At 49.5% G+C, this 115,343-nt stretch carries 98 protein-coding genes (2 of these 98 only partly in view); 10 read left to right on the top strand and 88 right to left on the bottom strand.

Annotation, left to right across the window (positions count from 1 at the left end; genetic code table 11):
• Both obgE and uvrC read right to left on the bottom strand, forming a co-directional pair.
• Positions 1-1,178: the 5' portion of a GTPase ObgE gene (gene obgE / locus ACEPSU_RS06015; RefSeq protein WP_395323086.1), read on the bottom strand. Its footprint begins 118 nt before the window's first position; the window shows 1,178 of its 1,296 coding nt (coding positions 1-1,178); the start codon lies at positions 1,176-1,178; the stop codon falls past the left edge of the window.
• 89 nt (positions 1,179-1,267) lie between these two features.
• Entirely contained in the window at positions 1,268-3,085 is a 1,818-nt protein-coding gene (gene uvrC, locus ACEPSU_RS06010; RefSeq protein WP_395323085.1) for an excinuclease ABC subunit UvrC, read from the bottom strand.
• 221 nt (positions 3,086-3,306) lie between these two features.
• Between uvrC and ACEPSU_RS06005 the strand changes: the two genes are divergently transcribed.
• Positions 3,307-3,495 carry an SPJ_0845 family protein gene (locus ACEPSU_RS06005; protein ID WP_020090262.1) on the top strand — a complete coding sequence of 63 codons (189 nt, stop codon included), beginning with the start codon at positions 3,307-3,309 and terminating at the stop codon, positions 3,493-3,495.
• Between the two features lie 75 nt (positions 3,496-3,570).
• Here the strand turns inward: ACEPSU_RS06005 and ACEPSU_RS06000 are convergent, their stop codons facing one another.
• The 8 genes from ACEPSU_RS06000 to rpsO all read right to left on the bottom strand — a co-directional run bounded on the left by ACEPSU_RS06000 (position 3,571) and on the right by rpsO (position 12,557).
• Positions 3,571-3,870 (bottom strand): nucleoside triphosphate pyrophosphohydrolase family protein, encoded by a 300-nt coding sequence (locus ACEPSU_RS06000; RefSeq protein WP_020090261.1) that lies wholly within the window; start codon positions 3,868-3,870, stop codon positions 3,571-3,573.
• A gap of 2 nt (positions 3,871-3,872) precedes the next feature.
• Positions 3,873-4,466 (bottom strand): ribosome biogenesis GTP-binding protein YihA/YsxC, encoded by a 594-nt coding sequence (gene yihA / locus ACEPSU_RS05995; protein WP_020090260.1) that lies wholly within the window; start codon positions 4,464-4,466, stop codon positions 3,873-3,875.
• A gap of 183 nt (positions 4,467-4,649) precedes the next feature.
• The gene (gene clpX, locus ACEPSU_RS05990; protein ID WP_020090259.1) at positions 4,650-5,903 is read right to left on the bottom strand and encodes an ATP-dependent Clp protease ATP-binding subunit ClpX; all 1,254 of its coding nucleotides are present in this window, start codon (positions 5,901-5,903) and stop codon (positions 4,650-4,652) included.
• Positions 5,904-6,127: 224 nt separating this feature from the next.
• The gene (gene tig / locus ACEPSU_RS05985; RefSeq protein ID WP_020090258.1) at positions 6,128-7,438 is read right to left on the bottom strand and encodes a trigger factor; all 1,311 of its coding nucleotides are present in this window, start codon (positions 7,436-7,438) and stop codon (positions 6,128-6,130) included.
• Positions 7,439-7,762: 324 nt separating this feature from the next.
• The gene (gene tuf / locus ACEPSU_RS05980; protein ID WP_020090257.1) at positions 7,763-8,953 is read right to left on the bottom strand and encodes an elongation factor Tu; all 1,191 of its coding nucleotides are present in this window, start codon (positions 8,951-8,953) and stop codon (positions 7,763-7,765) included.
• A gap of 181 nt (positions 8,954-9,134) precedes the next feature.
• Complete coding sequence (locus ACEPSU_RS05975) at positions 9,135-10,091, bottom strand: hypothetical protein (RefSeq protein ID WP_395323083.1); 957 nt, start codon at positions 10,089-10,091, stop codon at positions 9,135-9,137.
• A 76-nt stretch (positions 10,092-10,167) separates the two neighbouring features.
• Positions 10,168-12,081, bottom strand: coding sequence for a ribonuclease J (locus ACEPSU_RS05970; RefSeq protein ID WP_395323082.1), 1,914 nt, complete (start codon positions 12,079-12,081; stop codon positions 10,168-10,170).
• Positions 12,082-12,287: 206 nt separating this feature from the next.
• Entirely contained in the window at positions 12,288-12,557 is a 270-nt protein-coding gene (rpsO, locus tag ACEPSU_RS05965; RefSeq protein WP_020090254.1) for a 30S ribosomal protein S15, read from the bottom strand.
• Positions 12,558-12,833: 276 nt separating this feature from the next.
• Between rpsO and rpsT the strand changes: the two genes are divergently transcribed.
• Positions 12,834-13,088, top strand: coding sequence for a 30S ribosomal protein S20 (gene rpsT, locus ACEPSU_RS05960; protein ID WP_056990141.1), 255 nt, complete (start codon positions 12,834-12,836; stop codon positions 13,086-13,088).
• 75 nt (positions 13,089-13,163) lie between these two features.
• Here rpsT and holA read toward each other — a convergent pair whose 3' ends face one another.
• The 17 genes from holA to pdhA all read right to left on the bottom strand — a co-directional run bounded on the left by holA (position 13,164) and on the right by pdhA (position 31,051).
• Positions 13,164-14,195 carry a DNA polymerase III subunit delta gene (holA, locus tag ACEPSU_RS05955; RefSeq protein WP_395323081.1) on the bottom strand — a complete coding sequence of 344 codons (1,032 nt, stop codon included), beginning with the start codon at positions 14,193-14,195 and terminating at the stop codon, positions 13,164-13,166.
• Positions 14,192-16,459, bottom strand: a complete 2,268-nt coding sequence (locus tag ACEPSU_RS05950; protein ID WP_395350720.1) for a DNA internalization-related competence protein ComEC/Rec2 — start codon at positions 16,457-16,459, stop codon at positions 14,192-14,194. The genes holA and ACEPSU_RS05950 overlap by 4 nt, the downstream gene beginning before the upstream one ends.
• Positions 16,459-16,938 (bottom strand): ComE operon protein 2, encoded by a 480-nt coding sequence (locus ACEPSU_RS05945; RefSeq protein WP_020088762.1) that lies wholly within the window; start codon positions 16,936-16,938, stop codon positions 16,459-16,461. Before ACEPSU_RS05945 ends, ACEPSU_RS05950 begins: the two co-directional genes overlap by 1 nt.
• Before the next feature lie 164 nt (positions 16,939-17,102).
• A complete protein-coding gene (locus ACEPSU_RS05940; RefSeq protein ID WP_395323079.1) occupies positions 17,103-17,804 on the bottom strand; it encodes a helix-hairpin-helix domain-containing protein in 702 nt (233 codons plus the stop codon).
• A 95-nt stretch (positions 17,805-17,899) separates the two neighbouring features.
• Positions 17,900-18,946 carry a SepM family pheromone-processing serine protease gene (locus tag ACEPSU_RS05935; protein ID WP_020088764.1) on the bottom strand — a complete coding sequence of 349 codons (1,047 nt, stop codon included), beginning with the start codon at positions 18,944-18,946 and terminating at the stop codon, positions 17,900-17,902.
• Complete coding sequence (coaD, locus tag ACEPSU_RS05930) at positions 18,947-19,432, bottom strand: pantetheine-phosphate adenylyltransferase (protein WP_395361633.1); 486 nt, start codon at positions 19,430-19,432, stop codon at positions 18,947-18,949.
• Positions 19,432-19,992, bottom strand: coding sequence for a 16S rRNA (guanine(966)-N(2))-methyltransferase RsmD (gene rsmD / locus ACEPSU_RS05925; protein ID WP_020088766.1), 561 nt, complete (start codon positions 19,990-19,992; stop codon positions 19,432-19,434). Before rsmD ends, coaD begins: the two co-directional genes overlap by 1 nt.
• Entirely contained in the window at positions 19,989-20,270 is a 282-nt protein-coding gene (locus ACEPSU_RS05920) for a YlbG family protein (protein WP_020088767.1), read from the bottom strand. Before ACEPSU_RS05920 ends, rsmD begins: the two co-directional genes overlap by 4 nt.
• 16 nt (positions 20,271-20,286) lie before the next feature.
• Entirely contained in the window at positions 20,287-21,441 is a 1,155-nt protein-coding gene (locus ACEPSU_RS05915; RefSeq protein WP_395323078.1) for an FtsW/RodA/SpoVE family cell cycle protein, read from the bottom strand.
• Positions 21,442-21,759: 318 nt separating this feature from the next.
• Positions 21,760-23,604 (bottom strand): translational GTPase TypA, encoded by a 1,845-nt coding sequence (gene typA / locus ACEPSU_RS05910; protein WP_020088769.1) that lies wholly within the window; start codon positions 23,602-23,604, stop codon positions 21,760-21,762.
• A gap of 139 nt (positions 23,605-23,743) precedes the next feature.
• Positions 23,744-24,535: an inositol monophosphatase family protein gene (locus tag ACEPSU_RS05905; protein WP_020088770.1), complete on the bottom strand. Its 792-nt coding sequence runs from the start codon at positions 24,533-24,535 to the stop codon at positions 23,744-23,746.
• 3 nt (positions 24,536-24,538) lie between these two features.
• The gene (locus ACEPSU_RS05900; RefSeq protein WP_020088771.1) at positions 24,539-24,835 is read right to left on the bottom strand and encodes a UPF0223 family protein; all 297 of its coding nucleotides are present in this window, start codon (positions 24,833-24,835) and stop codon (positions 24,539-24,541) included.
• Between the two features lie 3 nt (positions 24,836-24,838).
• Positions 24,839-25,744 (bottom strand): hypothetical protein, encoded by a 906-nt coding sequence (locus tag ACEPSU_RS05895; protein WP_020088772.1) that lies wholly within the window; start codon positions 25,742-25,744, stop codon positions 24,839-24,841.
• Positions 25,745-26,132: 388 nt separating this feature from the next.
• Complete coding sequence (lpdA, locus tag ACEPSU_RS05890) at positions 26,133-27,560, bottom strand: dihydrolipoyl dehydrogenase (RefSeq protein ID WP_020088773.1); 1,428 nt, start codon at positions 27,558-27,560, stop codon at positions 26,133-26,135.
• Between the two features lie 8 nt (positions 27,561-27,568).
• Entirely contained in the window at positions 27,569-28,879 is a 1,311-nt protein-coding gene (locus tag ACEPSU_RS05885) for a 2-oxo acid dehydrogenase subunit E2 (RefSeq protein WP_395323077.1), read from the bottom strand.
• Between the two features lie 76 nt (positions 28,880-28,955).
• Positions 28,956-29,933 (bottom strand): alpha-ketoacid dehydrogenase subunit beta, encoded by a 978-nt coding sequence (locus tag ACEPSU_RS05880; RefSeq protein WP_395323076.1) that lies wholly within the window; start codon positions 29,931-29,933, stop codon positions 28,956-28,958.
• 2 nt (positions 29,934-29,935) lie between these two features.
• Positions 29,936-31,051: a pyruvate dehydrogenase (acetyl-transferring) E1 component subunit alpha gene (pdhA, locus tag ACEPSU_RS05875; RefSeq protein WP_020088776.1), complete on the bottom strand. Its 1,116-nt coding sequence runs from the start codon at positions 31,049-31,051 to the stop codon at positions 29,936-29,938.
• 276 nt (positions 31,052-31,327) lie between these two features.
• Between pdhA and def the strand changes: the two genes are divergently transcribed.
• The gene (gene def, locus ACEPSU_RS05870) at positions 31,328-31,888 is read left to right on the top strand and encodes a peptide deformylase (protein WP_020088777.1); all 561 of its coding nucleotides are present in this window, start codon (positions 31,328-31,330) and stop codon (positions 31,886-31,888) included.
• Between the two features lie 85 nt (positions 31,889-31,973).
• On the opposite strand, the gene ACEPSU_RS05865 is transcribed toward def, so the two are convergent.
• Positions 31,974-32,471, bottom strand: coding sequence for a hypothetical protein (locus tag ACEPSU_RS05865; RefSeq protein ID WP_020088778.1), 498 nt, complete (start codon positions 32,469-32,471; stop codon positions 31,974-31,976).
• 191 nt (positions 32,472-32,662) lie between these two features.
• On the opposite strand from ACEPSU_RS05865, the gene ACEPSU_RS05860 reads away from it, so the two are divergent.
• The 3 genes from ACEPSU_RS05860 to ACEPSU_RS05850 all read left to right on the top strand — a co-directional run bounded on the left by ACEPSU_RS05860 (position 32,663) and on the right by ACEPSU_RS05850 (position 35,973).
• Positions 32,663-32,881, top strand: coding sequence for a DNA-directed RNA polymerase subunit epsilon (locus ACEPSU_RS05860; protein ID WP_020088779.1), 219 nt, complete (start codon positions 32,663-32,665; stop codon positions 32,879-32,881).
• The gene (rnjA, locus tag ACEPSU_RS05855) at positions 32,878-34,557 is read left to right on the top strand and encodes a ribonuclease J1 (RefSeq protein WP_020088780.1); all 1,680 of its coding nucleotides are present in this window, start codon (positions 32,878-32,880) and stop codon (positions 34,555-34,557) included. The genes ACEPSU_RS05860 and rnjA overlap by 4 nt, the downstream gene beginning before the upstream one ends.
• 453 nt (positions 34,558-35,010) lie before the next feature.
• Complete coding sequence (locus ACEPSU_RS05850) at positions 35,011-35,973, top strand: diacylglycerol kinase family protein (protein ID WP_020088781.1); 963 nt, start codon at positions 35,011-35,013, stop codon at positions 35,971-35,973.
• Between the two features lie 164 nt (positions 35,974-36,137).
• Here the strand turns inward: ACEPSU_RS05850 and ACEPSU_RS05845 are convergent, their stop codons facing one another.
• The 40 genes from ACEPSU_RS05845 to ACEPSU_RS05650 all read right to left on the bottom strand — a co-directional run bounded on the left by ACEPSU_RS05845 (position 36,138) and on the right by ACEPSU_RS05650 (position 80,077).
• Positions 36,138-36,344 carry a hypothetical protein gene (locus ACEPSU_RS05845; RefSeq protein ID WP_027825913.1) on the bottom strand — a complete coding sequence of 69 codons (207 nt, stop codon included), beginning with the start codon at positions 36,342-36,344 and terminating at the stop codon, positions 36,138-36,140.
• A 147-nt stretch (positions 36,345-36,491) separates the two neighbouring features.
• On the bottom strand, positions 36,492-37,970 hold the full coding sequence (locus ACEPSU_RS05840) for a LysM peptidoglycan-binding domain-containing protein (RefSeq protein WP_395323074.1): 1,479 nt from the start codon (positions 37,968-37,970) through the stop codon (positions 36,492-36,494).
• A gap of 486 nt (positions 37,971-38,456) precedes the next feature.
• On the bottom strand, positions 38,457-39,476 hold the full coding sequence (locus ACEPSU_RS05835; protein WP_395323073.1) for a DUF1002 domain-containing protein: 1,020 nt from the start codon (positions 39,474-39,476) through the stop codon (positions 38,457-38,459).
• A gap of 114 nt (positions 39,477-39,590) precedes the next feature.
• Complete coding sequence (locus ACEPSU_RS05830) at positions 39,591-40,484, bottom strand: C40 family peptidase (protein ID WP_020088785.1); 894 nt, start codon at positions 40,482-40,484, stop codon at positions 39,591-39,593.
• A 194-nt stretch (positions 40,485-40,678) separates the two neighbouring features.
• The gene (gene tkt / locus ACEPSU_RS05825) at positions 40,679-42,700 is read right to left on the bottom strand and encodes a transketolase (RefSeq protein WP_395323072.1); all 2,022 of its coding nucleotides are present in this window, start codon (positions 42,698-42,700) and stop codon (positions 40,679-40,681) included.
• 314 nt (positions 42,701-43,014) lie between these two features.
• Positions 43,015-43,935, bottom strand: a complete 921-nt coding sequence (gene rbsK, locus ACEPSU_RS05820) for a ribokinase (protein WP_020088787.1) — start codon at positions 43,933-43,935, stop codon at positions 43,015-43,017.
• Positions 43,936-44,098: 163 nt separating this feature from the next.
• On the bottom strand, positions 44,099-45,109 hold the full coding sequence (gene rbsR, locus ACEPSU_RS05815) for a ribose utilization transcriptional repressor RbsR (RefSeq protein ID WP_395323070.1): 1,011 nt from the start codon (positions 45,107-45,109) through the stop codon (positions 44,099-44,101).
• A 326-nt stretch (positions 45,110-45,435) separates the two neighbouring features.
• The gene (locus ACEPSU_RS05810; protein WP_020088789.1) at positions 45,436-46,425 is read right to left on the bottom strand and encodes an aldo/keto reductase; all 990 of its coding nucleotides are present in this window, start codon (positions 46,423-46,425) and stop codon (positions 45,436-45,438) included.
• A 71-nt stretch (positions 46,426-46,496) separates the two neighbouring features.
• Positions 46,497-47,411: an N-acetylmuramic acid 6-phosphate etherase gene (gene murQ / locus ACEPSU_RS05805; protein ID WP_395350727.1), complete on the bottom strand. Its 915-nt coding sequence runs from the start codon at positions 47,409-47,411 to the stop codon at positions 46,497-46,499.
• Between the two features lie 333 nt (positions 47,412-47,744).
• Positions 47,745-48,047 (bottom strand): damage-inducible protein J, encoded by a 303-nt coding sequence (locus tag ACEPSU_RS05800; RefSeq protein WP_395361632.1) that lies wholly within the window; start codon positions 48,045-48,047, stop codon positions 47,745-47,747.
• Between the two features lie 325 nt (positions 48,048-48,372).
• Positions 48,373-50,016 carry a peptide ABC transporter substrate-binding protein gene (locus ACEPSU_RS05795; RefSeq protein ID WP_395323602.1) on the bottom strand — a complete coding sequence of 548 codons (1,644 nt, stop codon included), beginning with the start codon at positions 50,014-50,016 and terminating at the stop codon, positions 48,373-48,375.
• Between the two features lie 111 nt (positions 50,017-50,127).
• Positions 50,128-51,114: a ribose-phosphate diphosphokinase gene (locus tag ACEPSU_RS05790; protein WP_020088793.1), complete on the bottom strand. Its 987-nt coding sequence runs from the start codon at positions 51,112-51,114 to the stop codon at positions 50,128-50,130.
• A 159-nt stretch (positions 51,115-51,273) separates the two neighbouring features.
• On the bottom strand, positions 51,274-53,823 hold the full coding sequence (locus ACEPSU_RS05785; protein WP_395361631.1) for an ATP-dependent RecD-like DNA helicase: 2,550 nt from the start codon (positions 53,821-53,823) through the stop codon (positions 51,274-51,276).
• An 18-nt stretch (positions 53,824-53,841) separates the two neighbouring features.
• Positions 53,842-54,537: a tetratricopeptide repeat protein gene (locus ACEPSU_RS05780; protein ID WP_395323067.1), complete on the bottom strand. Its 696-nt coding sequence runs from the start codon at positions 54,535-54,537 to the stop codon at positions 53,842-53,844.
• Between the two features lie 19 nt (positions 54,538-54,556).
• Positions 54,557-55,237 (bottom strand): histidine phosphatase family protein, encoded by a 681-nt coding sequence (locus ACEPSU_RS05775; protein WP_027825916.1) that lies wholly within the window; start codon positions 55,235-55,237, stop codon positions 54,557-54,559.
• A gap of 481 nt (positions 55,238-55,718) precedes the next feature.
• The gene (mnmA, locus tag ACEPSU_RS05770; protein ID WP_020088797.1) at positions 55,719-56,846 is read right to left on the bottom strand and encodes a tRNA 2-thiouridine(34) synthase MnmA; all 1,128 of its coding nucleotides are present in this window, start codon (positions 56,844-56,846) and stop codon (positions 55,719-55,721) included.
• A gap of 239 nt (positions 56,847-57,085) precedes the next feature.
• Positions 57,086-57,427, bottom strand: coding sequence for a DUF1831 domain-containing protein (locus ACEPSU_RS05765; protein ID WP_020088798.1), 342 nt, complete (start codon positions 57,425-57,427; stop codon positions 57,086-57,088).
• A 1-nt stretch (position 57,428) separates the two neighbouring features.
• Entirely contained in the window at positions 57,429-58,637 is a 1,209-nt protein-coding gene (locus tag ACEPSU_RS05760; protein WP_395323065.1) for a cysteine desulfurase family protein, read from the bottom strand.
• A 25-nt stretch (positions 58,638-58,662) separates the two neighbouring features.
• On the bottom strand, positions 58,663-59,355 hold the full coding sequence (locus ACEPSU_RS05755; protein ID WP_020088800.1) for a 5'-methylthioadenosine/adenosylhomocysteine nucleosidase: 693 nt from the start codon (positions 59,353-59,355) through the stop codon (positions 58,663-58,665).
• Between the two features lie 162 nt (positions 59,356-59,517).
• Entirely contained in the window at positions 59,518-59,823 is a 306-nt protein-coding gene (locus ACEPSU_RS05750) for a hypothetical protein (RefSeq protein ID WP_020088801.1), read from the bottom strand.
• A 9-nt stretch (positions 59,824-59,832) separates the two neighbouring features.
• A complete protein-coding gene (locus tag ACEPSU_RS05745) occupies positions 59,833-60,375 on the bottom strand; it encodes an NUDIX hydrolase (protein WP_020088802.1) in 543 nt (180 codons plus the stop codon).
• Position 60,376: 1 nt separating this feature from the next.
• A complete protein-coding gene (locus tag ACEPSU_RS05740; protein WP_020088803.1) occupies positions 60,377-60,607 on the bottom strand; it encodes a cold-shock protein in 231 nt (76 codons plus the stop codon).
• A 152-nt stretch (positions 60,608-60,759) separates the two neighbouring features.
• The gene (locus tag ACEPSU_RS05735) at positions 60,760-61,203 is read right to left on the bottom strand and encodes a hypothetical protein (RefSeq protein ID WP_020088804.1); all 444 of its coding nucleotides are present in this window, start codon (positions 61,201-61,203) and stop codon (positions 60,760-60,762) included.
• Positions 61,200-61,667: a Panacea domain-containing protein gene (locus tag ACEPSU_RS05730; RefSeq protein ID WP_395323064.1), complete on the bottom strand. Its 468-nt coding sequence runs from the start codon at positions 61,665-61,667 to the stop codon at positions 61,200-61,202. Before ACEPSU_RS05730 ends, ACEPSU_RS05735 begins: the two co-directional genes overlap by 4 nt.
• 200 nt (positions 61,668-61,867) lie before the next feature.
• A complete protein-coding gene (gene ileS, locus ACEPSU_RS05725) occupies positions 61,868-64,681 on the bottom strand; it encodes an isoleucine--tRNA ligase (protein ID WP_395323063.1) in 2,814 nt (937 codons plus the stop codon).
• 648 nt (positions 64,682-65,329) lie between these two features.
• Positions 65,330-66,055, bottom strand: a complete 726-nt coding sequence (locus ACEPSU_RS05720; protein WP_260339374.1) for a DivIVA domain-containing protein — start codon at positions 66,053-66,055, stop codon at positions 65,330-65,332.
• A 16-nt stretch (positions 66,056-66,071) separates the two neighbouring features.
• Entirely contained in the window at positions 66,072-66,851 is a 780-nt protein-coding gene (locus ACEPSU_RS05715; protein WP_020088808.1) for an RNA-binding protein, read from the bottom strand.
• Positions 66,852-66,874: 23 nt separating this feature from the next.
• A complete protein-coding gene (locus ACEPSU_RS05710; RefSeq protein ID WP_020088809.1) occupies positions 66,875-67,156 on the bottom strand; it encodes a YggT family protein in 282 nt (93 codons plus the stop codon).
• Positions 67,157-67,168: 12 nt separating this feature from the next.
• Positions 67,169-67,603: a cell division protein SepF gene (locus ACEPSU_RS05705; RefSeq protein WP_020088810.1), complete on the bottom strand. Its 435-nt coding sequence runs from the start codon at positions 67,601-67,603 to the stop codon at positions 67,169-67,171.
• Positions 67,604-67,645: 42 nt separating this feature from the next.
• A complete protein-coding gene (gene ftsZ / locus ACEPSU_RS05700) occupies positions 67,646-68,917 on the bottom strand; it encodes a cell division protein FtsZ (RefSeq protein WP_020088811.1) in 1,272 nt (423 codons plus the stop codon).
• A gap of 23 nt (positions 68,918-68,940) precedes the next feature.
• Entirely contained in the window at positions 68,941-70,272 is a 1,332-nt protein-coding gene (ftsA, locus tag ACEPSU_RS05695; protein WP_056990109.1) for a cell division protein FtsA, read from the bottom strand.
• A 141-nt stretch (positions 70,273-70,413) separates the two neighbouring features.
• Positions 70,414-71,271 (bottom strand): cell division protein FtsQ/DivIB, encoded by an 858-nt coding sequence (locus ACEPSU_RS05690; RefSeq protein WP_020088813.1) that lies wholly within the window; start codon positions 71,269-71,271, stop codon positions 70,414-70,416.
• A 33-nt stretch (positions 71,272-71,304) separates the two neighbouring features.
• Positions 71,305-72,399: an undecaprenyldiphospho-muramoylpentapeptide beta-N-acetylglucosaminyltransferase gene (murG, locus tag ACEPSU_RS05685; protein ID WP_395323062.1), complete on the bottom strand. Its 1,095-nt coding sequence runs from the start codon at positions 72,397-72,399 to the stop codon at positions 71,305-71,307.
• Complete coding sequence (murD, locus tag ACEPSU_RS05680; protein ID WP_395323061.1) at positions 72,400-73,779, bottom strand: UDP-N-acetylmuramoyl-L-alanine--D-glutamate ligase; 1,380 nt, start codon at positions 73,777-73,779, stop codon at positions 72,400-72,402.
• A gap of 752 nt (positions 73,780-74,531) precedes the next feature.
• Positions 74,532-75,503 (bottom strand): phospho-N-acetylmuramoyl-pentapeptide-transferase, encoded by a 972-nt coding sequence (gene mraY / locus ACEPSU_RS05675; RefSeq protein ID WP_395323060.1) that lies wholly within the window; start codon positions 75,501-75,503, stop codon positions 74,532-74,534.
• Between the two features lie 21 nt (positions 75,504-75,524).
• On the bottom strand, positions 75,525-77,684 hold the full coding sequence (locus tag ACEPSU_RS05670; RefSeq protein WP_395323059.1) for a penicillin-binding transpeptidase domain-containing protein: 2,160 nt from the start codon (positions 77,682-77,684) through the stop codon (positions 75,525-75,527).
• The gene (gene ftsL / locus ACEPSU_RS05665; protein WP_020088818.1) at positions 77,684-78,085 is read right to left on the bottom strand and encodes a cell division protein FtsL; all 402 of its coding nucleotides are present in this window, start codon (positions 78,083-78,085) and stop codon (positions 77,684-77,686) included. The genes ACEPSU_RS05670 and ftsL overlap by 1 nt, the downstream gene beginning before the upstream one ends.
• 41 nt (positions 78,086-78,126) lie before the next feature.
• Positions 78,127-79,071, bottom strand: a complete 945-nt coding sequence (rsmH, locus tag ACEPSU_RS05660) for a 16S rRNA (cytosine(1402)-N(4))-methyltransferase RsmH (RefSeq protein ID WP_260346962.1) — start codon at positions 79,069-79,071, stop codon at positions 78,127-78,129.
• A 20-nt stretch (positions 79,072-79,091) separates the two neighbouring features.
• Positions 79,092-79,523 carry a division/cell wall cluster transcriptional repressor MraZ gene (gene mraZ / locus ACEPSU_RS05655; RefSeq protein WP_020088820.1) on the bottom strand — a complete coding sequence of 144 codons (432 nt, stop codon included), beginning with the start codon at positions 79,521-79,523 and terminating at the stop codon, positions 79,092-79,094.
• A 200-nt stretch (positions 79,524-79,723) separates the two neighbouring features.
• Positions 79,724-80,077 carry a DUF3397 family protein gene (locus ACEPSU_RS05650; protein ID WP_020088821.1) on the bottom strand — a complete coding sequence of 118 codons (354 nt, stop codon included), beginning with the start codon at positions 80,075-80,077 and terminating at the stop codon, positions 79,724-79,726.
• A gap of 170 nt (positions 80,078-80,247) precedes the next feature.
• Here ACEPSU_RS05650 and ACEPSU_RS05645 point away from each other — a divergent pair, with 170 nt between their 5' ends.
• On the top strand, positions 80,248-80,364 hold the full coding sequence (locus ACEPSU_RS05645; RefSeq protein WP_020088822.1) for a DUF4044 domain-containing protein: 117 nt from the start codon (positions 80,248-80,250) through the stop codon (positions 80,362-80,364).
• Positions 80,365-80,705: 341 nt separating this feature from the next.
• Here the strand turns inward: ACEPSU_RS05645 and ACEPSU_RS05640 are convergent, their stop codons facing one another.
• The 5 genes from ACEPSU_RS05640 to ACEPSU_RS05620 form a co-directional block, all read right to left on the bottom strand.
• The gene (locus ACEPSU_RS05640) at positions 80,706-81,068 is read right to left on the bottom strand and encodes a hypothetical protein (protein WP_395323057.1); all 363 of its coding nucleotides are present in this window, start codon (positions 81,066-81,068) and stop codon (positions 80,706-80,708) included.
• Positions 81,069-81,178: 110 nt separating this feature from the next.
• Complete coding sequence (locus tag ACEPSU_RS05635) at positions 81,179-83,527, bottom strand: DNA translocase FtsK (RefSeq protein ID WP_395323056.1); 2,349 nt, start codon at positions 83,525-83,527, stop codon at positions 81,179-81,181.
• A gap of 27 nt (positions 83,528-83,554) precedes the next feature.
• The gene (locus tag ACEPSU_RS05630; protein ID WP_020088825.1) at positions 83,555-84,067 is read right to left on the bottom strand and encodes a tRNA (cytidine(34)-2'-O)-methyltransferase; all 513 of its coding nucleotides are present in this window, start codon (positions 84,065-84,067) and stop codon (positions 83,555-83,557) included.
• A gap of 471 nt (positions 84,068-84,538) precedes the next feature.
• Positions 84,539-85,390 (bottom strand): methyltransferase domain-containing protein, encoded by an 852-nt coding sequence (locus ACEPSU_RS05625; protein WP_395323055.1) that lies wholly within the window; start codon positions 85,388-85,390, stop codon positions 84,539-84,541.
• Positions 85,377-86,573: an AI-2E family transporter gene (locus ACEPSU_RS05620; RefSeq protein ID WP_395323054.1), complete on the bottom strand. Its 1,197-nt coding sequence runs from the start codon at positions 86,571-86,573 to the stop codon at positions 85,377-85,379. The genes ACEPSU_RS05625 and ACEPSU_RS05620 overlap by 14 nt, the downstream gene beginning before the upstream one ends.
• An 89-nt stretch (positions 86,574-86,662) precedes the next feature.
• Between ACEPSU_RS05620 and ACEPSU_RS05615 the strand changes: the two genes are divergently transcribed.
• A complete protein-coding gene (locus ACEPSU_RS05615) occupies positions 86,663-87,289 on the top strand; it encodes a copper homeostasis protein CutC (RefSeq protein WP_020088828.1) in 627 nt (208 codons plus the stop codon).
• 167 nt (positions 87,290-87,456) lie between these two features.
• Here the strand turns inward: ACEPSU_RS05615 and ACEPSU_RS05610 are convergent, their stop codons facing one another.
• From ACEPSU_RS05610 to ACEPSU_RS05550, 13 genes are all read right to left on the bottom strand, one after another.
• A complete protein-coding gene (locus ACEPSU_RS05610; RefSeq protein ID WP_395323053.1) occupies positions 87,457-88,278 on the bottom strand; it encodes a CatB-related O-acetyltransferase in 822 nt (273 codons plus the stop codon).
• Between the two features lie 58 nt (positions 88,279-88,336).
• Complete coding sequence (locus ACEPSU_RS05605) at positions 88,337-89,845, bottom strand: glycosyltransferase (protein ID WP_395323052.1); 1,509 nt, start codon at positions 89,843-89,845, stop codon at positions 88,337-88,339.
• A gap of 27 nt (positions 89,846-89,872) precedes the next feature.
• Entirely contained in the window at positions 89,873-90,022 is a 150-nt protein-coding gene (locus ACEPSU_RS05600; RefSeq protein ID WP_395361630.1) for a hypothetical protein, read from the bottom strand.
• Between the two features lie 67 nt (positions 90,023-90,089).
• Entirely contained in the window at positions 90,090-91,730 is a 1,641-nt protein-coding gene (locus ACEPSU_RS05595) for a glycosyl transferase family 1 (protein WP_395323051.1), read from the bottom strand.
• A gap of 145 nt (positions 91,731-91,875) precedes the next feature.
• A complete protein-coding gene (locus ACEPSU_RS05590) occupies positions 91,876-100,707 on the bottom strand; it encodes a KxYKxGKxW signal peptide domain-containing protein (RefSeq protein WP_395361641.1) in 8,832 nt (2,943 codons plus the stop codon).
• Positions 100,708-101,631: 924 nt separating this feature from the next.
• Positions 101,632-102,501 carry a hypothetical protein gene (locus ACEPSU_RS05585; protein ID WP_395323050.1) on the bottom strand — a complete coding sequence of 290 codons (870 nt, stop codon included), beginning with the start codon at positions 102,499-102,501 and terminating at the stop codon, positions 101,632-101,634.
• Positions 102,498-103,364 (bottom strand): hypothetical protein, encoded by an 867-nt coding sequence (locus ACEPSU_RS05580; RefSeq protein WP_395323049.1) that lies wholly within the window; start codon positions 103,362-103,364, stop codon positions 102,498-102,500. Before ACEPSU_RS05580 ends, ACEPSU_RS05585 begins: the two co-directional genes overlap by 4 nt.
• A 66-nt stretch (positions 103,365-103,430) precedes the next feature.
• Positions 103,431-104,972, bottom strand: a complete 1,542-nt coding sequence (locus tag ACEPSU_RS05575) for a glycosyltransferase family 4 protein (protein ID WP_395323048.1) — start codon at positions 104,970-104,972, stop codon at positions 103,431-103,433.
• A gap of 30 nt (positions 104,973-105,002) precedes the next feature.
• Positions 105,003-106,520: an accessory Sec system glycosyltransferase Asp1 gene (gene asp1, locus ACEPSU_RS05570; protein ID WP_395323047.1), complete on the bottom strand. Its 1,518-nt coding sequence runs from the start codon at positions 106,518-106,520 to the stop codon at positions 105,003-105,005.
• 147 nt (positions 106,521-106,667) lie between these two features.
• Complete coding sequence (locus ACEPSU_RS05565) at positions 106,668-108,179, bottom strand: glycosyltransferase (RefSeq protein ID WP_395361629.1); 1,512 nt, start codon at positions 108,177-108,179, stop codon at positions 106,668-106,670.
• 219 nt (positions 108,180-108,398) lie between these two features.
• Positions 108,399-109,310: an RluA family pseudouridine synthase gene (locus tag ACEPSU_RS05560; protein WP_395323045.1), complete on the bottom strand. Its 912-nt coding sequence runs from the start codon at positions 109,308-109,310 to the stop codon at positions 108,399-108,401.
• Positions 109,307-110,110, bottom strand: a complete 804-nt coding sequence (locus ACEPSU_RS05555) for an NAD kinase (protein ID WP_395361628.1) — start codon at positions 110,108-110,110, stop codon at positions 109,307-109,309. Before ACEPSU_RS05555 ends, ACEPSU_RS05560 begins: the two co-directional genes overlap by 4 nt.
• Before the next feature lie 4 nt (positions 110,111-110,114).
• Positions 110,115-110,774, bottom strand: a complete 660-nt coding sequence (locus ACEPSU_RS05550; RefSeq protein ID WP_020089259.1) for a GTP pyrophosphokinase family protein — start codon at positions 110,772-110,774, stop codon at positions 110,115-110,117.
• A gap of 316 nt (positions 110,775-111,090) precedes the next feature.
• Here ACEPSU_RS05550 and ACEPSU_RS05545 point away from each other — a divergent pair, with 316 nt between their 5' ends.
• Complete coding sequence (locus ACEPSU_RS05545; RefSeq protein ID WP_395323044.1) at positions 111,091-111,741, top strand: DsbA family protein; 651 nt, start codon at positions 111,091-111,093, stop codon at positions 111,739-111,741.
• 150 nt (positions 111,742-111,891) lie between these two features.
• Positions 111,892-112,752, top strand: a complete 861-nt coding sequence (locus ACEPSU_RS05540; protein ID WP_395323043.1) for a DegV family protein — start codon at positions 111,892-111,894, stop codon at positions 112,750-112,752.
• Between the two features lie 113 nt (positions 112,753-112,865).
• On the opposite strand, the gene pepF is transcribed toward ACEPSU_RS05540, so the two are convergent.
• Positions 112,866-114,674 carry an oligoendopeptidase F gene (gene pepF, locus ACEPSU_RS05535; protein WP_395323042.1) on the bottom strand — a complete coding sequence of 603 codons (1,809 nt, stop codon included), beginning with the start codon at positions 114,672-114,674 and terminating at the stop codon, positions 112,866-112,868.
• Between the two features lie 83 nt (positions 114,675-114,757).
• Positions 114,758-115,343 carry the 3' portion of a competence protein CoiA gene (locus ACEPSU_RS05530; protein WP_395323041.1) on the bottom strand. 500 nt of this gene lie beyond the right edge of the window, so the window shows 586 of its 1,086 coding nt (coding positions 501-1,086); its start codon lies beyond the right edge, outside the window — the gene reads right to left on this strand; the stop codon is at positions 114,758-114,760.

Below are 115,343 nucleotides of genomic sequence, written 5' to 3'. Positions count from 1 at the left end.
AGGCTTTCGTCATGGTTGATATCGGTCATCCGGAAAAGCTTCAGCAGCTTATCACCGGTCAGAATCCAAGTGCCATCGGCGTCCTGCGTGATTTCAAATTCCGCTTCAGGCTTGAAGTCGTATTCGGCCTTTTCGACCACTTCTTCTTGCTTGACTGGGAACTTCGGCGTTGCGGCCAGGATGTCAGCCGTCCGTTGTAGCAACGGTGTTAACCCATCGTGCGTCAGTGCAGACACTGCATAGACTTCCGGTGCCTGAGCCAACAACTCGTCTTGCTTCAAGTCTTCCTTGAACTTGGCCAGATTGTCAGCGGAGTCCGGCATATCCATCTTATTGGCAACCACGATCTGTGGCCGCTTCAAAATGTCGGGATCGTACGTCTTGAGTTCTTCATTAATCTTTTCAAAGTCTTCATAAGGGTCACGACCTTCGAGACCACTCATGTCGATCAGATGCAGGATAACCCGCGTCCGTTCAACGTGCCGTAAGAATTGGAAACCTAAGCCAACCCCATTAGCGGCCCCTTCGATCAGACCAGGTAAATCAGCCATTACAAAGTCACGGCCATCAGGTAACCGCACCATCCCCAGGTTAGGGACCAACGTCGTAAAGTGATATTCCGCAATCTTTGGCTTGGCACTCGTGACCGTCGACAACAGCGTTGACTTCCCAACGGATGGGAATCCAACCAAGCCGACATCAGCGAGAACCTTTAATTCCAAGCGAATTTCAAATTCCTGCCCAGGTTCCCCATTTTCGGCGATTTCTGGTGCGGGATTTTTAGGTGAGGCAAAGTGAATATTGCCCCGACCACCACGGCCACCCTTGGCCACGATGGCGGAATCGTCATTAGCCACTAAGTCAGCGATGACGGCACCCGTTTCGTTATTATAAATCGTTGTTCCTTGGGGGACACTAATGATCGTGTCCGTGGCACCGCGGCCAGTCATGGACTTGATGGCACCGTTGCCTCCATTTTTAGCCTTGAACTTCCGTTGGTACCGGAAGTCCATCAGCGTCCGTAAGCCTTCGTCAACGGTGAACACGATGTTACCACCGCGTCCACCATCACCACCGGCTGGTCCACCATTGGGCACAAATTTTTCCCGACGGAAGGCAACCATCCCGTCGCCACCCTTACCGGCTTTGACGTCAATTTTAACTTGATCTACAAACATAATTATTATTCCTCGTTTTCTAAACCAGCGCGTGCTGCTTTCTTCGTAAAGTATCCTGCTAGCCAGTATACCGGCAAACGGCCGTCACGTCAAAGTTTCGTTGGCGTTCGCGGATTTTTTATTTCAGCCGTCTCAGCCTGCAGGGTCAACCGAATCGTCTGCGCAACGGTTTTACTAACGCCTAATTCCCGCAGATCATCCACACTAGCCTCACCAATTTTCTTGGTCGAGCCAAATTTCCGCAACAATTTATTCCGCGTCTTGGGCCCCACCCCAGGGATTCGGTCAAGCCGTGAACTCAGTGAATTCTTGCTGTGAACCTGTCGGTGGAAAGTAATGGCGAACCGGTGCACCTCGTCTTGAATCCGCTGAACAAGGTAGAAGCCTTGACTCTTAGGATCCAAATGGATGTGATGATCATCGGGACCGAACAGTAGATCAGCCGTCTTATGGTGATCGTTCTTGACCATTCCGGCAACTGGAATGTGGAGGTCAAATTCATCCGACAGAACTTCCTTGACCGCATTCATCTGAATGTCGCCCCCATCCATTAAGATCAGGTCCGGCATCTGTGCGTGTTCCTTGAGTAACCGCCCATAACGCCGCCGAATCACTTCCAAAGTGCTAGCCGTTTCATCGGCGTGATCGACCGTTCGTAATTTATATTTTCGGTACAACTTCTTATTGGGTTGACCATCAACGAAGACCACCATTGCCGAAACTAAATCGGCCCCTTGAATGTGGGAGTGGTCAAACGCTTCAATCTTGTGTCCAGGCGCAATGCCCAGAGCATCGGTGATTTCCTTCATGGCCCCAGTTGTCTTGCCTTCATCGAGCTCTAACAGCCGAAACTTCTCTTCTAAGACCAGTCGCGAATTCTTAGCAGCCATGTCCAACAGATCACGTTTAGTGCCCCGCTGCGGCGTTCTGACGGGCACGTGGAGGACTTCCTCAATACTGGCAGCATCAATACTAGCCGGCACCAGGATCTCACGTGGCAACACCGTATTCTTTCGCTGATAGAACTGGACGATAAAGCTGGCCAGTTCTTCCTCAGCCGTGCTGACGATTGGAAAGAGCCGTTTCTCCCGCTTCATCAAGCGCGCTTGGCGAATGAAGAAGACTTGAATCGACAACCACCCCTTATCCAAATAGAAGTTGAAGATGTCCCGTGGCGTACTGTCATTAGAAATAATCTTCTGCTTTTCCACGGTGGCTTCGATGTAACGAATCTGATCACGCAGATCGGCTGCCCGTTCATAAGCCATGTCAGCGGCCGCCGCCGTCATTCGGTCGGATAATTCCTTTTCGGCGTGACCAACGTTTCCATTTAAGAAGGATTTGATCTTCTTGATCTGTTCGTCGTAATCGGCTTGGGGAACCTCCTTGAAGCAAGCACCGAGACACTGTCCCATGTGATAGTACAGACACGGCCGCCCCTGATAACCGGTACACCGCCGTAGCGGATAGACCTTCTGCAGGAAGTGAATAGTTTCCTCAGCCGCGTAAACATTAGGGTACGGCCCAAAATAATAGGCCCCATCCTTTTTGATATCGCTGACCAGTAGCAATTGCGGATCGCGTTCGTTAGTGATCTTGATGTACGGGTACCCGGTGCCCCGCTTCAGCTTAATGTTGAAGTACGGCTGATGCTTTTGAATCAGCGTGATTTCTAGGAGGAAAGCCTCCTTGTCGGTCGAGGTGATAATCGTTTCAAAATCCACGATTTCACTGACCAACTGTGCCGTCTTCCCGGTGTGGCTACTCTTAAAGTACGACCGCACCCGGTTCTTCAGGTTCTTTGCCTTCCCCACGTAGATAATCTGGCTGTTGATGTTCTTCATCAAATAACAGCCGGGAAGGCCCGGCAATAACGCCAGTTTGTGTTCCAAATATTCCGATGCCAAGGGCCTAACCTCCCGTTCATTTCTCGAATTAGCTTGTCAAGTATAAGCCGAATACGTGTTTGGTGCAAGCAATTCACCCCAGCCACAGCGCCGATTCCCGGATTATTTTTATCGGCCATAAATCAGTCTAATTTCTTCGGTTTTTGCCAAGCCTCACCCTGATAAATGACAAATCTCAGGAATTCTGCTATGATACTGCTAAAGACAAGGAGGTGGCTTGAATGGCTCTTAAAGTAAAACGCCAGGATGACCTTGACTCCATGTTCGGTAAATTTGCTGAGATGGACCCCACGGACGTGAAACGCGACAAGTTTTTGAAGCGTGACGATGCCCACAAGGATAACAAGCGCGCTAAAGGCTTGATCAACGCCGATAAATCAAAACACGAACAGGATCACAGTCAAGACTAACGTCGAAAGTTAAAGGACTCACGGAGAATTCCGTGGGTCCTTTTATTTTAGACTTTGCTTTGAACAGCCAAGCGATTACCGTTCCGGTTGGAACCCGTGGGGGTAGCGCTCGTTAAGGCGTTTAATGTTATCCTGGGCTACTTCATCGAAGTCGATGTCGGCCCACTGGGCAATCTGGCTGAGATACCAGAGCACGTCGCCCATTTCCTTGACGATAGCCTCGTGGTCCATGTCCTGACCGTGAAAGGTGTAGTTCTTCACGAGATCGACAACTTGGCCCGACTCGCCAGCTAGCCCCAACGCGCAGTTGGTTAGAACCTGTTCATTGCCGTACAACGTCCGGTTCGCAGCTTTTTGATAGTCATTAAATTCCATTCCTATTCCTCCCCAAAGGCTTGTTCTTCAATCCAGTTCCAGACGGCATCCTTCCCGACCTTCTTCGGTGCTGAGAACATGATGATGTTATCGGTATTAGGCAGGTTCATCGCCTTCTTGATCTGACTTACGGCTTGGTTCCACTTGCCACGAGCAATCTTGTCACTCTTAGTGGCAACGATCAGCGTTGGCAGGTTAAAGTAAGCTAGATACTGATACATCTGAACATCGTCTTCAGTCGGTGCGTGCCGGGCATCAACGAGGGAAACGACCCCTTTTAATTGGTCGCGTTGGGTCAGATACGTTTCGATCATCTGCCCCCACTTCTCCCGTTCCGACTTGGAAACCTTGGCGTAACCGTAGCCAGGGACATCGACGAAGTAGAGTTGATCCTCGACGTTATAAAAGTTCAGGGTCTGAGTCTTTCCCGGTTGACTGGACGTCCGGGCATACGAGCGCCGATTGATCAAAACGTTAGTCAGTGAAGACTTCCCGACGTTTGATCGGCCGACCAGCGCAATTTCTGGATACCCCGTCGTTGGGTACTGTGCGGGGTCAACCGCACTCATGACTAATTCTACGTGATTGACTTCCATTGGTTAATGCCATCCTCTCCAAATATCTTTCATTATTCTAACACAGAACGTCACCTCACTGGGGACTTTCTCGAACAGGCATTCTGCAATAAAGCGGTTAAAGCCCACTCCCCCAACCCTTTACGCGGCCATAAAAAAAGCGGCCAACCCAAGGGCCGGTCGCTACGCCACACAGTGTGACAATTATGAAGCTTTTTGATCCTTTAAGATGACTTCAGGTTCGGCATGGTCGGTTACGGTTTCAGCCGTAATCACAACCTTTGCCACGTCATCACGACTAGGCAAGTCGAACATGATATCACGCATCACGTCTTCAATGATTGACCGCAACCCACGGGCACCCGTATTCCGCGCAATGGCTAACTTGGCCATTTCACGAAGAGCAGCTGGCTGGAATTCCAGTTGAACATCATCGAGGGACAGTAACTTCTCGTACTGCTTGACCAACGCGTTCTTAGGTTCCGTTAAGATCCGAACCAAGTCGTTTTCATCCAGCTTTTCGAGGGCTGTCAAAATTGGCAACCGGCCGATAAATTCTGGAATCAAACCGAATTGGAGCAAGTCTTCTGGAATCACGTGTTGCATCAGGCTGTCGCCGGAAGCCAAAACGTTTTGTTCCTTACTGTCGGCACCAAACCCAATTGTTTGGTCACCCAGACGACGCTTGACGATCCCGTCAATGCCGTCAAAGGCCCCACCAACGATGAAGAGAATGTTGGTCGTGTCGATTTGAATGAATTCTTGTTGGGGATGCTTACGGCCACCCTGAGGCGGAACGTTGGCAATCGTCCCTTCAAGAATCTTCAGAAGGGCTTGTTGAACCCCTTCACCGGAAACGTCACGAGTAATCGAAACGTTTTCGGACTTCTTAGCAATTTTATCGATTTCATCAATGTAAATGATACCCTTTTCGGCGCGGTCCACGTCATAATCGGCGTTTTGCAACAGCTTCAACAGGATATTTTCAACGTCTTCACCCACATAACCAGCTTCAGTCAAGGTTGTGGCATCTGCGATCGCAAATGGAACGTTTAAAATCTTAGCTAGGCTTTGCGCCAGGTAAGTCTTCCCGGAACCAGTAGGTCCGATCACCGCGATGTTACTCTTTTGCAGTTCAGGGCCTTCGTCGTCAGCCTGAGCCATTTCGTTTACCCGCTTATAGTGGTTGTAAACGGCAACGGATAATGTCCGCTTGGCTTCGTTTTGACCGATAACGTATTGGTCGAGCGTGTTGACGATTTCAGCAGGCGTAGGCACTTCCAAGGTTTCTTGTGCGCTGTCTTGGCTGAATTCTTCATCAATGATTTCTTTACAGAGGTCAATACATTCATTACAGATGTAAACACCTGGGCCGGCAACGATCTTCTTAACTTGATCTTGTGATTTACCACAAAAAGAACAGGTCACTGGGCCATTCGTTTCGGTGTTTTCAAACAATAAACTTCACCCTTTCTCTCCAGGCTTAAGCCTAACTCATTACAAAAAGCTTTGTGTCAGTAAACCTGTCGAACTAACCAGATTTCCCTATCAATCGTGTACTATACCACAGATAAGCCCACGATAAAATCAATTTGCCTCAGCGGCTCAGAAAACCTGATTCTAATGAAAAACCGGGACAACAGCGACTGTCGTCCCGGTCAAGTCCTCAATTGGATAAAGAATTAGTCTTTATCTTCTGAGTCCTTCTTCTTGTCTTGCTTTGCGGAATCGGCAATCAAGTCAACGGCGCTCTTGATAGCAATGTCATGCTTTAACATGTCATCTGAAAGGGCACTGCGAACAGCACTTTCTTCCATGCCATATTGGCCAGCTAAGTCCTTAACTTCAGCACTGATTTCGTCTTCTGAAGGTTCGATCTTTTCAGCAGCAACGACGGCTTCAAGAACAAGGTTAGTCTTAACCCGCTTTTCGGCACCATCGGTGAATTGCTTCCGTAAGTCGTCTTCGGTCGTCCCAGTCAATTGGAAGTACATCTTTGGTTCGATACCTTGTTGTTGCATGTTAGCCAGGTATTGGTCCATTTGACGGTTGATGTCATCCTTCAGCATAGCTTCTGGGATGTCGGCGATTTCGGCGTTGTCAACGGCTTCGCTGATAGCTTCGTCTTCGATAGCATCGTGAGCAGCTTGGGTCTTTTGTTCCTTCAAGCTGTCCTTCGTCTTGGCTTGTAATTCTTCTAAGCTGTCAACGTCTTCGTCAACATCCTTAGCGAATTCATCGTCCAATTCTGGTAATTGCTTTTCCTTAACTTCGTGGAGGGTAACCTTGAAAGTGGCTTCCTTATCACGTAAGTCTTCGGCTTGGTAGTCCTTAGGGAAAGTAACCTTAACGTCAACGTCATCGCCGGCTTTGTGACCAACTAATTGGTCTTCGAAGCCAGGGATGAAGGAGTTAGAACCTAATTCCAAGGAGTAGTTGTCAGCCTTGCCACCATCGAATTGCTTGCCATCAACGTAACCGTCGAAGTCAATCACAACAGTGTCGCCCTTAGCAGCGGCTTCGTCTTCTTTAAGCACTAATTCGGCTTGTTGTTGACGTTGCTTTTCTAATTCGGCATCGATGTCCTTTTGGTAAACCCGCGTGTTTTGCTTCGTTACGCTGAGACCCTTGTAGTCACCAAGCTTAACGTCTGGCTTAACCGTAACAACGGCCTTCAGAACCCAAGCCTTACCCTTGTCCATGGATTCAACATCCACTTGGGGTTGGTCGACTGGTTCGATACCAGCCTCCTTGATAGCTTCTTCGTAAGCATCTGGTAACACAATGTTTAAAGCATCTTGGTACAATGCTTCTTCACCGTACATTTGGTCGAAGATTTGACGTGGTACACGGCCCTTACGGAAACCAGGTACAGCCAGGTTCTTCTTGGTACGCTTGAAGGCCTTGTCCAGACCATCCTTGATCATATCAGGAGCAATTTCAAAGGTTAATTCGCCTTGATTAGAGTCCTTTTTTTCCCATTTTGCAGCCATTATTTTCCCTCCGAAATGAAAGATATTACTATTTACAATTCTATCAATTGCATACTGTATAAGTGTACCTTATGCTATCCGAATTGTAAAATGATTTTTGCTGAAATGCCGTGAATGACGCGGCTTTCCTTAAATTTTTCTCTGAAAATCCAGTAAAAATAAACCGCTACCGGTAAATTACCATCACGAACCGATTATTCCGGATTCTCAGCCGTGACTCACTGAAATCGGCACCCGGCTCATTACGATATTTAGGGACGAAAAAAGGACTGAAAGGTCACCCCTTCAGCCCCTCTTTCAAGGCACACTAATTAATGAAATTAATTAGTCGTCAATTTCCGTAACGGTACCGGCACCAACGGTGTGGCCACCTTCACGAACAGTGAACTTAGTACCCTTTTCAATGGCAGCTGGTTGGATCAGTTCAACAGTGAACGTCACGTTATCACCAGGCATAACCATTTCTACGCCATCAGGCAATTCGATAACACCAGTGATATCAGTGGTGTGGAAGTAGAATTGTGGACGGTAGTTTGAGAAGAATGGCGTATGACGGCCACCTTCTTCTTTGCTCAAGATGTAGACTTCACCCTTGAACTCTTTGTGGGTTTGGATCGAACCTGGCTTTGCAAGAACTTGGCCACGAACAACTTGTTCACGGTTAATCCCACGAAGTAAGGCACCAACGTTATCCCCGGCTTCACCAAGGTCCAACGTCTTACGGAACATTTCAAGACCAGTAACAGTAGTCTTCAATACGTCGTCATGTAAACCAACGATTTCAACTTCGTCACCAACCTTAACCATCCCACGGTCGATACGACCGGAAGCAACAGTCCCACGACCAGTGATCGTAAAGACGTCTTCAACAGGCATAAGGAAAGGCTTGTCGTTTTCACGTTCTGGAGTTGGGATGTAGTCATCAACGATGTCCATCAAGTGAAGGATAACCTTAGTTTGTTCTTCGTCGCCTTCAAGAGCCTTCAAAGCGGAACCACGAACAACAGGAATATCATCACCAGGGTAATCGTATTCGGACAACAACTCACGAACTTCCATTTCAACTAAGTCGACCAATTCGTCGTCATCAACTAAGTCGGTCTTGTTTAAGAAGACAACGATGTAGTTAACACCAACTTGGCGAGCAAGCAAAATGTGTTCACGCGTTTGTGGCATAGGACCATCAGTAGCAGCAACAACCAAGATAGCACCGTCCATTTGGGCAGCACCAGTGATCATGTTCTTGATGTAGTCAGCATGTCCTGGGGCATCGATATGCGCATAGTGACGCTTTTCAGTTTCGTATTCAACGTGGGCAGTGTTGATCGTGATACCACGTTCACGTTCTTCTGGAGCAGCATCGATATCAGCGTAATCTTCGGCCTTTGCTAAACCTTTGTCAGCAAGTACCTTAGTGATTGCAGCAGTTAACGTCGTTTTCCCATGGTCAATATGGCCAATAGTACCAATATTTACATGGGGTTTAGTTCTTTCATAATGTTCTTTTTCAGCCATTAATGAAACCCTCCTGTATTTTATCGCAAGGACAATCTCTTCTCACAAGGAAAATTAATCACCCTTTGCGTAAAATTATACTACTTCTTTTCAGAAAGGGAAAGCTGGAACCCTCCCAAAAAAGAATCCTTGACCAGTATATATGCTGCAGAATTATTTGTAAACTAAAATCTTGCCGAATTTACGGTTTTTCATGATTTTCATGGTTAATCGGCCCAAATAATGCTCTCATGAAGTGATTTAAGCGGTTTTGCCACTCAGAAATTTCATTTAATTCTGCCGCACCGGTCTGATCTGTCACCGGTTGCTGCGCCACGACCTGGACCCAAGCCAGTGGATTCCGAATAATCTTGTCGATAAACGGATACAGCATCATCAATTGTAACGTAATTGTTTGCGAAACGCTAGCCGCAAGCATCGGATCGCGCTGACCCAGATCTTCATGCAGATAATTTTGCATGGTGCGGGCAGCCTGACTCGCCCCCACCGGCTGCAATTGACTGGTGTCTAACGTGTAATCCTCGTCGTCCAACCAGTGAAGGTGGACCGTCTTCGTCGTGTGTAGCCGTAAGAGTTCTTCCAACAGCGTTGCACGCATCAGGGGATGCAAAAAGGGGTCGACCAACAGGTACTGAACGCTCTGCATGAACTCCTTGAGTGGTAGTTGACGTGCGTGCGTTAAGCGTTGCCGCTGTTCGTCGAAGTCCACATCCCCCAGATGATAGAATTGCTTGGCCAAAACCCGTTGCGTTTCACCTAACGTCCGGCGTGAGTCCTCCTCGGCACTGACAATCTGGGCAATTCCCGTTTCACGCCAGCTTTTCGCCGCGGGCAGCTCACAGAACTCTCGAGCGAAAATAAACTGTTGATTTTTCAGTGCTACGTCTAACCGTAGCTGAAACGTTTCCGCCGTCGTCAAATAAACCGCGTCCTGTTCCGCGGCAAATTGCTCCGCCACCAAGTATTTCTCATCGTGGTAGAGACTCGCGACCAAATAGCGATTGAATTCGGCCGTTTGCTGGTCATTGTAGAGCCGTTCAAACCATTCAGTTGCCGTGGACCACTCCCCCGCATCAAACGCCTGGTGAGCCCGGACAACGGCCTGTTCACGAGCGGCAGGACTAGAAAATTCTCCCATAGCACATTCCTTTCTGGACCAGAATTGGTTGAATCAAAACGGACCGACGCCAAATGGTCTCGGTCCGTTCGTATTTTTACTGTTTGTCTGTTGTTTCGGCCGGCTTAGCTGCATGTGGCCGCCGCTTCCGATTACGCCGTGGCTTATGCGTTGCCTGACCATCCTTAGCCGTTACTGCGGCTTTGTTGCCAGCTGCCTTTGCCTTGGGTGCATTACTACCCTTTGCTTTCGGCTTCGACTTGGCCTTAGGCTTAGCAGGTGCCTTGACGTCTTTAGCCTGTTCCTTCCCCGTGTTCGCCTTGTCTTTGCTGCTTGCACGACGATGGTGCTGGTTGACTTCCATGATGACCGGTAAAATTACGGGACGTCGATGGGTCTGTTCAAAGAGGTAGTGACTCAAATGTTCACGGACATCCTGCTTCAAATGGCCCCAATCAAATTCCTTGTTATCGAGGTTATTTTGAACGGCCTTACTGATAATTTGACCACTCTCCTGCATCAAGTCCTTGTTAGCCTTGACGTAGACGAAGCCACGTGACGTAATCTTAGGTTCCGCCACAATTTGCTTCTTCTTACGGTCAATCGTCACTACGGCAATAAAGATCCCGTCGTCGGCCAAGACTTTCCGGTCACGCAAGACGATGTTTCCGATATCACCGACACCGATCCCATCGATCATGGTATCACTAACATCGATACCTTCACCAAGACCCATAGTCCCCTTGTCGTAAGTCAGAACATCACCCTTTGCGAGGATGAAGACGTGGTCGGCAGGCATTCCCAACTCCATTGCAGCGTTGGCGTGAGCGTTCAATAACCGGTATTCCCCCTGAATAGGAACCAAGTACTTAGGTTTCAACAGGTTCAACATGAGTTGCAAGTCACGTTTGTAGGCGTGACCTGACGAATTCATTTCATCGGAGATTGCCTTCACTTCACCACCGGCACGGTAAACCATGTCCCGTGTCTGGGCAACCGTCGTGTCCATGGCGTGCGAAGGGGTGGTCGTGATATAGACCAAGTCGCCCTCTTGCAGATTAAGCGTCTTTTCCTGCTTGTTGGCCATCCGTTGAATTGCCTTGATGGGTTCACCCATCTTGCCAGTCTGGAGGATTACCGTTTCAGCAGGATCTAAGCTGTCGAGTTGTTCTGGCGTTACTAGAAGGTCGTCGTCAAAGGATAGCTTACCCAGCTTCATCGCCGTGTTGACGATCTTTTCCAGGTCTTGCCCAGTCAAACAAACCTTCCGCCCGGTCTTAACGGCGGCGTCAAAGACTTGTTGAATCCGCAAGATATTTGACGCGACACAAGCAACGACCACACGACCGTTACGATAGTTGAAAGTTTCCTCGATGGATTCGGCAATCTCTTGTTCGGAAGCGTTCATCGTCGGATTTTCAGCGTTGGCAGAGTCACTCAGCACGGCTAAGACGCCGGCCTGACCAATGGCCCCAAGTCGAGCGTAATCCGTCTGATAACCTGGCTTAGCCGTCTGATCAAACTTGAAGTCCCCAGTGTATACGATTTGGCCTTCATCGGTCTTCAAGACGATCCCCATAGATTCTGGGATCGAGTGGGTCGTTGAGAAGAAGGAAACGACCACGTCACCGAAGTCAATTTCAGTCTTTTCGTCAACCACGTGGAAATCATCGTAGTTTTTCACCTTGGGTTCATCGGCAACGTTCAGTTTAGCTAACGCAATTGTCATTTCGGACCCGAAAACTGGAACGTTGAACTCACTCAAGAAGTAAGGTAACGCACCAATAGCGTCGGCATGGCCGTGGGTCAGGAAGACCGCAACGATGCGGTCCTTGTTCTCACGTAAGTAATTCCAGTCAGGAATCACAACATCGATCCCCAACAACTCATTTTCCGGGTACTTTAACCCACAATCTAAAATATAAATACTACCGTTAACGTCAACGGCATACATGTTCTTTCCATTCTCGCGGACACCACCGAACGGAATAATTTTTATCTTCGCACTCATAAGTTCACCTCAAGTATTTTCACTAGTTTTAAGTTAATCACTGATCTACTGCGACCAGTCTTTTCTTATAGGTATCGCTACCTAGATTCGTCCATGATTAAACTTTCTCCAGTCTACCATACTTTGGGCAATTACTGAACTACGAAGGTGTCCCACGCAAAAAAAGTCCATCTCCCAGAGGGAAATGGACTCGTCGGTGCTGCGAATTAACGACGCAGGCCTAAGCTCTTGATTAATTCACGATAACGTTGAACATCAGTCTTCCGTAAGTAAGCCAAAAGGTTACGACGGTGACCAATCTTCTTCATCAAACCACGTTGGGAATGGAAATCCTTACGGTGATTTTGCATATGCACGTTGATTTCGTTGATATCAGCGGTTAAAACAGCAACTTGGACTTCAGTAGAACCCGTGTCGCCTTCGTGACGTGCGTATTGCTTGATAACTTCGTTTTTCTTTTCTGGACTAATAGCCATGGTAAATGTACCACCCTTCATATAATTGCCCTAAACTGAGTAAGCCGACGGTGGTTGTCGAACCAACTAAGTTAAGGGTTTGTGCTTTTGCACAGTTACCTATCATACTGAATTCTCACAAAAATAGCAAGCTTTTCTGTGTAAATGCCTATCAAGTAAAATTGCTTTACATTTATCGTGCTAAGGTATTGCATTCGGTCTCTGGGTTCTGTATAATTACATACGTTGAAATTAAGATTTCCGGTACAGGAATTCTCATTCGGAGGTGAAATTTTCATGCCAATTATCAAATCAGCAATCGAACGTGCCAAGACCAACGTTAAGGCCAACGAACGTAACTCAGCACAATTAAGCACGATGCGGACTGCCGTTAAGCGCTTCGAAGAAGCCAAGACGGCCGGTGCCGACAACGCGGAAGAATTATACCGTTTAGCTAGTGCTGCTGTTGACCACGCCGCTTCTAAGGGCTTGATCAAGAAGAACAAGGCATCTCGTGACAAGTCACGGATGGCTGCACGTTTAGCTAAGTAATCAATTAATCAAACAGATTAGATGATGCAATTCAGGGGGTCGACCATTCCGGTCGACCCCCTTTTTTGATACGCTTTATGCCGTTTGTCCCCCGGCGAATTGCGTCATAAACAACGAAAACAACATTTCTGGCGCCATCGCGGTGGATTTCATCTGTTTTTCCACCCGAAATAATCCTAAATAGGCCTGGTTTAAATCCGTCAGCTTGAACCGCCGTTGTGACTGCAGTGCCAACTTGATTCGGTATGGATGAACCTTCAGGAGACTCGCCAGCTTGCCCTGACTGTATCCCTGCTTAGCCAACACCTTGGTCTGAATCAACAACCGGAACTGACCTTGCAAAATTGCATTGATCTTTAACGGTTCTTCCTTCGCCAACAACAACTCCCGGTATAACGTGACCGCCTTGGCTGTGTCCTTAGCCAAAACTTGATTGACCAGATCAAACACATTTTGTGTCAACGTCTGGGCCACCAACCCGGTAACAGCGTCCGGTTGAATCGTCTTCTGCGGATAGGCAAAGAGCTCCAGTTTGGGGAGCTCCGCCATCATCAGCGTCAGATCCGCATCCGTACGTTGGATCAACTCACCCAAAGCTGCTGGGTCCATAGTATACCCATCCTGCTTGAGTTGAGTCGTCACGAACTGCCGCACGTCTCGTTCGGAAAAGTTACCGATGTCAATGGTCGTGGCCACTTTCTTCAATTGCTTGGAAACCTTCTTACGGCCATCAAGCTTCTCATACGGTGCGAAAAAGACCAGCACCGTACTTTCCATTGGTGACCCTAAGTAAGTTTGTAGGCTGGCCACATCGTGTTCAACCTTTTGTTTCTTGGTCTCCCCGGTCAGAAACTGGGGATTATCGATGCACACGACCCGCCGCTCACCAAAGAATGGCGCTGCCATGGCATCGTCTAAAGCGACCGCCAACGGTACGGTATCCATATCATAGGTGGCATAATTCATCGTCTGTTCTTCCGCGGGAACGACCGACTTGAAAGCCGTTTTTAACCGCCGCTGAAGGTAGTCCGCCTGCCCCATGATCAGGTAAACTGGAGCGAGTTTGCCACCAGTCGCCAAGGTTTTTAAGAGTTCATTAATCGTCAAGAGTCCCGTTCCCCTTTTAGTTTAGTCTGCCAGACACCGTGTTTCCCCGCATAAACGTAACGAATCATCCCGCTCGTTTGGGTGCTCACTGCTGGTACCTTGGCCGCCCGTAGCGTTGCCAAAGTCTCAGCATGGGGATGCCCATAGCGATTCTCCCGTCCAGCCGAAATAATTGCCCATCGCGGACGGAGTTGCTCGATAAAGGCCGGTGCACTGGCCGTCTTACTACCGTGATGTCCTAATTTTAACACGTCCGTTCGGAGCTGTGGGTCATCGCCAATAATTTTCTGTTCACCCGCTTGGTCCAGATCCCCCATAAAGAGAAAGTTCAACCCACCAAAGTCGCCCTGTAAGGCCAACGAATTAGCATTTTCAGCTGGGGCTGCCTCATACGGATGGCGGACCCGCAGTGGGACCTGACTGGCAATCGTGATCGGTTGAATCTTCACTGGGAAACGACTAAGCGCCAACAACCTTTGCCAGCCTGGTTCCTTCTCCATCCCCGCTGGTACGAGCAATCGTTTAACCTTGATTGCTTGCAGAAAGGCTGGTAGATCACCGATGTGGTCAGCATCATGGTGGGTCAAATACAGATCATCTATATGGTCGATTCCCAGACTCCGCAGGTAATTCAGGTTCGTATGCGTTGCGGCATATGTAGTTGGCGTGACCGGCACCCATTTCGGCTGCGGAAAAGCCAGGTGACCACCGGTGTCGATCATCGCAATCCGCCGATTGAACGGTTCTCGCAGTAAAATACTATCGCCTTGGCCCACATCAAAGTAGGCAACCTCGCCGTGAAGTGGAAAATGAATCAAACCGTACATCAAACCATAGCTCGCGAGTAAGCCAACCAGCCATCGCCGACGTTGGGCGGGTGGACGACTGAACAACAGCCAACTCAACACCACCCATAACCAACACACCCACCACCAGGGCTTACCAAAGCTCACATTTCCTGGCAGTTCTGCCAACCGGGTCAGACCGCCATCCAACATGCCTAAGATGGCTGCGCTCCACCCGCTAATTATCGGCAGCCAGGAAAAACACAGCGCACCAATCAACGTTACCGGCAACATAACCAGTGGGAATAGCGGAACCAATATCACATTAGCTAGAATTGTGAGCGTATGCCACTGAAAGATCCCGTTCAGCAGACTGGGTAATCCCAGCAGCGTCAGACCAATCTGCTGCCACCAGGGCGACTCTTGCGCTAAAAGAATCAAGCCAAGTGACAGACCATAGCTCAGTTGGCTACCCAGCTCAAAGAGCATCCCCGGGTTCATCCACAAGCCTACCACTAAGGCACCTGCCCAGGCGTCTAGCGCACTCACTCGTACGCGAATCTTACGACCGCCCAGTTGAATGCCCCGCATCAAACAGGCACGCAGCACACCGCTACCACCTCCGGCTAGGATAAAGTAACCGGGAAGACCCAGGAGCAATCCCCACTCCCAGTGCTCCCGTTGGATGCGAAGGTGTACGCACAGCCACTCTACCGCTGTCAGCAGTAGCGCCACGTGTAGCCCGGAAATCGAAAATAGATGCAAGAGGCCCAGCTGCTGCATCCCTTGGAGTTCTTGAACGGCCTCGGCTGCGCGACTCCCGGGCAGGAGACCCAACGCGTAGACCCGCAAGGCTCCTGGAAGCCGATCACAGTAGCGAATCAGGCGTGTGCGTTGACGGTGCCACCAGTTATTCACGACTTGCAGTGGCGATGATGGTGCGGTCCGCTGTTGGCCAATACTGACAATCTTAACGGATTTGGTCACCCCACGATGCCGCCAATAACTGGCCGCATCAAACTGATTAAAATTCGTTGCCGGTAGAATTCCCACCTGCTGTCCATTCACACGCCAAAGCTGCGGTTGTCGCAATCGTTTCAACCGCTGAAGTTCCGCAGCGGACTGAGCCCAACCCCGCACCGTCAGCGGTTCCCCCGTCAGGTGATTTCGCGCGACAAAGTAGTAACCGGCACCGTGGAAAACGAGCGCATCCGGTTGAAAAGTCACGGCTAGCGACACGTTGGTTGGCCGAAATGCCGAAATTTGCCGGTGTTTCAGCTGACCCTGTCGCCAAGCGAAAATGCCACTAAAGACGGCCACTAACAGTAGTGCGATCAGAAGCGTCCGCCGCGACCGCAACGCCACTACGCGCCCCATCATTAAGACCACCAATCCCACGCCAGCTACCGGATGGCCACCAAAAACCACACTGATTGCCGCTACTGGTAAACACGCTAAAAACCAATGGTTAGCCGCCACTAATCCTGTTTCGGTTGTTCAAATGGAAGTTGCGTCAACATTGTCGGGTCTACCGTGACCTGATTCAAGGCCACGTGCTTCAACGCAATTAGTTTCTGAGCATAAGGATCATTGTGGTAGTTACGCATGTAAGTAATCTTCTTGATTCCAGCTTGCAGTAACATCTTGGTGCATTGTAAACACGGGAAATCCGTGACGTAGATCTCAGCCCCATCCGTGGCCTCACCAAATTTGGCACACTGTAGGATGGCATTCATTTCAGCGTGAATTGTTCGAACACAGTGACCGTCTACCAAGTAACAGCCCTCATCTAAACAATGGTCATCGCCCGACACCGACCCGTTATACCCCGCAGCAATGATCCGTTTGTCACGAACCAGAGTTGCCCCGACTGACAGACGATTGCAGGTACTCCGCGTGGAAATAACTAACGCCTGAAGCATAAAGTATTGATCCCAAGGAATTCTTTCTCGCTGCATGTTAAAGTCCCCATTTCCTATCAATTTAAAATTCATTTTTCAGTTCAGCGGAGGCATGACGACACTCACCATCCAATTACCTTCACTAGCTTACACCATCCACTTAAAATTAACATTAACGCACCGCCATTGATATGTCATTGGTTATCAGCGGTTCCGAACGTTTAGGTGGTCAATTGGTCCTGTAGGTTAGCTACCGTCTTCTCACCAAATCCCGGCACCTGCGTCAGGTCCTTGACCGTCTGAAAGGAGCCGTGTGCCGTCCGATAGTCAACAATCTTCTGGGCCTTCTTTTCGCCAATACCGGTCAGTTGCTGCAGGTCTGTCACCGTTGCGGTATTCAGATTAATGACGGATGCAGGCCCACCGGATTTTGCAGACGCGCCACCCCCAGATTGACTGGTCTTGGTGGCCGCCGACTCCTTACCACCGACATCAACCGGCTTTTCACCCTTCATCGGTATAGCTAACTGTTGCTGATCAGTCAGTCGCGAAGCTAAATTTACCTGCTGCCGGTCAGCCTTAGCAGTTAACCCCCCAGCTGATTTGACCGCATCGGCGACCCGCATACCGGCGGAAAACTCATAGAGTCCCGGGTGAGCCACGGCCCCCTGAACGTCCACAAAGACCCGTGTGTCATGACTACTAACCTGACTAGCTGCACTGACACCTACTACCGAGTGACTCGCAGGATGACTCGTTTGCGCCTGTGCCGGTGGTACCGCCGCGGGTAGCGGTGCTGGTGCCGCACGACTCGTAATCAACCACCCCACCAATCCAATTCCCACCACCACGACGAGTACCCCACCAACGATCAGCTGATAACGCCGCGCTAACCCTGACCACCAATCTCCAATCATTTGCATACGCATTGCCCCCTTTACTCTTAACTCCGTAATTAAAGGCAGAATAAACTTTTAAAATCAAAAAAATTCCCCTTTTTTCAAAGAGGAATTCTAACTTAGTGCGTTTGGAGGTAGTGAACCGCGTCATTAAAGGACTTGACGGGAACGACCTTCATATTCGGTGCGTATTTCTTCGCCGTTGCTTTGGCTAACTGATAGTTAGTCATGTGGTGTTCTTCATACTTCAATAAGAGCTTACTTGGCTTGACGTACGGGGCAAAGAAGACGGTCGCACCGGCACGTTTAGCCGCAACGATCTTCTTATCAATCCCGCCGATCTCACCCACATCACCATTGGCGTCAATCGTGCCAGTTCCAGCAATCTTCTTACCATGCCGAAGATTCTGGCCCGTCACTTGCGTATAGATCTGTAGGCTAAACATCAACCCACCAGATGGTCCACCGATATTCCCGGCATCAACCGTGACCTTGGGCTTTGCCGTCACCTTCACATTATCCGTCAAGGTAATCCCAATCCCGGCCTTCTTGGTTGGCAGGCGCATCAGCTTCTTCGTCACTGACCGCGTCTTACCATCATGCCGATAAGTAATCGTGGCCTTGGCGCCAACCTTTTGACGCTGAATGTACTGCTGATACCCGATCATCGAGTTGAAATGGTGGCCGTTAACCTTAGTCACCGTATCGCCAACCTGCAATTGCTTGGCAAACGGCGACTTTTGATCCACACTCAGCACGTAAATTCCTAGATAGTTCCGTGTCACCGGCTTCTTGGCGGCCTTATAGGCCGTGTAAATCGATTCGTTAATAGCGCTTTGCATGTAAAAGTCCTGAACTTTATCGTAGGTGGCATTGCTCTGCCCACCCGTTACGGCATCCACGCTCTCAATGCTGTAGATAGCATTCATCTTGGCATACAGGTAAGTCGCCGGCCGTGCTTGGGCCAACGCCACGGAGGTGATCATGTATTTTCCCTTATCCGTATCCGAATGGCCAGGCATCTTCACGAACGTCTTAAGATCATTCGCTTCACCGGGACCCTCAATGTACTTGGGGAGTGGCATAAAGAAAAACGCCAAGACGGCGATCGCTAAAATCAGCGTACCGATGACTTGACGCCACTGATGACGCGTCAACTTCCACATCTACTTGTCACGCTCCAATCGATCCCGCAGTCCCTGAGCGACCGCTGGCGGTACCAGCTGGGTCAGGCCACCACCGAATTGCGCCACTTCCTTCAATAGGCTAGACGACACGAATTGATACTTCGGCGCCGCCATCAAACAAACCGTATCAATCTGATCATCCAGTGACCGGTTCATGCCGGCAATCCCCTGTTCAAATTCAAAATCGGTACTGTTACGCAAGCCACGGACTAAGACCGTGGCGTTGACTGACCGCATAAAATCAACCGTCAATCCCGCTTCGACCTGAACAGAAACGTTGGCCAACGCCTGCGTCCCAGCCTCGATGAAGGCAACACGTTCACTAGCGGTAAAGACGCCACGTTTAGACGTGTTCTGCCCCACCGCAACAATCAGGTGGTCAAACATTCGGCTAGCCCGTTGAATCAGGTCCAAATGGCCGTTCGTCAGTGGATCAAAACTACCTGGAAAGACTGCAATCGTCATTAACCTTCACTCCCTAACGCATAAATCGTCAGCTCGGTAATCCCATAGTCTCGGCGCTCAACAAAGTCGAAACCGTCAATATCATCGGGCAATTGCGCCTGTTGGTCCGTTTCACAGATAATCCGGGCACCACTCGCCAACAGTCCCAGTTCTCGCAGAGTTGCCATCTGTTCAGCAATCTTTTGCTGGGCGTATGGCGGGTCAAAAAAGACCAGATTGAACTGATCCCCTCGATCGGCGAGTTCTTTTAAAGCTCGATTGGCATCGCGCTTCAAAATTTCAAATTTTTCGGGAGCCTTCGTGACGGCCACGTTATCCTTAATCGTCTTAATGGCTGCGTATTGCTTGTCGATCAGAACGGCGTGTTCCACCCCACGGGACACGGCTTCGATACTCAACCCACCGGAACCGGCAAATAAGTCCAGACTACGCCCGCCATCAAAGTACGGGCCAATGATATTGAACAGGGCCTCCTTGACCTTGTCCGTAGTTGGCCGTGTGGCCATACCGGGAACGGCTTTGAGTCGCCGACCACCAAAATCACCTGCTACAATTCTCATTCATCATCATCCTTCGTTGCGGCCGCCATTTCTTCGGCGACACCATTAAATGTTTCATTGATTGCTGGCCGTTGTGACGCAACGACCCGTTTGACAAAGCGTAAGTGGTTCAACTGATCCGTCAATGAGGCCACATCCGCTTGATCCACGTATAAAACCACATAACGCATCTTCTTAGACACATACATGACGGTACCGTAGCGCTTCAATTGGCGGGTCTGTTTTAAACTATACGTATACACGATCAGACTCTGTCGTGGTTGAATTTCAAATGCCATCAGTCGACCTCCTCAGTTAATGTGTGGCGCGGTAACGTTTCTGCCGCGCACTAATATTCATGACGACCCCCATGACCAGCGCAAGTGTCCAGGTACTGGACCCCCCGTAACTGATGAAGGGGAACGTTACCCCAGTAATTGGCAGTAGACCCAAGACCCCACCTAGGTTAAACAGCGTCTGCACCGTTAAATAGGTGGCCGCACCGTAACAAATCAGCGTGTGGTAGGCAGAGTTACTGCGAATCCCGACCAATACCGTCCGGGTAATGATTAAGAACAGCAAGGCAATCACACCCAAAGCCGTGATCAACCCCAGTTCTTCGGCCAAAATGGCCATGATGAAATCGGTGTTGGGTTCAGGCAAATATCCGGTCTTCTGGATACTGTTCCCCCAACCAACGCCCAAGATTCCCCCATTACTCAGGGCATAATAGGAGTTCACCAACTGCTGCCCAACGCCCTGTGAATGCTCAAATGGATTCACAAAGGCCACAACTCGTTGAAGTTGATAAATATTTTTAGCAAAACCCATCTCGGAAATCTTAACGGCCAATGGAAAAATTATCCCCATAACCACTAAAATTGCACCCAAGAAGTAAGTAATGGCACGTTTCCAATTAAAGCCACTCGACAGCAACATCACAAAGACGATACTGGCGTTGATGGTCGCTCCCCCTAAATCCGGCTGGATAAAGATCAAACCGATCATGACTGCACTAATGAGGACGGGTCGCAACATCACAGCCCACCAACCTTCAATGGCAATGGCATCCTGACGCCGATCAATGACGTGCGCCAGCCAAATGATAAGATAAAATTTCACAAATTCGGCGGGTTGAATACTAATTGGACCCAAGCGAATCCACCCGGCCGCCCCGTTAATAGTCTTGCCGATAATCAACAGAAACAGCAATGACCCAATTGCAATCACACTCGCATACTTCAGGATTTTCTTGTCACGTAACTTATTTAAATTCATGAGCACCATAAAGGTGTAGATGGCCAGTCCCAGAATCACGAAAAACAACTGTTTCATCAGGTAACTACCGGGGCTCCCCCCATTTTGCGAGCCAATATCAGCACTGGCGGAGTACACCATCACGATCCCAAAAAGGCTCAAAATTAAGTATGGCACAAATAGCCAATAGTCCAAATATTTTAACTTCCGCATACGTTTCACTCGCTCCAAGCCTGCCGTCCGCAGACGGTAATCGAATGTTTATATTATAGCATAGCTTGCGTTTAAGAATGTGATAAAACTGGGAAGGATTACCATAGCTAGCCATAAGGATTGTATCGACCTTTCAACTTTGTAAAAATCCCGTCGACACAAATGGCCTCATCAAGTCCTCTCACGACCACAACTTACGCTGACTTCCATCGACTCAAGTTCATCAGCTCACTTTACACAAAATCCCACAAAAAAACCGGCAACAACTGCAGTCTCCTGCAGCCATTACCGGCTAGAATTTAAATTAAAGTTTAGAAATTACTTCCGTGAAGCAGTCTTCCGCTTCTTGGCAGCCTTTTCACGTTCGCTGGTGTTCAAGATTTGCTTACGCAGACGAACATGGTCTGGCGTGATTTCACAGTATTCATCTTCGTTGATGAATTCCAGTGATTCTTCCAGAGACATCTTCAATGGCGTCTTAACCTTGGCGATATCTTCAGAACCGGCAGCACGGACGTTGGTTTGGTTACGACCACGCGTGATGTTAACGGAGATATCGTTGTCACGGCTGTTTTGGCCAATGATCATCCCTTCGTACACTTCAGTACCGGCTTCAGTGAAGACGATCCCACGGTCTTGAACGGCCATGATTGCGTACGTCGTTACCTTACCAGAGTTAATTGAAACCAGAGTCCCGTTGTGACGGCCTGGGTTCCAGTTCTTGATAACTGGCAAGTACTTGGAGAAGGTATGGTTCATGATCCCGTAACCACGAGTTAAGGATAAGAATTCGGTTGAGTAACCGATCAATCCACGTGATGGGGCCAAGAAAGTCAAACGCGTTTGACCATTACCAACGGCTTCCATGTTCTTCATTTCACCCTTACGTTGTGAAAGGGTATCGATGATTGAACCCGTGTATTCGTCAGGCGTATCGATTTGAACAGATTCGAATGGTTCGCAACGAACGTTGTCCACTGTTCTGTAGATAACTTCTGGACGAGAAGCTTGTAATTCGTAACCTTCGCGACGCATCGTTTCGATTAAGATGGACAAGTGAAGTTCACCACGACCAGAAACGACCCAGGCACCAGGATTGTCAGTGTCGTCAACACGTAAGGAAACATCGGTATGAAGTTCACGCTTCAGACGTTCTTCGATTTGACGAGACGTCACAAACTTACCTTCACGACCAGCAAATGGTGAGTCGTTGGTCCGGAAAGTCATTTGCAGCGTTGGTTCGTCAATCCGCAATACTGGAAGTGGTTCCAACGTGTCAGGTGCAACAACCGTTTCACCAACGTTGATTTCATCCATCCCAGAAACGGCAATCAAGTCACCCGCTTGGGCTTCGTTGATTTCCAAACGCTTCAACCCAAAGTACCCAAACAACTTGGTTACTCGGAAGTTTTGCTTAGAACCGTCAAGTTTCATAACAGTAACGCTATCGCCGACTTTAACCTTCCCACGGAAGATCCGGCCAATCCCGATACGACCAACGAAGTCGTTGTAGTCCAACATAGCAACTTGGAACTGTAAAGGTTCGTCAGTGTTGTCAATTGGGGCTGGGATGTGCTTAACGATGGTGTCAAAGACAGGCTTCATCGTGTGTTCTTGCGTGTCCAATTCTGGATCGTAGCTTGAAGTCCCGTTCATAGCTGAAGCGTAAACCACTGGGAAGTCCAGTTGGTCTTCGTCAGCACCTAATTCGATGAAGAGGTCCAAAACTTCGTCAACAACTTCGGAAGGACGAGCGCCTTCACGGTCAACCTTGTTGATAACCACGATAGGGGTCAAGTGTTGGTCCAAAGCTTTCTTCAAAACGAAACGGGTTTGTGGCATCGTACCTTCGTAGGCATCGACAACCAATAAAACACCGTCGACCATGCGCATGATCCGTTCAACTTCACCACCGAAATCGGCATGTCCTGGGGTATCCAAGATGTTGATTTGCTTGTCGCCGTAACGAACAGCGGTGTTCTTGGACAGGATCGTGATGCCCCGTTCCTTTTCGATTGCGTTAGTATCCATGGCGCGGTCGCCAATGGACGTATGTTCGTCTAACGTATCGGATTGTTTAAGCATTTCGTTAACCAGGGTTGTCTTCCCGTGGTCAACGTGGGCAATGATGGCAATGTTACGGATATCATCTCTGAATTTCAAGTGTATTTCTTCCTTTCATGCTTGTTGAATTAGATGGATCACGGCATGCTTACGTCGATAGTAAGTACGCTTATTGTAGCGTGATTGAGTAATAAAGTCCATCTGTACCGCCCGGCCGCATAAAAAAACTGTGACCGTGTCACAGTGAGACGTCATCTTCTTCAATTTGGAGAATATCACGTTGCGCTTTTTCCGTCGCTACTAGTACAAGGTTAGATGATAGCATATTGAGCGGCTGGCCGTCAATGGTTGAGACCCGAACACCCAAAAAGTTTAGCATAACTTGACCGGCAGCGATGTCCCATGGCTTAAGGTAGGAAATGTACCCCAGCGTCTTCCCCAACAAAACATTAATCATTTCAATGCCGGCGCTCCCGTAGATACGCATGCCAGCACTGTCGTGAACAATCTTCTGCATGTGAGCTGTATCATGAACCACTAATGGCGCACTGGCACCAATCAAGCCTTCGGATAAGGCCAAGTTGGCTGGTGCGGAAATTTGCTGATCATTGGCCCAAACACCGCCAACAGCTGGTCCCCCAGCATACAACACATCATTCATCACATCATAGATAAAGCCAAGCTGCCCCTCGCCGTCTTGATAAATACCAATCATCATAGCGAAGTTGTCATGCTGTTTCACAAAGTTCATGGTGCCATCAATTGGGTCCACGATCCAGACACGGCCATCTAAACTCGTCAGCTTGTCACCAAAACCTTCTTCACCTAGTACCTTAGCCGTAGGATCCATGTTCCGGATACCGGCAATTAAAAATTGTTCATTACTTTTATCAATATTAGTAACGAGGTCTTTACGCCCAGTCTTCTCATCGACCGTCATGGGACCGGCCATCTTGGCAATAACTTGTCGCCGGCCTTCCCGTAATAAAGCTGATACATCGCGTGCTACTTGCTGCCAATCTTCACTCATCGTCTAACGTGCCCCTTTCATCCTAATCCGACCGCCCTGCTCGCGTGCTTGCTTCATGGTGCGGTAAATACTATAACCAGACGCCTTTTCGAAGTCGCGACCAAGCTGTTTTTCTTCAAACTTTTGTGGAACAACCTTCTGGAAATCACGGTAAGCTGCGATCAGCACATCTGCCGGAACCCCCTGATTAACCTCGTAAGCGTCTTCCACCCGCTGATAAAGCGTGGTCACCGCTACAATATCCGTAGTCGACCAGTCGGCCTGTAAAGGATATTCATAATTACTTGATGATTGGGTCACGAGTTATTTTCCCTCCGTTTGTTGGCTTTCAATCGCCGTAATTTGTTCTCTAATTTCTGCAATCTGAGCGCCGTAAGCCTGTTGTTCATCTTCCGACAAGACCAGATTGGTTAAATGTTGAATCCCCTTCGCACCAACCAACACCGGTGAAGCCGCCGCAAAGACTGGATCTTCCTCATGAATGTTGGTGACCGGCGCAATCACCGGCTGCTGAGACAGCGTCGCCTGAATCAGTCGAATAATGGCCATGTACCGCAGCGTATCCTGCTGTTCAGCCGCCTCACGAACCAGCCACGAACTCATCTTGTCCAGGTCGTCCGCATCAAAATCCGCATCCGCATTCGCTAGATACATCAGCAACGGCGCCGGTCCCACATAGGTCCGACTCCAAGCCGCAATCGGTGACTTAGCCGTGCCAACGACCGTGGCCTGAATCACGGTTGCACCGACACCCAGACGCTCCGCCAAGCGGTACGTCAACAGTCGGGTCAGTGGGTACGTCCCGAGACCCCAGATTTGACTTGCCGGTAAGCCTGAGAATTTCCACGCAAAATAAGTTAACAACTCATCCTGTTCGCCAGAAAAAACGAGCTGCCCATTGAAGCCATTTTCAATGATGTGCTTCATCAGCAACCGAAGTTCTGCGATACGATTAGCCAACGGTAACTCAGCTGCGTAGCGGTCCAAGATGACCAACCAGGTTGCCTTACCATAGTCCGCAGCCGTCCCGACACGCACCGTCAAACGTGGGCACAGGGCACTGGCCACCACTAACGGCTGGTACCGCGGCGTATCGTCGGTCGTATTGGGCATAACCACACAATCCAGTGGTAGGTTCATGACCAGTAATTGGTGAACCAATTGACTAGTCTGATCAAAGTTCCCTTGAATAAGTAACGTTGGTTTCATGGTGACCCTCCTTTTACCGCACTGACCCTAGCTACGAGCCCTTGCAAAAGCCTAAACAGACAGTTGAATGACCCCCCAGATCGTTGACCTTCTCGAAATAAGACTTTCGCCAACCACTGGTGCCGCGGTCAAAACACTTCAAATATTTTACGCCGAAAATGACCACATAATTCCATTATAAGTGAACCTTGTCGGATAGCAAGTTAGAGCGTCTAAACTCCAAAATTTATCGTCCGCAAGGTGGTTTCAGCGAGCGCCCATTCCTTGATTAACCAGATTTAAGTGGAAGCCCCCGCCGATTCCCCCCTATCAGAACTGCTAGCCACGAAAAAAGGCCACTCACTAGGAGTGACCCTTTTCGTGAAACTAGAGTTGTCACAAGTCGCCGTTAGACGTGGGTTGGGAACCCTAAAGCAATGTCTGCAGCTTCTTGGATTGGTTCGTTTAATGTTGGGTGTGGGTGAATCGTCAAAGCGACGTCTTCCACATTCAACCCACCATTAACGATGAGTGATAATTCACCGGTCAGGGTGCTGACCTCAGGACCCACCGCTTGGGCACCGACGATGTTCTTATTCTCATCATCCGTGTAGACAAAGCGAACAAAGCCTTCAGGAACATCCAAGGAGACGGCCCGTGCATTCCCAGCAAATGGGAACTTCGCGGTCTTAACCTTGATACCCTTGTCCTTAGCTTCGGCTTGAGTGTAACCAACCGTTGCCAATTCTGGATCGGCGAAACAAACTGCTGGGACACTTAACCAGTCGTTTGCCGTCTTTTCACCAGAGATGGCACCGGCAGCGGTCTTGGCTTCAGCAAAGGCTTTGTGAGCCAATGCTGCGCCAGGAACCACATCACCAACCGCCCAGATATGTTCTGAAGCGGTCCGACCCTGGTTGTCAACTTCGATCTGACCATGGTCATTTAACTTAACCTTGGTGTATTCCAGACCCAAGTCATCCGTGTTTGGCTTCCGGCCAACCGTGACCATGCAGTAGTCTGCCTTGATCGTGGATTCCTTGCCATCAACGGCGTAAGTAACGTCAACACTGTTATCGTCTTGCTTAGAACCCTTAGCCATGGCGCTGGTGATGACATCAACACCCTTTTTCTTCAAGTTCTTCAGCACAACAGAAACCATGTCTTTTTCAAAGTTTGGTAAGATCGATGGCGTTCCTTCAATGATTGTCACGTGAGCACCTAAGCTAGCGTATGCGCCCGCCAGTTCAGTCCCAACGTAACCCCCACCAATAACAACGAATTCTTTAGGAATCTCTGGTAAGTTGAGCCCACCAGTCGAGTCAATGACCCGGCCTTCAAACTTGAACCCAGGGATTTCAATGGGATGACTCCCCGTCGAGATAATAATGTTATTGTATTCGAAGGTTTGACCCGTGTCCGTAGACATGAATTGCTTTTCACCAGTTGGCATTACCCGTAATTGGGTGTCGCTCAAGAAGACAGCTTCACCATTGACCACGTCAACGTGATGCTTCTTCATCAGCATCTTAACCCCACTGGTCATCCGGTCAACGACCTTCTTTTGCTTCCAGTCTTGGGTTTTCTTAAAGTCGATCTCAGCCGAGCTCGTCGAAATCCCATAAGTGGAACCATCCTTGGCCTGTTCTAACCGGTGACCCGCTTGGATCAACGCTTTGGAAGGGACACAACCAACGTTCAGGCAGACACCGCCCAGCGTATCGGATTTTTCAACCAAAGTTACTTTTTGGCCTAATTCAGAAGCCCGAATTGCGGCTACGTAGCCACCGGGGCCGGCACCAATGATGACGGTATCCTTTTTTTCAACATCTGCCATATTTTCTGTCATCCTTCCATTAAGAGCATTTCTGGATCATGAAGTAATGCTTTCAGTTCATTTAAGATATTTTGAGCTAAGGCCCCGTCAATCAAACGGTGGTCGTAACTCATGGAAAGTTTCAGCATCCGGCCAACAACGATGTCGCCATCTTCATTGACGTAAGGTGCCTTTTCAATCCGGCCAACCCCTAAAATTGCGACTTCAGGTTGGTTGATAACTGGTGTGAACCAGCCACCACCGATTGACCCAACGTTACTGATGGTAATGGACCCACCGGCCATGGATGCTGGTGATAACTTGTTGTCGTAAGCAGCTTGTGAGTTTTCACTAATTTCCTTGGCAATTTCGAACATACCCTTGGAATCCGCGTTCTTGATGTTTGGTACATACAGACCGTGATCCGTGTTGGTAGCGATACCAATATTGTAGTAGTGTTTCGTCACAATTTCTTGCGTGGTGTCATCGATTGAAGCATTCAGTTCTGGGAAGTCCTTCATAACAGCAACCAAAGCCTTGACAATGTAAGGCAAGAAGGTCAAATGAATGTCCTTGTCCGCAGCAGCTTGCTTGTATTTCTTCCGGTTAGCCATCAGAGCTGAAACTTCAACTTCATCGAACGACGTAACGTGTGGCGCAATATCCTTGGAAGTCCGCATACTCTTAGCAATGATCTTCCGCATTGGTGACATTGGTTCACGCGTTTCCAGTTCAGGCCGGTCGGCGTTCCAAGGCTTGATAGCTTGCCCAGTTGCTTTCGCAGCGGCTGGAGCAGCAGGTGCAGCGGCAGCAGCGGGTGCTGGAGCGGCGGCGCCATTGAAGTTATCGATATCAGCCTTCAAGACTTGACCATGGTTCCCAGTTGGGGTGACTTGAGTGATGTCAACGCCTTTGTCGCGGGCATGTTGCCGGACAGATGGCATTGCCATAACCAACTTGTTAGGATCGGACGCAGCGGGAACGCCAGTTAGTGCAGCGGCAGGTGCCGGTGCAGCAGCTTCAGGTTCGGCAGCGGGTGCTGGGGCAGCTTCTTCAGCCGGTGCAGCATCCCCACCCTTGCCTAAATCAGGTGGCGTATCGGAGCCGTCATCAATCACGATCAATGGATCGCCGATTTCAACGGTGTCCCCTTCTTGTGCCACAATCTTTGAAATCGTACCATCAACGGGTGATGGTAATTCCGAAACAGACTTATCGTTTTGGATTTCGACTAATGTGTCGTCTTCCTTGACGGCGTCTCCTTCTTTAACAAGCCATGAAGAAATTTCGCCTTCGGCCATTCCTTCACCAAGCTCAGGGAGTTTGAACGTATAAGCCATGGGAAAACTTCCTTTCTTTCATTTAATGCAGGATGTTCCCACATTGTGTTTAATCTTTATTTTTTAAAGTTTGAAATTAGTAGTTAGCGATTTCACGTGCCTTGGCTTCAATGTCATCGGCATTTGGAATCCAATCATTTTCGGCTTGAGCAAATGGGTAAATGCTATCTGGTGCAGCTACCCGGCCGATCGGTGCGTCCAAGGACATGATTTTTTCTTCAGCAATGTCAGAGGCAACCACGGCACCGACACCGGCCATCCGTTGTGCTTCCTGAACGACAACTACCTTGTGGGTCTTGTCGATAGAAGCAAAGATCGTATCCGTGTCAATTGGTGACAGTGACCGCAAGTCAATGACTTCAGCTGAAATGTTGTCCTTAGCCAAAGCATCGGCAGCCGTCAATGATTCGTTAACTTCTGCACTGTAGGCTACGATGGTAATATCAGAACCTTCGCGAACCACCTTTGCAGAATCTAGCGGAACCGTGTACTTTTCATCTGGCACTTCATCCTTCATTGAACGATAAAGCTTCAGGTTTTCCATGAACAGAACTGGATCGTCGCTTTCAACAGCGGAGATGATCAGGCCCTTTGCATCGTATGGGTTAGCTGGTGTAACCACCCGCAGCCCAGGGGTACTGGTAAAGTAGTTTTCCAAGTTATCGGCATGCATTTCGGCAGTATGGGTCCCCCCACCAAATGGGGTCCTAACAGTAACTGGGAAGTTCTTTTGGCCACCAAACCGGTAGTGGTCACGAGCCAATTGTCCAACAATCCCATCCATTGCTTCGAACGTGAAGCCCATGAATTGAATTTCTGGAATTGGCCGCCAACCAGTCAGTGACAACCCAATTGCCAATCCTAAGATACCAGATTCAGCCAATGGGGTATCGAAGACCCGGTCTTCACCATATTTGTCTTGCAGACCAACCGTGGTCCGGAAGACACCACCGTTCTTACCAACATCTTCACCGAAGATCAAAGTCTTGGGATCGTCGTTTAAGACTTGATCCAGACCAGAAGTGATCGCTTTAATATACGTCATTTTAGCCATGATTACTTCGACTCCTTTGCTTCGAATTCTGCAATTTGCTTCTTAACCGCTGGAGTAGGAACATTGTAAGTCCACTTCAGGAAGTCGGAAACCTTTTGTGCTGGTGCTGCTTCTGCTTCCTTCATTGCTTGCTTAAATTCGTCTTTGTATTCGTCGACTAATTTGTCTTCTTGATCTTGTGACCAAACACCTTTGTCGGTTAAGACCTTCCGCATCCGAATCAATGGGTCGGCATCGAACCAAGGCTTTTCTTCTTCCTTCGTCCGGTAACGAGAAGGATCATCCCCGGCAGAGGAGTGCGCACCATAACGGTACGTTAACGTTTCAATAACCACTGGACCATTCCCAGCAGCGGCAAAGTCACGAGCAGCTTTTGATACTTCGTGAACAGCCACAATATCCATCCCATCGACTTGGACGGAAGGAACACCCATGGCAACCGCTTTTTGAGCTAAGGTTTCAGCACCAGTTTGCTTGTAACGTGGTACGGAGATTGCCCAACCGTTGTTTTGAACAAAGAATACGGCTGGTGCTTGGAAGGCACTGGTGAAGTTAACCCCTTCATACCAGTCCCCTTGTGACGTCCCACCATCACCGGTGTAGACGAAGGCAACACGGTCTTCGTCGCCGTTCTTCTTGATTCCCAAAGCTACGCCGGCAGTTTCTACGTATTGGGCACCAATAATAATTTGTGGGAAGAGCATGTTAGGATTTTCGTGTTGGTTCCCCTCAACATGACCTTTGGACCATAAGAAACCTTTTGCAACGGTAGTCCCGTGTTGAATCATTTGTGGTAAATCACGGTATGCAGGTAACAGGAAGTCTTGTTGCTTGAATGCAGTAACACTCCCCATTTCACTAGCTTCCTCACCGGCAGTTGGAGCATAAAAACCGAGGCGACCCTGACGGGAGAAGTTCATTGTTTGTTCGTGTAACGTACGCTCCCAAACCATTTTCTTCATGAAGTCAACAAGTTGGTCATCTGAATATTTCGCCAACGTGTCTGGATCAACAACCTTCCCTTCCCGGTCAATGACTTGCACCGGGTGCTTATATGGGTCGGCCATCGTAGCTTTGATTTTGGCAAAGTCTACAATCTGTTTGCTTCCATTAGCCATAAGTAACACTTTCCTTTCACTTGATATGAAATTGTTAACATAGAGTGAGTTAACGTTGCGTTTCCTGACTACACCCCTAAAGTACCATTTTTTCACAACCGTTGCAAGCCCTTTCATTGACGTAAATAAAGGTTTGACGCGAAATCGTTGATAACGCTTGTGATTATCAGCTTTCGCTATTTTAAATGTATGGAAACCGTTTTCTTTCATTTCATTTTGGCCGCCTGATATGTTAAAATGAATACTAGTTATGAATAAATTGCGGAGGTAATGCTCTTGTTTCTCATGAAAGATATTGTCAGAGATGGCGATCCCGTACTGCGCAAGGAAGCGGCAGAAGTCACTTTCCCCCTGTCAGAAGAGGATCAACAGCTCGCTAAGGACTTAATGGAATACCTGGTCGTTTCCCAAGACCCAGAACAATGTAAGAAGTATGGTTTACGTGCCGGTGTTGGTTTGGCCGCTCCCCAAGTGGGTGTTTCCAAGAAGATGGCCTCCGTACTGGTTCCGCCAGCAGAAGAAAATGGCAAGTCGCCATTCACGGACGTCATCATCAACCCCGTCATCGTTTCCGAATCCGTTCAGCTCGGGGCATTGACTGAGGGTGAAGGTTGCCTCTCCGTTGACAAAGACGTGCCCGGCTTCGTGCCCCGCCACGACCGAATCACGTTGCGTTACTACGACGTTAACGGCGAGAAGCATCAATTACGTTTGAAGAACTACCCCGCTATCGTGTGCCAACACGAGATCGATCACTTACACGGGACGTTATTCTACGACCACATTGACAAGGACCAACCATTCAGTCGCGCTGAAGATACCATTATGATTGAGTAGTTGTTTGAAAAAGGACGACTTGGTTTTCACAATTTCTTGCGAAAACCCAGCCGTCCTTTAATTTTAATTTATTTAGTTTGGTCACTCACTTAACACTCGGGTCGCCCAACTTCTTTAAATCCTTCATATATTCTACGGTAGATTCATTCATCAGGTAAGCCACGTCAAGATGTAACTCACCCGTGTAGACCCAGATGTCACTGACGACGAAAGCCGAGCCACTGACGACCGACTTCACCTCGTGGTCTGCACAAAAACTAGCGAGTGCTTGATTAAACGCTGCTTCAAGTTCCGGTAACCGGCGTTCGGTATCCAAGCCCGCGGGAAAACTGTACTCAAATGACATGACCCCGCGGCCCCAAACATCGGCGACCGTTTCAACGGCTTCAATCTGACATTCGGGTTCCGTCAGCACATCTTCATTGACCAGTCGTTGGAGAGCCGCCTTCACCGCCACATCCGTCTCATCCTGAGCAGACCGGCGAACAATTCGGGTCGCTCGCTGCACGATGGTCCGGTGAATAAGTTCATATATCACGATGGCAATGATAACCCCAATGATGATCTCTACTATTAGTGCCATGGCGTCTCCTCCGTTCACTTTGCGTTAGCTTAATCATAGCATGTTTTGTCGCCCAGTGGTAATTCTATACAATCACCTGAAACTATGCTAAAATTGTGCTAATTGTTGTGTAAGCAACCCGCAGTTCGGAAGGACCCATGACCCGCCGTCTTACTGACGAGTTAAATTATTTTGTTAAAGGAGTTTTGTCAGTGATTTATAAAGTTTATTACCAAAACGATAAAAAGCGGAATCCTAAGCGCGAGGATACCCATTCTCTCTATTTGGAAGCGGACACCGAAGTTGAAGCTCGGGCCCAAGTAGAGGCACACACGGAACACAATATCGAATTCATTGAAGCGATGGAAGGCAGTACCCTCGCTTACGAACAACAGAATCCGAATTACAAGTTAACGGAGTTCAATGAATGAACAAGTTAAACGTCAAAAATAACGAGACCGCTATCTTTGGCGTGGGTGGACTTGGCGAAATCGGGAAAAACACTTACGGTATTCAATTTCAGGACGAAATCATCCTGATTGATGCCGGGATTAAATTTCCTGAAGACGAATTATTAGGGATCGACTATGTCATTCCCGATTACCAATACCTCGTTGAGAACCAGTCTAAGATCAAGGCGCTAGTGATTACCCACGGCCACGAAGATCATATTGGTGGTATCCCGTATCTGTTAAAGGCTCTGAACGTTCCAGTCTACGCTGGTCCCTTAGCCTTAGCATTGATTAAGAACAAGCTCGAAGAACACGGATTACTTAAATCGACTGAGCTACACACAATTGACGATGATACTGTGCTTAAATTTCGGAAGATGAGTGTGACCTTCTTCCGGACGACCCACTCAATCCCCGATACGCTGGGGGTTGCTGTTCACACACCAGTCGGCACGATTGTGGAAACGGGGGACTATAAGTTCGACTTAACACCCGTTACCAACCAGCCGCCTGATCTTCAAAAGATGGCCAAGCTGGGCGATGAAGGCGTGCTCTGCCTGATGTCAGACAGTACCAACGCCGAACGCCCCATCTGGACGAAATCTGAAAAATGGGTGGGTAAATCCATTCGCAAGATTTTCGACCAAGTTGAAGGCCGGGTCATCTTTGCCACGTTCGCTTCCAACATCTCACGTATCGAGACGGCCTGTGAAGTGGCGTTGGCTCACGGACGAAAGATTGCTGTCTTTGGCCGATCCATGGAAGCCGCCATTGTCAACGGTCGGGAACTGGGTTACTTGAACATCCCTGACGATGCGTTAGTCGATGCCAACACCATTCGTTCCCTGCCCGCTGAAAAGGTCATGATTCTATGTACCGGTTCGCAAGGTGAACCCATGGCGGCCCTTTCACGGATCGCTAATGGGACCCACCGGCAAATTGCCATTCAGCCTGGCGATACCGTTGTCTTCTCCAGTAACCCAATCCCCGGGAACACGATTTCAGTGAACCGGGTCATTAACGAACTGGAAGAAGCCGGCGCTAACGTCATTCATGGTAAGGTCAATAACATTCATACTTCCGGTCACGGTGGTCAAGAAGAACAGAAGCTGATGCTCCGGCTGATGCAACCGAAATTCTTCATGCCGATTCACGGGGAATACCGGATGTTAAAGATTCATACCGAACTGGCTGAACAGTGTGGTGTACCGTTAGATCACAGCTTCATTCTGCAAAACGGGGACGTCTTAGCTTTAACGCAAGACTCCGCTCGGGTTGCGGGTCACTTTACCGCTGGCGATGTTTACATCGACGGTTCCGGTATCGGTGACATTGGCAATGTGGTCTTACGCGATCGCCAACTACTTTCTGAAGAAGGTTTAGTTGTCGTAGTTGCCACCATCGACCTCAAGAATCAAGAAATCAAGGCCGGCCCCGACCTGCTTTCTCGTGGATTCGTCTACATGCGTGAATCCGGCGAGCTGCTAAATGAAGGCCGTCGTCGTGTTTTCCAAACGATTCGTCGAGCTATGCGCAACCCCAAGGCTACTGAAGCTTCAATTAGAAACGCAGTCATCGATGACCTCCAAAACTTCCTATTTGCGAAGACGGAGCGCCACCCAATGATCTTGCCAATGTTCATTATGACCAAGTAAATATGATTTGAAGAAGACGCTGTGATGGCGTCTTTTTTTGTGGTCAGGGTGCGGAACAAGGCGGTTAGACTCTGAGCATTAACGTCGCTAAGATAAAAATCCCGGGTCTGGATTTTTGGCTTAGCGGGGTTAAGCGCAGGAGTCTGCCTTGTGGAGCACGTTTCGGCTATGTTGCACGAGAACGAAGCCCCAAACAAATACCGGACTTAGCCTTTAATTTCGTTGTATAAACTCAGAAAAACTCCAACAAAACCAAACACCCCACTTATCTCCAATTACCACGTCAGCACTCATGCTCCTTTCCGAAGCCTCGCCTCGAAAAGCGAGCGACCCGCACCCCACCGTCCGTTTCCTTATAAAAACCTTATAACTAAGGAAAGTTCCATCAGAATCACTAGGCAGTTTGGTCGATTTCGTTTATAATAGTGAAGATTAATAATTGAGAGGAGAAGTATGGTGAGTGTCCAGTTCTATATCATCTTAAACGAGCACGCGGGAAGCGGCCGCGCGAAGGAACTCTGGCCGGAGATCAAGCAAGCGCTTGATGCCGCTCAAGTCTCCTATCAGCTCGCCATCTCAGAATATGCGAACCACGCGATTCTTTTAAGCGAGCAATTTGCCAAAAAGTTACCCGACGAGCCCCATCAAAACTGGGTCGTCCTCGCCGTTGGTGGCGATGGCACTCTTCATGAAGCCATCAACGGCCTCAACAAGTTTCCTCGGACCCACCGCATTCCGGTCGCCTACTTACCGATCGGTTCCGGTAATGACTTTGCTCGGGGCGCTGGCATGGCGTTGAAATGGCCGGACGCCTTAAAACAGATTATTCAGTGTACCCACGCCACTGACTATGATATTGGGAGCTACAACGAAACCATCAAGCGGGAACGTGGCGTTTTTACTAACAATCTGGGAATCGGCTTCGATGCCGCCATCATTTCTCAGGCAAATCAGTCCAAAGCCAAGGTCTGGCTCAATAAACATCACTTGGGCAAGCTATCTTATCTAGCCTCGGCCCTGGATGTGTATTACAACCAGACCGGCTTCACCCTGACGGTGCACGTCGGCAACCAACGAGATATTTACCCGAACGCCTTCCTGGTCACCACGACGAATCACCCCTACTTCGGTGGTGGCGTGGGTATTGCCCCCAGCGCAACGATCACCGATCACAAGCTGCACTTGGTGGTCATCGAAAAGCCTAATTTCTTTAAGCTGATGTGGTTAGCCCTACGCCTCGTATTTAAGCGTCATTTGACGTCTAAGGCCGTTCACTACTATCAGGCATCAAGTGTCCACCTTACCGTTCCAGCCATCGAATACGGCCAATTAGACGGCGAAGAGATGGGCGGACGTTTCTTTGACGTTTACGTGGGCCTCAAACAGTATCCTTTTTGGTTCGACACGACAATTTAGACGGTTAAGTTTCTTTGAAAGCCAGATATGAAAACGTCCCATCAGACACAGCGAAAAGGCTGCATCTGATGGGACGTTTTTTCAGTCACTTTGCAGGCAACAAAAAAGGATGTGATCGCGACCACATCCCTTCGTCATTGGCGCTAACCAATAACAGTTTATGATTAATCTTCAGAAGCATCCATTGCTTCCAGAATCATGTCTAGCTGAGCGCACTTATTACTGAGGTAGTTCATTTCCTCACCATACCGCGGTTCAATCTGTACGGTTTCATTAGTACTTTGAACAGTTGCGGATTCCTTTTCTTTCAACGTGGCTAGCTGTGAATTAGCCTGCCGATACTCTTCCAGAATCTCTACCCGATTACTCATCATTACACAACTCCTTTAACAAAATTAGTTTTTTTGATTCCCGTTTTCTCAAACGACTAAAAGGAATCATACCACTTGCTAAGGGATTTGTTAACGATTATCTTAAACTTTTTCAACGATTTTCATAAACTTTTTTCCTGCAACCGATTACTTCAGCGACCCAGCAAAGGATGGCATGAAGTAACTACTGATCTGTTGCACCTTAACATTTTGACCAGGTTGTGGTGCAGCAACGAATTGATTATTGCCTAAGTAGATTGCGTCATGGTAAGTGGACCCCTTCGCACCCCAGAAGAGAATGTCGCCAGGCTTGGCTGAAGCGACAGAGTGCGTTGAAACATAGGCTTCTTGCGATACCGTGTTATGTGGTAAGCTGACGCCCATTGCGTTCTTGTAAACGTAAGCAACTAATCCAGAGCAATCCATCCCGCTGAGCGAAGAGCCACCCCAAACGTAAGGAATGTTGGCTGAGGCTAACTTCAGCGCTAAGCCAGTCACGGACCCACTGGTTAAGCCGGCTGTGTTCGTGGTCTTCTTAGTACTGCTGCTGGTTGCGGCCGTCGCTGAAGAACTGGTGTTAGTTGTGTTAGTGCTCGTTGCCGTCGTAGCCTTGGCAGCTTGCTTTCTAACAGCGGATTGCGTGGTGGTCTTGATCCGTTTCGTCCGGGTCGTAGCCGTTGCATTTTGACTGCCAGTCTGTGGCTGTGCTTGCGTTTGACTGCTACTGCTGGTTACGGCACTGGTACTAGCCTTGCTTGGTGTCGTTGCCTGTGTGCTAGACTGCGTCGTGGTAGATGATGATACAGACTGACTTGACGCAGTAGCTGCCCGAGACTGACGTTGGACTGGTTGACTAGAACTCGTCGTGCTTGGCGTCGTTGCAGAATTACTAGACGTTACTGCACTATTCGAGCTCGTGGTTGATGAAGTTGACTGACTACTCGTGCGACTTGCAACCGGTGCCTTCGTCGTGTTGGCATTGACGTGATTATCCTTTACCGTTGAGCTGCTAGTCCGTGATGAACTATTGGCAGCTGGCGTCGATACAGATTGTTTCGTAGTACTTGAGCTAGTGGCTGCGGCACTCTGCTTCTGCTGTTGCTTGCTAGCTGCGGCTTGCTGTTGTGCCACGATTTGGGCTTGAACGGCACTAGCCTTTTGCGTTGTCTGTTGCGTTGCGCTACGGGTTGTCGTAGCCGTGGAATTAGTCGTACTCGTGGTAGCGGCAACGCTACCCTTAGGAATTGTCAGGTTCTGTCCCACACTCAGGACATCGCCATCCATGTGATTAGCTTTTTGTAATTGTGCCACGGAGACGTGGTACTGCTGAGCCAAGTCCCACAGCGTATCACCTGATTTAACGGTGTGCGTCTGTTGCGTCTTGGCGGAGCGGACTTGTAATTTCTGACCGACAAAGATCATGTCAGTCTTACTATCAATCGAATTCTGTTGTTCAAGGTCTTGAATCGAAACGCCTAGCTTTTGTGAAAGTTCCCAAACGGTGTCGCCCTGCTTCACTTGAATACTATCCGCATTGGCGGTGATCGTGGCGCCGGCTGCTAACGCACCCATGGCGCTGACGACTCCGACAAGTGCTTTGGTGGTTTTTCGTTGTCCTGTACTCATTTTCAACAACACGTCCTTTTATGACTTTTTTTCAATGCAGGTGAACGTGAAAGTCCTGCTAATCAGCAAGCAACTTCCGGTCGTTCATAGTAAATACGAATCACAAATTAATATTACCACACGATTTGCCAGTTCCTTGTGAAATATTAAGGAAATCATAACGGATTTTTAAGCTTAAACATTTGTTCCCATTTTTAAATTCATCACCTTATTTATCACCTGAAAGCGTCTATTCATAGGCATTAACCGGTTACATAAACCAAACCTTTGTTCTAAAGCCTTCAAAATTCACCCGTCACAATTTCATTGAACACCTCAAGCAGTTTCGGGGTTAAAAATGTTTGCAGAATACAAATTGCCATTGATAACGCTTTCTGTAGGTTACAACTAGCAATTTTTGTTGCGACTTTGTGAAATTTATTTTTGTGCACAAAAAAACGGGAGAAATTCTCCCGTTAGTTAGTAATCCCGCCGTTCTGACGTTCCTTAGTTGAATAGTCCTTGGAAGAACGAGACAACTTGGTGCCAGATCTGAACAAGGAAGTTTTCAGCTTTTTTAGCATCGGCACTGTTGGCAAAGTCTTTCACATTTGCCATTTTGTCACCGATACTATTCGCCAAATTATTGGCAACATTGGTGACGTTGTTCACGTAAGTCTTACTCGTTGAGACTGGTGCTTGTTGCACTTTGCTCAACGCAATTGCAATATTAGTGATCTGTGTTTGATTGGTTTTACCATCGATGCCCTGCTTAGCCAAAGCCTTTTCCAACATTTCTTCAATGTCGGCCTTGGTTGCGAGATCATCCCCGTTTTGCCGTTGCTTAGCTAAGTCGGAAGAAACCGAACCGACCGCTGACATCAGCTTACCAGGATACTTCTTATCATTATTGTTATGATCAATTGCCGGTTGCGTGGCGTCCAAAACGCCGTTAGCGGCTTGTGTATTCTCAGCATTCAGCGTCAACCCATCTGCTGCCAAAGCCTTGTAGACCCCAGTCAGCGCCGATTCACCTGAGACGGACTTGTCGGCAGTCACCGTAATGATAACGTCCTTAACGCCGGCCATCGTTGCGACCATGGCGTACTGCTGAGAAGTAACCTCAGTAATATTATTACTACCATTATATTCGGCAATGTTGACCTTCACACCAGTTCCCGGATCAGCCGGAGCCAACGCTACAGAACTGATCATGCTAGCGTCGGTTGTCCCAGCCGAGTTCAGGTACTGGGCATAATCGCTCCCAGTCGCCGTTAACGCACTGTAATTGGATTTGACGCCTAAGGCTGAAGCCACGGCATCCTTGTCCTCGCTGGCTAGCCCCGCACCATAGACCACGTAAGCTTTGGATAACGCCTTAGTCTGAACGGTACTACCGCTGGTGGCAGAACTACTGGTATCACTCGTCGTGTCCGTGGTATCCGCATTAGCATGAACCATGCTTCCGCCAATGCCCAGTGCCAGAGTAACCGCCGCCAAGCTCAAGATAACTCGCTTTAATTTCATTGTTTGCACTCTCTTTTCACTTGAATTTAACTTCCCCGGTGAACTCAGTATAGCACGAGAGCCAATTTGGAAGCCGAATTCGAAGCGACCTTAGAGAATTCTTCAGACTTGTGTTTATTGCCAGAACCGCCGTGCACCAGCGTATTCAGGGGCAAATGCAGATTTGGCCATGCTGACTTCTTCAACCTGGCCACCAGGCTTAGGGGCATGTAGAATCTGCCCAGCACCCGCGTATAGACCCACATGGTGAATAGCTCCCGTACCGTGGTCCGTGGCGAAGAAGACCAGATCACCCGCGGTTAATTCTTCAGGCGCTACGGGATAACCATTGGCAAATTGGTCCTGCGCATCACGTGGTACGGGAATGCCCAGTGCACGGTGCAGCGCATAAATGAAGCCCGAACAGTCAAAACCAGCTGGGGTCAACCCACCCCACAGGTAAGGCGTATTGACAAACTGGCGGCCCAACGCAAGAATTCGATCTCCATCATCCACACCAGTTACGCCAAGTTGCGCAGCTGCTGCTGGAATCTGACCAGAGCCTAATGGGGTGACCACTTGAATCCATTCAGCGTCCTGACTCGTTGTGGTTAGAATAGTTCCCATCGGTAAGGTCAAGACCGGCTGTTGCTCCGCGTCCAGTAACGTCGTCGTTGGCTGAACCAGGCGAACCGTCGTCGTTGGGTACTCCAACTCAGCATCACTAGTCGTCAATTGGGTCATCGGAATCCAGCCGGGATACCCCCGCCGTTCCAGACGATTGGCTTGCCGCGTCACAAAGACGTGCGCCCAGTCACCCTCCTGCCGATCCAAAACGACGCGATCGTTAAATAGCGCTTCGGTGACGATGCCATTCGTGTCCGCTAACCGTTGCCGATCAGCTGGCTGCAAAGCTGCCAACCACGCCGTCAGGTCACCGTCTTGCAAATACGTCTGATCAGTCTCTGTGGCTACCGTCGGTGCAGACCACACTAATGCCGTGGGAACCTTAATCCGTCGAATCTCCATTAAAACCGCCTCCAGTTTCTTTACCCCAATCTTACCAATAATTCGATCAACTTACTAGATTGTTCTGTAACTTACGTGATTGTTTCGATAACTAGTCGCTAAAGCTGTGCCAATACCACTTCACAGAAAAGTCACGCTAGTTGCGGAAGACTAGCGTGACTGGAGGACGTAATACTATAGAAGAAACTTTTCTTTTATAACAGATCTAGATAGGCTTGAACAACATTTTCTGGGGTAAAACCAGCCATTTCGACGACGGCTGCGCCATTCCCACTAGCGCCAAAGTGTTCTTGTGTCAATGCAATCCCATCTAGGCCAACGTACCGGTACCAGCTGGCACCACTCGCCATCTCAACCGCAACTCTGCGACGAAGATGCTTGGGAAGAACGCTTTCCTGGTAATCAGCGGATTGGGCGTTAAATTTCTCAAAACTAGGAACGGAAACCACCCGAACATCGTGACCAATCTCGGCCAGACGTTGCTGTGCATCCACAGCTAACTTCACTTCAGAACCCGAGGCCATCAAGATCCCTTCAGCCTCGTGTTGCGCATCCGTAACGACGTACCCCCCACGCTTCACGCCGGCACGAACCTTAGCGGCTGGCTTGGGTAAGGTCGGTAGGCCCTGCCGCGTCAAAATGATTGCCGTTGGGTGATCCGTTGCAGAAATGGCTTGTTCCCAAGCTGCGACCGTTTCGTTCCCATCGGCTGGCCGGTAAACCGTCAAACCTGGGATGGACCGTAATGCTGCCAATTGTTCTACTGGCTCATGGGTCGGGCCATCTTCTCCAACGGCTAAGGAGTCGTGGGTAAAGACGTAGATCACGGGTAACTTTTGCAATGCGGCTAACCGAATTGCTGGCTTCATGTAGTCGGAGAAGACGAAGAATGTTGACCCGTAGACACGAGTCCCTCCGTGTAAGGCGATACCGTTCATCGCAGCGGCTTCGGCAAATTCACGAACCCCAAACCAGAGATTCTTGCCGGTTGGATTGTCCCGACTAAAACGATCCTCATCGGCAACGTTGGTCTTGTTCGAGCTGAACAGGTCAGCTGAACCACCCCACAAGTTCGGGCAAGCTGCGCTCAACCGTTGAAGAATCTCATGGCCACTAGCTCGTGATGCCAGCGCATCCTTCTTGTAATACGTTGGCAGGCTCTCCGTGTAATCGGCTGGCAAGCTCTGACTAATACCTTGTGCAAACTGCGCAGCCAATGCTGGTTCGGCTGTGGAGTAACGTGTAACCAAGTTAGACCATTCTTGATGGCTAGCCCAGCCACGAGACTTCACCGTGCTTTGGAACCGTTCCGTAACGGCCGCTGGTACCGTGAAGGGATCGTTATCCCAGCCATAGAACTCACGCGTAGCGGCAAGGTCTTCCGCATTGAGCGGTGCGCCATGAACCTTGTTCGTCCCTTGATGGGGACTACCGGCACCAATCACCGTCTTGACCTCAATCAACGTTGGCCCGGATTGGTTGTCCTTGGCGGTGTTGATTGCAGCATCAATCGCGTCTAGGTCATTACCATCGGCGACCCGCAGATAGTTCCAGCCGTAACTCTCAAACCGCCCCGCAACGTCATCGTGGCAAGCGTTAGAGAGTGGTCCATCCAAGGATACATCGTTTGAATCATATAAGACGATTAATTTATTTAATTTTAACTGACCGGCGAGGCTAGCTGACTCTGCAGCGACCCCTTCCATCAGATCCCCATCCCCGCAAATCGCGTAAGTATAGTGATCAACCACGTCATATTCAGCGCGGTTGTATTCAGCACCCAAGTGCATTTCAGCCATGGCCATCCCCACAGCCATACCAACACCTTGTCCCAAAGGGCCAGTCGTGGCATCAACACCAGGTGTCACCCCATGTTCGGGATGTCCTGGCGTCTTACTCCCAACTTGCCGGAAATTCATCAAGTCGGACTTACTCAGGGCAAACCCACTGAGGTGCAGCAGGCTGTAAAGCATTGCTGAGCCATGACCGGCGGATAAGACGAACCGATCGCGATTGAACCATTGTGGGAAAGATGGGTCAATGCGTAGGTGCCGGGAGAATAAGACGTAAGCCATTGGCGAAACCCCCAAAGGTAAGCCAGGATGACCGGAACGGGCCCGCGAAATCATGTCCATACTGAGCATCCGAACGGCCGTCACCGCTTGCGTATCAACTTCATCAAAATCTGCTTTTTTTACTGCTTTTTCATTCAACATTGATAGATAACCTCACTTTTATGTAGCCGGACCATTCACGGCTACCATTTTTGATTGGCGCATGCATTCGTTGATTTAATCGATATCGTCAACGGCATCTCCTTGACTTTTCTAACTATACCAATTCAACTGAAATAATGCAACCACTCTTTTAAAAGTTATTCTAGCGGCGTTTATAATAATTGGATAACTGTATTATCAAATATACCGATTCATTGATGTTGCAACCGGTTGTCCAAAATACGCAAAAAAAAGCAATCTTTTTCCGAAAATTTCGAAAAAGATTGCTTAGTTAGTTAAGTCTTTCAGAAAACCTATTTCTTACTTGCAGCGATGATTTCATCGTAGGTTGGGATTGAAGGCATCGCACCCAAACCTTGAACCGTCAATGAACTAGCGCGTTGAGCAAAAGTCAAAGCGGATTCAATGTTGCTCAAGTCACTCTTCAATTGTGAGCTCAATGCCCCAATGAAAGTGTCACCGGCTGCAGTCGTATCAACGGCCTTAACCTTGAATGCTGGGACGAAACCAGATTCCTTTTCAGTTGCGTAGTAAGCACCCTTACTCCCAACGGTGATGATCAGGTTCTTGGCGCCCATTGCACGGAACTTGTCAGCATTAGCATCCATTGACGCACGGTCAGTCACTTCGATACCGGTCAGAACAGCACTTTCAGTTTCATTAGGAACGACCAGATCAGTCACCTTCAAGATAGCTGGATCGATCTCAGCAGCAGGCGCTGGGTTTAAGATCGTCGTTACACCATGTTGCTTGGCAACGGTAAAGGCAGCCAAGGTTGCAGCTTGAGGCGTTTCAAATTGTGCGATCAGGAAGTCGGCCTTAGCGATGTCATCTTCGACAGCCAAGACTTCAGCATCCTTGATCTGTTGGTTAGAACCACCGTAAACCAAGATACTGTTTTGGCCTTCTTCATCCAACAGAATGAAAGCAGAACCGGTACCAACCGTCTTGTCGGTTACAATGGCACTCGTATCGATCTTGTCTTCTTGCAAGGATTCTACCATGAAACGACCGGCATCGTCGTTACCGACTTTACCGATGAACCGCGTTTCAGCACCAGCACGGGCTGCGGCAACGGCTTGGTTCGCACCCTTCCCACCAGCAGCACTACTCTTGTTTTCAGTTGACAGGGTTTCACCTGGTAACGGCATACGGGGAACCCGTAAGGTTGTATCCACGTTGAGACTTCCCAAAACAGTAACTTTGTTTGCCATAATAAACTTCCACTCCTTAACCATTTATCCGTTCGTAAAACGTTTTACGTATTACCGATACGCCCGGTAACCCGTTTCAGATTACTACTAGCGTATCATGATTCGAAAAGGCTTACAAGTAAAACTTGAAATTTTTTTCAGTTATTTTTTAATATTTGACGAGTTATTTACTGACTGGTCCCGTACTCTCCCGTTCTTTCAATTCAACGGGCAATTCCACCGTCTGTGGGTCCAACTGGCGTTTCTGAATCCGGTTAATCAATAACGTCGTAGCTTGTTCACCCATGGTCACAACTGGTTGATGGACCGTTGTCAGCTTAGGAACCACGTAATCATCGAGGTCGATGTCATCGTAGCCCAGGACTGAGATGTCTTCCGGCACACGAATACCCTTTTCGTGGAGTCCCCGAATCAGGCCCAACGCCATTTCATCGTTGACCGCGAATACTGCTGTTGGCGCTTGCTTGACCACGGCCGCCGTTGCTTGGTAACCACCGAGCTTGGTCATCGGCGAAATAATTGTATCCTCGGCCTTCAACGTCACACCGGCCGTTGCCAGCGTGTGTTTAAACCCATCCAGCCGTATGATCAGGTTGTCCGTGGGATCTGCTGGCATAACAATGGCAATTTTTTTGTGACCCAGCGCCAGCAAATGTTCGGCCGCAATCTGCCCGCCACGCTGGTCGTTGATCCGAACGCGGTCAAGACTTGGCCCCCCATTTTGATCGATCAACAAGTAAGGAATTCCGTTTTTCTTCAGAATATTATCAACGGCGTCAACCGTAATCGAGGAACTGGCGATAATCAGACCATCAACGGCCCGCTTAATCAGTTCCTGCAGGTAGTAACCCTCTAGATCCTCATCATAGTTTGCCCCAAAAATCAGGGGGATAAAGTGCCGCTCACGACTGGTCGATTGAACCCCCTTGATAAACATACTGAAGAAAGGGTTCCCCAGGTTAGGCACAATGACACCAATCGTTTGCGCAGAACGCATAATCAGATTACGCGCGTTAAAATCCGGCACGTACCCCATCTCTTCTTGGAGTTGATGTACGCGCGTTCGCGTATCGATGCTGAAGCGCTCACCCTTGCCATTTAAAATCTGCGAAACCGTGGTCACCGAAACACCAGCGGCCTCTGCCAGATCTCGAATCGTTACTTTCCGTGTCATAACATCCTCCACACCAATCTGTCTAATTCTCTATTGTCCGAAGCATCGGCAGTTACCCCGCCGCACTCGCTCTATAACGATTATACCCTATCCTACGGTCCATTTGCTGAACAATTTTTCGAATTTCACAGAATAGCATTCGTTATTATCAAATTTATAGCTATTTACGGTTAACCGCTTACCAGATTGGCTGGTAAGTTAACCAACTGACTCGGCCAAAATTCTCAGGGTATTACTCGACTAGATCGTCATTCCACCGCTTAGCCGGTGTAAAAGAAAAGACTGAGCCGTAAGTTAATCCTTGCGTCGTCAGTCTTCAATCAGTCCTAAGCCTTTAGAATCTTGTCGATAGCTTGTAACTCTTCATCGTCAAACTCTAAGTTTTGAACTGCTTTTACGTTTTCATATAAATGTTCAGGTTTGGAAGCGCCAGTGATGACACTGGTGATAACCGGATTGTGCAGCAACCAGGCGAGCGCCATGTGGGACAGCTTTTGCCCACGACTGTGCGCAATCTTGTTCAGTGCTTGCAACTTACTCAGCATCTTGTCGCGGCCTTGTTCCAGAATGTATTCACTAGACCAGTGAATATCAACGTCTTCTGGAATACCGTCCAGGTACTTGTCCGTCAGCAAGCCTTCGCACAATGGCCCGTACGCGATGGCCCCGGCATTGTTCTTCTGAAGCATATCGAAGAGTCCGTCATCATTGGCACTCTGATTCAACATGTTGTAAGAAACTTGGTCCACCACGAATGGTGTGTGCAGGTCCTTAAAAATCTTGATCATCGCTTCAGCTTGTGGTGCCGTGTAGTTAGAAATCCCAACGTACAACGTCTTACCTTGGCGAACCATGTCGTCTAAAGCAACGGCCGTTTCTTCTGGTGACGTTTCGGCGTCGTAACGGTGACTATAGAAAATGTCCACATAGTCTAACCCCATGCACTTCAGGGAACGATCCAATGAAGCCATCAGCGCCTTGCGGGAACTCATTTGACCGTAAGGACCGGGCCACATGTGGAAGCCAGCCTTACTACTGATGACGAGTTCATCCCGGTAAGGCTTTAACTCACGTTCCAAAACTTCACCAAAAAGACGTTCTGCTTCGTAGGAACCAGGACCGTAGTTGGCGGCCAAGTCAAAGCTAAAGATCCCTGCGTCAAACGCCTTTAAGATAATGTCGCGGGTGTCGCCGTAATTGGCGTGCTCCCCGTATTTGTGCCACATTCCGAAAGAAATTGCTGGTAATTGAAAACCAGTATTCCCGGCACGCCGCACTGGAATTTTTTCATAACGATGTTCATCTGCTAAATACATTTGCCACATTCCTTCCCTTTATGCCTACCTACGAGTATAAAGGAATTGGTGTGGACCAGTCAAGTTTTGCGTTAAATCTGATGCACGTCGTCGCTGAGCTTGACTGCCTGTGAAACGTGGCCACCAGTAGCGTCGAGCAACTTCTTGGCTTCGGCAATGGTTCCCTTCGTCTCAATCAAAACAATGGCCAATGGCACATTGTTACCGGCGCGATCGAGTGCCCGCTCTGCCGCCAAAGTCAACGTCTGGGTAGCCTCCGCGATAATCTTCTTGGCCCGTTCAAAGGTCTTGCCGTTGGTTGGAACCACGTTGATCATCAGGTTCTGATAAACCTTCCCCGACTTCACCATGATCCCGGTCGATAGCATGTTCAATACCATCTTCTCGGCGGTCCCAGCTTTCAGCAGCGTGGCTCCAGTAATCACTTCGGGACCCACGACCGGCGTGATGGGATAGTCGGCAAGTTGGGCCAGCGGACTCTCCTCAATACAGGAGAACCCGATTCCAGTAGCACCGTGTTCCTGAGCAAATTTCAAGGCGGCTACGGTGTATGGCGTCTGCCCGGAAGCAGCACTGGCCACGACCACATCCTTCTCCGTCAGTTGGACGGCGGCGAGGTCATCCTGCGCCAGCTCTGGTGAATCTTCAACGGAAGGCAACGTATGGGTCAATGCTTGATTTCCCCCAGCAATTAGGCCAAAGGTTTGTTGCTCGGTCAAGCCGTAAGTGGGTTGGAGCTCAGTCGCATCAATGACCCCCAACCGGCCAGAAGTCCCAGCGCCCACGTAAATCAGTCGTCCACCTTGGTCAAACTTCGGGTACGCAGCGTCAATGGCCGCAGCGATCTCTGGCAACTGCTTTTGCACGGCGCGGGCAACCCGGTGATCCTCGCGATTGATCGTGCCGACCATTTCCAACGTTGATTCACGGTCGATGTGTGTCGAACGGTGATTTCTCTGTTCTGTAAGTAAGTCATCAAATTGCATGGTGTTGACCTCCAACTTTCATTAGACTTGTCAAAATTATGTATTCGCTTTCATAGTTACTACTCTAGGTATAACATGTTTCATACATAATTTCAATTGTGAATATCAGGCCAGTAATATTCAAGTTGCCTTCCAGTGTTTACAAGCCGAGCTTTGTTAGTCCAATTGCTCTGAAAATCGGTGGGCTTGTGATCGCCGTTAATTTCAGGCTTTCGTCGGTTAAATCAGTTGTGTGCTCACACCATTACGTGCTTAAAACAAAGTTTCACGTTATTTTAAAAAAAGTGAGACTAGATTCCGTAAATTTACATTAGTAATAGTATAGAAACTATTTTAGAACTCACCATTCTGATCCAAATACACCATCATTGCTGCGACATCAGTAAATACCGGCGAATCGTCCGGAATCAGACCCAACTCTTTGGCTTCTATCACTACCATCGCTCTTCTAGTCACTGCATTAGGTTCATTCTCTCCAGGTGTCAAAACGGCAAATGGTATCCGGTCCTGAATGACAAGTTGCTTTGCTGCTAGCACAAAATACGCATTCAAAGTCAATCCAACAGCCTGTAACTGAGCAGTCACGGCTTGCCGCAATTGCTCATCCAATGTAATCGTAACGGGTGTTGTACACATCATAATCGCTTCCTTCCGGCCTCACTATACCACGTGAGACCGTCAAAGCCGTTAACGACTACTCCCGCTGTCCGAATCCGACTCAACGACAGGGGAACCTTTCTGAAAACGCGGTTGTGGCACTTCAAGTGACGCAACTTCGCACAGGTTGAAAGGAGTCTGGCCCAACGTGAAACCATTTTACGTGATTTTAAATTGTAAAAAAAAGCCCGGGATAAAATCCCAGACTCTGTTACTAGCCACGCTTATGTGGTCAAAACGTGCGCCAAAAGGCAGCCGATTCCGCTTAAAACTGATAACCACCTTTTGTCCCACTCTGATTAATCTATTTCTGAACTGCCATCCATTGGTACCCACGACTCATGCCGGCTGGGTTCCAAACGTAGCCACTGACCTTAGCGTTCCACATTTCAACCGTTGCGGGTTGATACAGTGGAATCACACCTTGTTGGGTCATCAGACGCTTTTCAGCGTTGACCAGGTCGTTGTACCGAGCCGATGGCTTGTTGGCATCCTGATTCTCGGATTTCTTTACGTAGCTGTCATACTGGGCATCAGAGAAACCACCATTATTGTTGGTGTTCCCCGTGCTCATCAACGACAAGAAGTTAATTGGGTCGGCGAAGTCAGCTCCCCAATTGGACAGGACCAAGTCGAAGTTTCCACTATTGGAACGGCTCAACCGCGTCTTGTAAGGCAGCGTGCTCAACGTAACTTTCACGTTAGGCAACTTCTCCAAGTCAGCTTGAATGTACTGAGCAACCGTCTTAGTCACACTAGTATCATCGGCCATCAGGGTCAGGTGCAATTCCTTCGTGCCACTCGCCTTCAAGCCAGCCTTCATCAACTGCTTAGCCTGTTTCAAGTCATAGGTCACGCCGCTCTTGACATAAGCATCCTTGGCAAAATCCGCCTTAGTCTTCGGGTTCTGCGTCAAGTTCTGTGACACGAATCCTAGTGGTGCCTTGGACCCATCTCGGAGCACGCTCTTAGCGAGTTGTTGCTTGTTGATGGCCATGGACAAGGCTTGACGAACTTTCAGATTCCGCAAAGCCTTGATCCGCTTTTGGTTCATCTGCATGTAGTAGGTCGAACCCCCGACAAACGTCTTCATATCCTTGTTGTTCTTCAGGTTAGCTACCTGCGTTCCATCCAAGGTCGTCGCATCCAATTTCTTTTGTTGATACAAGTTGAGGCCAGTCGATGGATCAGCCACGACTTGGAAGTTCATCTTCTTCAAGGTGATCTTCTTTTTATCCCAGAACTTGGTGTTCTTGACCAATTGCCAGTTCTGGTTAGTCCCCTGCCATTTGGTCATGACAAACGGCCCATCGTACGCCGTCTGGTCGCTGGAATGACCGTAGTCCTTGCCATACTTGTCCACAATACTTTGTTCCTGTGGGAAGAAGGTTGGAAAAGCCAACAACAGTTTGAAGTAGGCCACTGGCTTACTTAACGTCACTTGTAACTTGTATTTACCCAACGCCTTGACACCCAATTGGCTCGGCGCTAATTTTCCGCTTTGAACCTGACTGTAATTCTGAATACCAGCCATCAGATAAGCATATTCGGCCGCCGTCTTCGGGTTAACCGTCCGTTGCCAAGAGTAAACGTAATCCTTGGCCGTGACCGTCTTGCCGTCATTCCACTTATTATCGTGACGCAAGTTGAAGACGTAGGTTTTCCCGTTGTTGCTGACCGTGGTCTTCGTTGCCATCGCGTTAATCAATTTTTCATTTTTACCTAAACGATACAATCCCTCTTGCGTATGATACAACTGGGTCAAGCTCGTAGAGTCCGCTGCCTTGGAGACATCCAAGGTCGTGACTTCCGACTTGGTAGACAGTTTGACCTCTTGGTCGGCTGCCAGACCCGTCTTGTTCGAAGTCGTGGTCTTCCCGCAAGCAGCGAGACCGCCCACGACTAAAGCTGTGATTCCCAGTAAGATACCAAAATGTTTTCCTCTCAAACTACTCGCTCCTTAATCTAGATATTTGTGACGCCACCCCATTCAACCCCTTTGCGGATTCGGTGGGGCATAAAATAAGAACCATCACCAGCGTGACGGCCCTCATCGTTGTTATTGCTTATGCTGCTTCAAAGCCTTGTGGAATAAGGAATCCACGGGTTCTTGGTGGTAAATGAGGTCCATGGCTTTACCAAATAACTCGCCAACGGACAATACGACAAATTTATCACTATTCTTTTCTTCTGGCAACTGAATCGAATCGGTAAAGACTACTTTTTCCAGTGGTGAGTCATCGATCCGTTCCGTTGCTTGACCAGACAGAACCGCATGCGTCGCACAGGCGTAAACGTCTGCGGCACCAGCAGCCTTCAAGGCGCGAGCGGAAACGGTAATCCGTAAGGCGGTATCAATGATATCGTCAACTAGGATGGCCCGTTTGCCCTTCACATCCCCGATAACGGCATCGGGATGCGCGGAGTTCTCCGTATCATCCCGGTTGTCAATGATGGCGATGGGGGCGCCCAGCAATTCGGCTAACCGCCGTGCCCGACTCACACCAGCGTGGTCGGGAGCGACCACAACGAAGTTATCATCCGCCATTTCAGGGTTGTCCTCAAAGTAGCTGGCCAACAGCCGGTCGCTTTGCAAATGATCCACCGGAATATCGAAGAATCCTTGTAACTGCGCCGCGTGCAAGTCCAGGGCAATCACCCGACTGACACCATCCATTTGAAGGAGTGACGCGATTAATTTAGCGGTGATGGGTTCCCGTGAACGCGCCTTACGATCGGCCCGTGAATACCCGTAGTATGGAATGACCACGTTGATTTTCTCAGCGCTGGCCCGCCGTGCGGCATCCACCATAATCAACAGTTCCATCAAGTTCGTGTTGACTGGATCTGAGACTGACTGAATGATAAACAGTTCGTCCCCACGAATACTTTCATCGATACTAATCTGAATTTCACCATCACTAAAGTGCTTGATCGTTGACTTACCTAGCTCAACGCCAGCAGCCTTCGCAATTTTTTCCGCGAGTGGCCGGTTTGAATTCAGTGCAAAAACTTTCATTCTGCCAGCTTCGACATGTTCTGCCATAACAGCCTCCCAGTGGGTTTCCCCAAATTCGTTTATATTTTAAGTTTACGTCGTGCTGCTTGCGGGATAATCCCCACTAAACTAAGACGCACAACGTCTAATTTACTGTTTATATTATCGCAATCTTTTCCCGGAAACGCAACGATTCGCGCCGCACTTTTAGGCTTTTGCCATAAATTGTGCTGGTGTGATTCCCTGCATCCCGATCATGGGATCAATCTGACGACCAAGCACTAACTCCGGTGTTAAGCGGTAATCGGTCGGTTCAGCCGCTGGTGACGCCTCTGATGAAGGCGTTTCCGGCGCTTTCTCACTCGGCGCCACCGTTTTCTCATTTCCGGTTGACATTTCTGCCGTTGGTGCGTTCTCGCCAGAATCTTCGGTCGATTCACTTGCCGGCACTGACGCAACTGCTCCCTCAGGATCCAACACGTGTTGAATCCGCGTGGTCAACGTCGTGTGGCGATTAACCGACAGATTGTTGACACAGGTGGCAAACGCATTAGGTTCTCCCAACAGAATCAGCATATCCGCCGCTCTGGTCACCGCCGTGTACAGCAGGTTTCGTTGGAGCATTCGGTTATACTGACCAACCATCGGCAAAATCACCATCTTGAATTCGGACCCCTGCGACTTGTGGATCGACATGCAGTAGGCCAGCGTCAGCCGGTTCCAGTCATTGCGTGAATATGTGACCTCGGTCTGCTCAAACGCAATCGTCAATTGATCAGCCTTGATTTCTTTGTTCTTAGCACTCAAGTCGATCCCCGTAATCGTTCCGATATCACCATTAAAGACGTTATTCTCGGGACTATTTACCAGGTGTAAGACCTTATCACCAATCCGGAATTTTTGGTTACGGAATTCAACTTCCTTAGTCCGCTCGGATTTCCGCGGATTCAAAATATCCTGCAAGACCACATTCAAGCGATCAATTCCAGCAGAACCACGGTACATTGGCGCCAGCACCTGAATATCACTCGCCGTAAACCCCTTGGCATGCGCCTTAGCCACGATTTGGTCAATCACGCTTTCAACCTGGTTAGCATGGCACGGAATGAACGACCGGTCTGGTTGATTCTTGGTAAAGTCGGCCGGTAGCTCCCCGTTCTTAATCGCATGGGCCAGTGGAATAATCGAGGAACCATCCCCCTGCCGGTAAATTGTGTCTAACTGAATCTTCTGCAGTTGGTCACTGGCCAATAGGTCGTGAAAGACTTGGCCGGGTCCAACGGATGGGAGTTGGTCCTTATCGCCCACGAGAATGACTTGCATGCCCACGGGGACCGCCCGCAACAACGTCTTCATTAGATAGACGTCGACCATCGACGTTTCATCGATGATCAGCAAGCCACCTTCTAGGTCCTTAGTGGCCGCGGCATCGAGATCATCTTCTCGCCCCGTCAGTCCCAACAACCGGTGAATGGTGCTGGCAGGCAAACCGGTCGACTCACTCATTCGTTTGGCAGCTCGGCCGGTCGGTGCGGCCAATAAGATTGGGAAAGGTTGCTCCTTGTAATCATTGATGTCGAGTGACACCTCGTGCAACCGGGCGTACAGGTTAACTAGGCCACGAATAATCGTGGTCTTTCCGGTCCCGGGTCCCCCGGTTAGCAGCATGACCTTCGCCTTCACGGCAGCGGTCAACGCGGCCGTCTGCGAATCGTCATACACGATGTCGGCCTGCTTTTCGACGATGCGGACCTGCTTTGCAATGGCCTCATCGTTGAATCGGTCATCGTCCTCGCCACCCTGTAACAGCCGTTGGAAATGTTCGGCAATTTGCCACTCGGCATCGTAGAGTGATTTCAGATAAATCCGCTGCTCGTCACCGACGACTTTCTCCTGCTTCGCCAGCTCGAGAAGTTGGTTCGCAATATCTTGTGGATTCAATCGCACATTCCGTGAGTTCTCTAGGAGGCTCAGCGTATTCGCCAACAGTGGCTTAGCCGTAGTATAAGTATCCCCATTGGCAACGGATAGATCCGTCAGTGTCTGTAAGAGACCCGCACGCAACCGCTCTGGTCGATCGGCTGCGTAGCCTAACTGCGTCGCAATCTGATCGGCTCGTTTGAAGCTGACCCCGGTGATATCTTCGGCTAACTGGTAGGGATTGTCATGAATCACATCCAGTGTCTTCGCCTCATACCGATTGTAAATAGCGGCTGCCAGCGTGCTCCCAAAACCGTAACCGTTCAGACCAATGATGATCTGTTCCATCCCGTTATTAGTCTGCAACTGACTGACTAACGTTGCTACCACCTTGGGCGACAGGCCCAGCGGTGTCAAAACACTGCTGTCATCGAGAATCTTCTCAATGGCGTTGGTGCCTAGCCCGTTGACGATTTTCTCCGCCGTCTTCTTCCCCAGCCCCGGAAAATCATCCCCGCTGAGATAGGCAATGACGCCACTACGGGATGTCGGCGTTTCATTCTGATAGTTGTCGGCCTGAAACTGCACGCCGTACTTGGGATGCTCGACCTTCTTACCACTAAAGCGGTAGGTCACATCGTCCTTCACGTCCGCGAAGTTTCCCGTCACAACGATTTCGTCTTCGTGCCAGTCCAGACTGGTCTCGGACACCTTGATCAGCATGACCTTGTAGAAACTATCTTGACTGGCAAAGAAGACCGCACTGACGGTGCCGACCACGTAATCGGCCTGATCGCCACTGTCGCCCGCGAATAAGTCTAGTGATTCGGATGCCATCTGCTCGTCTCCTCCTGACTACTCTTTGGTCTCGTTCTTTTGTTTCTTTTGCGTCTGAATAAACCGTTCGATATCGGCCAGCTTCTTTTGACCCTTTTCAAAGTACTGTGGGTCTAACGACTTAGCCGCCTTAAAATACGGACCATAATCTTCGCCCTGAACCATAGCCACTAAGCCACGATCAAAGTTAGCCCGACCATTGTGATCGTCCAGTGCCAAAACTTGATCGTAGTACTGAGCTGCTTGGGCCATATTTCCCAGTGCCAGCAGGTTCTCAGCGACCACCTGCAAAGTTGCAACGTCCTTAGGTTGACTGCCTAACGCGGTCAAACCAAAGACCAGTGCCCGCTTGTGGTCACCACTTGCCATGTAGCTCTGCGCCATCATCAGGTAACCGGCACCCTTTAGCTGCGCACCCAGCTGGTCAAATTCGGCAATGGCTTTCGTGTAATCCTGAGCAGCGTAGTAGACGTTCCCCAAACCATAATGCAGTTTCTCCACGGCAACTGGTTGTGCCGCGAACAAGCCCAAGGCCTTCATCAAAAGTTCTTCTGCCTGCGCAAAAGAATTGAGATCGACTAGAACCGTTGCCAACTCGTAGTACGCATCCGCATCCCCCGGATGACTATCGATACGTTGAACCAATTCATGAACCATGCGTTCTGAGCGCGCTTTATCTTGGTCACGCCCCTGACCCGTTTGTTTTTCCGTCATTTTATTAATCACCTAATATCTAAATCGTGTCGGTCGGCGATGCTGCCGCCGTCAAGAAGCTCGTATCATTCCAGTCCAGCAAGTCAAAGCTGTGGCCACCATCCGTGGTCTCGAGCACCGTGACACTGGTATTCCGAATACCGCCTCGTTTCCGCAGGTCCGGAAGCGGAGTGCCCAACAGCGCATTGATCTCCGCGTTGAGAGCGGCCCCGTGACTCACAATCAGGACGTTGGCCTTCGGCTGTGGATTGGCCCCAACGATTGCCTGGATACCAGGTGTCATGCGGTCAATAACCTCTTGGAAAGTCTCCCCACCAATCCGACTGGTATCATACTGGTCGGGATGGTTACGGAAGGCATCCAGCTCAGCCGGAAACTGTGCTTTAACATCCTCAAACGCCATGCCTTCGAGCTGCCCCAGGTGAAATTCCTCGAGGCGACTCATCAGCGTTAGGGGCACGTGCTGGTGAAGCTCCTTCACAACGTGTTGGGCGGTCACCCGAGCACGACGAATGGGGCTTGAATAGGCGTGCTGAAAGCGCGTCTGACGCAAGAAGTGACCTACCTGGACCATTTGCTGGTAACTCTCGGTCAGTAGCTCAGAGTCGCCCCCAGCGCCCTGAAACCGGCCCTCTAAATTCCACTGCGTCTTACCATGACGGACAAAGTATAATTTCAAAGTGTCGTCCCTTCCTCTCATCTCTTTATGGGTTAAGCCCTTGGCGCCTTGCCGGGTGGCCCAAATCAACTGGAACGCTGGGGCGGACGCCAGAAGCCAAAGAGCGGTCTTCTGACTTGTCTTTGAACCTCTAAAATCGAGTTTCAAAGACACCAATTCTCTAAGCGACCAAAAACGTCGCTAAGAGAATTCCCACGGCTGAGTTGATTTGGGCCACCCTCACGGCTTACACTGGCTTAACCCGTACCAATTCTTTCTATACCTGTCGTATTCTATCCATCTGCACTAGCTACGTTCTACAAAACAACTGTCACGTTCTATCTCAATAACCTCAATAATACCACGCTAACATGCCCTTCAGAACCCCGTGCAGTCACATCACCTTATTATGCCAGTTTTCAGGTGATTTTCAAAGAAACAACTGCGGAAATTTCAAAAACCCGCCAACGAGATTGCTCTCGCTAGCGGGTTTCCATTGACTGTTTCGTTTAAATGGTCAGAACTAGATCAACTGTAGCTCACGATCCTTGTTGTAGGCAGCGTCGATAATGGCACTCCCCAGGCACTCGTCGCCGTTGTAGAAGACGACGGCCTGTCCAGGTGTGATGGCCCGTGCGGGATCGTCGAATTCAACGGTGACCTGCTGGCCGTCCTCACTCAAGTGAACGGTCACGCCAGTATCCTTTTGCCGGTACCGGAACTTGGCCGTGCAGTGGAAATCACTGCCGCGGTCAATCGTGTTGACCCAGTGAATGTCAGAAGCTGACAGATGTGTCGCGTAGAGGTGTTCGTTGTGGTACCCCTTGCCGACGTAAAGAATGTTCTTCGTCAGGTCCTTACCGATAACGAACCATGGCTCGTTGTCTTCACCGTCACCACCGATACCCAAGCCACGACGCTGACCAATGGTGTAGTACATCAAGCCGGCGTGATCGCCCTTGATCTCACCATCAACGGTCATCATCTTGCCGGGCTTAGCTGGCAAGTAGGTGTTCAGGAAGTCCTTGAAGTGACCCTTTTCACCGATAAAGCAGATTCCCATGGAGTCCTTCTTATCAGCGGTTGCCAGGCCAGCATTCTTAGCGATTTCACGAACCTGTGGCTTCACCAAGTCACCGATTGGGAACATCACGCGGTCCAACTGCTCCTTGGAAAGCTGACTCAAGAAGTAAGTCTGGTCCTTGTTCTGATCCACGGCACGCATCAAGTGCGCGTCGCCGTTCTCGTCGCGGGTTAACTGGGCGTAGTGTCCGGTCGCAATGTAGTCGGCACCGAGCTCCAACGCGTAGTCGAGGAACGCCTTAAACTTGATCTCTTTGTTACAGATCACGTCAGGGTTAGGCGTCCGGCCCTTCTTGTACTCATCCAAGAAGTACGTGAACACGCGGTCCCAGTATTCCTTTTCAAAGTTGACGGAGTAGTAAGGAATGCCAATTTCTGAGGCAACCTTGGCTACATCCTTGTAGTCTTCTGTGGCGGTACAAACACCGTTTTCGTCTGTATCGTCCCAATTCTTCATGAAGACGCCGATCACGTCGTAACCCTGCTGCTTAAGCCGCAAAGCGACGACGGAAGAATCGACACCACCACTCATACCAACGACAACTCGCGTGTGGCTGTTGTCCTGCATGGTATCACCATCATTTCATTCAGATTCTGGAGAATCTACGATTTGAAGGTCGCATAAATCCAGTATTGCTTAGTTTACCTATTTTTCGTAAGTTTTGCAAGCCTGGTGTTCCCTTTCAGAAAAGGTGGTGGCAGCCTGCCCACTGTGGTCAACACCACGCCTACTCACAAAAAGGTGGCAGGTCTGGTTCGGCCTCCCACCTTTGTCTCATCTATTTTAGAGCTTCATTTACGAAACAACTACTTCTTCTGAATGATTTCGCGGTCAATCAGATTCTGTAGGATAAAGTGATATTGTTCCACGTTACCTTCGGCGTGAGCACCCTTGAAGATGTTGACACGCCGGTTACCAGAAGCGTTGGTCGTCGACATCTTGAAGCCACTGAGATCCTTAGCCACAATCACCCGTAGCATCTGGTTACGATTGTAGGGTGACGTTGGATCGACCGACCGTTCCAGCGTGTAGTTACCGGCGTTGGACAGTTGGAACCCGACATCCTTCAAAGCATAGGGCTTCACGTTTGGATTCAGCTCGTAAGTATCGGGGTCACCGTCAACTTGCATTTGCTTTTCAAATAACACGTTACTTCACCTCACTATGATTTTTGGCTAACCGCTTCACGATGGCGCTCACGTTCTCTACAAACGCTGCGATCTCATCGCTCGTCGTCTGTTGCCCAAAGGACAAGCGAATCGACTCTGCGATCCGGGGACTCTTTTCACCAAACATCGCCGTTAAGACGTGCGACGGTTCGATGGAACCCGCCGTACATGCCGACCCACCGGACACGGCAATTCCTGCCAAGTCCAGATTGGTCTGCATCACGTAAGTCGAAATTCCCTTGATCCAAATGTTCAGCACGTGATCGAGGTTTTCACCCACGTCACCCAGCGACCCGTTGATTTCAAAGTCCACGCCGTTATCGGTCAAGCCTTTAACGACCTGTTCCTTGAAGCCGTGGAAACGAGCCCGCTTTTCAGCCTTAGCTTCCGGCGTCAACAGTTCAGCGGCCTTGGCAAAACCAGCGATGGCAGGCACATTTTCCGTTCCGGCGCGTCGCTTTTCTTCCTGGTCGCCCCCCTTGATCAAGCTAGGGAAATTGACCCCCTCACGCTTGTAAAGGAACCCAATCATCTTGGGACCGTTGATCTTGTGCGCCGATGTCGACAACATGTCGATGTGGTCACGCTGAACGTCGATATCGAGCAAGCCATAGGTCTGCACGGCATCGGTGTGAAACCACGCCTGGTGGTCCTTTAAGATCTCACCAATTTCGTGAATCGGCATCCGGCTACCAACCTCGTTGTTACCCATCATAATGGTTACGAGAATCGTGTCGTCACGCAAGGCCGCCTTGAAGTCATCGAGGCTGATATTTCCGTGCTCATCAACGGGCAGATAGGTCACGTCAAAGCCCTGTTTTTCCAACGCATGAAGGGGCTTCAGGACCGCTTCGTGTTCGATCTCCGTGGTGATGATATGCTTACCCAGCGATTGGCGTGCAAGGGCAGTCTGCGTAATGGCGGTGTTGTCACCTTCACTACCACCACTGGTAAAGATAATTTCTTCGTCACTGGCGGCGTTAATACTGTTGGCGATGACTTGGCGACTGTTTTCCATGACCGTGTGGGCTTGACGACCCAAGCCGTAAAGCGTGGAAGCATTCCCGTACACGTTCGTCATCTTATCCATCATCTCAGCCAAGACCTCTGGGGCCATCGGCGTCGTGGCAGCGTTGTCCAGATAAATTTCCTTGACGGCGTTGCTGTTCTCAATATGAATCTCTTGCACCCTTAAAACCTCCTGAACGGCCGAGTTAGTCTTGTGCGGCTAACAGGGCTAATAGCATCTGAGCAGAACGGTGTCCCGCATCAATAATAAAGTCATCAAAATTAACGCCAGAGTCATTATCGGCGTTATCGGACATGGCCCGAACGACCACGTAAGGCACGTCAAATTGGTGAGCAACTTGGCCCACTGCGGCCCCTTCCATTTCACCAGACAAGGCATCTGGGAAGTGTCCCATAATATCCTTGATGGTTTCGGGACTGTTTAAGAACTGGTCACCGGAAACGATTAGGCCTAACTTGGTCTTCAAACCGGTGTCGGCTGCGGCGGCCACAATCTTTTCGCCCCATTCCTTGGAAGCCTCGAACCGGGCTGGTTGTTGTGGCAATTGACCGTATTCATAGCCAAAGGCCCGGGCATCGGCATCGTGATACGCCGTTTCAGTGGAAACAACCACGTCACCAATATTCAGGTCAGGTGCCAAAGCACCGGCAGAACCGGAATTGATGACGATATCCACGTTGAATTGGGTAATCAGTAAGGCCGTCGTCAAGCCGGCTTCAACTTTACCAATTCCAGAACGGACCAAGACGACCTGTTGGCCGCTGATGGTGCCTTCGTAAAATTCAAGACCGTGAATATCCGTGGTCTTGGCGTCTTGTAAGGCGTCGTGTAGTTCCTTGATTTCTTCTTCCATGGCGCAGAGAATTCCAAATGTCATGTGTGGTATTCGCTCCTTAAAATTTATCGTCGTTTTTAGCGGTCACCACGACATAAATGTGATGACCGACAGGGTGATGTGACACTGCCCACCACCAGTTATTCAGTCAGTTTACAGCGCGTATGCCGCTAGTCCGACAGGCATTACGCCACTATTCTACGGTTAATGCATGAAGAATAGAATCAGATAAACAATAATGATCATTGCAGCTAACCAAAAAATCGCCCAGTTTAGGCGGTGGCCCAGCCGTTTTTGTTTCATTTCGACGGGACTGACACGCTGGTCAATGGGTGGTTCGTTGGTTGGCTCGTTTCCCTTAGGATTGCCATGTCTTCTGGCATAGTCCTTTTCGACCTGAACCCGTTTGCGGTCGCGTTCCTGAAAGTCCTTTTCGGCCTGTTCCTGCTCGCGCCGGTAGTCGGCTCTGGTCCTGGGTTGATCGTCGTTTTCTTGCCAATCATTGTGCATTGCTGTCACCTACTTCTGCAATAGCCAGTAATAGATGGCCGTAATCGTCTTGGCGTCGTTGATCTCGCCACTCTCAATCATGGCCTGTGCTTCAGACTTTGTGACGGTCATCAATTCCAAATTTTCCCCTTGGTCCCGAGGAAGTTCGGTGGTCACGGGCTTGAGGTCCGTTGCCATGAATAGCGTCATGTATTCATCAGAAAAGCCAACACTGGAGTAGAATCCGGTAATCCGTTTTAACTGGCCCGGTTGATACCGAATTTCTTCGTTCAGTTCCCGGATAACAGCGTGTTCAACGTTGTCGGCATCACGACTGTCCAACTTACCCGCTGGAATCTCCAGGGTCGTAGCGGCGATTGGTGCTCGCCACTGGCGTTCCAAAATCATTTTATTATCATCGGTCAACGCTAAAATGCCGACCGCACCCGCGTGACGCACGATTTCTCTGGTCGCAGCATCCCCGTTAGGTAGGCGGACACGTTGCCGTTCTAATTTCACAATCACACCGTCATACAGGTCCTCGGTGGATTCAACGTGTTCTTCTAAATCCATGTTAAGCCTCCTCCGCACTGCCCATTTTGACTGGCGTCACTTTGGCTGCTTGTGGCCCACGGATGCCTTGGACAATCACGAATTGCACGGTTTGGCCGGCTTCGAGTTTCCGAAAGCCTTCACCCTCGCCGATAATGCCCGTGTAATAGACAAAGACATCTTCACCGTCTGGCGTGGTAATAAAACCAAAACCGCGTTGTTCACTATAACTTTTTACTTTTCCGGTTAACATGGTATCCCTCCCATACATAGCCCAAATTATACTCGCTTGACCGGTAGACCGCAAACACGGGGGCTTATTGCCGGTTTACTGGCGGTTGAAGAATAAAAATAATAGAAATACTTACAAAAAACTACCCCGCCAACGGCGCAGTAGTTTAATCATTAATGTTTATATAATTTAAATTTAGTATCGACGGCCAGAACGTAAAACGTCTTTTCCTGAATCTTACCAATAACTCGACCAGTATTAGCCAATCGAAAAATCCAATAGTCGGGTAAACAGTCCTCATGCCGATGGGATTGGACAAACTCTGGATTGATTGCCAATCTTACTGCCGTTTCTGGTAAATTCTCTAACCCAACACTTTTGGACCAACCCAGGATTACATTAAAATTATCAGACGAGAGCCGAACCATTTTGTCGAATAATTTTGCTTTGACAATCTTGCTAAACCCCTTATCTTCAAAATTAAACCGCCTATCTCTCGTCACAAAAGACAAGTTAAAAGCCAAACGGTCAGGGTCAAAGTGCAACTGTTTTCTGAGGTCAATCTTTATATGCCCTGTTTCAAGATATTTAGGATTCAACCGAACGTTTTTGCTCATTGCAAAACGACTTCAGCTTTGAAAAAAGCCGTCATCAATTCGGATGTAAGCACACCATTGGGGACAGTCTCCTGCCACGGACGTTCCGTGTGTGTTTGTTGCATCAATTCAGTGGCAGACATATCCCCGAATGCTTGCCAGACGGCCTTCAATATGATGCCCAAATCAGAATCTGACGGAATGCTGGTATAGTCCGCAATAGCTTGCGGATCTTCACTAAGATTGCCAACAATTCCACGTTGACCACTGTACTTTTCATGAACCTCACGAACAACCGGGCCAAACTTCCAAGCAATAATATCATTGGAAAATGCCTTTTCGCCGTGGACCGCCAAGTACGTCCCCTGAACATAATATAATAACTTCATAACCTTCATTTGCGTCAATTCATCAGCCTTAATCGTCCGCATGTCAGCATTACTGGTCACTCTAAACCAGTTAACAATCTTAAAAACGTCGGTCATAAAGTCATCCCCTTTTTATGAAAATTAACACTACGAGCAGTATACCCGACTTGTGTGTTCCGTGTAAACAATTTAAGTCGTAACATGCCATCATCCTCGGATGCCCCCGCACCAAAAAAAGTGCCGCAAGACCAACTACCCAAGCGGGCAGTCATCTTTGCGGCACAACTTAATCTTCAGTTAAGGCAAGCTCTTATAGCTTACTTTTCTTCAAAACCTTCCGTTGCCGTTTCAGGATAGTTTTCCCGAACGATAGCGGCACAGCGGGCACAGAAGTGAGGGTAGTCTTTGTCACTACCAACATCTTCCTTGGTCAAACGACAACGGTCACAAACCTCACCAGCGGCCGGTGTAACCTTGACGGCGACGTGATCGAAGCTCAGCGCATCGGCTGGGGCTTGATTCAGGTCGGCAAAGTCTAAACCAGAAACCAGTAAGATCTGTTGCACATCAACGTCTAACTTGTCCAACAACGTCTTGGTTTGGCCGTCAATGTACAAGTCCAGGTGGGCTTCAGCAGCCTTCCCAATCAACTTGGCATTCCGGGCTTCTTCCAAGGCCTTCAGAACGTGGCTCCGCAGCTTCATGAAGTGATCCCAAGCAGAGTTTTCACTGCTGTCTTCCACTTCGTTAGCGTCATCCATGTCCAGAACCTTAGGCATTTCGGCCAATTGCACGAAGTCTTCTGGTTCTTGCAGGAAGCCCCAGAGTTCTTCAGCGGTGTGTGGCAGGATTGGCGTGATCAACTTAGTCAAGCTAACGGCAATCTGGTAGAAGACCGTTTGCATGGACCGGCGTGCCTTGCTGTCAGCGGCATCAATGTATAAGATGTCCTTGGCAAAATCCAGGTAGAAGGCGGACAGATCGGTGACGACGAAGTTGATGAGTTCCTTGTAGATGTTCAGGAAGTCAAAGTTATCATAATGCCCTTCCACACTCTTCGTGAATTCGTTGAGCTTGTAAAGCATGTGACGGTCAACCGCGGTCAGCTGATCAAAGGCAACGGCGTCGGTCTTAGGATCGAAGTCGCTGGTATTTGCCAGCAAGTAACGCATGGTGTTCCGCAACTTCTTGTAGCTGTCAGAAATTTTGACGAAGGCTTCCGTAGAAACGCGAACGTCGGCTGAGGAATCAACGGAAGTGACCCAGAGACGAACGATGTCGGCCCCCATCTTCTTGATGATCTCGTCAGGAGCAATCGTGTTCCCCAGGGACTTGGACATCTTGTGACCCTCTTTGTCCAACGTAAACCCTTGTGAAACGACTTGCTTGTAAGGTGCCTTGCCGGTAGCGGCAACACTGGTGATTAAACTAGAGTTGAACCAACCACGGTATTGGTCGGAACCTTCCAAGTAAAGGTCTGCTGGGAAATCGAGGTAATCGCGTTCAGCCAAGACCCCTTGATGTGATGAACCGGAGTCGAACCACACATCCATGATGTCGGTTTCCTTCGTGAATTCACCATTTGGTGAGTGTTCACTAGTAAAGCCTTCGGGCAATAAGTCCTTGGCATCACGTTTGAACCAGATGTTTGAGCCGTATTGGCCGAACAAGTCAGCGACATGTTCCACCGTTTCTGGTGTGATGATTGCCTCACCATCTTCACCATAGAAGATTGGCAGTGGCACACCCCAGACCCGTTGCCGGGAAATAACCCAGTCGCCACGGTCCTTGATCATGTTGGCTAACCGCCGTTGACCCCAGTCAGGCTGGAACTTAACGTCTTTCAACGTTGCCAAGATTTCATCACGAATCTTGTCCACAGAAGCGAACCACTGTGGCGTTGCCCGGAAGATAACGGGCTTCTTCGTCCGCCAATCGAATGGGTAACTGTGTTCGTATGGCATGTAGTCCAGCAAGGCGTTGTTAGCCTTCAGCTTGTCCAACGCGATTTGGTTAGCATCTTCGTAGAAGACACCAGCAAAGTCGGGACCTGCTTCTTCGGTCATGTACCCTTGGTCGTTGACTGGTACTAAGACGGGCAGATTGTACAGCTTACCCACGTTGAAGTCATCTTCCCCAAGACCTGGTGCAGTATGAACCAAACCAGTCCCGGAATCGGTCGTGACGAAGTCGCCTAACATAACCACTAACTTGCGGTCGGCAATGAATGGGTGTTGGGCAATGATATTGTCCATATCTTGGCCCATCACCGTCTTCAAGACTTTGACGTCTTTCCAACCAAAGCGTTCGGCATTTTCAGCAACCAAGTCGCTGGCCAAGACAAACTTACGATCTTCACCGGCAGGTTGGACAACGGCATATTCGATACCAGCATCGATGGTGATCCCTTCAGAACCAGGAATGGTCCAAGGGGTCGTGGTCCAAACGACCAAGTAAGTATCGTCATCTAAGACGCCCTTACCATCAACGACCTTTTCTCCATAAAAGGCGGAAGGTGAGGTCACATCGTGGTATTCAACTTCGGCTTCAGCCATGGCTGATTCGGAGGACCATGACCAGTAGACTGGCTTCTTCCCCTTGTAGATCAACCCACGCTTGGCCATTTCACCAAAGACCCGCACTTCAGCGGCTTCGAATTCTGGCTTTAACGTTAAGTAAGGATTGTCCCATTCAGCGGAAACACCTAACCGCTTGAAGCCTTCACGTTGTTGGTCAACTTGCTTCAAAGCGTATTCGCGACAGAGGTCACGGAAGTCGGCAGTCGACATCTTCTTCCGGTCGTAGCCGGCCTTCGTCAACTGTTGTTCGATTGGCAGACCATGGGTATCCCAACCAGGAACGTAAGGTGCCCGGTAGCCGCTCATCGACTTGTAACGAACGATAATATCCTTGGAAACCTTGTTCAACGCGTGCCCCATGTGGATGGGACCGTTAGCGTATGGTGGGCCATCGTGCAAAATAAACGATGGCTTCCCCTCATTTAATTTTTGGCGGGCTTCATAAATCTTGTTTTCAGCCCAGACTTTTTGCCGTTCAACTTCTTTAACCGGCAAATTGCCACGCATTTTGAATTTGGTTTTACCCAGGTTCAACGTGTCTTTCACTCGCATACCGTCATTTCCTCCTTATGATTAAGTCCTTCACGGTTGATGAACCGGTGAGCTCAAGCCAGTCTAACTGGCCTCAGCTCACCGGTCTACCGGACCGATTGTATCCTGATGATCATGCAAAATAATTATCTTGTGCTCTGAAGTGCCCCCGGAGTGGATTAGCTGACACTAAACTTACCTTGCTTAGTATAACAGGTTGACACCGGCTGGCTGGTAATCAGGGCCTCGCTGTTGACTATTTTTTGGCAGGATTGCACTGGTGCTCCTCTACCATTACACAGCCGAAACGTGCGCCACAAGGCAGGTCCCTGCGCTTAACCCCAATAAGGAAAAAGCCAGACCCGGGCTTTTATCCTTATTGACGTTAATGCTCGGGACCTAACCGCCTTGTTCTGCACTCTTTCCAAACAAAAAACGACCCGTCGCAAGGGACGAAGTCGTTCGTGGTACCACCCAAATTCAGAAGGCGGTGGTTACCGCCTTCCCTCAAGACGCCGTATCGGGGCGCTTCCGCCGTTGCTTACTGTTGGTTCAGCCACGGGACTTGGAGAATGATACCAGCTAAAAAGAGGTGACGTTAGCCTTCCACCATCGCTAACTCGCTTGTGTCGTCTTTTTTAGTTGACTGATTTCTCTGTCATTTATTATTTATTGTTGGTCTTGATCAAAATGCGGTTGATCGTTGTCTGGGAAAATCACAACGGTCTCGCCATTATCATCATTCGCATCCGTCACTGGGGCTTCTTGGACCGGGGCATCATCTGCCACCGCCGTCTCACCACTTGGTTGGGATGTGTTTGAGTTTACGCCTTGAGCTGTATCATTGTCAAGCCGGTCGCCAACGACCTTCTTGATTTCTTCGTAGCTGGACATGGACCCTTCCTTTAACAGGCTGTCCCAGTCATTGGACTTAACCACTTCCAACTGACTTTCCAGCATAACTTGTAGACGTTGACGGAAGACCCGGGTACTCTTCTTCAAGTCATCAGTCTCCACGGCCAACTTCTTGGCCCGCTTCGAAGCTTCGTCCATGATCTGATTGCCCTTGTTCGTGGCTTCAGAAACAATATCAGAACTCTGCTTTTGCGCTTCTCTGATGATGATTTCGGATTCCTTTTGAGAATTAGCCTTAACCTTATCCGCAGCTTCTTGCGCAACCAAGATAGATTGGTTAAGAGAGTCCTTCAAGTCGTTAAAGTACTTGAGTTTCCCGTTTGCTGCATCTAATTGTTCCTCTAATTCCTTATTGTGATTCAACGTAATTTGGTAATCTTTGATGACTTGATCCAAAAAATCATTGACCTCATCAACGTTGTAACCACGCATCTTCGTGCCAAACTCTTTATTATGAATGTCTAATGGACTTAGTACCATTGTGTTCCCTCCGCATCTATTTCTTCAACACCGCTAGGGTGACCCGAATTTTTTCCTTTTTCGTACGGCCGGCAATCTCGTCTAACCGCACCCGACCAAACCCTCGGACCGACACGATGTCAGCCACGTCGAGCTCGTAATCCGGCTTGATGGTTTCCGTCCAGTTGACCCGGACGTGATTGCCTTCAATCAATTCCTTCGCGCGGTGCCGGGATAAATGGAAGCCGGTCCCCACGATGTTGTCTAACCGCAATGACGATAGGGTCGCAGACTCTGCTTCCCACTCGTCTAACGGTTGAATCAACGCAGCAAAGTCGCTGACCACTAGCCGGGACTTGACCCGACCAATGTGATCGACCTGCCCCGTCAAATAATCGGCCATTGACGACTCCGTCACGACCTGCCACGTTTCGCCATCGGTCAGGATATCGCCCAGAATTTCACGTTCGATCCCCGAACCCAACAACGTCCCCAAAATCTGGCTGTGATGTAACGTGGCAAACTTCACCGGATAATCTACCCGTAACAGTGTTAACTCGAAGTCTTTCTCCTCGGGTTCGTAATAATCCGGAAAGAACAGGGCGCGTTGCATCTCCGCCATTTTGTGGCCACCGCTAAATTGAACCTTCACGTCCGCACGGTGTGCTAACGTGGTGGCAATATAGACTTGCCGTGGGTTCAAGAAATGCGTGAGGACGGGGCGGTACTCGTCCGCCACCTGTTGAAGCCAACCACCGACAGCATCAATAAACGGTGCTTCATCCGGTCGAAAATGTTGTGTGACGTTCTCATCCATGTCTCAAACCTCCCCTTGATTCGTCAAACGAGTAGACTCAGTACAATGTACTGCAGGTACTGCAAACCATATTGAACCAACGATAGGACGATGATGGCCACGACTGGGCCAAATCCTAACGGTCCAACCGAAATGAAATTAAAGTAACTTAGAAATGGCTCGACCAGCCGGCCAATGAACTGACCTAACTTCGACTGGTAAGCCCCAGGCAACCAACTCATCAGCGCGTACACCACGATCAACATGATATAGGCACTCACGACCCAGCCTAAAACCTGGAAAATCAAATTCACAATCGTTAACAAGGCGTCGCTCCTTTACTTCGTAAACTGCGTTCCTAGATTTGCCGCGACGTCGCCGCTAACTTCAAAGTTATGCGGGGTGCACAGAAAAATCTGTTCACCGATCCGCTTGATCTCGCCACCCACAGCAAATGCGGTCCCATTTAAGAAATCTACGATGCGCTGTGCTTGTGGCTCATCGACCCGCGCAAAGTTCACGATGACGGCATCGCCACCTGTAAGCTGTTTGGCAATCGACTTCGCATCAGAGTAGATCCGGGGTTCACAAATTGCGATATGACTGGCATTGGGTTTTGCATTGCGCATGGCAACCACCTTTCGACTATCGACTGGCCGATTAGGGGTAGCTGGCGTTGGGTTCGCTACCGGAGCTGTTTCGGGTTCCTGATAGTCTTCGTCATAATCATCGTTGACACCGAAAAATCTGCTTAGACTAAACTTCTCCGCCATGGTTGGCCACTCCTCTCATAACGACTCCTACCTGGGACGCCCTTACTTGCGCCGACGCTTGAAGAACGGTGGCGTGTCCTCGCCCTTATTGCTATCATCAGCCGGTGCACTGTCATTGTTAGAGCTAGGGTTGAAGATATTAAAGTCTGGCTTGTCAACTCCGGCAAATTCATCATGAGATGAACTGGCCTTGGGTTCTGGCCGGTGGGCAGGTTCGCGGATGTCCCAGTTACCAAATGGATCTTGGTCCGTTTCATTCTTACTTGCTTGGTTATTTTGTGATTCAGTGTTGTTGCCTTGTTGATTGGATTCACGCCGAGCAACCCGACTGTGTTGGGCAGCCTCGCGTTCTTCCTTCTTCTTGTCGATCCCGGTAGCAATCACCGTGACCCGAACTTCATCGCCGAGTTCTTCGTCGATGGACGTCCCGAAGATGATGTTAACATCGCTGGTAGCGGCGTCAGACACAATTTGTGAAGCGGCTTGGGCTTCAAACAAGGACAGGTCTGGCCCACCGGTAATGTTCAACAGGACTTGTTCGGCACCATCGATAGAAACTTCCAGCAGTGGTGAGGAGATAGCCTTCTTGGTAGCGTCTTCTGTCCGGTTTTCACCGTTGGCAGAACCGATACCCATCAATGCAGCCCCTTGATCCTTCATAACCGTCTTCACGTCAGCGAAGTCCAAGTTAACGTAGCCAGGACTCGTGATCAAGTCAGAGATCCCTTGAACCCCTTGACGTAACACATTGTCAGCTTCTTGGAAGGCTTCCATCATTGGTGTCTTCTTGTCGACAATTTCCAACAGGCGGTTGTTGGCGATGACGATCAGCGTATCAACGCTTTCCTTCATGGCAGCAACCCCTTCAGCTGCAAATCGGCCGCGGCGTGGACCTTCAAAACTAAATGGCCGGGTCACAACCCCCACCGTCAAAGCACCGCCATCCTTGGCAATCTTAGCGACGATTGGGGCAGCACCGTTCCCAGTACCCCCGCCCATCCCAGCGGTAACGAAGACCATGTCAGCGCCATCTAAGGCTTCCGTGATTTGTTCTTCACTTTCTTCGGCAGCCTTGGCACCAATCTCAGGGTTGGCACCAGCACCAAGTCCCTTGGTCAGTTTCGGGCCAAGTTGAATCTTGGTTTCAGCCTTAGAAGCTTCCAAGGCTTGGACATCGGTGTTGGCAACGATAAATTCGACACCCTTAACGTCTTCGGCGATCATCCGGTTGACGGCGTTGTTACCCCCGCCCCCGACACCGATGACTTTGATATTCGCGCCGTGATTTTGCGCTGAATCTAGTGAGTATTCCATATTTGTATTTCCTCCATCTCGCATTAGTCGAAGAAGTCGCTAAAGAACTTCCGGAACCCTTCAGTTCGCTTTTTCTTTTCTTTTGGTTGTTTAGCCTTCGGAGTCTGACCAGATTGTGCCGGAGCATTGTTAGCAGCCTCTTGGGCGGCTTCTCTGGAACGAATCTCGTCAGTCTCATCGGCTAATTGGGTGGAGCCAGTCAAAGCACTCTTGATGAGCAAGTCAATCTCACTCAGATCCCCAAAGTATTTCACTAAAGCTAGTGCCAACGTGAACGATGGGTGCCGAAGCCCCATCTGATCGGGCACGTAGACCCGAACGTTGGTCCCAAATTCATCCGTAGCCAAGTCAGTGATGCCTGGCAGCGCAGCTACGCCACCAGTCAACACGATACCCCCCGGTAACTCTAAGGCTTGGACTTTGTCTAGGTTAGACCGTAGACGTTGGAAAATTTGGTCAAGTCTAGCTTCAATAATTTCAGCTAAGTATTTTTCCGAAATTGGTGTTGGTTGGCTTTGACCGACCACATCAACTGGGAACTCATCCTCGTCGCTGGCTTGCGTTGCATCGGCGTAACCATAATCGCGCTTGAGTTTTTCCGCGCTGTCCAGGGAAGTGTTCAAGACCACCGAGATATCCTTGGTGATGAATTGCCCACCTTCCTGGTCGACATCAATGTATTTTAACTGGTGGTCGTGAATCACGGCTGCCGTAGCTTGTCCGCCACCAAGATCAATCAGGATGGTCCCAAAGTCTTGTTCACCATCATTCATGACCATCATGCCTTGTGCCATCGGGTTGATAACTGTCCCCCGCAGGTTAAGGCCAGCTTGTTCCACGGCTTTGCGGGTATTGTGCATGATCGTCTTGGGTCCAGTAAACAACGTCCCGTGAATTTCAAGACGAACGCCGACCATCCCCCGCGGATCCTTGATCCCGTCAAAACCATCGACCACAAATTCGTCGGCTAAGATGTCCACGACTTCACGTTCTGGTGGTAAGCTCTGAATCAACGCGGCACTGGCGACCGTCCGGACGTCACGCCCCGTAATTTCACGAGATTGATCGTCAATGGCGATCATCCCGCTACATGGTTCAATCTTTAACATATTTGCGGGAATTCCCACAATTACATCGTGAATTTCGATGCTGGCCTTCTCTTCGGCTTGTCGAACGGCGCGCTGAATCGCTTCAGCTGCCTTGTCAATGTCCACGATAACTCCGCGACTGACACCATTCGAACGTTCATTTCCCACACCAATAACGTTCATTTGCCCTTTAACATTCTCAGCAACAATGACTTTTATTGAGGTGGTTCCTATATCGAGACCAACGTACATCCCTGAATTATCCATAGAAAAAGGAACCTCCTAAGTTAATCTAATATCAACACTGCATGAATTCGCTTTTTCCCCTAATTATTTTTCAGTTTACCACATTTACTAGGGGTTGAAAAAGCCTAATTGACGCTTTTTCGCCGTTGCAATCAAAATGAATTATTTTGTAAAGGGGTACGAGTACGCCCCAACCTCCAAATTGACCACACCTTTTTGTTTCATTTTCGCTGCAATCCCTGGGTAATACGCCATTTTCTGGGCGAAAGTTGGGATGCTAGCGTAGACCTCATTACCATCATTCATGAACAAGTGGACCCGGTTCGGATTGTCCTTATTCGGCGCATCATGAATTTCACTGATACTTCGTTTAATTTCCGAATCGAGCTTGGCATATTGCAAAATCATCTGGTGAAGGCGCTTGGTATTCTTGAAATTACCGTAAACCGGGGTTCCACTTTTAGGTTGGGTCACCGATTGTTCACTAACAATACCATTTTCTAAGACTTCATAGTAACGATTCTGCTTCATGACATACCCCGCCGTAACGTACTCGGTCACGTGAACCGTTGCCCGGTTAGGTCGCTGGAAGTGAATGGTCGCTTGCTTGAGGCGTGAATTTCGCCGGGGAGCCTGCCGTTCGAATTGCTTGGTATGCCCCCACAGCTTGAAGATTGAATCACCCGGTCGAACCTGCACCGCACGCTGAACACGTTGGGCGCTCAACACATCGGCACCAGTAACCGTCACCGTCTTGAAATGACTCAGTGGCGAGATCAGATAGACCATCGCCAGGATCACCACCGTAAAGCTGGTCAACAGTATCGTTAACCGGCGGACCAACTTACGGTTTCGTTGATGCTTCAGCCGCGGTAACTTGTCACCGATACGCTTAGCTTGATGAACCCACTTGGGCGCTTTGGCCTGCTTGCGCTGTGCCGCTGCCTTGCGTTGATAATTTTCCCAGGGCGTTAACGTTTCTTGTTGCTTCTTATCGTTGCGGTTCAAACGAAACTTCACAGCCGCACACCTCCCACTTGCTGGATTAGCGTGCTAGTCACGCTTGAGTGATAGAACCACGTCCAAGACCCGGTCCGCAGCATCCGGTACACCCAATTGTTTGGAAGCCACTGCCATATCTTGCCGTAAACCGTCGTCCGTCATCAGTTGATCGGCCTTAGCTACCAAGGTATCCCCGTTCAGATCAGCTTCCTTGATGATCTCAGCGGCCCCCACATTGGCCAACGACTGTGCGTTCTTAGTCTGATGATCAGCGGTTACATATGGGCTTGGAATCAAAATAGATGGAATCCCATCGGCTGTGATTTCCGCGATACTCGTTGCACCAGCCCGACCGACGATTGCGGCCACCTTGGGTAAGACTTCTGGCATGTTGGGAATGTACGGCTTAACCACGACGTTGTCGCCAATGGTCGTCGACTTGAGCTGTTCCATCACGCCATCATAACGCTTCTGCCCGGTAACAAAGACCACTTGGTAATCGCGTTGATTAAAAGCTGGGATCGCAGCGACGGTGGCCGCATTGATCTTCAAAGCCCCTTGGGACCCACCAAAGATCAGCAATGTTGGCACGTCATCTTTTAAATTGTATTCTTGCCAACTAAAACTGCTGACGACCTCAGCGGCTTCCTGGGCCCGTGGATTCCCCGTCTTCACCATTTTACTGGCAGGCAGTTGATCCAACGCGGCATCAAAGACGTAGGCGATTCGGTCCACGTACCGACTCAGGAACCGGTTGGTAATCCCAACCACACTGTTCTGCTCGTGAATCATCGTGGGAACGTTCAACCGGCTTGCGGCGTACACGACAGCCCCGGAAACGTAGCCCCCGGTACCAACCACGACGTCTGGCTTGAATTCTTTAATCATCTTCTTGGTCTCATGGACACTCTTTAAGAACAGATAGAGCGTCTTGAAATTGTCCAAGGACAGAGACCGCTTGAAGCCTTGAATCTTCGTTGACTTGAAGGGAATTCCCTTGGCCGGAACGATGCTACTTTCCAATCCTCGCTCGGATCCCACATAGAGGACCTCGGCGTCAGGATCGCGTTTCTTCAAAGCTTTGATAAGGGCCAGTGCCGGATAAATATGTCCACCGGTACCACCACCCGATACGATTAGTCGCATTTACTTTTCCTCCTGCTTACCCGTCAGGTTCTCAACGGCCTTGATAAAGCGGTCGCCACGAACCTCAAAGTTCGGGTATTGATCCCAGCTGGCATTGGCCGGCGACAGGAGAATGATGTCACCAGGATCACTCAGTTGGTAAGCCACTGGCACACCGGCTTCGGCATTCTCAGCAAACTTAATGGTCTTGATACCAGCCTGCTTTGCTGCATCTTCCAACAGCTTGGCCGTCTGACCGAAGAGCACGATAGCCTTGACGTGTGCCTTAAAGGCGGGCACCATCTTTTCAAAGGTGTAGCCCCGATCCAAACCACCAGCCAGCAAGACCACTGGGGCGTTGAAGCCCTTCAATGCCATCTCGGTTGCTTCCATGTCGGTTGCCTTAGAGTCATTGTAGTATTGACGACCCTCGGCCTCTAGCACGTATTGAGTCCGGTGCCGCACACCACCAAAGGTTTTCAGCACACTGACAATGGCTGCCGTGCTGACCCCTTTGATTTTGGCCACGGCAATTGCGGCCAAAGCATTTTCGATGTTGTGATCCCCAGGAACCTTGACGTCGCTGGCGGCCATGATCTTTTCACCACGGAAGTAAAGCTCGCCATCGGCTTCATAAGCCCCATCCTGCGAGTTATCCTCCCGCGAGAATGGCACAATCTTGGCGGCGGATTGCTTACTCAGCTCACGCCACTCTGGATTGTCAAAGTTGACCACAAAGTAGTCGTCCGCCGTTTGATTGGCGGTAATCTTCATTTTGGCCGCAACGTAGTTAGCCCGCGTCTTGTGATAATCCAAGTGATTGGAGAAAATGTTGGTCAGGACCGCGATGTGGGGGTGAAATTCAGTCGTTCCCACCAGCATGAAGCTAGACACTTCCAAGACCAGAGTGTCATCGGCTGTGACCTCTTGGGCAACCTTACTGGCCGGAACACCAATGTTTCCGGCATAAACGGCGCGGCCCGCCTGACGGTCATGATCCAACATCTTTTGAATCATCGTCGTGGTCGTGGTCTTCCCATTGCTGCCAGTGACAGCGACCAATTCGGCCTCAGCGACTTCGCCGGTCAATTCCATTTCTGAAATAATCGGTAGTTTTAAGTCCAGTGCCCGCTTTACAACCGGCACATCGTATGGAATCCCAGGATTCTTCACGATTAAATCGTACCCGGCGTCTAGCAGATCCGGCGTTTGTTCGCCAAGAATCACGTTAAAACCAGCCGCTTTAAGTTCCTGTGCGTCCTGATTTTCTGCCAGTGGTTGGACATCACTGACGGTGACCGTAGCCCCCAAACGTTTTAATAATTTTGCTGCATTGGTCCCACTCTTAGCCAATCCCAAGACGAGAACCTTTTTCCCTGCATATGTCGTGATCTGCTTCATAACGCCGTTCGCTCTCCATTCATTTTTAGTGTTACTTATTTTGATATCGTTTATTTCGGGCACATTGTCGCCTGCGGTTGCCAGAGATTCCGTTTGCTGTGGGGACCGGCAAAAGCCTGAGAAGCGGTCTTTTGCCTCGACTTTGAGCCGTGAAGTTCACCCGTCTCAAAGCACGTCCCGCGCTGTAGTTTGGCAAAAAAACGCCAAACAACACCGCCGTCACAGCTAGCTACACCTCTGGCCTCCTCCGGCTAAGCTAATTGTGCCCAAATTAAGCCTAGCAACCTTCATTCAGAGCATTTTACCAGGAGACAATGACTGACTTTACTAGCCAACAATCTCATCGAGACACCTATAAAAGATGAGTACCCCAAATTTGGCACTATCTCTAGTTTATCAGGTTCGCTGACTTATCTCACTAAATCTGCCAAAATCTACAAGAAATCTTCGATATTCAGTGATTTTTAGGGCAATGCTGGCAAATTACCGATGGTTAGCAGTTAATTTCCTGTGAGGATCTCCTAAAAAGCCGCTAAGCCCATTCCGATAAATTCATGGTCAACTGGACCACCATCCCCACTAAATAGCTGTAGCAAGCCAATATAGCACATACTGTCGCCACCAACACCATTGTTGCGCAAAGTCAACGACTAGTGTCAGCCGTGAGGACGGTTATCCAGCCAAACCGGCAGTGGACGAAAAAAGGCTAGCTTGGCCCTAACGAGCAAGCTAGCCCATTAGTCGTCCAGTCGTTAGTTGGCTAAGATGGCCCAGACACCCGTCAACGCGGTAATCAAACCAATTCCCCAGAAAGTCAGGTCGATCTTCCATTCACTCCAACCCTTCATTTCGAAGTGGTGGTGAATCGGACTCATCAGGAAAATTCGCTTGCCCGTCAACTTGAATGAGGCAACTTGCAACATAACACTCGCCGTCTCAATCACAAAAATCAAACCGATCCACAGCAGGGACAGTTCGTGATGCAACAGAATAGAAACTGCTGCTAAAGCCCCACCAAGGGCTAACGAACCGGTATCACCCATAAAGATCTTGGCTGGCTCGTGATTAAAGATGAGAAAACCGAGAAGACTGCCGACTACGGCAAAACAAAAGATAGCAATGTTAATTTGGTGTTGTTGGTAAGCCACGATCCCGTAGGCCGTAAAGGCGATACTAGCCAACCCACTGACCAGGCCGTCTAACCCATCCGTTAAGTTCACGGCGTTAGAGAACCCAACCAACCAAATAATAATGAAAACGGCGTACCAGCCACTCATATGCCAGTCGCCCAAGCCCGGTACGTGCAAAGCCATTGGCAACTGTTCGTGGGTGTAGACCCAGAACAGGATCAGTGCGCCCACAATTTGGCCGAGTAATTTTTGCCACGCCTTAAGGCCTTCGTTCTGGCGATGGAACAATTTAATGCTATCGTCCCAAGCACCTAACGCCCCATAGAGCACCAAGATAAAGAGTAAGATCCAGGTCGTGGAAAGCACATGGTGTGGCGCTAATGCCCAACTGGTAACCAGCGTCATCACCACAATCGCGATGATGTACAGCAAGCCCCCCATCGTTGGCGTTCCGGACTTTTTCTCATGCCAAGTTGGTCCCTCTTCACGAATCATTTGTCCTTCATGCCGGGCTCGGAAGTATCGAATCAGTGATGGCATAAACGCCACGGTAATTATAAATCCACCCAACAAGGGCACTACTACATTCATCATTCTCTTTCTCAATCCTCATTCTTATTTATTTTGTTTCAAAGTCACCGTTAACGTCGCACCGGAAGCGACGGTGGTTCCCGCCTTGATACTTTGCTTCGTGACGTAACCATCCCCGGTAACGTTAAGTTTTAATCCTTCAATCTGGGCTAATTTTACCACATCGCCCTTCGACCAGCCCGTCAAGCTCGGTAAAGCCACGGTGCCCCCCGTATTCAGGAAGACCCGCTGATTCTTATACAACGTGGTTCCCGCCGAAACGGATTGCTTCGTGACCTTATTCCCATTTCCGAGCAAGGTGACCGTTGCACCGGCCTTAGTCAGCGCATTCGTCGCTACCGTTACAGTCCGACCAGCAACTAATGGCATCTTGGAGGCCCTAGTCGTCTTGGCCTCAGTATCTTCCTGCAAAGCCCGTGCCATGACAGGCTTCATGATGGAAGCCAGCAGCTGTGAGGCGGTCTTACTGCCTAGATGGGGCTGCTTCATGGTGATGTACATCACATATTTCGGATGACTAGCAGGGACCATGGCTGCCACAGAATAGAGATAGTTGTCATCCCCAGACAGGTAGCCTTTCCCGTTGCTGACTTGAGCAGTCCCGGTCTTAGCAGCGACTCGTTCCCCACTCATTTTGTAGTCACTCCCAATACCATAACTCTTATAGACGACATCTTCCATATGTTTCCGAACAGTTTTCGCCGTTTTGGCCGAAATGGGGTTACCAACGACTGTTGGAGAATACTTTTTGACGGTCTTGTTGGTATTGGGGTCCGTTACCTTACTGATCACGTAAGGCTTCATCATCTTCCCATCATTGCTGACGGCGGTTAAGCCCTGCAGCATCTGAAAGGCAGTGACCTGAATCCCTTGACCAAACGCGGTATCAGCCTGTTCAATTGGTCGCTGGAAGGCAATACTCCCGCTCATTTCACCGGGTAACCCAGAGTTGGTACTCTTCAGGAAGTGGAAACGATCGATGTACTTCTTCCAGGTTTTGGCGCCCATTTGCTGTTCCAGATGGGCCATCGCAACGTTACTAGAGAGGGCAAACCCCTTATCATAGGTAATTGTCCCCCACCCAGACGTATTCCAGTCAGGAACAATCTGATTGCCGATGGCGTATTTCCCGGATTGATAGGTGGCATTCCCATTGTAATTTCCGCTATCAATGGAAGAAGCCATTGTGAAGATTTTCATCGTTGATCCAGGTTCGTAGGCATCCTGAACCAGTGTATCCCGCCAGATGTCGCCTAGTCCCTGCTTCGTGCTGGCATTAAACGTCGGCCGTTGCGTGGCAGCGAGGATGGCCCCAGTCTTGGCATTCATCAACACAGCATTCATCGAGTTGGCCTTGACCTGATTCTGAACACTACTCATTTCAGTTTCTAATAGTGTCTGCAACCGGGTATCCAGCGTCGTATACACGTTGTCCCCGTTCTTAGCCTTCTTGGATTTCTGTTTCGTTCCAGGTAACTGGTAACCGTACATATCCTTCTTGATTTTCTGTGACCCATTCGTCCCGGTCAATTGCTTGTTGAAGGCTTGTTCGATGCCCATCGACCCCGTCAGTGTCGTCTGACCCTTATCGTTGGTCTTGGCCTGAGCTAGACCCACCAGATGAGAGGCAAACGTTCCATTGGGATAGAGGCGAGATTCCTGCTGAATGAAGTTGACCCCACTCAGATGTTCCTTTTGAATCTTCTGCTTGGTGGTCAGTGAAATATTCTGACCTGCCGTTCCAAATTCCACCTGGAAGGGGTGCCCAGAGCTAGGATTCAGGATTTTTAACGCCTTGTCGCGGCTGATTGGCAAATTCTTTGCCAGAACGGTCGCAATCTTTTCTTTATTAGTGGCATACAGTTTCTGTCCGTCCACACTCTTCTGCCGCTTATCCAGCACCACGTAAAGTGAGTACACGCTGGTATCTTCGGCAATCGCTTGCCCGTTGGCATCGTAAATGGTCCCCCGTTTGGCCTTGAGGGTCTCGTTGGCCGTATAGAGCTTCTGCGCGGAAGCACTCAGGTTAACGTTCTGAACCTTCTTGCCAATGGAGATATACGAAAAGCGACCAACGATGAGTATAAAAACAGCAATGAAAAGGAAAAACAGAAACTGGCCAACGTACTTCCGGTTCCTGCGGGGTTGCTTATTCATCATTTGTCGCTTATTTGGATCTTTCATTATTTGTTTACATTCCTTATGCGGTCATTTTGGAGAGATAGACCTTGCTTTTTGGCAATTTTATCAAGTCGGCTCCGACTCTGCAACTCATTTATTTGCTGTTGCTTGTTGGTGTTGCGATTGGTATAGGTCGTCACAGCATTGTTGACACTTTGCAGTTCATGCTGGGCGTTGCTCATTGAGATCTTGGCAGAAACGACACAGACCATGAGCACGGCTAAAACAAGACCGCACACGGTCATCAAACATTTTTCAAATTTCGAAACCGGTAACTTTTGGCTGTTAGGGTTGCCTTGAGGCTGAACCTGAGGTTGTGCCTGGCGTTGCGGCTGCTCTATGTTTGGGCGTTGTTGGGGTTCCGGCGTTAGGGGAACCGCTTCAGCTAAATTATTTTGCGCCATAATTGATCATCATCCTATGTCAATATTTAGTGATTGGTTTACTATTTAACTTTTTCTAAAATTCGTAATTTGGCGCTATGTGCGCGGTGGTTCGCGGCCAACTCTTCCTCGGAAGGCGTGATTGGTTTGCGGTTGACCAGCTTATAGTTGGGCTGCAAATTATCAGGGATTACCGGAATACCGTGGGGGAGTTCTGGTAATGAAGAGTTTTCACGAAACATGGTTTTAACCAGTCGGTCTTCCAACGACTGGAAGGTAATGACGCTGACCCGGCCGTTCAGAGCCAGCAAGCCGATTGCCTGTTCCAGGGAGTCCTCAAGAGCCCCCAATTCATCGTTAACGGCAATTCGAATCGCTTGAAAAACCTTCTTAGCGGGATGACCGCCGTGCCGACGAGCGGCAGCGGGAATCCCTTCCTTGATGATTTCAACCAACTGACCCGTCGTATCGATAGGCGCGGTGGCGCGGTGACGCTCGATAGCTCTGGCGATTGGCTTAGCGAACTTCTCTTCACCGTAACGATGGAAGATCCGCATCAAGTCGTTGAATTCCCACTCGTTGACCACGATCCACGCGGTCAGCTTGGCACTCTGATCCATCCGCATATCCAGTGGCGCATCGTGTTGGTAACTGAACCCACGGTCGGCTTCATCAAATTGCGGTGAAGAAACACCGAGGTCGTAAAGAATCCCATCGACCTCGGTAATGTTCCGGGCGTTCAGTTCCTCTTTAATCTGACGGAAGTTGTTCTTGATAAAAGTCAGCTTCCCAGCTTCAACGTACTTTTTTAAATGTTCTTGATTGTAAGTAATGGCTGTCTGATCCTGGTCAAATGCATAGAGATGGCCCGTTGTTAACTGCTCCAGAATGTGTTGGCTATGTCCTCCTCCACCGAGAGTGCAGTCAACGTAGGTGCCCGTTGGCTTGATGGCTAACCCCGCCACTGCTTCATTTAACAAAACCGTTACATGATGAAAGTCTTCCATGAACACTCTCCCTTCCTAAGCTACATCCCGAAGTCGATTAAATTTTCGGCGATATCGTCGAAATCTTCTTCGGCGGCGGTGGAGAACTTGTCCCACCGTTCTTGACTCCAAATTTCAAAGCGATTAGCCACGCCAACGATGACGCATTGCTTAGACAACGCAGCGTGGTCCTGTAAGGACTTCGGTAAGTTGATTCGCCCCTGTTTATCCAGCTCGCACTCCGTCGCAGCGGAGTAGAAGAAGCGGACAAAGGCCCGAGCGTCCTTACGATTTACTGGCAAGGCTTTCAATTTTTCCTGCAGTGCTGCCCACTCAGACATTGGATAGCCGAATAAACAACCATCCATGCCCCGGGTCACTACAAATTGTTCGCCAAGCTGCTCCCGAAATTTTGCGGGAATAATGAGCCGGCCCTTGGTATCGATTGAATGTTCAAATTCGCCCATGAACATGGCCATTACCCCCTATTTGTAACTATTGTCAAGTTTACCACATGCCCCCACTTTCTACCACAACGTTTCCGAATTTTTATAAATTTCCCCACAAAGCTTAAAAAAGCCGCGGCGAACATCTGTTCACCGCGGCTGAAAGCCCTTCATATTTCACCAAAAAACTGGTTCCATAATCAAAATTATTAATATTTATGCATTAGCTAACTAATTACAAGTAAAAAGCATACAATGAATCCCAGCAACCAATACAGGTCAGTTAAGCGCCAAAAAGTCTTAAAAAAGCTACTGTATAGGATTTCGTGGTTCCGCACGGCCTGCATGACCGCAACGATAATGCCCACCGCCATCCAGCCGATAACCAGCCAGGGCATAATCAGTCCCGAACCGGCCGGAATCAGGTTCAGCGCCCCCAACAAAAAGAGCGGCGCCATAAGGTCCCAGGTACTGAGCCCCTTCGGCCAGCGCTTCCGCAACAAGGTCTTTGCACCCCGAATTAATAAGAACCCAATCGCCAGAATTGCGAGTTGGCCACCCGGCGATGTCCAAAACTTCATTTTACTTCCCCCCACTGCTAGTCTTCGTTATATTATAGAGATTTCGGCGACTACATGCAATTCGGAATTGTAACAACTCCTTGACAAGTTGGCTATAGCTGTTGCATTTCGAGCGGCGCCACGGTAAACTAGTTGAGTAAAATGGGACGTAAAGAGGTGGCTATTCACGTATGGAAAAGAAAAAGAAATCAACATTCCAAAAGATTCTCAACGTTTTTGTTTGGATCATGATCATCGCAACGATTGGGTCACTTGTTTTCGGTGCCATTACCGCATTCATGAACTAGTTAATGCTACGAGGCATCCTGCACAGTTAAAATACTGTGACAGGATGCCTTTTTATTTTTGCATAATATCCACAATCTGTGGTTGAACTGACAGGGCGTCACAGCCCGTCAGATTTAACCGAAAAACCGGTTATTTCTGCTTGTGATTATGTTAACTAAGTAAATTAACTAAATTCGCTATTCTGCACTAGCAGCTTTTTCTCGCGACCTCCTAAAACTTCATCAGTTTTCTTAAATCATAACTAACCTGTTGCCCACTAACTAAAAAGAGCGCTGACTATACTCGCCGATCACTCAGACACGTTTAGCCAACACTTTTATTTTTGAGAGTTTTACCGCTTCTACTGACAATCGTCCAACGCCCCTAACTGCTGTGCGATAGCTTGCCGGTTAGGCACCGGCTTTTCGATAGCGGTTAAGAGTTCACCAGAAATCTTATCGACTACGACGCCTAAGTCACCTGGCACCGATGATGCGTACAGTCGGAGTAGTGCCTGCAAACTGCGAAAGTCCGTCTGCCACTGCATGTCGCGCTGTGGGTTGTTCACAAGATTTTTCGTCAGTCGTTGGATATTCTGATTGACGCACTGCCGCGTCGTCCGTTTCTTTTTCTTTGTCTGACCATCCGGCAAGAAGACTGCCACAACCGTGGAGAGTCGTTCACCAATGTCCTCGACCCAGTTGCTCCTCGTTCCCCAGTCCATAGAAAAAGCCTCCCCCATTTAGTTAATAGGATACGCCCATTAACGATGCCGACCAACGATTGCGACGGCTACGAGGAGACTTGGTAAGGTTATTTGGTTAAGTCACAAGACTATTCAGATGAATCCGGCTGGTCAGCCGAACTGTCGGGTTGCTTGTAAACCTGACGAGGCTTGCTGCCCTCCTGCGGACCAATGTAGCCACGCTGTTCCAGATCATCCATGATCCGGGCCGCCCGGTTATAGCCGATACGGAATCGCCGTTGCAGGAGCGACGTGCTGGCCTTCTGCTGATCGACGACAAATTTTAACGCATCATCAAAGAGTTCATCGTCGCTGTCACCGGCCTCTTCCTGTTGAATTTCCTCATCCGTGACCATCATGTCTTCATCGTAATCCGCAGTCTGTTGCTGCTTGATGAAATCAACCACGTTCGTCACGTCCTCATCAGGGATAAAGGCCCCTTGGACCCGGACTGGCGAGTTGGCGTCGACCGGTTGATAGAGCATATCCCCCCGACCGAGCAGCTTTTCTGCCCCGTTGGTATCGAGGATCGTCCGCGAATCAATTCCGCTGGACACGGCAAAGGCAATCCGCGATGGCACGTTGGCCTTGATTAGTCCGGTAATGACGTCAACTGAAGGCCGTTGCGTTGCCAGAATCATGTGGACCCCAGCAGCCCGACCCATTTGTGCTAGTCGAATGATGGCGTCTTCCACTTCATTGGAAACGGTCATCATCAAGTCGGCCAGTTCATCGACGACGACCACAATGTATGGCAAGGTCGGTCGCGCCTGATCATCCTCGGCGTTCGCCTTCTGGACAAAGGCATTGTAGGTCGAGATCTTTCGCTGTCCAAACTGTGAAAAGAGTTCGTAGCGTCGTTCCATTTCGGCCACAACCTTATGCAACGCCCGCGCTGCCTTCTTCGGTTCGGAAACCACCGGTGTCAGCAGGTGCGGAATCCCATTGTACACGCTGAGCTCAACCTTCTTCGGATCAATCAGCATCAGCTTGACTTGATCCGGCCGCGCATTCATTAAAATACTGGTAATGATGTCATTGATGGCCACCGACTTCCCACTCCCAGTCGCTCCGGCAATCAGAAGATGGGGCATCTTAGTGAGGTCCATGCTGACGACCTGGCCAGTAACGTTACGACCCAGCGGCACTTGTAACGGCTTATTCGGATGTGGTGGCTGAGCTTCAACCACGTCTCTAAAGGCCACGGTCGAAACTTCCTTGTTGGGCACTTCGATCCCAATCAAAGACTTCCCGGGAATCGGTGCTTGGATCCGAATTCCTTTAGCCGCCAACGCCAACGCGAGGTCGTCCGCCAAATTCACAATGCGTGAGACCTTGACCCCAATGGCTGGGTGCAATTCATACTCAGTCACAGACGGTCCCAAGCTGACGTTCTTCACCTCAGCGTCCACGCCAAAGCTATCTAGCGTCTGCTTCAGGATCTTGGTGTTGGCATCAATAGCGTTGACCTCATCCGTCTGGTCAGTGGGTGGAACCTGCTTCAACAGGTCGGCCGTTGGTAACTGATAGTTCGGATCGACCGGCGTACTGTTGACTAGGCTAGCCTCTGTGTCGTCGGCATCACTTGCATCTGCTGGTGCCGCACTGACCGGCGCCTTAGGCTGCTCATTGGCCACCGTAATGTGATAGCTGGGTTCCGGTGCGGCTGATTTAGCCGCTGCACGGGGCGTCGGCAAATCCTTGGCATCCGGATCCGTTGGCGTCGTGATGGCCGGCTTGGCCGGTTTGGCCGCTGTCCGCTTTTCACGCTGCTGCTGTACCTTTTCGTTACCCCGTTTCAGAGCATCACTGCTGGCCTGAACACCGTGGTGCAACGTCTGCCAAATTGTCTGAAACCAGCGTTGAATATCGGCGAAGGGAATCTGAAAGAAGACGATAACCCCGCCGACCATGATCAGCCAGGAGGCAACCTGGGCCCCCACCAGAGCGATCAACCAAGCCACGATGCTCAATTCAAATGCTCCGATGGCACCACCACCGAGCTGTGAGGTCAACCCACCACTCCACAGATCGGCAAGACCGGCCTGCCAGGTGGTCGCAAAAAATTGACTGTGTTGATCAACTTCAATGAAGTGATTGGCGGTAATCCAAAGCAGCCAACCACCGTAGACCAACCCACCGCCAATCCAATAATGGCGCTTTAACTGCGGCAGGACACCGGTAACGGCCAACGCTGCACCAAGCGCTCCAATCAGAACCAACCCGAATTGATAAGTATCCCCAATGAACAGACGAATTAGGTTGGCCCACAGCGTTCCCAACAAGCCCAAGTTAAAGAGCCCTAGTGCCGCTAATGCTAGTAACACCAGACCAATCACGTTGCTTGTGTATGGAAAAGGCTGCTTTTTCGTTGTCCGCCGCTTAGTCGGCTTACGTTTAGTTGGCCGACGCCGTGACGTCTTTCGTTTCGTAGCCAAGAAGCGGCCCCCTTTCGTTTTTTAAGATTATTTCAACTTGTCGTGTGGGTACTTGTGCACCCGTTCCAACTTTGGAAATTGCTGTTGCCGCAGGACCTCGTAAATCACGATTGCCGCTGAATTAGATAAGTTTAACGCCCGAATGTGGGTGTCGTCTTGTGGAATCCGAATACATTTCTCGGCGTTCTTCCGCATGAAGGGTTCTGGTAATCCCGTGGTCTCCTTACCGAATAAGAAATAATGATCATTATCGTTCAGACTGTAATCGGGTTCGGTATAGTCCTGATCCGCAAATTTTGACACTAAGTAAAGTTGGGTTGGATCGGGAATCGACTCCAAGAATTCTGGTAAGTTTTCATGGTACCGCACGTCTACTTTATCCCAGTAATCCAGACCCGCCCGCTTCAAATGGGCATCGTCCACTGAGAATCCCAAGGGCTTGATCAAATCTAAAATGGTATCAGTCCCCGCACACGTCCGGGCAATATTTCCCGTGTTAGCGGGAAAAAGTGGTTCAAATAAGGCAATATGGTTAGTCATACTCTCTCTCCGTTCTGTCTATCAAACATTCGTTCTGTTCCATCATTATAGCCATTCTGGTAGGCTTTTGACAAGGGTCCAAATTTAGCATCGTTATCGCTGGAGCCAGCCGTGACGATGGTGTAAGTCCGGGTGCCCACTTCATCCCGGACTTACACCATCGGATGACCTTGAAGCCACACGATCTTGTGTGGCTTCAAGGCAAGTCGGAAGCCCGCTCCATGGCTGCAGACAGCCCCCACAGCGAGCAGAATTCTGACAACCGCAGGCGATATCTTTAACCCAACCGCAGCGCAGAAAAAAAGCAGTTCCTCGGTGTGGGCACGGCGAGGGGCTGCTTTAGTGAAGTGCTACTTGTCAGTCGCTAACAGCTTACACTGATATCGACCGCCAAACGATTTCTCATTGGTAAATATAACACCGCTCTGTCAGGTTCGCAAGCCTTTTGCGTAAGATTCTTCAACGTTTCACCTAATTCACTTGCGTACTTAACAAGGTCACATCGACCGTGATGTGTGCGAAGGGATTAGCCTTGACCTGCGCCAATTGGGCCTCGTCAGCACCCCAGTGCATCGGGGTCATCAGCATGAGATCGGCGAATAGCTCGGCCGGAACTGGGACCTGATAACGAATCCGTTGCGCGGTTGCTTCCGGATAATGTTGCTTGAATAGGTCCAAGACATTCCCGTTATCGTAGGTCGCGTGGGCACTGCCTGCGGGGAAAATGGCCTGGCGCAACTCAATCAGATAATCCGCATTCGGAATCACCTTTAATAAACGACCACCCGGCGCAATCACACGATTAAATTCCTTGTAAGCCGACGGTGAGAACAGGTCCAGTACCGTGGTAAAGGCCCCATCGCTAAACGGCATTTGGGCCAGGTCGGCCACGCAGAAAAAAGCGGGCCCACCAAGTTGTGTGGCTAAATTTATACCGGGCTTGGAGAGGTCGAAACCAACCGCTGTGTCGCGGTTATCGCGACGCTGTAAGACATCCACCAACGGCGTTCCTTCGCCACACCCGACATCTAAAATTGTTTGGGGACTGGCCGGCATTTGCGCAGCAAACTCTTCAGTGATCCCGGCAAAGAGACCTGCTTGTAGCATGCGGCGTCGAGCGGCTAACATGTCATTGTCATATTCACTCTCGACGGCCCGCTGCATGAAATACAGGGTTCCCTTCTTCGAGAGGTCAACGTTGTGGCCGTGTGGACAGACCAGGCTGTGCCCGTCAACGTGGTCGTATGGAGCCAAGCACACGGGACAGCGGAATAAGTTTACATGGGTCGTTAGGAACGCGGCCGCTTCATCAATTTTTTTCATCAGGTGTCGTTTCTCCTTGTTCAGTCACGGGTGCTGGCACGTCCGCTGCTTCATCGTAGCCGCCTACAAATTGACGGTACCACTGGAAGCTCTCGGTTGCGATGACGCGAATCACGGCGTATCCAGGAATTCCTAGGATCACACCGAGGACGCCAAAAGCCTTCCCGGAAATCAGTAAAATAAAAATAATCGTTAATGGATGAATCTTGAGCGAGCTCCCCAGGACAAGGGGAGAAATGAATCGACCTTCCAATGTCTGTTCAACGATGAAGACAATCAGGACCTTCACCAACATCCACGGGGAAACAAAGGCAGCAACCACTACGGCTGGCACCATGGCCAGGAAGGATCCCAGGTAAGGGACCAAGTTCAGGACCCCTGCGAGGATTCCCAGCAGTAAGGCGAAGCGCAAGCCAATAATCAGAAAACCAACGTAGAACAACATCGCAACGATAAAAGCCACGATCAATTGTCCCCGCACATAGTTACTGACTTGGCGATTCATTTCAACTAATAAATGTTTGGCCGATTGCCGATGCTTGATCGGTAAAATTTTAGCCAGGTGATCTGGTAGTTGATGGCCATCTCGCAGGAGATAAAACAGAACGAATGGCGCGGTGATCACTCCCACCGCAATCGAGACAACCCGACTGACGATGCCACCGACCGAACTGACTGTACTCTGTGCGAGGCCAGAAACGGCTGCGGAAGAGCTGTCGGACAGCTGTTGGTTGAATTGATCCAGTTGTGCCTTCAGACCACTCAGGCGGTCATCTTGGAGCCATGTCGAGACCATTCCGGTGGCATCCCGCCAATAATGAGGCCACTCGGCGATCAGGGTCGTCAATTGTCGTTGGACCATTGGAATCAGACTACCGATTCCCCAGACCAGCAGTAGCGCAATAATGACGAAAAGTCCCAGAATCGACCAAAGCCGCCCGACACGGTGCTTTTCTAACCAGTCGACCAGTGGATTTAGTAAATAATAGCCCACCCCGGCAATGATAAGGGGTAAACCGGCAATCTGCCAGACCAAAACAAACGGCGTGGCGAGCCATGGGACTTTACTTAACACTAGTAAAATGAGTAAAATAAGAAGCGTAATTGTTAGTATCGAAACTAAACGATTATTTACGACCCAGTTCCAGAACCAGGAACGTGTCTTATGCGTATCTGATTTCAATAACTTCACTCCCGTTAATTGAGTGCGTTCATTGTACCATACCGTTAGTGCCATTGACGAATTTCTAACTTGAGAAAGGATTGACGATTTTGCTGTTAGTTGAACCGTTACTAGAGAATTATCCGCAACTCCCCGCTGCTGTCGAGGCTGGTGCCAAACGCGTCGCCTTAGCCGATAACTTAGCAGTTGGCGGCACCACCATTAGTAAGGGGGTCATGGGCGAAGCCGTTCGTTACGCTCATGAACACCAAGTCACCCTAGATGTTGTGATTGCCCCTCGCGGTGGTCACAGCCCTTACGATGACGTCGAATTAAAGATGATGGAGGCCGACCTGCTCGAAGCACAGCAGCTCGGTGTGGATGGGGCCATCTTTGGTGCCCTCGATCTTCAACACCACCTCGATCAAGAGGCATTGCGTCCCCTGATTGCAGCTGCTGGTGGGATGACCATGACCTTCAGCACGGCGTTCGATCAGATTCGCCCGCAAGACCGTGGCGCTGCCGTGGATTGGTTAGCCGACCAAGGCTTCGAACACATTCTGAGCACCGGCTTCGCTAATGAGGAACGCTTGGAAGACTGGACGATGACTAAGCGGTTGACGGATTCCGTGGGCATGACCATGATTCCCGCTGGTGTTACTGCCAACGAGATCAAGGCCATCGCCGATCAGTTAGGTACCAACCTCTTCTATGGTAAGAAAGTTTTAGCACTCTAAACGCCAAAGGGCTTCACCGCTTCTCATCAGCGATGAAGCCCTTTTACTATCCGCAAACGCCCGCCAGTCCACGAGTTGCCGCATGCATTATCCTCAGGAGAACCGCATTTCTCGAGAGAAATTCTTCGTGGCTGGCTCTGCCCATCGTTTGCATGCCCATTGGTAGACTATTTCTCAAAATTAGCTAACGTTACGACCGACGGCTGGAATGGCTGTAACTGTCCCGCAGCCTGTAACGCCGCAACCTTATCAATAAAAACGTTAATCTCATCGTCTGATTTAACCGTTGTAAATTGGCCAAAATCATACTGCCACCACCGTAGCGCCAAAAGCCGCTGAACCGTGGCGGGGTCAAAACGATACTTGACGATGCGCGCCGGATTACCAGCGACGACAGCATACGGCGGCACATCCTTAGTGACCACGGCATTGGCCGCGACCACGGCCCCATCGTTAATCGTAATTCCCGACGAAGCGAACGTCACATCTTGTCCGATCCAAACATCATTACCAATAATCACGGGCAGATCAACCGGCGGCATCTCACCCGCAACTTCAAAGGCAGTCGGATGCGTTGTGAGATATGCATTGAGGGCCGTACTATGCTGCTCATAGGTCACACTGGATGTCGTAAACCGATGAAGCGGATGGTTGGCCCCCATCCGACTGACCCCTGTGGCAATCGACGTATACCGTCCCACAATCGTATTTACTGGTAACACGCTTCGTGAGTAACTGAACGCGCCCATGGGATAGAGCCGATTACCAACGGGAAACGTCGTATAAGGTTCGAGTGAAATATTTCGGCTGACCGTCAGCACCGTTCCTGGCGAATAGCGCACGTGCTGGCCATTGAGAAAAGTAAAAATCTGGTGCTCACGGAGTAGCGCTGCCACTGCCGGCGTAAACGGGACCAACCGCCGTTTATGCGTGGCTTGATAGATCAGTTGGTCTTGAAAAAACGTGACACCCTGAATCACGGTAGCCATTTAAATCCCCCCAACTTACTGTGACCGCAACAAAGGTCACCGTCCCTGTGGCCGGCAACTAATGTTGATCCTGCAAACTAGTCAGCAAGGCTCGCCACTTCTCCGTGGTTGCCGCCGCTGTGTAACGTTTAGCCAGTCGCAGGCTGTTCTTCATATAGGTTTTCTGTAACTTTGCATCGCGCAAATACGAGCGAACCTTCCAATAAAGAATATCCACGTTATCGCGCTCGACTAGGTTACCGTTAACGCCATCCTCAATCATTTCGGTTGGTCCATAACGAATATCATAACTAATGACGGGTACCCCAAAGCTCAACGCTTCAAGGGTCGCCAATGAAAATCCTTCTTCATTACTCGTTACCATTTCCAGTGAGGCCTGAGCGTATTCAGCGGAAAGATCCGTTACAAATCCCCGGAAGAAAACGTGTTTCGCTAAGTCATGGTCGGCCACGTAATCGCGCAATTGTCGCTCATCGGCCTGTCCGCCAAAACCAAACAGGTGGAGTTCGACATGAGGAAATTCATCGACTAATCGTTCGACCACTTTAATCTGGTGAAGCACCTGCTTTTCCGGTGAGAATCGCGCAACCCCAATGATTCGATGTGGCTGCTTTTTTCGTAGGCTAACTTTATTCGCTTGGATGTACCCCACTGGAATGACGTCGATCGGTGGCAATTGATCAAATCTGGCCAATAGATCCTGCTTCTGAAGGGCAGTTGAGACCACGAATCGGTCAAACTTCTCCGGTTGCGATAACGGCACCCGGTAGGAACTCTTCAGTTTGGACCCCACGACGTCGGTTTGTTCACGGGCGTGCGTACTATGGAAGACCGCACACACCTTAACGTTAGCGGCGGTGTTCGCCATCGCCTGCCCAATATACCCATTCTTATCGCAGAAATAAACATCGCCATCTTCATATAGCGTGTTGAAGAAGAAGGTCTGGAACTCCTCCTCGGTATCGAAGAACCAATCACGTTGTTGAAAATCCTTCAGAATAATCCGCTTCAGCACCGTCTTCCCATCAATCTCACGATAGGTCCGTTCAATTTTGACCTGACCCTCACGATTGTAAAAGATCTCGGCCTGAACCCGCTGTTGCTCCTTTAAGAACTTAGTCTGGCTCAGAAAGCCACGTGAATCATAGAGGTCCCGTTTGATCTTCTGGTGATCACTATCGAAGTAATTTACGTAGTCTGGGCGCTGATACTCCTTATCGTTGAAGTGCACGTAAGCCACATAACGATCTTGCTCATCAAAAATCCGAATATCTGGCGCAATATCCACGAACTCTAAGCGAAAGTGACAAGTCGTTTCCCAGTAATCCACCCAGTCTTTAGCCGGAGCTAGTTGATCGTCAGTTGCCTCCTGAAAGTAGTCATAGAGCGTGAAGCACTGACCCTCTAAACCGAACTTGGCCGCGTTGGCATGGATTTTAGGATTGTATTTCGTGTAGATGCAGCGTGCAGGCCAACCTGCATCTGCAAATAACTTGATTCGGTTGACTTGGGCCTTCTCGATACCAGTCAACTTGGCATTCAAATACGCCCCCACAAAGTAATTCATCCTACTACCCCCAATTCGAATTCACCGTTAAATTTCCCACGGATACTTGCCATTCGCATCCTTTTTAGTATGTTTCATCATGTATTCTGTCTTCTCATCCATGCGCTTGCGAGTCTTCTTTTTATTATGATGACGCACGACCAAGACTACGATCCCCAATACAATGTAAATAGACATTCTGATAAACATTTGAACTTTCTTGTAGGCAAAAATATTCGCTAAGATAATCATTGGCCGTCGCCTCCTAATATTTGTAGTTGTCGTAGTTAATCAAACCTGATAGGAAATGCTCGCAATCATCGATACGGGTCCGAAAATGGTCGTTACGCGTGAAGAAGCCCCCGTAAAACTTACTTGGGCGATAGAAGAACATCGCCACTTCAGGCTCAAAAGCCCCGGTTACTAATTCATGCTCGGCTCGCCGTTGCCAGACTTCCCGTAGATGCTGCACGTCATACTTTTCCAATAAGTCTTCGTTATCCGTCCGCCGAATAACATCGATCAGCCGCACCGTAGCATTCAATAACTCCAGCCGGGTCGGATGTGGGCTAACCTGGGCCTCAATGAAGCCTAAGTTACTGAAGGCATTTTTCAACCCCATCGCCATGTAATCTCGGTTGGCAGGGAAAGCATGTACCGCCTCATTCGTCGCGTAAGCAATCCAGTGATCATGGTACTTGCCGAAGTCATTTTCAACCATAAAGTTCAGCGTCTGTTGTGCCTGTTGACCAATGTCGGCATCACCAGTTAATTCGAACAACCGAATCAGAGCGAAGGCAATTTCTCCTTCATAATAGATAATCCGAAAACTATCCTTAACCGTCAAATCGGGGTTCAAGACGTGATTGAAACGACCCGTTGGCTGGCGGAAAGCAACGACTCCACGAAAGGCTTGACGGGCAACCGTTTCAAACTGTGAATCCTTAGCGACCTCTTGATACTTGCACAATGCGAGAATCAACATGGCCTGTGCGCCCAATTTGATTTCTGGCGTGCCATTTTTGGGGTGTTCAATCGCAAAGCAAGCATCATCTTTCACTACTGTCAGATGCGCAATCCCCCATTGCAAAGCCGTTCGTGCCTTTTCGATATCTGCCACATTTCCGGTCGCCGCAATCGCTTCCATCAGCGCATAAATTGACGAGAAATGCCGGACACTGTTGTAGTTAGTCAATACCCGTTGCATCGCTGGAAAGTAACCGTAAACAAATTTACCATCGTCATCGATCTGCCGAGCCAGGTAGGCTTCTCCTGCCGTCAAATACGACTGAATCTCTTGCTTAGGGTTCTGTAGTAACCGAACGCCAGTCGTCCCATCCTCGCGTGTAGCCAGCGGCCAAATCTGTTGTCCGTCAGTGAAGATCCCCATCGTCGTAAAACTCCAGATGTACTGGCTTGCCGCTAAGTCTGGCACATCTTGGCCATCTCGTTCCTGTAGGTAATCGGCAATCGCCTTAAAGTCAATCCACATATCTGACGCGTTCTTACCAACCTGGTGATCCTTACCTGGATGAAAGAACTCATGGCCATTAATCTCCATCTCAAGTAACGCTGTTTTTAGCTCCGGATCGAAGCTAACACCACGACGCCAAAAGTTCATACGGGTCATGACTTTCAAATCCTGTTGTAAGTCCACTAGTAGCCGCCGCTGAAAACTGTTGACCGTCTCAATCCGAACCCAAGATTCTTGGGGAGCTGGCGCCAAAGTTTCAGTAACCGTCTTCCAAGCCTGATCGAAACTAGTTGCCCGTATAAATGACGTCTTGGCACGGTGACGTTTATCCGATATAGACAGCGCTAAAGTCACCTTTCCCGTTGCTTGATCCTTAGTTGTTCCAAGCCTCGTAAGCGCCTCACGAAGTTCCTTAATCACTGCCTTTTTCATGGATAGAACCGCCCCTCACATTAATTATTTTTCTAATATAAGAGTCCCCCCAGTTTGACCCAAAGGGGACCCGTCTGGATATAAATCAAGTATACCCACTTTTAAACCATTTTGTTACTATTTGCTACTTTTGTGATAACGATTGTTAATTATCACCATGCTTACCACGTTTGCCACCGAAGTACCACCATGAGCCACCGGTCACAGCCGCAATAGCTGCCAGGATGGAGCCCCAAAGCGTCAGGTTATTCCCATCGTTTTGAGAGTTTTGACCGGAATCAGCATCGTTACCAGTTGATGGATTGGCAGCCGCCCCGCTCTTCGAGGTAGTAGACTTATCAGCCGTCTTCTTGTCTGACGAATCACTAGCCGAAGCCTTGTCATTGTCAGCATTTGGACTAGCCAAGTTTGTTACAGCTGGTTGCGTACCGTCACCAGTTGTTGGCGTTGCACTCGCTGCGTACCCCATTGGCGTTGCCGTGGCACCGGTCGTTCCAGTGTTTGACCCGGTACCAGTCGTTCCAGTACCAGCGCCGGTAGTCGTACCGCCACCGTTTGAACTGCTACCATTACTTCCGCCACCGGCGTTTGAACCACCGCCGTTCGAACCAGACCCGTTGCCACCATTTGAACCGGATCCGCCGTCAGCATCAGAGTCACCATCGGAGTCGGAGTCACTATCAGAATCGGAATCACTATCTGAGTCCGAGTCACTATCTGAGTCGGAGTCACTGTCAGAATCTGAGTCACTATCTGAGTCGGAGTCACTGTCGGAGTCCGAATCGCTATCGGAATCAGAATCGCTGTCGGAGTCGGAATCACTATCGGAATCGGAGTCGCTGTCGGAGTCAGAATCGCTGTCGGAGTCGGAGTCACTATCTGAATCGGAGTCACTGTCCGAATCGGAATCGCTGTCGGAGTCCGAATCACTGTCGGAGTCCGAATCACTGTCTGAATCGGAATCACTATCGGAATCAGAATCACTGTCGGAGTCGGAGTCGCTATCAGAATCGGAATCACTATCCGAGTCGGAGTCACTATCTGAATCAGAATCACTGTCGGAATCGGAATCGCTGTCAGAGTCTGAATCACTGTCGGAGTCCGAATCACTGTCGGAGTCCGAATCACTATCGGAGTCTGAGTCACTGTCGGAATCGGAGTCACTGTCGGAGTCCGAGTCACTGTCGGAGTCGGAATCGCTATCAGAATCGGAATCACTGTCGGAATCGGAATCACTGTCTGAGTCCGAATCACTGTCTGAGTCCGAGTCACTGTCGGAATCCGAATCACTATCGGAATCGGAGTCACTGTCGGAATCTGAATCACTATCGGAATCGGAGTCACTGTCTGAGTCCGAATCGCTGTCGGAGTCCGAATCGGAATCACTGTCTGAATCCGAATCACTGTCTGAATCCGAATCACTGTCTGAGTCAGAATCACTGTCAGAATCCGAATCACTGTCTGAGTCTGAGTCACTGTCGGAGTCTGAATCGCTATCGGAATCCGAGTCACTGTCGGAATCCGAGTCGCTGTCGGAGTCAGAATCACTGTCTGAGTCCGAGTCACTGTCGGAGTCTGAATCGCTATCGGAATCGGAGTCACTGTCGGAATCTGAATCACTATCAGAATCGGAATCGCTATCCGAATCTGAATCACTATCAGAATCGGAGTCGCTATCTGAATCAGAGTCGCTATCTGAATCAGAGTCGCTATCAGAGTCCGAATCACTGTCGGAATCAGAATCACTATCGGAGTCGGAATCACTGTCGGAATCGGAGTCACTGTCGGAGTCAGAATCACTGTCGGAATCAGAGTCGCTATCGGAGTCCGAGTCACTGTCGGAGTCAGAATCACTATCGGAGTCGGAATCACTGTCGGAATCGGAGTCACTGTCGGAGTCAGAATCACTGTCGGAATCAGAGTCGCTATCGGAGTCAGAGTCACTGTCGGAGTCCGAATCGCTATCAGAATCGGAATCACTGTCCGAGTCAGAATCACTGTCGGAGTCGGAGTCACTGTCGGAATCGGAGTCACTGTCGGAGTCTGAGTCGCTATCGGAATCGGAATCACTGTCCGAGTCGGAGTCACTGTCGGAGTCGGAGTCACTGTCGGAGTCGGAGTCACTGTCGGAATCTGAGTCACTGTCGGAGTCTGAGTCACTGTCGGAATCGGAGTCACTGTCGGAGTCAGAATCACTATCTGAGTCTGAGTCGCTGTCAGAATCGGAGTCACTGTCTGAATCCGAGTCGCTATCTGAGTCTGAATCACTATCGGAATCCGAGTCGCTATCTGAGTCCGAGTCGCTGTCGGAGTCGGAATCGCTATCGGAATCGGAGTCACTGTCTGAGTCCGAATCGCTGTCAGAATCGGAGTCACTGTCTGAATCCGAGTCACTATCGGAATCCGAATCACTGTCTGAGTCGGAATCACTGTCAGAATCCGAGTCACTATCGGAATCGGAGTCCGAGTCTGAATCGCTGTCTGAGTCAGAGTCACTGTCGGAATCGGAGTCACTGTCGGAGTCCGAATCACTATCTGAGTCGGAGTCACTGTCGGAATCTGAATCACTGTCCGAGTCTGAATCACTGTCAGAATCCGAGTCACTATCGGAATCGGAGTCCGAGTCTGAATCGCTGTCTGAATCCGAATCACTGTCTGAGTCGGAATCACTGTCGGAATCGCTATCTGAGTCCGAATCACTATCGGAATCGGAGTCACTGTCGGAGTCCGAATCACTATCTGAGTCGGAGTCACTGTCGGAATCTGAATCACTGTCAGAATCCGAGTCACTATCGGAATCGGAGTCCGAGTCTGAATCGCTGTCTGAGTCAGAGTCACTGTCGGAATCGGAATCACTGTCTGAGTCGGAGTCACTATCTGAGTCTGAATCGCTGTCAGAATCCGAGTCACTGTCGGAATCGGAGTCTGAATCGCTGTCGGAGTCGGAGTCACTGTCGGAATCTGAGTCGCTATCCGAGTCGGAGTCACTGTCGGAATCTGAGTCGCTATCTGAGTCGGAATCGCTATCGGAATCCGAATCACTATCTGAATCTGAATCGCTATCAGAATCGGAGTCACTGTCGGAGTCCGAATCACTATCTGAGTCCGAATCACTGTCGGAATCGGAATCACTGTCTGAGTCGGAATCACTGTCGGAGTCCGAGTCACTGTCGGAGTCGGAGTCACTGTCGGAGTCGGAATCACTATCCGAATCTGAATCACTATCGGAATCTGAATCACTGTCGGAGTCCGAATCGCTGTCAGAGTCCGAATCACTGTCGGAATCCGAATCACTATCTGAGTCTGAGTCGCTGTCGGAGTCGGAATCACTATCGGAATCAGAATCACTGTCTGAGTCTGAGTCACTGTCGGAATCAGAGTCACTATCGGAGTCCGAATCGCTGTCTGAATCGGAATCACTGTCTGAATCCGAGTCGCTATCCGAGTCAGAATCACTGTCCGAGTCAGAGTCACTGTCGGAGTCCGAATCGCTATCTGAGTCGGAATCACTGTCCGAGTCAGAATCACTGTCTGAATCGGAGTCACTATCGGAATCCGAGTCGCTGTCTGAATCCGAGTCGCTATCTGAGTCGGAATCACTATCGGAATCCGAATCACTATCTGAGTCGGAATCACTATCTGAGTCGGAATCGCTGTCGGAATCGGAGTCGCTGTCTGAGTCGGAATCGCTGTCAGAATCGGAGTCGCTATCTGAGTCAGAGTCACTGTCTGAATCGGAGTCACTGTCCGAATCGGAGTCGCTGTCGGAGTCAGAGTCACTGTCGGAGTCTGAATCGCTATCGGAATCAGAATCACTGTCTGAGTCTGAGTCACTGTCTGAGTCGGAATCACTGTCTGAATCCGAGTCACTATCTGAGTCGGAATCACTGTCTGAATCCGAGTCACTATCTGAGTCGGAATCGCTGTCTGAATCCGAGTCACTATCTGAATCGCTATCTGAGTCTGAGTCGCTATCAGAATCGGAATCACTGTCTGAGTCTGAGTCGCTGTCGGAATCAGAATCACTGTCGGAGTCCGAATCGCTATCTGAATCGGAGTCACTGTCGGAATCGGAATCACTATCTGAATCGGAGTCACTGTCGGAGTCCGAATCGCTATCTGAGTCTGAGTCGCTGTCGGAGTCACTGTCTGAATCGGAGTCACTGTCGGAGTCCGAATCACTGTCAGAATCTGAGTCACTATCGGAATCGCTGTCATCCGTAGCTACAATTGCTTGATTGGCATATGAATGAGCATCAGATGCTGCACTTGATGCATCATCCTTAGACTTTTGAGCAGCTGAGGCTGCTTCGGAGGCTTGTTTTGCATAACTAGATGCAGCTGAGTTATCCGCCGCGGCTTCAGCAGATGAAGCTGAAGAGTGTGCAGCTGAGGCTGCTTCTGCGGCTGATTGTGCAGCTGAGGCTGCTGAGGTAGCTGTCGAAGCTGCTTCGGTTGCTAAATTAGCATATGAGCTGGCGTTTTTACCATTGTCCGCATATTGCTGCGCAACATCCCCATAGGAATTAGCAACGCTAGCATAATGTGCAGCTTCATTTGCAGCGTCAGTTGCTAAGCTTGCTGATGATGAAGATCCGTTAGTATAACTAGAATCAACTGCCAAGTAAGCTTGTCCTAACGTACTGATTGAGGTCTTACCATCAACAGTTGCGGTCACAACAAGTGTGTAGTACCCCTGATGAACAGCAGTGATCTCATCAATACTTAACACAGAGTTTGTCTGACCAGCTATTGCAGATCCTTGCGTACCGGCCGTTGCTGAGTAATACCATTGATAAGTTAAGCTACTGTCCGAGTCACTGGTCTCCATCTCCGGTGCCCAAGTGAACTGATCACCCGTGTTCGCATTCTTATCTGCTAAACCATTACCGACCATAACTTCTTTGCTTGCTGAGAACGTCGTCCCATCAGCGTTCGTAATCGTAGCCGTGATAATGATCTTACCAGCAGAAGTTGCAGACGTTGGTGTAACTGTCCCATCACTGTTAACCGTAGCAATAGATTCATCGCTACTCGTCCAGGTGATATCTCCAGTTGCGTTTCCAGGATTGGTGGTAACCGTGTAGTTCCCGGTCGTATGAGTATCAGAACTATTCAGAATGTAGTCATCACCAGAAATTGAAATACCAGTTGCTGGAATTTCACTATCATAAACGTCAACCGCAGATAATTTACTCCAGAAGGAACCAGTTACTATGCTCGTTCCAAGGAAACTTGCGGAGGATTGGAAAGCCAATGATCCAGTAAAGTCATCTGCAATCGTTACAGAAAGCGTACTTGCGGCTGAGGCTGCACCCGCATACCAAGGCGTGGTATCAGTCAATGTGTAATCCGCAACTACCTTACCTTTTTCGTCTTTGATCGTACCGGTTTGTGTTGAAGAGTTTAATAAGCCACTCCCAACAGCGTTAATCTTTTGCCACTTTCCGTTAATCTGAACATACCATGTAGCCGTATGCGAAGCATTGATGGCACCCAGTCCAGTTGAGGCACTGTTACTTAACGTAATTGTCTTGCCAGACGTTGTTGAGGTCGTTGCAGCTGCTTGCTGCGTAAATCCACCCGAGATAATAACCCCAAGCAATGACCAAGCATCATTTGATGGTTTACTTTGGTGTGATCCCAAGTTATTAGAGTACATAACTGCAAACTTTGCTGCTTCAGTTGCATTTGCAGCAGCAACTGTTGCAGTCGAACCTAACTGTTCAGATGAGACTAACGCTGCATCTGCGGCCGTTGAATACTCACTTGCCATGGCAAAGTTACCAGCAGCAACCGCTGAGGACGCCATTGACATGTAGTTGTTTGCTTCATTATTTGCTGCGTCAGCAGTCGCTGCAGCAAACTGTGCATCTTGTGCGTAGCTTGCGGCTGCACTCACGTATGAAGCCCCGAGACTTGTGTTTTGCGTCATTGCTGCAGCTAAGGATGCAGCTGTGGAGCCTGCAACTTGAGCAGATGCCGTGGCAGCTGCATCAATTGCTGCAGTCGATGCCGCGGTCACGCTAGTTGCTGAGGATTGTGCTTCCACAATGATTTTAGTAGCCAGACTCGCTGAACTTGCTGCTGAACTTGCGGAATTCGTTGCAAATTCAAGAAGTGTCAATGCGTTGTTGGCCTGAGCTTTAGCATGATCCAGATCTCCTTCAGCTGCATAAGAAGCAGCCCTCTTAGAAACCTCAACTGCTGAGCTCGCATAGAATGCAGCATCCGAATTGGCCGCAATTGCAGCTGCATTAGCTGCAGAAGCTAAATCTTGGTAATCCGGAGCCGAAGCAAACGCATTAGCTGCATCGGCTGCATTAGAGTTTGCAATTTCTGCTTGAATATTCGTTGCACTAGCAGCGGACGAAGCGGTCGCTGCATAGCTAGAAGCCAAGTAGCTACCAGCGGAGCCTTGCACTGTCGCCGCATTGTATGCTAGATCAATGTAGAAAGCCGCTTGAGAAGCCGCAGAGCTCACCAGAACATTGTAAGAGCTGGCAGCATTTTGTGCGGTAATCGCGTCGGCAGCATAGGAAGAAGCCGCAGAGTAATTTCTAGCCGTTTCATTTTCAGCGGCGAGACTGCTTGCTTCGGCAGCTGCTGTGGCGGCGTTTGCAGCTAATACTCCATATGACGAAGCATTGGATGCTGCATCACTCGCGCGCCCAGCGTATGACCAAATACTAATGTCATTGTCTTGACTAATATCTATTGTGCTGGACAACAGATTGTATGATGAATTCGCAACACTAGCCATTTCAGTAGCACTCGATGCAGAAGCTGCAGCTGCAGCAGCGGCACTCGATGCTTGGTTCGTGTAATTCCCGTTAACATCTGATACCACAACTGTGACAATATTAGAAGCTGTGGAGAACGTTGCTGTATTCCCTCCTCCCATAAGATTAGAAGCTTTCTTCGTTCCACTAACGACTAATTGGAAGTAGTAAGTTCCAGCAGAATCAAACGTCGGCGTATACGTCGATGACGTACTGGAAACGGATGACGTGTTTACTACAGTCCAGTCTTTTCCATTGGTAGACATATACCAAGTATATTGTGCCGAACCAGACAATTTGTATGTGAGCGTCCCACCACCAAGGAAACCATTATCGTACGTACCCAAGGTCATGGTGTTCGTGAACGTTGTTGTCGATCCAACCCCAACAGCTGTCGTTGATGCAGTAATCTTGTTCGTCGTAATACCGTCAGCATTTTGATCACTATCGGTTGAACCTTGCCCACCATTAGTATTCGTATCATAAGCAGCAGCCAGTGAAGCGGCGCTTGAGGCACCCTGCAATGATGCATTAGCATCGACGGCGGCTGAACTGGCAACCCGGGCTAACGAGGCCGCATCGGCAGCACTCGTGGCAACCGCAGCAGCTGAAGCAGCCGAACTAGCTAGGGTCGCGCTGGATGTCGCTAAAGTCGCATGTGACGCAGCACTACTGGCGTATTGTTCTGACTGAGTACCGTTGTAGCTAGAAGCTTCAGTTGCTAATGAACTTGCTGCACTTGCTGAACTCGCTGCCAGGACGGCACTGGAATTAGCTTTAACAGCCGAATCGCTAACGGCAATCGACGTGGCAGTATCAGCCGCTGATTGTGCCGTGGAGTTAGCCGTACTTGCTGCTTTGAAGGCGTCTAATCCTTGCGACGCTATCGAATTTGCTGAAACAAGTGCACCGCTAGCAGCCTCGTAGTCCCCGGTTAATGCAGCACTAGAAGCAAGATTGAACTGTGCTTGCGCATCGCTTGCCAAGGATGTTGCCAAGGATGATGCCGCGGCAGCATCTGCGGCGGCACTGCTGGCCGTTGCATAAGCAGAAACTGCAGCAGCGTTACTATTATCGTATTGAGTCGCGTTGTACGCGCTACTAGCAGCCGCAGAAGCGGAGACAGCTGCATCACTAGCGGCTGCAGCGGCTGAGAACGTTGGCTCGTTTGCACCACTCACAAGATCCTTCAAACCAGTAGCGGCGGCTGAACGTGCAACTACTGCCGTACTAGAAGCGAGATCAGCATATGACACGGCCTCAACGGCAGCTGAGCTGGCCAAAGACAAAGCCGTACTGTAATTTTCAATGTTAGTATCTGAATCACCCTTATCATCTGCAATCGCCTGCTTATAAGCTGAGGCTAGACTGTTGTAATACTGGGTGATATCTGCTGCGGTAACTGTCTTAGCAGCATAACTACTCGTAGCTGCGTAAGCACTTGTTGTGTCTGTAGTCGGAACTAAAGCAGCATAGCTACCTGCGCTACTAGCCGCAGAATTGGCAACAGCAGCAGCGCTGGCAGCTGTACTAGCTGCAGTACTGTTAGCTCCACTAGCTGCGCTTGAATCAGCACTGGCGACCGAAACCGAGATACTTTCGGCTACTGGCGTGACGACAGCCTTTTTAGTTGTTGCAACTTTAGTAACCGTTTTGGTAACGTTATCATTCAACGTAACATCAGTCTTTACCTCAGCCGCAGCCTTGGCTGCAATAGTTACAGCATCTGATGTTGTTGTGGCAACATTAGTCGGTACAGCGTCGGCACTAATAGCAGCTACCGATGTACTCTCAGTTGTCGCGCTACTTGAAGATGTTGTTTCTGAATAACTACTAGTCGCAACTACTTCATCCTCTTGTACGGCAGTTGCCGCAGATGAAGCCGCGCTAGAAGTAGCTGAAGAATCCGCGCCACTAGCTGAAGAGTTAGCAGCCTCAGATGTTACTTCAGATGTATTAGTTGATGATACGTTCGACTCTAGTTCATCCGCCGCTGTGCCTGCTGAGCTTGCTGCTGATGAAACGACCTGTGCATTACTACTGGTATCAGTCTGACTAGTGCTATCAGCACTTGCAGTCAGTGATCCAGCCCCCAAAAGCGAAAATGATGCCAGTGCAGCGAAAACCCAGGTCTTCCCTACCTTGTACATCTTGTAACGTAGCTTGGGGTCTCCATTAAAAGCTTTATTCCGCATGAATTTCACTTTTAATCGTCCTCCTTAAGTTGTCTGTGAAATGTTAGCCATAGACATGCCTCCTAGTTCCGCATCATGTCTACAGGTTTAGAAGTTAAGTGTAAATGGTCTATACACTTTTCTACAATGAAGGGTCGTACATATAAACGAGTTCCCCCTATGAACGAGCTCTTCAACAAAATCATTTTAGCATAAATTTACTATACATACTGTTTTAAAGATAAAATTATTATTGGTCTATCTTAGAAAACGGCGAAAATAGTAAAACTTCTAATTTTCTAACAGCAGTCTTTAATTTTAAGGTCAACTGATTAACTGCTTGTGTTTCATAGTTTAAGAAGATTTTTAGCTGTTGCCATCAGTTTACGAACGCTTCTACATCAGCGATTAAAGCATATGTAAGCATTGTACATCTTGGAGGGGAGATTTTATATACAGCTAATACCATTTTAGAATGCGCTTTCGTTAGTTTCTTTTTTTATCAACTTTTATGATATTTTGATTAAAAAATCTGTATGGGTTGGCGTTATCAGCCCCATTTGTTGGCCATAAATCCGTCAATAACGCAAGTATCTGATCCGCAAATATGGCAGTATCTGGTGCGCACACGGTTGCATTGAATCGCCAATTTACTCACATTAGTTTAAAAACGTAACATACAAATTGTGACCATTCTATCAACTGATAATCAACGCCATCACCAGTTTAAGCTAGACCCGCTTGCAAGTAAGCCAGCCCATTTGCTTTCACAAATATTTTCGTTGTTTCAAGATCTTGTGAAATCAGTTGTAAGGACCCGTTTGAGATGACACAGTTTCCACGATACTTGTTCCAGCTTCACTGTTGTGCCATCCCCATTAGTTACGTGGACAAACTAAAAGGATCCAGCATCGGCTATTTCACCAATGCTGGATCCCCACTTCGCTATTTATTTGAAAGTTGCCCATTATTGTAAATGACGGTTGCCTGTTGACCTTTCAAAACAGCAGCACCTAATTTCCGCGGATGCTGCCAACTGATTCCGGCCAAGGCAATTGCCGCAGCATCCATTGGCGTACTCCGGATGCCCTTACGGTTGGCTGGCAGCATATTGGGACCCGTCTCCCAAACACTCATAACCTCTGGCGTAATATAACCAATCGCACCAGCGTTGCCACCAGTCCTGCCACCGCCCAATGTCGGAATCCCTAGAGCATGGCCCAGCTCGCGAATCAGCACGGCTTCGCGGTTATTCTGGTCCTCAGCCGCGGTGAAGCCCTTCTTCTTCCAGTTTGCCGGGTAGAATTTCATCCCCGTACCGTCGTATTGCTGGCCACCAATATATTTGTCCTGACTCTTGGCGTCATGAATAATCTCATCACTGGCCTTGGGCTTATCGACGACCTGCACGATGTCATAGCCGGCTACCCAATTCCAAAACTCGGCGGCATCCTTGACCATTGGCGTCGTCATCATCTTGGATTCATTGTGGATCTGCAGGATACCATCGCTCCCCACAAAGTTACGGATACTCTTTCCACCCATTTTATAGACGTGACGGGTGGCAACTGCATCCAAGCTGTGATTCCCCGTGTATTTCGTCCCGTGGGTAATCTTGGTAAGTTGCTCAAGTTCCGACTGCTTATACGTCTTTAAATTGATAACACCGTCGACTGTATTCGTTGCCTTCGTGCGCTGATAATAGTGCGCATCATCAGTCATTGAGGCGTTCAACCGATTCAGCCCCATGAAGACCCCTGCCACCACGAGCGCCAGGCCCAACAGAAGCACTAATCGTTTCGTTAACTTTGTCATGATTCACTCCCCCGTGGAATTGTTGACGTTAACCGTCCTTGATTGTAGATTACCGTAGCCGCTGGATCCGTCAGTACCCAGCTCGCCAGCCTTCGTGGCTGTTGCCAGCTCAACCCAGCTAGCGCTAGTGCCGCCGCATCAGCTGCCGTACTGCGCACGCCTAAAGGATTACGCCCCGGTCGCCACGGCGCCATAAATTCTGCTGTAAGGATCCCTGCGCTGGCCGCGTTCCCACCCAAGGGACCACCGCCCAAGTGGGGAATCCCCAAAGCATGGCCAATCTCATGAATCAACGCCGCCTCCTGCCAATTATTTCGATCCTTAGCTGAGAGACCACTCATGTGCCAATTGGGCGGGAAAAACACCAAGCCCTGACCGTTGTAAGACTGCCTACCTAAGACCCCACGCTGAGTCTCGTTGTCATGGATCACCTCATCGCTTAGCCGCTGACTGTCAACGATGGCAACGATCTTTACTCCCGCGAGGTGATTCCAATAGGCCGCCGCATCGCGCACCATCGCCGTCGTCATAAATTTAGATTTATTGAACAACTGCAGCACACCATCGTTACCCACAATGTTGGGCAGGGGCTTCCCATCCAACTGATAAACATACTTCGTTGCGACAATGTCCAGACTTGTATTACCGTGATACTGGCTACCATGCGTCAACCGGGCCAGCGCCTCTAATTCTGCTTGTGAATAGTGCCCACGGGCAATGGTTCCTCGGTTATCAGTCTTAGTTCGCTGATAGTAGTGCCGGTTTGGACCACCCACGATACGCTGCGTGGTCCAATAACCCAGGAACCCCAAGAAAATAATTCCCAGAATCACAGCCATCCAAATTTCTCCGGAACGATGCATCCGAACACCCCCCTTAGATAGAAAAACCGCCCAAACAAAGAACGTTTTTGGCGGTTTCCTTCACTGTTAGTCCGCTGCGACAGCGGTCTTGTCTTGCGTCAAACTGGTAAAGTAGTCCAGCAACTGCTGCCACTGCTCAAAGACGGCATCCTCGGAGTAACGCTTAGCATTCTCATACGCCGCATCACTATATGCCCGTAGCTGTTCCCGATCACTGAGAAGCTTGATCAGTGCATCCGCCAATTGCTGTGGCTTGCCATTCTCCGTTAAGAGACCCGTCTTGCCGTCCTGGATAATGTCGCTAGGCCCATACTTCACATCATTAGCGACCATCGGTACACCATGAGACTGCGCTTCCAACAACGTCAGCGAGAAGCCTTCTGCTCGACTTGGCAAAACGCCCAACTGGGCACGATCGTAGACAGCTCCAATATCATGCGTGTACCCTTTGAAGCTGACAACATCGGTCAAACCGGCATCGACCACCTGCTGCTTGAACTTCTTCTCAATGTCCCCATTGGCATAACCCCAGAGCTCAAGTCGCGCATCCGGAAATTGCTGATGAACCTGCGCAAAGGCTTCAATCGAATGATTCTGTTGTTTTTCTGGCGCCAATCGTGCCACGTGAACAATCAGATCCTTTTGCCGCTTATCAAACGCCTGCCGCTTGCCAGCAATCTTTTCATCGGTCACATACCCCACTGGAATGGTAAATGCAGGAATCGCCGTCCCAAAGCGGTCAACAATATCTTGCGACTGCTCTGGCGTTGCTGAAATCACGGCATCCCACTTGTCCCAGTTATTCAGCGCATTCGTATAGTTATTATTCAGTGGCGAGTGCAACATGTCACTGGGATCGCTGACGTGGTCGTTGTGTAGGTGAAGCACCTTAAACGCTGGCGTCTGCATGTGAAAGAGTGCCCAGTCACATTCCACCGTTCGGTCACAGATGAAGACGTTGGCTGTCGACTGCGTGTTTAACTCATCATAGAAGAAGCGCGTGAGTTCATTCATCCCACTAAAGACCCAATTACTCTGCCGATAATTCAGTACGCGCCATGAAACACAGGCCTTGCCAGCACGATTGAGGTAGTGGTTCTTTTCAATATGCACCAGACCATCCGGCCCGAAGTACTGTTCCTGAGAAATTTTGCCTTCCCAGTCAAAGAGCTGTTCAAGACACTTGAAGCCGCGAACGTCCCACCACACCATCTTGATGGTGCGGCCATTAACGTCGAAGTATTGGACATTGCTAATCTCTTCACTGTCCTTGCGGAAGTAGATGATCATCATCATCTTCCCCTGGGCAAAGACTTGAAGCTGATTATCCTTCCGCGTCGTCGTAGTATTAGCTGGTAAGGAAAAATCATTCATGGTAAATGATTGGGTTTCCACATCGACACTATTGCAGAAGAATTCAAATAAGTTCACAAAGTTTTTGCGTGCAATGCCTGCCTGCCGCAGGATATTTGTGAGCTCCATCGAGAAGACACGAGTCACAATCTTAGCCGGAACCTGATGCTTGTCAAATAGCCGTAACCGGTTGATTTCGGCTTGCTCAATCCCTGATTTTGAATATTGCATGTTGTCATTTAAAAAATAATACATTCCCAGACCTTCCTTTCTCAAGCCGCTACGTTAGGCTTTGAGCTCCTTCTGCCAACGATTCCAGACCTTCCGACGTGTCCACTGTGTGTGCGACTTGGTATAAGCAGCATCACTAAACGCCGTTAATTTGGCCGTATCCGTGAACAAGCCCACAATTTTTTCGGCCATCTGTAAGTTCTGACCTGGATCAATCAAATAGCCATCTTGACCATCCGTAATGAGTTCCGCGGGGCCATAATTAAACTTGTAGCTGACAGCAGGAATCCCGTGCATCAGCGCTTCCATCATGGCCAGTGGCCCACCATCAGCTAGCGACATATTCGTCAAGACCTGATAATGGTCATATTGCGCAACCAAGCTGGCATCGTAATCCTTAAAGAAGACACTGCCCGTCAACCTAAGTTCATCCGTGAGCTTCTTCATATCCGAAACATACTGGGGATCTCCATAGCCAAAGAGCGTGAACGTGGCGTCCGGCACACGATCCTTGACGAGAGCAAACATCCGTAGCTGTTGATCAATCTGCTTATCTTGACTAATCCGACCAACATACAGCAAGCTGTGTGGTATCCGCTGCGCTGGTGCCACCTTCTCCGTCGCTTCTTTCGACAACGGTAGCGTCGCCACAGCCGGCATAGAGAAGACATGTGCTTTAGGAAAACGCGTTGTCAGATGCTCAGCCTGCTGAGCGGTCGCTGTGATAAAACCATCAAAGTGACCAAAGTGTTCAAACGCTGGCGCTAAGAAGCCATCCAGGTCAGCGTGCACTGGATCATTGGGATTGACTGCGTGGTTGATAGGAATGTAGAGATACTTCCGGGAGGCATCATTTAAGGCCAACAATGGTTTGACCCCAGTACCTGGACGGTCAACGATAAAGGTCGTTGTCTCGCTATCCTGATTGCTCAATTCGTTCAAGAAGAAATTGAATAAATCATCCGTATTCTGGAAGAACCGGTCCCCCTCACCGTGATAATCCTTCAAGATTATCCGTGAAGGAAGCGGCTTGCCCTCGGTATCTTGGGCGTAGTACTCCTCCAGCGCCGTTTGGCCAGCCGGTGTGTAGTACCGTTGTAAGATCAATTGGCCATTCTGACCAAAGTACTGGGTCGCTGACTTAAATCCGCGCCAATCCCAGAGATCAGTCCCGATTCGATTGCCCTGTGGGTCAAAGAATTCTTGGTAGAACACCCGGCCAACCGTGCCAGGGATGAACCCAACATTACCTACCAACCGGTCGCCGTCAGCTACCCCGCTAAAGTTAGCGCCCACGGTAACCTCATACTCAACTGGTATGTGAATATTATCCGTCGTCATGACCTTGACGTCCGTATAGTCCGTAACCCCTTGAAAGTAATCGAACATATTCACGACTTGATCATCGGTTATCCCAAAATCACCAATCGTCCGATGAAGTAGCCGATCATAAATCTTCGTGACAATCTTCGCAGGCGCCTTGTAGTGGTTAAACAACTTGACCCGATTCATCGCCGTATGTTCAACACTCGAATTTTTTTGCAGAATATACTCATTGACAAAGTAATACACAGCGCAACACTCCCATTCGTTTTGAATAATGGTTCCCGTATTCCTGATGTATGCGGTCTCATCTAAATACAACCGCCACGCATCGACATATTCAATTATACCTAATTTCTTTTATAATTAAAACCAATTGCTATCTGACACAAAAAATTATTTTGGCTGACTGTTCAAAGATTGAACCAGTTTTTCCCACTTTTCCATCGTCTTCGTCGGCGAATACGCCTGGACTAAGCGCTGGGCGTTCCCCATGAAGGTCAGCTGTAATTCCCTGTTAGATAGGTATTCTCGCATCTTTTCAACGAGCTGTTCCTGGTCATTTGCCGGAACTAAAAAGCCATTCTCCCCATCGTGAATCATTTCGTTTGGTCCATAACGAATGTCATAACCAATCACGGGGATGCCATAGCTCAATTCTTCAACGGTCGACAGGGAAAAGCCCTCCTCAACGCTGGTCATCAAGGCTAACGAAGCTTGGCGATACTCGTCCGTCAGGTCTTTTTGGAACCCCCTGAGAAAAACATAGTCGCCTAAACTGTGTTCATTAATATACTTTTGTAGCTCGTTTTTAATTTTATTCCCAAATCCTAACAAATGTAACTGAATGTCCGGAAATTCCGGAATTAACTCTTCAACCGCTCTAACCTGATGCATGAGCTGCTTCTCCGGTGAGTAGCGGGCTACACTAATAATCCGATGCGGGTCTCGGCGCATCACATCAACCGGCTGAGCCGTCGCATACCCGACTGGGATCGTTGTAATCGGTGGTAGATTACTGAAGCGTGCCAGTAGATCCGTTCGTTGCTGTTCAGTCGACACCACAATCCCGTTAAACCGGGCTGGATGTGCCAGAATATAATCGTAAATACCACGCTTGAGCGCCCCCGTCACAATATCTTGACCGGCCCGAACATGGGTACTGTGAAAGACCGGACAAATCTTAATTTCTGGGCGCGTCCGATCCAGTGCCGGCGCCATCTTCCCATTTCGATCGGAGAAGAAAATATCACCAGCCTGCGCCAACTCATTGACGAAGAACGTTTGCAGTTCCGTTTCATCATTAAAATAGTAATCTCGCTGGCCATAGTTCTTTAGTGTCACCGACCGCAACAGAGACTTCCCATCCACCGGCTTACACTGCTTAATGATTTTGATTTGTTGATCCGGGCTGTAGTAGAGTTCCGTGTTAACTTGATTATTCTCAGCAAGCAGGCTCGTCCGGCTCAGGAACCCCCGACTGTCATAAACATCCCGCCGAATCTTGTTGTGATCACGATCAAAGTAATTAATGTAATCAACTTGGCTATAATCCTTATCCAAGAAATGCGCGTACATCAAAAACAGCCCATCCTCATTGTCCACCCGGACGTCATTTGTATCCGGAACGTCCCGCAAGCGATAATGACAGGTCATTTGCCAATAATGGCGCCAATCAAAATGCCCCACATCTCGATACTGGCGACTCTCTTGAAAGTAATCATACATGGAGAAGCCGACACCCTGGAAACCAAACTTCTTCAAATGTTCATGTAACCGTGACCCATACGCCAAATACACCAAGGTTGCCGGCATACCAGCCTTTTGAAACAGCTTCATCCGGTTAAACTGGGCTTTTTCAATCCCGGTTACCGCCGACCCCAAATTCATATCCACAAAATAATTCACGACACCCTCACCTCTTTACGCAAACGTTTCATTCAAACACGTTGTAACCGTCCGTTTAAATGAAAGCACTTGCAATTCTATGATTATAACTTAAGCCAAATTCAACTGGCAAGCAACTAATCCACCTCAAAAAGCTAACATCCATCGGGGAAGTAAAGCGGACTTACAAACGAAAAAGCCCCGCACCATCAGTTTTCACTGCGGTTCGGGACCTATTAGCTATCTAATGTTATTATCATAAATCTCATGCTGAATCACCCGCGCCATATCGCTCGGCAACGGCGCGTAACACGTCACCCACCGCTGCACGAATGGTTCGTAGAAAGACAATCGCGCACAGTGCAGTGCTTGGCGGTGAATCCACGGATTCGTAGTCGTACCGTACAACCAATCCCCCAGCAAGGGGTGGCCGATTGACTCGCAATGCACGCGAATCTGGTGGGTCCGACCCGTGTGGAGCCTGACCGCCAACAGGCTAGCCGTCTGCGACTGCGCAACCACCCGGAGTTCCGTTTTAGCTTGCCGTCCATCTGGCCGAACCGCTCGCTTGATAAACGACCCCGTCGCGCGGCCAATCGGGGCCGTCACCAGCTGATGACGCGGTGCCACAACGCCCGCAGCCACCGCCACGTAGCGTTTATCCAACTGGTGTAGCTTCAATTGTTTGTCAAGAATCGAGTGGGCAAAGTGATGTTTGGCAAAGATGACGGCGCCACTGGTCTCACGATCCAGTCGCGTCACAATGTGGGTCACCGTGCTATCGGCCTTAATTGCCGTCAGGTGCCCTTTGACGCGATTGGCCAACGTATCATCAGGATAGAGGTGCGATGGCACAGACGCCATTCCAGCTGGCTTATTCACCACTAAAAAGTGGGGGTCCTCATAGAGAATCTCCAGGGGGGCAAATGACGTTGAAACGTGGTCGTTTGCCTGCTCTGGTGGCAGTTGTAGTCCCACGGTCTGACCGGGATTAGCCATCGCAATGACGCGAACCTCTACCCCATCCAAAGTGACAATTCCACCATGAAATTTCACTTTCTTCAGGAAGGTCCGCGTCACCCCGTGGTCCATTAAGACCGTCCGCACGTGAATTGGGCTGGTTCCCGTCACGCGCCAGGCAAAGGCCGTCATCCGTTGTCCCTCCCAATAAAGGAGGACTCAACGCGCTGCCAGAAGTGCGTATGCCGATACTCCGCAAAGGAAATCCGTTGCTGTGCAATCTGGTAGGTGATGGCCTTGATTGGCCGCCCTTCAATGCTCAGCTGGTCACACATCAAAACATTATTAGCCGAGCTGGCTGGTTCCACGCGAATCCACTCATCGGCCGGCAAAATCAGTGGTGACCCCAACGTTCTGAAGACGAGGTTATTGATTGAGGCAATTTCCGCCATCTGAATCGCGTTGAATTGTGGACTCAACACGGCACCACCAACGGCCTTATTGTAGGCCGTCGAGCCAGTCGGCGTCGAGATACACAGGCCATCCCCTCGAAAACTTTCGAAGAACTCGCCCTTGATATAGACGTCGGCCACCATGGCTCCAGAGACCTTCTTAATCGTCGATTCGTTTAACGCTAAGGCCTTGTCGGGATGCGTGCCATCCGCATACTCCACCTTAATCGTGAGCAACGGGTAGCTGACACTCTGACCGTTGTCTTCGACCAGACTATCGATCAGCTCCTGAACCTCATAATCACGCCAATCGGTATAGAAGCCCAAGTGCCCCGTATGAATCCCCACGAAACGTACTCTATCCAACCGATCACTGTAGTGGTGAAACGCCGATAACAACGTTCCATCGCCCCCTACCGTGATGACGATGTCTGGATCGAGACTATCTAGCTCGATTCCAGCCGCCGTAAGTCCTTTTTTTAAAGCCGTCGCGACCTTCACTGAGGCCTGGCCGTTATTGCCATAAATGGAAACCTTCATTGCGTCAATCTTCCTTACTGTGAGGTGCGTCCGGAGAATCCCCACCAGCACCGTTTTGCGGTGTATAGTGTTGGGCCTCCTGAATCTCTTCTCGAATTTCGGACATTTCCGTGTCCAGCTTGAAAGCGGCCTCCGCCGCTCGCTGGAGTCGTGCGCTCAGCTCTGTCGGGAAGTCACCTTGGTACTTATAATTCAATGAATGCTCAATCGTTGCCCAGAAATTCATAGCCAGTGTCCGCACCTGAATCTCTGCTAAAATCTTCTTTTCCCCCGTGACCAACTGAACCGGATACTCGATCACAATGTGATAAGACCGGTAGCCACTGGGCTTTTCGTTATGGATGTAATCACGTTCCTCAAGAATCGTAAGGTCCGTCCGCTGCCGTAGCAGGTCAACCACTTGGTAGATATCCTCAACAAATTGGCACATGATGCGTAGTCCCGCAATGTCTTGCATATCTTGTTCCAAACGTTCCTCGGCCACATGCCGCCGGGTCATCTTTTCCACGATACTAGGTACCGGTTTGACCCGTCCGGTAACAAACTCAATGGGCGGCCGCTGATTGCGATTCTCAAATTGCTTTCGGATACCGCGGAGCTTGACTTTCAGCTCGCTCACGGCCTGTTGATAGGGCAATAAAAATTGATCCCAATTTGCTATCATGACGACTATCCCCCAACCTTTAATACACAGCTTACCTTTGAATTTTACCATAATTCAGCCGGAACCGAGACTAATTACTCGGTATCCTCCCGTTAAATTTCAAAGTTCTTGCCAGTTTTGATTTCACGAGGCGTTTAGCTTTACCTCCAGCCAAAAATGTTGCATGATTAGGTTGCGTTTTAAACGGACGGGATTCACCTCAAACAAACGTTTGGATTGCTATTTTTTGAAAATTTGCTAAAGTAGTGCTATTGTTACTTTTTGTTTGGTGACCCTTGCTGGTTGCCAAGCAGGATAGATATTAGGAGGAAGCAATGTGTTAGAAGTCTATTTGTTCGTCAACCCCCTGGGCGCACGTTGCATGCGTTCAGAACAGAATATTATGCGGTTGGCCGACCATTTAAATAGCAAGGTGTCGTTTCAATTCGTCCCACTGCTAAATCAACAAATCATTGAACAGGCCTTGCCTGAACGGCCCACGTTGGCCCAACGTAACGCCTACTTCAACGTTTACTATCAGGCTATTTTAGCCTATAAAGCAGCCCTTTTCCAGGGCAAACGTAAGGGACGGAAATTCCTACTCGACATGCAAACGGCCGTTGTCAACGACCACCAAAAGTTCTCACAGAACTTGGCAGTGGAAGTGGCGAAAGACTGTCGCTTAGACCTCGACATGTTCACGGAAGACTGCGACTCCGACTTGGCAAAACAAGCCTTTAAGACGGATCAAAAGCTCGCAGCCGAAATGAAGATCCAACAGTCTTCATCTGCAGTTATCTTCAATTGTGACGTTTCCGAATGCGGATTACTCTTAAACGATGTGACTTACGACTCCCTGTGTGACGTCTGCGAGAGCCAGGGTGTTGCTACGCGAGAAATGTTAATGACTGAACCTAATTACCCCAAAAATGACCAAGCTAATTCAGCATCATTGGGTGCTTTTCCACCGCATCTGCGGGTGTTATAAATCGTTTTACAGCAAGGTCCACGTGCGTTTACGTGGGCCTTTTTGTATGGATTACGGTGGCCCTAAAAAAGTGGTCCAATATTCCCCCGTTGCCCCACCCAATATGGTATGATTGACCCAACTATTTTGGATTTTTAAAGGGGAACGCTTATGACAACTGCCATCGTCACCGATACTGCTTCCTACCTCACCGCCGACCAGATTGCACAAAATCCGATCACGGTGTTGCCCATCACCGTAATCCTCGGTGGACAGCAGTATCCCGAGTCAGAATTAAGCTCACAAACTTTTTACGATTATTTAAAAACCGATAACGAACTGCCAACGACTGCGCAAGTCTCTTTGGGACAGATCGAGGATGCTTACGATGAGCTGGCTAGTCAGGGCGTCGATGAGATCATCTCAATTCACCTTTCCAGTGGCATCACGTCATTTCTTAGCAATCTGAAGATGTTCTGTCAGACTTACACCAAGGCTAAGATCTACCCGGTGGATTCCCTGGTTGCCAGTGCCGGTGAGGCCAATCTGTGCTTGCTGGCAGGTAAGTTGATTAAGGCTGGTCAGACTGCCGAGCAGATTATTCCCCAGCTGAACGCCCTCCGCGATACGCAACAGGTCTACTTCGCCGTGGACAACCTGAGTCATTTGGCACGGACCGGACGATTGAGTAATCGCTCAGCGATGATCGGTAACCTCCTCAACATCAAGCCACTGCTAACCTTCGATGACGCGGGTAAGATCATTGCCATCGACAAAGAGCGGACGATGCGCAAGGCCTTTGGCTTCATTACTGCCCACCTGACCGCGCGCCTGCAGGAGATCGATTACCCACTCCACGCAACGGTCATCGATGCCAATAATGAAGAGACCGCACGCCGATGGCAGCAAGCCCTTCATGAACAGTTCCCACAGGTTCGTGTCTCCCGGAGTGCGCTAGGCCCCGCCATCAGCGTGCACACTGGCGAGAAGACAATGGGCGTGCTGTGGCAACGCGATTGGCAATCAATTTAACTTTAGCTCGTACAATTAACCTAAAAACTGGTATCATCACTGCCAAATACGCAGTGATAATACCAGTTTTTTATTGCCAGCCGTTCATGCCGGTCACGCAACGTTACTGTGCTTTACTTCTTCAACTCACGCGCTAACTTACTGAATTCAGCCAGTCGGTCGTCGAAGGTCTTAAATGCCGTTTCCAAATAATCTGGCTTGGTCATGTTGACCCCTGCCTTTTGCATCACTTCAATTGGTAAAGCGGAGCTCCCAGACTTCAAGTAGTTCAGGTAGGCATCACGCTTAGCGACATCCCCACTCAGGACGCGTTGGGCCAATGTGGTTGCGGCCGCAAATCCAGTGGAATACTGATAAACGTAGTAGTCATAATAGAAGTGTGGGATTCGCGTCCATTCGTCCGCAATCTGGGGATCAGAGATGACCCCATCGCCATAGTAGCGCTGGTTCAGGTCACCGTAGAACTTACTCATGAAGTCCGCGGTCAACGTCTCACCGGCTGCTGCTTGTTGGTGAATGTAATCTTCAAATTCAGCAAACTGGGTTTGACGGTAGACCGTTCCCTTGAAGCCATCCAGGTAATGATTCAGAACGTAGGCTCTAACTTGTGGGTCCGTCTGCGTCTTTAATAGGTAATCCGTTAGAAGATTTTCGTTAGTCGTTGATGCAATTTCCGCCACAAAGATCGAGTAATCCCCGTATTGGTAAGGTTGATTGGTCCGGGTATAGTGGCTGTGCATGCTATGACCCATTTCGTGAACCAATGTGAACAGACTTTCCAGGCTATCCTGCCAGTTCAGGAGGATGTAAGGCTTGGTGTCATACATCCCACCGGAATAAGCGCCAGTCCGCTTACCCTTGTTTTCAACCACATCAATTGCACGGCCATCAAACATCTTCTGCACGTTGGCCACGTAATCTGGGCCCAGCACACTGAGGGCCTTGAGCGCTTCCTGCTGAGCCTCTGGATAGGTATACGACAGGCTGGGTTCCCCCGTAATCGGCGTATACAGGTCATACATGTGGAGTTCGGGCAACCCGAGAATCTCTTTACGCAGGTTCACGTACTGATGCAGGGAATCCAAGTGGTCATTGACCGTCTTGACCAGCGTATCATAAACGACAGCAGGCACGTTATTACTGCTCATTGCAGCCTCACGAGCGCTCCCGTAATGCCGGACCTCAGCACTGAAATTATGCGTTTTAACCTCGCTGGACAACGTGCTGGCAAATGTATGCCGGAATTGTTGATAAACGCTGTACAGGGCTTTAAAGGCTTGTTCACGGACCTTTGGTTGAGTTGATTGCAGTAAGACGCCGTATAAGCCTTCGGAAAGCTGAACGTCATTGCCCGCTTCGTCCTGAACTACGGGGAACTTCAAGTCGGCGTCGCTCAAGACACTGTAGGTCTTGGCGGAAGCCCCGAAAATATCACTGGCACCGGCCAGCAGCTTTTCCTCAGTCGCAGACAACGTGTGATCGCGTTGTTTCCCTAAGACATCGAAGAAGTGTTGATATTCAGTTAAGCGTGGTTCCGCGTCAATCAACGCTTGCAAGACGACCTGTGGCAAAGCAAGTACTTCTGGTTCGTACCAGGAGGTTGCCGCAGCCACCGTTGCAACTAAGCTTTCGGCTTGGCCAGATAAAGCTTGGGCATTGGCATCGCTGGTGTCTTGATCGTTTTTAAGGGAGGCATACACGTACACCTTTTCCAGCTGACGGTTAAGGTCAAAAATGGCGGCGGTTACTTCATAAAGGTCGCCCGCACTTTCTGCGAGTTGGCCTTGCTTGGTCGCCACCTGTTTGGCTTGCGCCTTAATTGCGGCAACGGCCTGCTTAAAGGCCGCGTCATCGGCATAAATCGGGGTCAGATCCCAGGTCAAAGCCTCGGGAACTGCCGCGCGTTCGGGAATTTGTTTCATTTTCCTAATCCTCCTTTAATTTTTGCATAACAATAGTTTACCACTTTTGGTGTGGGAGTTGGGGACTGCGTCTCTATTTATTCTCATCGTTCTCTAACATTTTTCGTTTCACCGACCCACTTCGGTCGTCGACAAATCTGCCAGTTTTCACCAATCGGTCGCAAATAGCCCAGCGTCACCAAATCCGCTAGCAAGCTATATTGTGCTTTATGTAGCGCTTCATCCGCCGAAAACCAAACCGCCCGCTGGTGGCCGCCAACCGTTTTAAAACTTTTTATCGCGAGCGAATCTATCGTGGTCCCCGTGATTCGCAATACCGGCAACGCAAACAGTTGGGCCATGACCAACGCACGCCACAGTAACAATCCCTGCCCGAAAACTGGTAGCGTAACCGTTGTGGTCATCAAGAAGTTGGGCACATCCAATACATGATGTCCCGTGGCATAAAGGACCTCCTGAATTGCTAACACTGCAGGCCGCTTCGTATGCAAATCACGAGCCAATCGAGAACGCCACTTAGGATAGTCTAGGATCAACTTGGGAAGTGGTACCTGATTACCGGCAATCAATTCGTCAATATTTAGCAACCAGGTTGTCCGACAATGATAGTTGCCGAGCGCATCTTGATAGAGATGATGGTTGATCCGCATGCGCTGGCGTTGGACATCC

Source organism: Levilactobacillus parabrevis (assembly GCF_044051715.1).
GTDB classification, from domain to species: Bacteria; Bacillota; Bacilli; order Lactobacillales; family Lactobacillaceae; genus Levilactobacillus; species Levilactobacillus parabrevis.
Note: the sequence above shows the minus strand (reverse complement) of the source record. Positions and strands in the feature narration are given on the sequence as shown.

Excerpts from the sequence above, each read along its gene's own strand:
- ACEPSU_RS06005 (WP_020090262.1), top strand. The coding sequence starts at position 3,307 with ATGGCTCTTAAAGTAAAACGCCAGGATGACCTTGACTCCATGTTCGGT.
- ACEPSU_RS06000 (WP_020090261.1), bottom strand. The coding sequence starts at position 3,870 with ATGGAATTTAATGACTATCAAAAAGCTGCGAACCGGACGTTGTACGGC.
- yihA (WP_020090260.1), bottom strand. The coding sequence starts at position 4,466 with ATGGAAGTCAATCACGTAGAATTAGTCATGAGTGCGGTTGACCCCGCA.
- tig (WP_020090258.1), bottom strand. The coding sequence starts at position 7,438 with ATGGCTGCAAAATGGGAAAAAAAGGACTCTAATCAAGGCGAATTAACC.
- tuf (WP_020090257.1), bottom strand. The coding sequence starts at position 8,953 with ATGGCTGAAAAAGAACATTATGAAAGAACTAAACCCCATGTAAATATT.
- ACEPSU_RS05975 (WP_395323083.1), bottom strand. The coding sequence starts at position 10,091 with ATGGGAGAATTTTCTAGTCCTGCCGCTCGTGAACAGGCCGTTGTCCGG.
- ACEPSU_RS05970 (WP_395323082.1), bottom strand. The coding sequence starts at position 12,081 with ATGAGTGCGAAGATAAAAATTATTCCGTTCGGTGGTGTCCGCGAGAAT.
- rpsO (WP_020090254.1), bottom strand. The coding sequence starts at position 12,557 with ATGGCTATTAGTCCAGAAAAGAAAAACGAAGTTATCAAGCAATACGCA.
- rpsT (WP_056990141.1), top strand. The coding sequence starts at position 12,834 with ATGCCAATTATCAAATCAGCAATCGAACGTGCCAAGACCAACGTTAAG.
- ACEPSU_RS05945 (WP_020088762.1), bottom strand. The coding sequence starts at position 16,938 with ATGCAGCGAGAAAGAATTCCTTGGGATCAATACTTTATGCTTCAGGCG.
- ACEPSU_RS05940 (WP_395323079.1), bottom strand. The coding sequence starts at position 17,804 with ATGCAAATGATTGGAGATTGGTGGTCAGGGTTAGCGCGGCGTTATCAG.
- ACEPSU_RS05935 (WP_020088764.1), bottom strand. The coding sequence starts at position 18,946 with ATGTGGAAGTTGACGCGTCATCAGTGGCGTCAAGTCATCGGTACGCTG.
- coaD (WP_395361633.1), bottom strand. The coding sequence starts at position 19,432 with ATGACGATTGCAGTCTTTCCAGGTAGTTTTGATCCACTGACGAACGGC.
- rsmD (WP_020088766.1), bottom strand. The coding sequence starts at position 19,992 with ATGAGAATTGTAGCAGGTGATTTTGGTGGTCGGCGACTCAAAGCCGTT.
- ACEPSU_RS05920 (WP_020088767.1), bottom strand. The coding sequence starts at position 20,270 with ATGGCATTTGAAATTCAACCACGACAGAGTCTGATCGTGTATACGTAT.
- ACEPSU_RS05915 (WP_395323078.1), bottom strand. The coding sequence starts at position 21,441 with ATGCGGAAGTTAAAATATTTGGACTATTGGCTATTTGTGCCATACTTA.
- ACEPSU_RS05905 (WP_020088770.1), bottom strand. The coding sequence starts at position 24,535 with ATGAGTGAAGATTGGCAGCAAGTAGCACGCGATGTATCAGCTTTATTA.
- ACEPSU_RS05895 (WP_020088772.1), bottom strand. The coding sequence starts at position 25,744 with ATGAAACCAACGTTACTTATTCAAGGGAACTTTGATCAGACTAGTCAA.
- lpdA (WP_020088773.1), bottom strand. The coding sequence starts at position 27,560 with ATGGCAGATGTTGAAAAAAAGGATACCGTCATCATTGGTGCCGGCCCC.
- ACEPSU_RS05885 (WP_395323077.1), bottom strand. The coding sequence starts at position 28,879 with ATGGCTTATACGTTCAAACTCCCTGAGCTTGGTGAAGGAATGGCCGAA.
- ACEPSU_RS05880 (WP_395323076.1), bottom strand. The coding sequence starts at position 29,933 with ATGGCTAAAATGACGTATATTAAAGCGATCACTTCTGGTCTGGATCAA.
- pdhA (WP_020088776.1), bottom strand. The coding sequence starts at position 31,051 with ATGGCTAATGGAAGCAAACAGATTGTAGACTTTGCCAAAATCAAAGCT.
- ACEPSU_RS05865 (WP_020088778.1), bottom strand. The coding sequence starts at position 32,471 with ATGGCACTAATAGTAGAGATCATCATTGGGGTTATCATTGCCATCGTG.
- rnjA (WP_020088780.1), top strand. The coding sequence starts at position 32,878 with ATGAACAAGTTAAACGTCAAAAATAACGAGACCGCTATCTTTGGCGTG.
- ACEPSU_RS05850 (WP_020088781.1), top strand. The coding sequence starts at position 35,011 with ATGGTGAGTGTCCAGTTCTATATCATCTTAAACGAGCACGCGGGAAGC.
- ACEPSU_RS05845 (WP_027825913.1), bottom strand. The coding sequence starts at position 36,344 with ATGAGTAATCGGGTAGAGATTCTGGAAGAGTATCGGCAGGCTAATTCA.
- ACEPSU_RS05840 (WP_395323074.1), bottom strand. The coding sequence starts at position 37,970 with ATGAGTACAGGACAACGAAAAACCACCAAAGCACTTGTCGGAGTCGTC.
- ACEPSU_RS05835 (WP_395323073.1), bottom strand. The coding sequence starts at position 39,476 with ATGAAATTAAAGCGAGTTATCTTGAGCTTGGCGGCGGTTACTCTGGCA.
- ACEPSU_RS05830 (WP_020088785.1), bottom strand. The coding sequence starts at position 40,484 with ATGGAGATTCGACGGATTAAGGTTCCCACGGCATTAGTGTGGTCTGCA.
- tkt (WP_395323072.1), bottom strand. The coding sequence starts at position 42,700 with ATGTTGAATGAAAAAGCAGTAAAAAAAGCAGATTTTGATGAAGTTGAT.
- rbsK (WP_020088787.1), bottom strand. The coding sequence starts at position 43,935 with ATGGCAAACAAAGTTACTGTTTTGGGAAGTCTCAACGTGGATACAACC.
- rbsR (WP_395323070.1), bottom strand. The coding sequence starts at position 45,109 with ATGACACGGAAAGTAACGATTCGAGATCTGGCAGAGGCCGCTGGTGTT.
- ACEPSU_RS05810 (WP_020088789.1), bottom strand. The coding sequence starts at position 46,425 with ATGTATTTAGCAGATGAACATCGTTATGAAAAAATTCCAGTGCGGCGT.
- murQ (WP_395350727.1), bottom strand. The coding sequence starts at position 47,411 with ATGCAATTTGATGACTTACTTACAGAACAGAGAAATCACCGTTCGACA.
- ACEPSU_RS05800 (WP_395361632.1), bottom strand. The coding sequence starts at position 48,047 with ATGTGTACAACACCCGTTACGATTACATTGGATGAGCAATTGCGGCAA.
- ACEPSU_RS05790 (WP_020088793.1), bottom strand. The coding sequence starts at position 51,114 with ATGGCAGAACATGTCGAAGCTGGCAGAATGAAAGTTTTTGCACTGAAT.
- ACEPSU_RS05785 (WP_395361631.1), bottom strand. The coding sequence starts at position 53,823 with ATGGCATCCGAATCACTAGACTTATTCGCGGGCGACAGTGGCGATCAG.
- ACEPSU_RS05780 (WP_395323067.1), bottom strand. The coding sequence starts at position 54,537 with ATGACGGAAAAACAAACGGGTCAGGGGCGTGACCAAGATAAAGCGCGC.
- ACEPSU_RS05775 (WP_027825916.1), bottom strand. The coding sequence starts at position 55,237 with ATGAGAGGAAGGGACGACACTTTGAAATTATACTTTGTCCGTCATGGT.
- mnmA (WP_020088797.1), bottom strand. The coding sequence starts at position 56,846 with ATGCAGGACAACAGCCACACGCGAGTTGTCGTTGGTATGAGTGGTGGT.
- ACEPSU_RS05755 (WP_020088800.1), bottom strand. The coding sequence starts at position 59,355 with ATGACATTTGGAATTCTCTGCGCCATGGAAGAAGAAATCAAGGAACTA.
- ACEPSU_RS05750 (WP_020088801.1), bottom strand. The coding sequence starts at position 59,823 with ATGCACAATGATTGGCAAGAAAACGACGATCAACCCAGGACCAGAGCC.
- ACEPSU_RS05745 (WP_020088802.1), bottom strand. The coding sequence starts at position 60,375 with ATGGATTTAGAAGAACACGTTGAATCCACCGAGGACCTGTATGACGGT.
- ACEPSU_RS05740 (WP_020088803.1), bottom strand. The coding sequence starts at position 60,607 with ATGTTAACCGGAAAAGTAAAAAGTTATAGTGAACAACGCGGTTTTGGT.
- ACEPSU_RS05735 (WP_020088804.1), bottom strand. The coding sequence starts at position 61,203 with ATGAGCAAAAACGTTCGGTTGAATCCTAAATATCTTGAAACAGGGCAT.
- ACEPSU_RS05730 (WP_395323064.1), bottom strand. The coding sequence starts at position 61,667 with ATGACCGACGTTTTTAAGATTGTTAACTGGTTTAGAGTGACCAGTAAT.
- ileS (WP_395323063.1), bottom strand. The coding sequence starts at position 64,681 with ATGCGAGTGAAAGACACGTTGAACCTGGGTAAAACCAAATTCAAAATG.
- ACEPSU_RS05720 (WP_260339374.1), bottom strand. The coding sequence starts at position 66,055 with ATGGTACTAAGTCCATTAGACATTCATAATAAAGAGTTTGGCACGAAG.
- ACEPSU_RS05715 (WP_020088808.1), bottom strand. The coding sequence starts at position 66,851 with ATGGATGAGAACGTCACACAACATTTTCGACCGGATGAAGCACCGTTT.
- ACEPSU_RS05705 (WP_020088810.1), bottom strand. The coding sequence starts at position 67,603 with ATGGCGGAGAAGTTTAGTCTAAGCAGATTTTTCGGTGTCAACGATGAT.
- ftsZ (WP_020088811.1), bottom strand. The coding sequence starts at position 68,917 with ATGGAATACTCACTAGATTCAGCGCAAAATCACGGCGCGAATATCAAA.
- ftsA (WP_056990109.1), bottom strand. The coding sequence starts at position 70,272 with ATGGATAATTCAGGGATGTACGTTGGTCTCGATATAGGAACCACCTCA.
- murG (WP_395323062.1), bottom strand. The coding sequence starts at position 72,399 with ATGCGACTAATCGTATCGGGTGGTGGTACCGGTGGACATATTTATCCG.
- murD (WP_395323061.1), bottom strand. The coding sequence starts at position 73,779 with ATGAAGCAGATCACGACATATGCAGGGAAAAAGGTTCTCGTCTTGGGA.
- mraY (WP_395323060.1), bottom strand. The coding sequence starts at position 75,503 with ATGATGAATGTAGTAGTGCCCTTGTTGGGTGGATTTATAATTACCGTG.
- ACEPSU_RS05670 (WP_395323059.1), bottom strand. The coding sequence starts at position 77,684 with ATGAAAGATCCAAATAAGCGACAAATGATGAATAAGCAACCCCGCAGG.
- ftsL (WP_020088818.1), bottom strand. The coding sequence starts at position 78,085 with ATGGCGCAAAATAATTTAGCTGAAGCGGTTCCCCTAACGCCGGAACCC.
- rsmH (WP_260346962.1), bottom strand. The coding sequence starts at position 79,071 with ATGGAAGACTTTCATCATGTAACGGTTTTGTTAAATGAAGCAGTGGCG.
- mraZ (WP_020088820.1), bottom strand. The coding sequence starts at position 79,523 with ATGTTCATGGGCGAATTTGAACATTCAATCGATACCAAGGGCCGGCTC.
- ACEPSU_RS05650 (WP_020088821.1), bottom strand. The coding sequence starts at position 80,077 with ATGAAGTTTTGGACATCGCCGGGTGGCCAACTCGCAATTCTGGCGATT.
- ACEPSU_RS05645 (WP_020088822.1), top strand. The coding sequence starts at position 80,248 with ATGGAAAAGAAAAAGAAATCAACATTCCAAAAGATTCTCAACGTTTTT.
- ACEPSU_RS05640 (WP_395323057.1), bottom strand. The coding sequence starts at position 81,068 with ATGGACTGGGGAACGAGGAGCAACTGGGTCGAGGACATTGGTGAACGA.
- ACEPSU_RS05630 (WP_020088825.1), bottom strand. The coding sequence starts at position 84,067 with ATGACTAACCATATTGCCTTATTTGAACCACTTTTTCCCGCTAACACG.
- ACEPSU_RS05625 (WP_395323055.1), bottom strand. The coding sequence starts at position 85,390 with ATGAAAAAAATTGATGAAGCGGCCGCGTTCCTAACGACCCATGTAAAC.
- ACEPSU_RS05610 (WP_395323053.1), bottom strand. The coding sequence starts at position 88,278 with ATGGCTACCGTGATTCAGGGTGTCACGTTTTTTCAAGACCAACTGATC.
- ACEPSU_RS05605 (WP_395323052.1), bottom strand. The coding sequence starts at position 89,845 with ATGAATTACTTTGTGGGGGCGTATTTGAATGCCAAGTTGACTGGTATC.
- ACEPSU_RS05600 (WP_395361630.1), bottom strand. The coding sequence starts at position 90,022 with ATGTCTATTTACATTGTATTGGGGATCGTAGTCTTGGTCGTGCGTCAT.
- ACEPSU_RS05595 (WP_395323051.1), bottom strand. The coding sequence starts at position 91,730 with ATGAAAAAGGCAGTGATTAAGGAACTTCGTGAGGCGCTTACGAGGCTT.
- ACEPSU_RS05590 (WP_395361641.1), bottom strand. The coding sequence starts at position 100,707 with ATGCGGAATAAAGCTTTTAATGGAGACCCCAAGCTACGTTACAAGATG.
- ACEPSU_RS05585 (WP_395323050.1), bottom strand. The coding sequence starts at position 102,501 with ATGACAAAGTTAACGAAACGATTAGTGCTTCTGTTGGGCCTGGCGCTC.
- ACEPSU_RS05580 (WP_395323049.1), bottom strand. The coding sequence starts at position 103,364 with ATGCATCGTTCCGGAGAAATTTGGATGGCTGTGATTCTGGGAATTATT.
- ACEPSU_RS05575 (WP_395323048.1), bottom strand. The coding sequence starts at position 104,972 with ATGTATTATTTTTTAAATGACAACATGCAATATTCAAAATCAGGGATT.
- ACEPSU_RS05560 (WP_395323045.1), bottom strand. The coding sequence starts at position 109,310 with ATGACGGCCTTTGCCTGGCGCGTGACGGGAACCAGCCCAATTCACGTG.
- ACEPSU_RS05555 (WP_395361628.1), bottom strand. The coding sequence starts at position 110,110 with ATGAAGGTTTCCATTTATGGCAATAACGGCCAGGCCTCAGTGAAGGTC.
- ACEPSU_RS05550 (WP_020089259.1), bottom strand. The coding sequence starts at position 110,774 with ATGATAGCAAATTGGGATCAATTTTTATTGCCCTATCAACAGGCCGTG.
- ACEPSU_RS05540 (WP_395323043.1), top strand. The coding sequence starts at position 111,892 with ATGACAACTGCCATCGTCACCGATACTGCTTCCTACCTCACCGCCGAC.
- pepF (WP_395323042.1), bottom strand. The coding sequence starts at position 114,674 with ATGAAACAAATTCCCGAACGCGCGGCAGTTCCCGAGGCTTTGACCTGG.